At 59.6% G+C, this 96,867-nt stretch carries 98 protein-coding genes, 2 tRNA genes and 2 pseudogenes; 49 read left to right on the top strand and 53 right to left on the bottom strand.

The window, feature by feature from the left end:
* Positions 1-232, bottom strand: a 232-nt coding sequence (locus tag BLP23_RS34150) for a hypothetical protein (protein WP_208603219.1), incomplete at its 3' end; no start/stop codon positions are given.
* A 428-nt stretch (positions 233-660) separates the two neighbouring features.
* Between BLP23_RS34150 and BLP23_RS30340 the strand changes: the two genes are divergently transcribed.
* The gene (locus BLP23_RS30340; protein WP_092588423.1) at positions 661-2,592 is read left to right on the top strand and encodes a M23 family metallopeptidase; all 1,932 of its coding nucleotides are present in this window, start codon (positions 661-663) and stop codon (positions 2,590-2,592) included.
* Between the two features lie 53 nt (positions 2,593-2,645).
* On the opposite strand, the gene clpB is transcribed toward BLP23_RS30340, so the two are convergent.
* A complete protein-coding gene (gene clpB / locus BLP23_RS30345; protein ID WP_092588424.1) occupies positions 2,646-5,252 on the bottom strand; it encodes an ATP-dependent chaperone ClpB in 2,607 nt (868 codons plus the stop codon).
* 282 nt (positions 5,253-5,534) lie between these two features.
* Between clpB and BLP23_RS30350 the strand changes: the two genes are divergently transcribed.
* Positions 5,535-6,134, top strand: a complete 600-nt coding sequence (locus BLP23_RS30350) for a LysE family translocator (RefSeq protein WP_167364038.1) — start codon at positions 5,535-5,537, stop codon at positions 6,132-6,134.
* A gap of 16 nt (positions 6,135-6,150) precedes the next feature.
* On the opposite strand, the gene BLP23_RS30355 is transcribed toward BLP23_RS30350, so the two are convergent.
* The 5 genes from BLP23_RS30355 to BLP23_RS30375 all read right to left on the bottom strand — a co-directional run bounded on the left by BLP23_RS30355 (position 6,151) and on the right by BLP23_RS30375 (position 12,772).
* Entirely contained in the window at positions 6,151-6,825 is a 675-nt protein-coding gene (locus BLP23_RS30355) for a DUF4167 domain-containing protein (RefSeq protein ID WP_092588426.1), read from the bottom strand.
* A gap of 340 nt (positions 6,826-7,165) precedes the next feature.
* Positions 7,166-8,038: a peptide chain release factor N(5)-glutamine methyltransferase gene (gene prmC / locus BLP23_RS30360; RefSeq protein WP_092588427.1), complete on the bottom strand. Its 873-nt coding sequence runs from the start codon at positions 8,036-8,038 to the stop codon at positions 7,166-7,168.
* Positions 8,035-9,114, bottom strand: coding sequence for a peptide chain release factor 1 (gene prfA, locus BLP23_RS30365; protein WP_092588428.1), 1,080 nt, complete (start codon positions 9,112-9,114; stop codon positions 8,035-8,037). Before prfA ends, prmC begins: the two co-directional genes overlap by 4 nt.
* A 28-nt stretch (positions 9,115-9,142) precedes the next feature.
* Complete coding sequence (gene ptsP, locus BLP23_RS30370) at positions 9,143-11,410, bottom strand: phosphoenolpyruvate--protein phosphotransferase (protein ID WP_092588429.1); 2,268 nt, start codon at positions 11,408-11,410, stop codon at positions 9,143-9,145.
* An 87-nt stretch (positions 11,411-11,497) separates the two neighbouring features.
* Positions 11,498-12,772, bottom strand: a complete 1,275-nt coding sequence (locus BLP23_RS30375) for an aspartate kinase (protein WP_092588430.1) — start codon at positions 12,770-12,772, stop codon at positions 11,498-11,500.
* Between the two features lie 271 nt (positions 12,773-13,043).
* Between BLP23_RS30375 and BLP23_RS30380 the strand changes: the two genes are divergently transcribed.
* On the top strand, positions 13,044-14,453 hold the full coding sequence (locus tag BLP23_RS30380; protein WP_092588496.1) for an adenylate/guanylate cyclase domain-containing protein: 1,410 nt from the start codon (positions 13,044-13,046) through the stop codon (positions 14,451-14,453).
* 34 nt (positions 14,454-14,487) lie between these two features.
* Here the strand turns inward: BLP23_RS30380 and BLP23_RS30385 are convergent, their stop codons facing one another.
* Both BLP23_RS30385 and BLP23_RS30390 read right to left on the bottom strand, forming a co-directional pair.
* Complete coding sequence (locus BLP23_RS30385; RefSeq protein WP_092588431.1) at positions 14,488-14,931, bottom strand: DUF421 domain-containing protein; 444 nt, start codon at positions 14,929-14,931, stop codon at positions 14,488-14,490.
* A gap of 12 nt (positions 14,932-14,943) precedes the next feature.
* Complete coding sequence (locus BLP23_RS30390) at positions 14,944-15,447, bottom strand: hypothetical protein (RefSeq protein ID WP_092588432.1); 504 nt, start codon at positions 15,445-15,447, stop codon at positions 14,944-14,946.
* Between the two features lie 164 nt (positions 15,448-15,611).
* Here BLP23_RS30390 and BLP23_RS30395 point away from each other — a divergent pair.
* The 3 genes and pseudogenes from BLP23_RS30395 to ubiG all read left to right on the top strand — a co-directional run.
* A pseudogene (locus BLP23_RS30395) lies at positions 15,612-15,803 on the top strand (cysteine hydrolase); the annotation flags it as partial.
* Between the two features lie 79 nt (positions 15,804-15,882).
* A complete protein-coding gene (locus BLP23_RS30400; RefSeq protein WP_092588434.1) occupies positions 15,883-17,310 on the top strand; it encodes an amidase in 1,428 nt (475 codons plus the stop codon).
* A 53-nt stretch (positions 17,311-17,363) separates the two neighbouring features.
* On the top strand, positions 17,364-18,110 hold the full coding sequence (ubiG, locus tag BLP23_RS30405) for a bifunctional 2-polyprenyl-6-hydroxyphenol methylase/3-demethylubiquinol 3-O-methyltransferase UbiG (protein ID WP_092588435.1): 747 nt from the start codon (positions 17,364-17,366) through the stop codon (positions 18,108-18,110).
* A gap of 3 nt (positions 18,111-18,113) precedes the next feature.
* Here the strand turns inward: ubiG and BLP23_RS30410 are convergent, their stop codons facing one another.
* From BLP23_RS30410 to BLP23_RS34825, 4 genes and pseudogenes are all read right to left on the bottom strand, one after another.
* Entirely contained in the window at positions 18,114-18,542 is a 429-nt protein-coding gene (locus BLP23_RS30410) for a DUF1178 family protein (protein WP_092588436.1), read from the bottom strand.
* On the bottom strand, positions 18,539-19,396 hold the full coding sequence (locus BLP23_RS30415) for a carbon-nitrogen hydrolase family protein (RefSeq protein ID WP_092588437.1): 858 nt from the start codon (positions 19,394-19,396) through the stop codon (positions 18,539-18,541). Before BLP23_RS30415 ends, BLP23_RS30410 begins: the two co-directional genes overlap by 4 nt.
* Before the next feature lie 10 nt (positions 19,397-19,406).
* Positions 19,407-19,664 (bottom strand): glutaredoxin 3, encoded by a 258-nt coding sequence (gene grxC, locus BLP23_RS30420; protein ID WP_092588438.1) that lies wholly within the window; start codon positions 19,662-19,664, stop codon positions 19,407-19,409.
* Positions 19,665-19,785: 121 nt separating this feature from the next.
* A pseudogene (locus tag BLP23_RS34825) lies at positions 19,786-20,050 on the bottom strand (double zinc ribbon domain-containing protein); the annotation flags it as partial.
* A gap of 141 nt (positions 20,051-20,191) precedes the next feature.
* On the opposite strand from BLP23_RS34825, the gene BLP23_RS30430 reads away from it, so the two are divergent.
* Positions 20,192-21,076: a methyltransferase domain-containing protein gene (locus BLP23_RS30430; protein WP_092588497.1), complete on the top strand. Its 885-nt coding sequence runs from the start codon at positions 20,192-20,194 to the stop codon at positions 21,074-21,076.
* 23 nt (positions 21,077-21,099) lie between these two features.
* Here the strand turns inward: BLP23_RS30430 and BLP23_RS30435 are convergent, their stop codons facing one another.
* The 6 genes from BLP23_RS30435 to BLP23_RS30460 form a co-directional block, all read right to left on the bottom strand.
* Complete coding sequence (locus BLP23_RS30435; protein ID WP_092588439.1) at positions 21,100-21,267, bottom strand: Flp family type IVb pilin; 168 nt, start codon at positions 21,265-21,267, stop codon at positions 21,100-21,102.
* A 37-nt stretch (positions 21,268-21,304) separates the two neighbouring features.
* Positions 21,305-21,622, bottom strand: coding sequence for a hypothetical protein (locus tag BLP23_RS30440; RefSeq protein ID WP_092588440.1), 318 nt, complete (start codon positions 21,620-21,622; stop codon positions 21,305-21,307).
* Between the two features lie 124 nt (positions 21,623-21,746).
* Complete coding sequence (gene mutT / locus BLP23_RS30445; protein WP_022718767.1) at positions 21,747-22,160, bottom strand: 8-oxo-dGTP diphosphatase MutT; 414 nt, start codon at positions 22,158-22,160, stop codon at positions 21,747-21,749.
* On the bottom strand, positions 22,157-22,978 hold the full coding sequence (locus tag BLP23_RS30450; protein ID WP_407691820.1) for a GNAT family N-acetyltransferase: 822 nt from the start codon (positions 22,976-22,978) through the stop codon (positions 22,157-22,159). Before BLP23_RS30450 ends, mutT begins: the two co-directional genes overlap by 4 nt.
* Positions 22,947-24,188: a bifunctional glutamate N-acetyltransferase/amino-acid acetyltransferase ArgJ gene (gene argJ / locus BLP23_RS30455; RefSeq protein ID WP_092588442.1), complete on the bottom strand. Its 1,242-nt coding sequence runs from the start codon at positions 24,186-24,188 to the stop codon at positions 22,947-22,949. Before argJ ends, BLP23_RS30450 begins: the two co-directional genes overlap by 32 nt.
* A gap of 114 nt (positions 24,189-24,302) precedes the next feature.
* Complete coding sequence (locus BLP23_RS30460; protein WP_092588443.1) at positions 24,303-25,178, bottom strand: peptidylprolyl isomerase; 876 nt, start codon at positions 25,176-25,178, stop codon at positions 24,303-24,305.
* A gap of 247 nt (positions 25,179-25,425) precedes the next feature.
* Between BLP23_RS30460 and secA the strand changes: the two genes are divergently transcribed.
* The 3 genes from secA (at position 25,426) to BLP23_RS30475 (ending at position 30,992) form a co-directional block, all read left to right on the top strand.
* Complete coding sequence (gene secA, locus BLP23_RS30465) at positions 25,426-28,140, top strand: preprotein translocase subunit SecA (RefSeq protein ID WP_092588444.1); 2,715 nt, start codon at positions 25,426-25,428, stop codon at positions 28,138-28,140.
* Between the two features lie 162 nt (positions 28,141-28,302).
* Positions 28,303-29,712: a lipopolysaccharide biosynthesis protein gene (locus tag BLP23_RS30470; RefSeq protein ID WP_092588445.1), complete on the top strand. Its 1,410-nt coding sequence runs from the start codon at positions 28,303-28,305 to the stop codon at positions 29,710-29,712.
* Between the two features lie 2 nt (positions 29,713-29,714).
* Positions 29,715-30,992, top strand: coding sequence for a GNAT family N-acetyltransferase (locus BLP23_RS30475; RefSeq protein ID WP_092588446.1), 1,278 nt, complete (start codon positions 29,715-29,717; stop codon positions 30,990-30,992).
* Here BLP23_RS30475 and BLP23_RS30480 read toward each other — a convergent pair.
* Entirely contained in the window at positions 30,976-32,616 is a 1,641-nt protein-coding gene (locus tag BLP23_RS30480; protein WP_092588447.1) for an AMP-binding protein, read from the bottom strand. The genes BLP23_RS30475 and BLP23_RS30480 overlap by 17 nt on opposite strands.
* Before the next feature lie 209 nt (positions 32,617-32,825).
* Here BLP23_RS30480 and BLP23_RS30485 point away from each other — a divergent pair, with 209 nt between their 5' ends.
* A complete protein-coding gene (locus tag BLP23_RS30485) occupies positions 32,826-33,803 on the top strand; it encodes an aldo/keto reductase (RefSeq protein ID WP_092588448.1) in 978 nt (325 codons plus the stop codon).
* A 23-nt stretch (positions 33,804-33,826) separates the two neighbouring features.
* Here BLP23_RS30485 and BLP23_RS30490 read toward each other — a convergent pair whose 3' ends face one another.
* Positions 33,827-34,411: a TetR/AcrR family transcriptional regulator gene (locus tag BLP23_RS30490; RefSeq protein ID WP_092588449.1), complete on the bottom strand. Its 585-nt coding sequence runs from the start codon at positions 34,409-34,411 to the stop codon at positions 33,827-33,829.
* A 124-nt stretch (positions 34,412-34,535) separates the two neighbouring features.
* Between BLP23_RS30490 and BLP23_RS30495 the strand changes: the two genes are divergently transcribed.
* On the top strand, positions 34,536-35,831 hold the full coding sequence (locus tag BLP23_RS30495) for an MFS transporter (protein ID WP_092588450.1): 1,296 nt from the start codon (positions 34,536-34,538) through the stop codon (positions 35,829-35,831).
* A 123-nt stretch (positions 35,832-35,954) separates the two neighbouring features.
* Positions 35,955-36,039, top strand: a tRNA-Leu gene (locus BLP23_RS30500).
* Positions 36,040-36,357: 318 nt separating this feature from the next.
* Here BLP23_RS30500 and BLP23_RS30505 read toward each other — a convergent pair.
* Positions 36,358-36,936, bottom strand: a complete 579-nt coding sequence (locus tag BLP23_RS30505) for a DUF1643 domain-containing protein (RefSeq protein ID WP_092588451.1) — start codon at positions 36,934-36,936, stop codon at positions 36,358-36,360.
* A 549-nt stretch (positions 36,937-37,485) separates the two neighbouring features.
* On the opposite strand from BLP23_RS30505, the gene BLP23_RS30510 reads away from it, so the two are divergent.
* Positions 37,486-37,740 (top strand): hypothetical protein, encoded by a 255-nt coding sequence (locus tag BLP23_RS30510; protein ID WP_139187141.1) that lies wholly within the window; start codon positions 37,486-37,488, stop codon positions 37,738-37,740.
* Positions 37,741-37,803: 63 nt separating this feature from the next.
* On the opposite strand, the gene BLP23_RS30515 is transcribed toward BLP23_RS30510, so the two are convergent.
* Positions 37,804-38,010 (bottom strand): hypothetical protein, encoded by a 207-nt coding sequence (locus tag BLP23_RS30515; protein WP_092588453.1) that lies wholly within the window; start codon positions 38,008-38,010, stop codon positions 37,804-37,806.
* Between the two features lie 207 nt (positions 38,011-38,217).
* Here BLP23_RS30515 and BLP23_RS30520 point away from each other — a divergent pair, with 207 nt between their 5' ends.
* Complete coding sequence (locus tag BLP23_RS30520) at positions 38,218-39,984, top strand: cation:proton antiporter domain-containing protein (RefSeq protein WP_092588498.1); 1,767 nt, start codon at positions 38,218-38,220, stop codon at positions 39,982-39,984.
* Here BLP23_RS30520 and BLP23_RS30525 read toward each other — a convergent pair.
* The gene (locus BLP23_RS30525; RefSeq protein WP_092588454.1) at positions 39,954-40,253 is read right to left on the bottom strand and encodes a hypothetical protein; all 300 of its coding nucleotides are present in this window, start codon (positions 40,251-40,253) and stop codon (positions 39,954-39,956) included. The two genes, BLP23_RS30520 and BLP23_RS30525, sit on opposite strands and share 31 nt — an antisense overlap.
* Positions 40,254-40,455: 202 nt before the next feature.
* Here BLP23_RS30525 and BLP23_RS30530 point away from each other — a divergent pair, with 202 nt between their 5' ends.
* The gene (locus BLP23_RS30530; RefSeq protein ID WP_092588455.1) at positions 40,456-41,046 is read left to right on the top strand and encodes a YqaA family protein; all 591 of its coding nucleotides are present in this window, start codon (positions 40,456-40,458) and stop codon (positions 41,044-41,046) included.
* 22 nt (positions 41,047-41,068) lie between these two features.
* The gene (locus BLP23_RS30535; protein WP_092588456.1) at positions 41,069-41,584 is read left to right on the top strand and encodes a disulfide bond formation protein B; all 516 of its coding nucleotides are present in this window, start codon (positions 41,069-41,071) and stop codon (positions 41,582-41,584) included.
* A gap of 14 nt (positions 41,585-41,598) precedes the next feature.
* Here the strand turns inward: BLP23_RS30535 and BLP23_RS30540 are convergent, their stop codons facing one another.
* Together BLP23_RS30540 and BLP23_RS30545 are read right to left on the bottom strand one after the other, a co-directional pair.
* The gene (locus BLP23_RS30540; RefSeq protein WP_074062674.1) at positions 41,599-42,156 is read right to left on the bottom strand and encodes an HNH endonuclease; all 558 of its coding nucleotides are present in this window, start codon (positions 42,154-42,156) and stop codon (positions 41,599-41,601) included.
* A gap of 111 nt (positions 42,157-42,267) precedes the next feature.
* Positions 42,268-42,954 carry a DNA-3-methyladenine glycosylase family protein gene (locus tag BLP23_RS30545; RefSeq protein WP_092588457.1) on the bottom strand — a complete coding sequence of 229 codons (687 nt, stop codon included), beginning with the start codon at positions 42,952-42,954 and terminating at the stop codon, positions 42,268-42,270.
* On the opposite strand from BLP23_RS30545, the gene gluQRS reads away from it, so the two are divergent.
* Positions 42,953-43,834 (top strand): tRNA glutamyl-Q(34) synthetase GluQRS, encoded by an 882-nt coding sequence (gluQRS, locus tag BLP23_RS30550; RefSeq protein ID WP_092588458.1) that lies wholly within the window; start codon positions 42,953-42,955, stop codon positions 43,832-43,834. The two genes, BLP23_RS30545 and gluQRS, sit on opposite strands and share 2 nt — an antisense overlap.
* On the opposite strand, the gene BLP23_RS30555 is transcribed toward gluQRS, so the two are convergent.
* The gene (locus BLP23_RS30555; protein WP_092588459.1) at positions 43,796-44,713 is read right to left on the bottom strand and encodes a YihY/virulence factor BrkB family protein; all 918 of its coding nucleotides are present in this window, start codon (positions 44,711-44,713) and stop codon (positions 43,796-43,798) included. The genes gluQRS and BLP23_RS30555 overlap by 39 nt on opposite strands.
* A 76-nt stretch (positions 44,714-44,789) precedes the next feature.
* Here BLP23_RS30555 and BLP23_RS30560 point away from each other — a divergent pair, with 76 nt between their 5' ends.
* The 7 genes from BLP23_RS30560 (at position 44,790) to BLP23_RS30590 (ending at position 50,166) form a co-directional block, all read left to right on the top strand.
* Complete coding sequence (locus tag BLP23_RS30560) at positions 44,790-45,623, top strand: SDR family oxidoreductase (RefSeq protein ID WP_092588460.1); 834 nt, start codon at positions 44,790-44,792, stop codon at positions 45,621-45,623.
* 19 nt (positions 45,624-45,642) lie between these two features.
* On the top strand, positions 45,643-45,846 hold the full coding sequence (locus tag BLP23_RS30565) for a twin transmembrane helix small protein (protein WP_074069833.1): 204 nt from the start codon (positions 45,643-45,645) through the stop codon (positions 45,844-45,846).
* Positions 45,847-45,869: 23 nt separating this feature from the next.
* Positions 45,870-46,448: a cob(I)yrinic acid a,c-diamide adenosyltransferase gene (locus tag BLP23_RS30570; RefSeq protein WP_092588461.1), complete on the top strand. Its 579-nt coding sequence runs from the start codon at positions 45,870-45,872 to the stop codon at positions 46,446-46,448.
* Between the two features lie 35 nt (positions 46,449-46,483).
* A complete protein-coding gene (locus BLP23_RS30575) occupies positions 46,484-47,251 on the top strand; it encodes a rhomboid family intramembrane serine protease (RefSeq protein WP_092588462.1) in 768 nt (255 codons plus the stop codon).
* A 183-nt stretch (positions 47,252-47,434) separates the two neighbouring features.
* Positions 47,435-48,184 (top strand): electron transfer flavoprotein subunit beta/FixA family protein, encoded by a 750-nt coding sequence (locus BLP23_RS30580; RefSeq protein WP_092588463.1) that lies wholly within the window; start codon positions 47,435-47,437, stop codon positions 48,182-48,184.
* A gap of 21 nt (positions 48,185-48,205) precedes the next feature.
* Complete coding sequence (locus tag BLP23_RS30585) at positions 48,206-49,135, top strand: electron transfer flavoprotein subunit alpha/FixB family protein (RefSeq protein ID WP_092588464.1); 930 nt, start codon at positions 48,206-48,208, stop codon at positions 49,133-49,135.
* A 149-nt stretch (positions 49,136-49,284) separates the two neighbouring features.
* Complete coding sequence (locus BLP23_RS30590; RefSeq protein ID WP_022718092.1) at positions 49,285-50,166, top strand: 3-hydroxybutyryl-CoA dehydrogenase; 882 nt, start codon at positions 49,285-49,287, stop codon at positions 50,164-50,166.
* A 2-nt stretch (positions 50,167-50,168) separates the two neighbouring features.
* Here the strand turns inward: BLP23_RS30590 and tlpA are convergent, their stop codons facing one another.
* Entirely contained in the window at positions 50,169-50,831 is a 663-nt protein-coding gene (gene tlpA / locus BLP23_RS30595; protein ID WP_092588465.1) for a thiol:disulfide interchange protein TlpA, read from the bottom strand.
* A gap of 41 nt (positions 50,832-50,872) precedes the next feature.
* Between tlpA and argH the strand changes: the two genes are divergently transcribed.
* The 4 genes from argH (at position 50,873) to BLP23_RS30615 (ending at position 56,641) form a co-directional block, all read left to right on the top strand.
* On the top strand, positions 50,873-52,276 hold the full coding sequence (gene argH / locus BLP23_RS30600; protein ID WP_092588466.1) for an argininosuccinate lyase: 1,404 nt from the start codon (positions 50,873-50,875) through the stop codon (positions 52,274-52,276).
* Positions 52,277-52,352: 76 nt separating this feature from the next.
* On the top strand, positions 52,353-52,547 hold the full coding sequence (gene lptM / locus BLP23_RS30605) for an LPS translocon maturation chaperone LptM (RefSeq protein WP_039847016.1): 195 nt from the start codon (positions 52,353-52,355) through the stop codon (positions 52,545-52,547).
* A gap of 12 nt (positions 52,548-52,559) precedes the next feature.
* Positions 52,560-53,828 (top strand): diaminopimelate decarboxylase, encoded by a 1,269-nt coding sequence (gene lysA, locus BLP23_RS30610; protein WP_092588467.1) that lies wholly within the window; start codon positions 52,560-52,562, stop codon positions 53,826-53,828.
* A 149-nt stretch (positions 53,829-53,977) separates the two neighbouring features.
* Entirely contained in the window at positions 53,978-56,641 is a 2,664-nt protein-coding gene (locus BLP23_RS30615) for a TIGR02302 family protein (protein ID WP_092588468.1), read from the top strand.
* 148 nt (positions 56,642-56,789) lie between these two features.
* On the opposite strand, the gene BLP23_RS30620 is transcribed toward BLP23_RS30615, so the two are convergent.
* The 3 genes from BLP23_RS30620 to BLP23_RS30630 all read right to left on the bottom strand — a co-directional run bounded on the left by BLP23_RS30620 (position 56,790) and on the right by BLP23_RS30630 (position 58,531).
* On the bottom strand, positions 56,790-57,149 hold the full coding sequence (locus tag BLP23_RS30620) for a response regulator (RefSeq protein ID WP_028740102.1): 360 nt from the start codon (positions 57,147-57,149) through the stop codon (positions 56,790-56,792).
* A gap of 120 nt (positions 57,150-57,269) precedes the next feature.
* On the bottom strand, positions 57,270-57,812 hold the full coding sequence (hpt, locus tag BLP23_RS30625) for a hypoxanthine phosphoribosyltransferase (protein WP_022718085.1): 543 nt from the start codon (positions 57,810-57,812) through the stop codon (positions 57,270-57,272).
* A gap of 59 nt (positions 57,813-57,871) precedes the next feature.
* Complete coding sequence (locus BLP23_RS30630) at positions 57,872-58,531, bottom strand: hypothetical protein (protein WP_092588499.1); 660 nt, start codon at positions 58,529-58,531, stop codon at positions 57,872-57,874.
* Between the two features lie 206 nt (positions 58,532-58,737).
* Here BLP23_RS30630 and ftsE point away from each other — a divergent pair, with 206 nt between their 5' ends.
* The 4 genes from ftsE to BLP23_RS30650 all read left to right on the top strand — a co-directional run bounded on the left by ftsE (position 58,738) and on the right by BLP23_RS30650 (position 62,071).
* Complete coding sequence (gene ftsE / locus BLP23_RS30635; RefSeq protein ID WP_022718083.1) at positions 58,738-59,397, top strand: cell division ATP-binding protein FtsE; 660 nt, start codon at positions 58,738-58,740, stop codon at positions 59,395-59,397.
* A complete protein-coding gene (locus BLP23_RS30640) occupies positions 59,390-60,403 on the top strand; it encodes a cell division protein FtsX (RefSeq protein WP_092588469.1) in 1,014 nt (337 codons plus the stop codon). Before ftsE ends, BLP23_RS30640 begins: the two co-directional genes overlap by 8 nt.
* Positions 60,404-60,469: 66 nt before the next feature.
* The gene (locus tag BLP23_RS30645; RefSeq protein WP_208603220.1) at positions 60,470-61,186 is read left to right on the top strand and encodes a YdcF family protein; all 717 of its coding nucleotides are present in this window, start codon (positions 60,470-60,472) and stop codon (positions 61,184-61,186) included.
* 87 nt (positions 61,187-61,273) lie between these two features.
* A complete protein-coding gene (locus tag BLP23_RS30650) occupies positions 61,274-62,071 on the top strand; it encodes a lysophospholipid acyltransferase family protein (protein ID WP_092588471.1) in 798 nt (265 codons plus the stop codon).
* On the opposite strand, the gene BLP23_RS30655 is transcribed toward BLP23_RS30650, so the two are convergent.
* On the bottom strand, positions 62,068-62,598 hold the full coding sequence (locus BLP23_RS30655; protein ID WP_092588472.1) for a gamma-glutamylcyclotransferase: 531 nt from the start codon (positions 62,596-62,598) through the stop codon (positions 62,068-62,070). The genes BLP23_RS30650 and BLP23_RS30655 overlap by 4 nt on opposite strands.
* A 52-nt stretch (positions 62,599-62,650) precedes the next feature.
* On the opposite strand from BLP23_RS30655, the gene BLP23_RS30660 reads away from it, so the two are divergent.
* A complete protein-coding gene (locus BLP23_RS30660; protein WP_092588473.1) occupies positions 62,651-63,652 on the top strand; it encodes a DUF2125 domain-containing protein in 1,002 nt (333 codons plus the stop codon).
* A 3-nt stretch (positions 63,653-63,655) separates the two neighbouring features.
* Here BLP23_RS30660 and BLP23_RS30665 read toward each other — a convergent pair whose 3' ends face one another.
* The 3 genes from BLP23_RS30665 to BLP23_RS30675 all read right to left on the bottom strand — a co-directional run bounded on the left by BLP23_RS30665 (position 63,656) and on the right by BLP23_RS30675 (position 66,558).
* Positions 63,656-64,588 (bottom strand): prephenate/arogenate dehydrogenase family protein, encoded by a 933-nt coding sequence (locus BLP23_RS30665; protein WP_092588474.1) that lies wholly within the window; start codon positions 64,586-64,588, stop codon positions 63,656-63,658.
* On the bottom strand, positions 64,585-65,694 hold the full coding sequence (hisC, locus tag BLP23_RS30670; RefSeq protein ID WP_092588475.1) for a histidinol-phosphate transaminase: 1,110 nt from the start codon (positions 65,692-65,694) through the stop codon (positions 64,585-64,587). The genes BLP23_RS30665 and hisC overlap by 4 nt, the downstream gene beginning before the upstream one ends.
* An 87-nt stretch (positions 65,695-65,781) precedes the next feature.
* Entirely contained in the window at positions 65,782-66,558 is a 777-nt protein-coding gene (locus BLP23_RS30675; RefSeq protein WP_028740099.1) for a class I SAM-dependent methyltransferase, read from the bottom strand.
* Between the two features lie 53 nt (positions 66,559-66,611).
* Between BLP23_RS30675 and gloB the strand changes: the two genes are divergently transcribed.
* Together gloB and BLP23_RS30685 are read left to right on the top strand one after the other, a co-directional pair.
* Positions 66,612-67,382: a hydroxyacylglutathione hydrolase gene (gloB, locus tag BLP23_RS30680; RefSeq protein ID WP_092588476.1), complete on the top strand. Its 771-nt coding sequence runs from the start codon at positions 66,612-66,614 to the stop codon at positions 67,380-67,382.
* A complete protein-coding gene (locus BLP23_RS30685) occupies positions 67,382-67,804 on the top strand; it encodes a cupin domain-containing protein (RefSeq protein ID WP_092588477.1) in 423 nt (140 codons plus the stop codon). Before gloB ends, BLP23_RS30685 begins: the two co-directional genes overlap by 1 nt.
* Before the next feature lie 3 nt (positions 67,805-67,807).
* Here the strand turns inward: BLP23_RS30685 and yddG are convergent, their stop codons facing one another.
* Positions 67,808-68,701 (bottom strand): aromatic amino acid exporter YddG, encoded by an 894-nt coding sequence (gene yddG, locus BLP23_RS30690; RefSeq protein WP_092588478.1) that lies wholly within the window; start codon positions 68,699-68,701, stop codon positions 67,808-67,810.
* A gap of 28 nt (positions 68,702-68,729) precedes the next feature.
* Complete coding sequence (locus BLP23_RS30695) at positions 68,730-69,506, bottom strand: DUF3108 domain-containing protein (RefSeq protein ID WP_092588479.1); 777 nt, start codon at positions 69,504-69,506, stop codon at positions 68,730-68,732.
* A gap of 239 nt (positions 69,507-69,745) precedes the next feature.
* Between BLP23_RS30695 and rpmB the strand changes: the two genes are divergently transcribed.
* Positions 69,746-70,036 carry a 50S ribosomal protein L28 gene (rpmB, locus tag BLP23_RS30700; protein ID WP_022718069.1) on the top strand — a complete coding sequence of 97 codons (291 nt, stop codon included), beginning with the start codon at positions 69,746-69,748 and terminating at the stop codon, positions 70,034-70,036.
* 111 nt (positions 70,037-70,147) lie between these two features.
* Positions 70,148-70,783: a queuosine precursor transporter gene (locus BLP23_RS30705; RefSeq protein WP_092588480.1), complete on the top strand. Its 636-nt coding sequence runs from the start codon at positions 70,148-70,150 to the stop codon at positions 70,781-70,783.
* A 29-nt stretch (positions 70,784-70,812) separates the two neighbouring features.
* Here the strand turns inward: BLP23_RS30705 and BLP23_RS30710 are convergent, their stop codons facing one another.
* From BLP23_RS30710 to BLP23_RS30725, 4 genes are all read right to left on the bottom strand, one after another.
* Positions 70,813-71,805, bottom strand: a complete 993-nt coding sequence (locus BLP23_RS30710; RefSeq protein WP_092588481.1) for an esterase-like activity of phytase family protein — start codon at positions 71,803-71,805, stop codon at positions 70,813-70,815.
* A 22-nt stretch (positions 71,806-71,827) separates the two neighbouring features.
* Entirely contained in the window at positions 71,828-73,729 is a 1,902-nt protein-coding gene (gene cobT / locus BLP23_RS30715; RefSeq protein ID WP_092588482.1) for a cobaltochelatase subunit CobT, read from the bottom strand.
* A gap of 12 nt (positions 73,730-73,741) precedes the next feature.
* Positions 73,742-74,734 carry a cobaltochelatase subunit CobS gene (gene cobS / locus BLP23_RS30720; protein ID WP_022718065.1) on the bottom strand — a complete coding sequence of 331 codons (993 nt, stop codon included), beginning with the start codon at positions 74,732-74,734 and terminating at the stop codon, positions 73,742-73,744.
* Between the two features lie 309 nt (positions 74,735-75,043).
* Positions 75,044-75,658 (bottom strand): J domain-containing protein, encoded by a 615-nt coding sequence (locus BLP23_RS30725; protein ID WP_074069857.1) that lies wholly within the window; start codon positions 75,656-75,658, stop codon positions 75,044-75,046.
* 105 nt (positions 75,659-75,763) lie between these two features.
* On the opposite strand from BLP23_RS30725, the gene BLP23_RS30730 reads away from it, so the two are divergent.
* Positions 75,764-76,048 carry a BolA family protein gene (locus tag BLP23_RS30730; RefSeq protein WP_208603221.1) on the top strand — a complete coding sequence of 95 codons (285 nt, stop codon included), beginning with the start codon at positions 75,764-75,766 and terminating at the stop codon, positions 76,046-76,048.
* A 56-nt stretch (positions 76,049-76,104) separates the two neighbouring features.
* A complete protein-coding gene (locus BLP23_RS30735) occupies positions 76,105-76,428 on the top strand; it encodes an antibiotic biosynthesis monooxygenase family protein (RefSeq protein WP_092588483.1) in 324 nt (107 codons plus the stop codon).
* 3 nt (positions 76,429-76,431) lie between these two features.
* On the opposite strand, the gene BLP23_RS30740 is transcribed toward BLP23_RS30735, so the two are convergent.
* From BLP23_RS30740 to BLP23_RS30750, 3 genes are read right to left on the bottom strand one after another with little or no spacing between them, the layout of a single operon-like run.
* Positions 76,432-77,742, bottom strand: coding sequence for an HlyC/CorC family transporter (locus tag BLP23_RS30740; protein WP_092588484.1), 1,311 nt, complete (start codon positions 77,740-77,742; stop codon positions 76,432-76,434).
* On the bottom strand, positions 77,739-78,869 hold the full coding sequence (gene aroB / locus BLP23_RS30745) for a 3-dehydroquinate synthase (protein ID WP_092588485.1): 1,131 nt from the start codon (positions 78,867-78,869) through the stop codon (positions 77,739-77,741). Before aroB ends, BLP23_RS30740 begins: the two co-directional genes overlap by 4 nt.
* A complete protein-coding gene (locus tag BLP23_RS30750; RefSeq protein ID WP_092588486.1) occupies positions 78,866-79,456 on the bottom strand; it encodes a shikimate kinase in 591 nt (196 codons plus the stop codon). The genes aroB and BLP23_RS30750 overlap by 4 nt, the downstream gene beginning before the upstream one ends.
* A 146-nt stretch (positions 79,457-79,602) precedes the next feature.
* Between BLP23_RS30750 and BLP23_RS33990 the strand changes: the two genes are divergently transcribed.
* From BLP23_RS33990 to BLP23_RS30775, 5 genes are all read left to right on the top strand, one after another.
* Positions 79,603-79,779: a hypothetical protein gene (locus tag BLP23_RS33990; protein ID WP_022718059.1), complete on the top strand. Its 177-nt coding sequence runs from the start codon at positions 79,603-79,605 to the stop codon at positions 79,777-79,779.
* A 4-nt stretch (positions 79,780-79,783) separates the two neighbouring features.
* Complete coding sequence (xerD, locus tag BLP23_RS30760; protein WP_092588487.1) at positions 79,784-80,737, top strand: site-specific tyrosine recombinase XerD; 954 nt, start codon at positions 79,784-79,786, stop codon at positions 80,735-80,737.
* A 62-nt stretch (positions 80,738-80,799) separates the two neighbouring features.
* A complete protein-coding gene (locus BLP23_RS30765; protein WP_092588488.1) occupies positions 80,800-81,756 on the top strand; it encodes an acetyl-CoA carboxylase carboxyltransferase subunit alpha in 957 nt (318 codons plus the stop codon).
* Positions 81,757-81,954: 198 nt separating this feature from the next.
* On the top strand, positions 81,955-83,193 hold the full coding sequence (locus BLP23_RS30770) for a L,D-transpeptidase family protein (RefSeq protein WP_092588489.1): 1,239 nt from the start codon (positions 81,955-81,957) through the stop codon (positions 83,191-83,193).
* 5 nt (positions 83,194-83,198) lie between these two features.
* On the top strand, positions 83,199-83,423 hold the full coding sequence (locus BLP23_RS30775) for a sulfurtransferase TusA family protein (protein WP_092588501.1): 225 nt from the start codon (positions 83,199-83,201) through the stop codon (positions 83,421-83,423).
* A gap of 2 nt (positions 83,424-83,425) precedes the next feature.
* On the opposite strand, the gene BLP23_RS30780 is transcribed toward BLP23_RS30775, so the two are convergent.
* Together BLP23_RS30780 and BLP23_RS30785 are read right to left on the bottom strand one after the other, a co-directional pair.
* Positions 83,426-84,565 carry a CobW family GTP-binding protein gene (locus BLP23_RS30780; RefSeq protein ID WP_092588490.1) on the bottom strand — a complete coding sequence of 380 codons (1,140 nt, stop codon included), beginning with the start codon at positions 84,563-84,565 and terminating at the stop codon, positions 83,426-83,428.
* 11 nt (positions 84,566-84,576) lie between these two features.
* Positions 84,577-85,680: a D-alanyl-D-alanine carboxypeptidase family protein gene (locus BLP23_RS30785; protein ID WP_092588491.1), complete on the bottom strand. Its 1,104-nt coding sequence runs from the start codon at positions 85,678-85,680 to the stop codon at positions 84,577-84,579.
* A 150-nt stretch (positions 85,681-85,830) separates the two neighbouring features.
* Between BLP23_RS30785 and BLP23_RS30790 the strand changes: the two genes are divergently transcribed.
* Positions 85,831-86,994: a M20 aminoacylase family protein gene (locus BLP23_RS30790; protein WP_092588492.1), complete on the top strand. Its 1,164-nt coding sequence runs from the start codon at positions 85,831-85,833 to the stop codon at positions 86,992-86,994.
* Positions 86,995-87,066: 72 nt separating this feature from the next.
* Positions 87,067-87,143 (top strand) — tRNA-Arg (locus tag BLP23_RS30795).
* A gap of 36 nt (positions 87,144-87,179) precedes the next feature.
* Here the strand turns inward: BLP23_RS30795 and BLP23_RS30800 are convergent.
* From BLP23_RS30800 to BLP23_RS30815, 4 genes are all read right to left on the bottom strand, one after another.
* Positions 87,180-88,730: a SpoVR family protein gene (locus BLP23_RS30800; protein WP_092588493.1), complete on the bottom strand. Its 1,551-nt coding sequence runs from the start codon at positions 88,728-88,730 to the stop codon at positions 87,180-87,182.
* Complete coding sequence (locus BLP23_RS30805) at positions 88,727-89,998, bottom strand: YeaH/YhbH family protein (RefSeq protein WP_022718004.1); 1,272 nt, start codon at positions 89,996-89,998, stop codon at positions 88,727-88,729. The genes BLP23_RS30800 and BLP23_RS30805 overlap by 4 nt, the downstream gene beginning before the upstream one ends.
* Before the next feature lie 19 nt (positions 89,999-90,017).
* The gene (locus tag BLP23_RS30810; protein WP_092588494.1) at positions 90,018-91,961 is read right to left on the bottom strand and encodes a PrkA family serine protein kinase; all 1,944 of its coding nucleotides are present in this window, start codon (positions 91,959-91,961) and stop codon (positions 90,018-90,020) included.
* A 482-nt stretch (positions 91,962-92,443) separates the two neighbouring features.
* Entirely contained in the window at positions 92,444-92,959 is a 516-nt protein-coding gene (locus BLP23_RS30815; RefSeq protein WP_033419860.1) for a DUF992 domain-containing protein, read from the bottom strand.
* 336 nt (positions 92,960-93,295) lie between these two features.
* Between BLP23_RS30815 and BLP23_RS33995 the strand changes: the two genes are divergently transcribed.
* The gene (locus BLP23_RS33995; protein WP_167364039.1) at positions 93,296-93,460 is read left to right on the top strand and encodes a hypothetical protein; all 165 of its coding nucleotides are present in this window, start codon (positions 93,296-93,298) and stop codon (positions 93,458-93,460) included.
* A gap of 89 nt (positions 93,461-93,549) precedes the next feature.
* Here the strand turns inward: BLP23_RS33995 and BLP23_RS30820 are convergent, their stop codons facing one another.
* Together BLP23_RS30820 and BLP23_RS30825 are read right to left on the bottom strand one after the other, a co-directional pair.
* The gene (locus BLP23_RS30820; protein WP_022718001.1) at positions 93,550-93,816 is read right to left on the bottom strand and encodes a BON domain-containing protein; all 267 of its coding nucleotides are present in this window, start codon (positions 93,814-93,816) and stop codon (positions 93,550-93,552) included.
* Between the two features lie 75 nt (positions 93,817-93,891).
* On the bottom strand, positions 93,892-94,539 hold the full coding sequence (locus BLP23_RS30825; protein WP_092588502.1) for a hypothetical protein: 648 nt from the start codon (positions 94,537-94,539) through the stop codon (positions 93,892-93,894).
* A gap of 308 nt (positions 94,540-94,847) precedes the next feature.
* On the opposite strand from BLP23_RS30825, the gene dxr reads away from it, so the two are divergent.
* Positions 94,848-96,041 (top strand): 1-deoxy-D-xylulose-5-phosphate reductoisomerase, encoded by a 1,194-nt coding sequence (dxr, locus tag BLP23_RS30830; RefSeq protein ID WP_092588495.1) that lies wholly within the window; start codon positions 94,848-94,850, stop codon positions 96,039-96,041.
* Between the two features lie 238 nt (positions 96,042-96,279).
* Here the strand turns inward: dxr and BLP23_RS30835 are convergent.
* Positions 96,280-96,867, bottom strand: a 588-nt coding sequence (locus BLP23_RS30835) for an aminotransferase class I/II-fold pyridoxal phosphate-dependent enzyme (RefSeq protein WP_139187142.1), incomplete at its 5' end; no start/stop codon positions are given.

Genomic DNA, 96,867 nt, shown 5'->3' on the forward strand with positions numbered 1-96,867 from the left:
CTAAACGCCTAACCCGAAAGCCAAACGTCAAAAACCAGTGTAACTTCTCTTGATAAACGTGACCGCCAAAGTCTCTTTCCAGAAGTCTAAATTCCTTCAGACCCCGCAAGCTCCGCCGCCCACGTTTCTCTTTCTTCTCATCTTCAATTGTCAAATAACAGACCAGACAAATCCAGTCACAAGGCAAAAGCCGAAACCCAAAAGTCCCAGCCCCAATCAGCAATCCAGCCAATCCGGAAACCCAAGAGCGAAGGACATCGTCGCCAGCAGCGCCGCCGCCCTCGTTCAGTGACGCGGCTTATACGGCTAACCCTCAGACATAGTCAACAGGCCTTTTTGGAAAAAAATGAAATTTCTCTCATTCAGTTGATTTTAAAGCGAAATTCGCCTTGATGGTCCTTACGGCGCCCTCCAAGGCTCTGTTTTTATGCCCGCAGGTGGCCATTCCGGTTGAACGCCGGTAAAAATTACCTTCGGCCATGGTTCCGCCCTCACAAGATCACAATCGGGTGGTCTCAGAAGGACGCATGATTCACGCAGGTATGGGCGCCTAGATTGCGCCCTGCAGCGTGATTTGACTTCCATGCCCGAAATATGCACATCTTTCGGCCCAGCAGAGCAGCCCGAGTAAGCCCATGAAAGGACGCGGATAAACCTGCCATGATGACGGAGAAGATGATGATCCGCTCGTTGGGTAACGAGCCTCCGCTTCTCGCCGATGGCAGGCGCGCACCCGACAAGCGTGAGGTTTCTCTACGCTGGCTTTCGGGCACGTTCCTCACTGGCATCACATCGAGCGTGCTGATGGGTGTCGCGCTCTTTGCCGCCCTTGATGGCCGTCAGCAGCTTGCGATCCCCGCCGAGGCCTTTGCCAGCATCAATACCCATGAAGATAGCGCCGTTACCCGCGGTGGACGGCTGATCGCCCCCGCGATCGCCGCCAAACCTTCGGACCGGGCAATCATGGAAGTGTCGACGGTCGTCCATGACGGTGACAAGGAAATCGTCCGCCGCCAGCCCTTCTCGCATGTAAAGATGCGGCTCGCCGCCAATCACGTGGCGACCGAGGATTATCCGGATTTCGACGCGCTTGCGATCTTCGCGGCCGATGAGGCGCAGCCCGCACCGGCCGCGCGGACCGGCGCGATTTATGGCTCGGATGTTGAATCCGAGGTGAGCCTCAAGACCGTTCCCTTCCCAATCGGAAAGAGCGACTTTCAGGCGGCGCCAGGGATGACTCTGGATGAAGTCGAGGAGAATGTTCGCTCGAACGGTTCGGCGCTGACTGACGGGGCCACTCAAGTCGCGGCGCTCTACTACGTCGACCCTCAGCGCTTTTCGAACGAGGACAACGATGTAGATCTGACATCAGGCCTGTCGGCCCGTGTTCTCGAGCAGAACATGACGGTGTCCGCGCCGGAATCGATCACGCCGCAGACCGAGGAATTTGCCGACGACATCGTGCCGGCCCGGCAGGACGTCACCATCGTCAAGGCGCTGATGGATTCCGGCTATCCCGAGCCGCAGGCGAAGATGCTCTCTGCCAACCTCGCGCCGCCACTCGGCAGCGACGAGCTCGCCAAGGGCGACGTCCTGCGTGTCGGCATCATTCAGAAGGGCGAACAGGCCAAACTCATCCGCGCCAGCGTCTATCGTGGCACCCGTCATCTCGTCACGATCGCTCTCGATGACAAGAGCCGCTTCGTTGAGGCGAGTGAGCCGCCCAGGCTTGACGCGATCGCAACTGCCTTCGATGACAATTCGCTGTCGGTTCCCGCTGGCCAGAACCTGCCGCGCGTTTATGACGGCATTTATCGCGCCGCTCTTTCCTACGGCATGACCAAGGATATGACGGCGCTGATCATCAAGCTGCTCGCGGCAAATGTTGATTTCCAGGCGCAACTGAGGCCGACCGATTTCCTCGAGGCCTTTTTCTCCGTCGCCGATTCAAGCGGCCGCGCGACGCCGAATTCCGAACTGCTTTACGTCAATGCCCGTTTTGGCGATACGGTGACTCGCTTCTACCGCTTCCAGGATGTGGACGGAAACGTCGATTACTTCGATCAGGACGGCAAAAGCATCCGTCAGTTCTTGCTGCGCAACCCGGTGCCAAACGGCATTTTCAAGTCCGGTTTCGGCATGCGACGCCACCCGATCCTGGGTTTTGCCCGCATGCATACGGGCGTCGACTGGGCCGCTCCCCGCGGTACGCCGATCATCGCGACCGGCAATGGCACGGTCGAGAAGGCCGGCTGGGATTCCGGCGGCTATGGCAATCAGACGATCGTCCGTCATGCCAATGGATACGAGTCCTCCTACAACCACCAGAGCGCCATTGCCAAAGGCATCGTGCCTGGAGCCAAAGTTCGCCAGGGCCAGGTGATCGGCTGGGTCGGCACCACTGGCGAATCCACCGGACCGCATCTGCACTACGAGATGATCGTCAACGGCACCAAGGTCGATCCGCTCCGCATCCGCCTGCCGGGCGGCAAGTCGCTGGCCGGCGAAGCACTGGCTAAATTCCAGGACGAGCGCAAGCGCATCGATACCCTCCTGAATAACCAGCCGGTCGATCAGATCGCCAGCAAGTAGGCCAAATAAAAATGGCGGCCGGAGCCGCCATTTGCTTTCCCGGATGCCGGTCGTTACGCTGCTGCTTCACTGACGGCGGAATTGCGCGAGCGGAACAGCAAGCGGTCGGAGCCATTGGTGACCTTAACCGTCGATCCGTCCGGCACCTGGCCGGAGAGAATCTGCTCGGCGAGCGGATCCTGGACATACTTCTGGATCACCCGCTTCAATGGACGCGCGCCATAGACCGGATCGTAGCCTTTGTTGGCAAGCCAACTGCGGGCATCGTCATCGAGCTCGATCGTGATCTTGCGCTCGGCCAGCAACGCCACCAGCCGTTTCAGCTGGATATCGACAATCGCGCCCATCTCATCGCGCTTCAGGCGATGGAAGAGAATGATCTCGTCGACGCGGTTCAGGAATTCCGGCCGGAAATTGGCGCGCACGACCTCCATCACCTGCTCGCGAACCGTGTCGCTGTCCTGGCCCTCGCCCAGTTGGGTGAGGTATTCGGCACCGAGATTCGAGGTCATGATGATCATCGTATTGCGGAAGTCGACCGTGCGGCCCTGGCCGTCCGTCAGGCGCCCCTCATCCAGCACCTGCAGCAGGATGTTGAAGACGTCGTGATGCGCCTTCTCGATCTCGTCGAAGAGCACGACCTGATAGGGACGGCGGCGGACAGCTTCCGTCAATGCGCCGCCTTCCTCGTAGCCGACATAGCCGGGAGGGGCGCCGATCAGCCGGGCCACGGAGTGTTTTTCCATGTATTCCGACATGTCCATACGCACCATCGCCGTCTCGTCGTCGAACAGGAAGCGGGCGAGCGCCTTGGTAAGCTCCGTCTTGCCGACGCCGGTCGGGCCCAAGAAGATGAATGAGCCGATCGGCCGGTTGGGGTCCTGCAGCCCGGCGCGCGCGCGGCGAACGGCACGCGATACGGCTTGCACCGCATCGCCCTGGCCGATGACCGAAGTCGCCAGTTCGTCTTCCATCCTGAGCAGCTTCTCGCGTTCGCCTTCCAGCATCTTGTCGACGGGAATGCCGGTCCAGCGGGAAACAACATGGGCGACATTGTCCGGGGTCACGACCTCCTGCACCATGGCACTGCGGTCGCCATCCTGGCTTTCTGCATCGGCCAGTTGCTTCTCCAGCTCCGGAATGACGCCATAGGTCAATTCGCCGGCGCGCTGGAACTCACCCTTGCGCTGGGCGATTGCCAGTTCGTTGCGGGCGTCGTCGAGCTTCTTTTTGAGATCGGCGGCAAGACCGAGCTTCTGCTTTTCCGATTGCCAGCGGGCCGTCAGAGCGTTGGCCTTCTCCTCCAGGTCCGTCAATTCGGCATCAAGCCGCGTCAGACGGTCGGCGGAAGCCGCATCCGTTTCCTTCTTCAGCGCTTCGCGCTCGATTTTAAGCTGCATGATGCGGCGATCTAACTCGTCGAGCTCTTCGGGCTTCGAATCCACCTGCATGCGCAACCGCGCGGCCGCCTCGTCCATCAGGTCGATCGCCTTGTCGGGCAGGAAGCGATCGGTGATGTAGCGGTTCGACAGCGTCGCAGCCGCCACCAGCGACGAGTCCGAAATGCGAACCTTGTGGTGCTGCTCGTATTTTTCCTTGAGACCGCGAAGGATCGAGATCGTGTCCTCCACCGTCGGTTCATCGACCATGACGGGCTGGAAGCGGCGGGCGAGTGCTGCGTCCTTCTCGACATGCTTGCGGTACTCGTCGAGCGTCGTGGCACCGACGCAATGCAACTCGCCGCGCGCAAGCGCTGGCTTCAGCAGGTTGGAAGCGTCCATCGCTCCATCCGCCTTACCGGCGCCGACGAGCGTGTGCATTTCGTCGATGAAAAGGATGATCTCGCCGTTCTCCGACTGCACTTCGTTGAGCACAGCCTTCAGCCGTTCTTCGAATTCGCCGCGATACTTTGCACCTGCAATCAGCGCGCCCATGTCGAGCGCCATCAGCTTCTTGTCCTTGAGAGACTCTGGCACGTCGCCGTTGACGATGCGTAGTGCCAGTCCTTCGACGATTGCCGTCTTGCCGACGCCAGGCTCGCCGATCAGCACCGGGTTATTCTTGGTGCGGCGGGAGAGGACCTGGATTGTGCGGCGGATTTCGTCATCGCGGCCGATCACCGGATCGAGCTTGCCCTCGCGGGCCTCGCCGGTCAGATCGCGGGCGTATTTCTTCAGGGAATCGAAGCCTTGTTCCGCATTGGCGGAGTCGGCCGTGCGCCCTTTTCGAATATCGTTGATAACCTGATTGAGGCTCTGCGCCGTCACGCCAGCATTCTTCAGCGTTGCTGAGGTCGAAGCGGAAGTCTCGATCGCCAAGGCCTGGAGCAACCGCTCGACCGTGACGAAGCTGTCGCCGGCTTTCTTGGCGGCCTCTTCAGCCGTAGAAAAAACTCTAGCGAGCGGTTGAGCGAGATAAATGTTGCCGTTGCCGCCGGAAACCTTCGGCAGCTTTGCCAGCGCTGCATCGTTTGCAAGCCGCACGGCCTTGGCATCGCCGCCGGCGCGTTCGATCAGCGAAGCGGCCATGCCTTGATCGTCGTCAAGCAGGACCTTGAGGACGTGTTCCGGCGTGAATTGCTGGTGACCCTGCGCCAAGGCATAGGTCTGGGCGGACTGAACGAAACCGCGCACCCGCTCGGAATACTTTTCGATATTCATATTCTACCTCCATGGATCGCCCTGCCCTTATAAGGCACAGACCGATGATTGAGATTGAGCTCCCTCAAAAGGCGAGCCGTCGCTTCATCTTTTTGGACATTGAACGAAGCATTCGAGGACGAATATGGGATGGATTTTTGCGAGTTTAAAGAGCCCGGAACCACGAAACCCGGGCCGAAGAGTCCTCCGCGAAGTCGCGGCACGGCCTGATGGCACGAACGTTCAAGACCCGATTGTAGCGCTGCTGGTATGCCTAGCAGCTTCCTAAACAGCAGAGCGTTGATGACCTTGGAGCAAACGATTGCATTTCTGACCTTTTCAGTCGTCGGCGCCATCACGCCCGGCCCGAGCAACGTCATGATCATGGCGACCGGCCCACTCGTGGGTTTGACACGGGGCCTGCCATGCGTGTTCGGTGCTGCATTGGGAATGTCGTCGCTATTCTTCTGTGCGGGGCTCGGCCTTGCGCAGTTGTTTCTGCTTTATCCGCTTACGCTGGCGATCATGAATCTGATCGGCGCTGCCTTTTTGTTTTGGCTGGCCTGGAAAATCGCGACCGCGGCGGACGTGACGCAGGCGAAAGGCGACACGAAAGCCGTTTGCTTTCTGCAAGCGGCGGCGTTTCAATGGATGAATCCGAAGGGCTGGCTGGTTGCCGTGAGTGGGATTGCCGCCTACTCCGGCGCATCTCCAGGAAGCGCTTTCGGCTTGGCCGCAACCTTCGCAGTGCTATTTTTTTTGGCAGCCTTCCCGAGTGGTCTCGCCTGGTTAATAGCTGGCGCATTGATGCAGAAACTGCTTCAAGACGCGCGCATTGCGCGCGCCTTCAATATCGTGATGGCAATCGTACTCGCCGGCTCTGTCGCGACAATTTTCGTGTGAGCCGGAGACGGCAGCCTTATTCCGTAGCCGCTTCGACCAGAGCGGGTGCTTCGGCGGAAGCGGCCTCGCCCTCGCCTTCGGCACGGCGCGGACGGCGCGGGCGGTTGCTGGCGTTACGGCGGCGTGGCTGGCGTTCGCGCTGCTGGCTGCCTTCTTCCTCCATGGAGACTTCGGCCGGAATGCCTTCGATTTCCGGCTGAGGGCCGGTTCCGTCGTTGGTTTCCTGAGCCGGCGCCGGTAGAGAAGCGGGAGCTTCTGCGCGCTGTTCGCGACGATGCTGCTCGCGCGGCGGCTGAACGACGACGGCATCATCGCTGTCTACCGTATCCAGTTCGTCGCCATCGCGCTCGCCACCTTCGCGGTCGGTATATTCGTTCCGATCGTCGCGCTGGAAACGTTCCTGCATCTGCGTCTGGGCGGCCGCAATGATGCGGTAATAGTGCTCTGCGTGCTGCAGGTAGTTCTCCGCTATGACGCGGTCACCGGAGCTCTGGGCATCGCGGGCAAGCTGCGAATATTTTTCAGCAATATGCTGAGCCGTACCGCGGATCTTCACGTCGGGGCCGGAGCTGTCGTAGGTCCGCGTCAGCGGATTGCCACCCTTGCGGTTGAAATTATTGTTGTTATTTCCGCCGCCGTTATTGTTACTGCCACGCCCTCGACCGCGCTTGTTCTGCTGTCCTGGCCTCATAGATCGTTCACCTGAATTCTCTGTTTGTGTGGAGTTATGGCACCAACCGCCGTGGCCGGTAAACCGGCTCAGGGCCTTCGTGCCGCAAGCATAATGCGCCTTCGCGCCGACCTGCCGCTTGTTCTCAAGTCATATTGACTGATTCACGCATTGGGTCGTGTTCAACCTTTGAAACTCTCGTTTAAAAGAGTGGACCCCCGAGGCCGACCAAGTACCGAACGAATCGACGTTCCTTCTTGACTGCCCAACGCGTGAGCGCAACCTATATCGCTTCCCCGGGAAATCCAAGCCTTTTCTTCGCAATAGCAGTAATGTCCTGTTCAATGCTGCAATTTGTTGCTCAAGCGATGGGTGCGAACACGAGCACCCGGTCATTTTGGCCATAATCCTTTGCGGATCCGACGCATTTGAAACCTGCAGCCTCGAAGACCGCCGTTACGTGATTCCGCTGGTCGTAGCCGATTTCCAGTCCTATGACGCCGTTCGGCTGCATGAACCTCGCCGCATCCTTGGCTATCGCTTTGTATGCGTCAAGCCCATCGGGGCCACCATCCAGAGCCGCCGCCGGATCAAATTTCGTCACTTCAGGAGCGAGATTGTCAATGACATTGGAAGCAATATAGGGCGGATTTGAGACGATTGCGTGAAACGTACCGTGAATGTTTTGAAACCAACTTGATTGCACAGTCTCAAACCGTTCGTTCAATCCGTTTCTTGCAGCGTTTGTTTCAGCCGTCCTGAGGGCATCTGCGGATACATCGCTTCCGATACCCGACGCTTCCGGAAATTCGCTCAAAAGCGCAAGGCATATTGCCCCGGTTCCGGTTCCTAGATCAAGGATATGGAGATGTTCCTCCGTCTTTGCAAGGGTTCTTAAATAAGGAAGCATCGTATCGACGAGAACTTCCGTGTCTGGCCGCGGCTCCAACGTCTCGGCGGAAAGCGAAAGCGGTAGACCGTAAAACTCCCGCTCGCCGAGAATACGGTGGACCGGCTCATGCGCTAGCCGCCGTTCCACAGCCACCGGGATCAGCGCCGCTTTATCGGCAGCGACGGGCTCATTACCGCGTGAGAGCATTTCGGTCGAGGAGAACTTCAGCAATCCGGCAACGAGCAGCCTTGCATCCGTTGCGGGATCGGCGATACCGGCCTCGGTGAAGCGGCGGCGGACTTCGGCGAGAACTTCAGAAACCGTCGGCCGCGCTCCCGTCATTGCTGCTCGCCAAGTTGAGCCAGCTGGCTTGCCTGATAATCGGCAAGCAGGGCATCCACCACTTCATTGATCTCGCCTTCCATCATCCGGTCGAGCTTGTAGAGCGTCAGATTGATGCGATGATCGGTGATGCGGCCCTGCGGATAATTGTAGGTGCGTATCCGCTCCGAGCGGTCGCCGGAGCCGACCTGGCTCTTGCGATCGGCGGAACGTTCGCTATCGGCCCTTTGCCGTTCGGCATCATAGAGCCTCGAACGCAGTACCTGCATCGCCTTGGCGCGGTTCTGGTGCTGTGACTTTTCCGAACTGGTGACGACGATGCCCGTCGGCAGATGCGTGATACGCACCGCAGAATCCGTGGTGTTGACGTGCTGGCCGCCCGCGCCGGATGATCGCATCGTATCAATACGAATGTCTTCCGGCCGGATCTCAATGTCGATTTCTTCGGCTTCCGGCAGCACGGCGACCGTTGCTGCCGACGTATGAATGCGCCCACCCGCTTCCGTTTCGGGCACGCGCTGCACACGATGCACGCCAGACTCGAACTTCAGCTTGGCGAAGACGCCCTTGCCGGTGATCGTGGCGATAATTTCCTTGTAGCCACCAGCTTCCCCCTCGCTTGCAGAAAGGATTTCGACCTTCCAGCCGTTCGCCGCGGCGAAACGCTCATACATGCGAAAAAGATCGCCTGCGAAGAGTGCGGCCTCCGAGCCTCCCGTACCCGCGCGGATTTCAAGGATCGCGCTCTTTTCGTCTGCGGCATCCTTCGGCAGCAGCAGGATTTGGATTTCCTGCTCCAGCGCCTCGATGCGCGCCTTCACATCCGGCAATTCCTGCTCCGCGAGATCGCGCATCTCACGGTCGACGGACCTGTCTTCAAGCAACGCTTCGAGATCGGAAATCTCTGCTTCAGCCTTTTCATAGGCGCGGATCTTGGTGACGACGGGCTGCAGCTCGGAATATTCGGAGGCGAGCTTCACGTAGACGTCCGCCGACGGGCCGGCCGACATTCGCGCTTCGATTTCGCCGAAGCGGCGTTCCAGCTCGCGCATCTTTTCAACGGGAAGCTTCGCCACCCTTCACTCCGATTCTTCTAATAATCTGCTAAAGGGGAATATTGTGGCTCTCGGCGAAGTGGGCAAGCACCTCGCGCATCGGGGTCGTCGCGTGGATATCGTCCAACGCCTCGTTCATGACCTTCGCCAGCGCCGCGGCATCGAGACCAAGTAGCATTGCCTTCACTGGCCCGATCGAGGCCGGCGACATCGACACCGAGCGGAAGCCGAGACCAAGCAGCGCCATCGCCGAGATCGGCTTGCCGGCAAGCTCGCCGCACAATGTCACCGGCGTATTGTTGCGCTCACCGGCTCGCACGATGTCGCGCAAGAGCCTGAGGAACGGCTTGCCCAGCGTATCGAAGCGGTCGGAAACGCGCGCATTGCCGCGATCCACTGCCATAGCGAACTGGAAGAGGTCATTGGAGCCGACCGAGACGAAATCGACAGCCGCCATCAGTTCGTCGAGCTGCCAGAGGAGCGCCGGCACCTCCAGCATCGCACCGAACTGCAGCTTGCGCGGCAGGCCGTGGCCGAAGCGGGAGAGGTGCTGCACTTCCTTCTGCAGAAGCTCGCGAACCGCCGCGATCTCGGAAACCTCGGTCACCATCGGCACCATGAGCTTCAGCTCGGCCCCGGCCGCCGCCTTCAGCATGGCCCGAAGCTGCGTGCGCAAGAGCCCCGGACGGTCGAGCGATAAGCGAATGGCACGCCAGCCGAGTGCCGGATTCTCTTCCTCGTGGCCGCGGAAATAGGGGACAACCTTATCGCCGCCGATATCGAGCGTGCGGAAGGTAACGATGCGGCCTGCCGCCTGCTTCAGCACGTTGCGATAGAAGATTTCCTGCTCCTCGGCCTTCGGCATCGTGGAAGCGATCATGAACTGCAGCTCGGTGCGGAAGAGGCCAATACCTTCGGCACCCGATTCCGCAAGCTGCGGCAGATCGACCAGCAGCCCGGCATTCATCAGCAGCGAAATCCGCTGCCCGTCCCTCGTCAGCGGCTCAACGGAGCGCAGCGCCCGGAACTGCTCCTGCCGGCGCGCGCGGAACCGGACTTTCTCCTCGTAAGACCTCTGATGCTCCGGCAACGGCCTCAGATGCACATGGCCGCCGTCACCATCGATGATCACGGCATCGCCGTTTTCGGCAAGCGCGACAACGCCTGCCGCCTGGCCTATCACCGGAATGCCCATGGCACGAGCGACGATGACGACGTGACTGGTGACAGCACCTTCCTCGAGGACCAAGCCGCGCACATTGGCGCGCGGGTAGTCGAGCAGTTCGGCGGCACCCATGGCGCGCGCGAGGATGATTGCATCATTCGGGAAACCGTCACCTGACGTGTGGCCGGTGTAGCCTGTCAGTTGCCGCAAAAGGCGGTTCGCCAAGTCTTCGAAGTCATGCATGCGCTCGCGGAGATAGGGATCCGTCAAACGTATCATGCGCGCTTTGGTGTCGCTCTGGACTTTTTCGACCGCTGCTTCCGCGGTCAGGCCGTTACGGATCGCCTCTTCGAGCTTCCGCACCCAGCCTTGGTCATGTGCGAACATGCGGTAGGTTTCCAAAACCTCGCGATGCTCGCCCTCCATCGACACGTCGCGGCTCGAAAGCAAGTCGTCGATCGAAATCCGAAGCGAACCCATCGCCTCCGCCAGCCTGCGGATTTCCTTCTCCGAATCTTCGTTGAGAAGATTGGTGACGACGATGCGCGGCTCGTGCAGCACGACATAACCGAGCCCGATGCCTTCGTTATAGGTATCGCCGTTGATCGTGACGGAACGCGTCAGGTCAAGTTCGAGGCCCGGCTTCGTGATCTTCTTGAGCTCGCCGGTGGCGATCATCTCGGCGAGCACCATCGCCGTGGTCTCGAGCGCTTCTAGCTCTTCCTCGCGGTAGGTGCGGCTCGCCTTGTTCTGCACGACGAGAACGCCGAGCGAACGGCCGGTGCGTAGGATCGGCACACCGAGGAAGGAATGGTAGATTTCTTCGCCGGTTTCCGGGAGATAACGAAAAGCGGGATGCGACTGTGCGTCGGAGAGGTTGAGCGGCTGCGCCGAAGCGGCGATCGTCCCGACGAGGCCCTGCCCCATCTTCAATTGCGATAGGTGGACGGCTTCCTTCTTCAGGCCCTCAGTCGCATAAAGTTCGAGAACGCCGTCAGAGCGCAGCACGTAGACGGAGCAAACCTCCGCCACCATGTTGCTGGCGATCTGCCGAACGATCCGGTCGAGACGCTCCTGCGGCTCCAGCGGCTCCGCCATCAACTCGCGCAGCCGCTTGAGCAGCACGCGCGGACCGCCGGATAGGTCTCTCATGGCGTCTCAAGCTCCAAAAACAAAAGCAAAGTAACCCGGCAGACGCCGCGTAACTTCACAACTTAAATGCGGCAGGCCTGCTGGGAATCAATTCTTATCCAGACCGTAGCAGGAATGCAAAGTCCTGACAGCGAGTTCCGCATAAGGACCGTCGATCAGGATGGAAATCTTGATTTCCGAGGTCGTGATCGCCTTGATGTTGATGCCCTTCTCGGCAAGAGCCTTGAAAGCGGTGGCGGCAACACCGGCATGCGAACGCATGCCGATGCCGATGACCGAAACTTTGACCAAGCCCGATTCGTTCTGCACGACATCGTAGCCGATCTTCTCCTTGTTCTCGCCGAGCACCTTGATCGCCTTCTCGACGTCGCCCGAAGGCACAGTGAAGGTCATGTCGGTCTTTGAACCGTCCTCGGAAATGTTCTGGACGATCATGTCGACATTGATGTGGCTCTCGGCGAGGGGGCCGAAGATCGCGGCCGAAACGCCGGGCCGGTCGGCAAGACGGCGAAGCGAGATCTGAGCCTCATCCTTGGCATAGGCGATGCCGGTGACTACTTCTTGTTCCACGATTTCATCCTCGTCACAAATCAGCGTTCCGGGCGGATTCAACAAATCACCCATGCCCGGAGCATCGGGATCTTCGAAAGAGGAGCGCACGAAGGTACGGACCTTGTGCACCATGGCAAGCTCGACTGAGCGGACCTGCAGCACCTTGGCGCCCAGCGAGGCCATTTCGAGCATTTCCTCGAAGGCGATCTTCTTCAGTCGACGCGCCTGCGGCACGATGCGCGGATCGGTCGTATAGACACCGTCGACATCGGTATAGATATCGCAGCGATCGGCTTTGACAGCAGCTGCGATCGCCACCGCCGATGTATCCGAACCGCCGCGGCCAAGCGTCGCTATCCGATTGTCCGGCCCGAGACCCTGGAAGCCGGCGATGACGGCAACCTGACCCTCGCCCATGCGCTTGATGATGTCGGCACCGTCGATTTCAAGGATGCGGGCAGCGCCATGCGCATTGTCCGTGCGGATCGGGATCTGCCAGCCCTGCCAGGAGCGCGCATTGATGTCCATGGCATGCAGCGCGATCGCCAGCAACCCGGAGGTCACCTGCTCACCGGAAGCCACGACCGCGTCATACTCGCGCGCATCGTAGAAAGGTGAATTGGCACCGACCACCTTCGGCGTCCCCTGCACCCAGCCGACCAGCTCGTTAGTCTTGCCGGACATCGCCGACACTACCACCGCAACCTCGTGGCCGGCATCGACTTCACGTTTCACATGGCGGGCAACGTTCTTGATGCGGTCCAGATCAGCGACGGACGTTCCGCCGAATTTCATTACGATGCGTGCCATAAGCCTCTACCAGAGCAAACGCCGGGAGAGACGAAAGCCAGACCCGGCATGACGAAGCCCTGAAAAAAGCATGGCCGAAGGGTCGGATAAGGAGTCCGTGGAACCCTTCTAAGGCCTTGCACCCAAGGGCCCAAGTTGCGGCGTCTCTTAGCGAGTTTGAATGGGGGTGGCAAGGTGGCCGTCGACGGAAACGGAAAGACCCGAGGGGCAATCTCAGCCACCTTGAGGAAATCCGCTGATCGCGCACCGAATTCGGTGTAGGATGTTTTTCATGAGTGAGGCCCGGTCTTTATTCGCACAACTGCGCCAGTCGGCGCAGCCGAAAATCGTCGATGCCATGGAGCGGCTCGTCCACGACGCCCCCGACCGCAAGCTTTGCCGTGTCAATGCGCTTGCCTTCGCAGCCAGCGAGGGCCTCGACGAAGAGCAGGTGGTCAACGCCTTCCTGCATGCGTCCCGCCTCGGCATATTCGATCTGTCATGGAACGTGCTGTGTCCCGGCTGTGGCGGGGTACTCGACGCCAATACCTCGCTGAGGACCGTTCAGAGTGACGAGTATAACTGCGCACTTTGCGCGGCAGGCTACGAGCCGACGCTGGACGAGATGGTTGAAGTCACCTTCACTGTTAGTCCGCGGGTGCGCCGCATTGCCGCTCACAATCCGCACGAATTGCCGCCATTGGAATATTTCCGCCAGATCTATTGGAGTTCGGGTGTCGACCTGCCGGAGGAGGATTTTGAGGCGAGGGTCGACGAATTCGTGCTTGAATCCCTCGAACTGCCGTCAGGAGAGAAGGCCGTCATTTCCCTGCAGCTGCCTGCGGATTTCGTCATCATCTTCGAACCGGTCACCCATGCAGCGCAGTTCCTGGATATCAAAGGCGAGCCAACCAAGGAGCGGCAGAGCCTCTCGCTTGTATTCGATCGCGCACACCGGCATAGCGAGCCCCTTGAGCTGAGGCCGGGTCCGGTGCGCATTTCGGTGGAGAACCACACCGAAGTCCGCACCTTGCCTTCTGTTTGCATAGCGAATGAGGCCCTGCATGGTTTGCTCGGCCGCCGCCGTCCGTTCCTGACTGCCAAGCGCCTGCTCTCCAACCAAACCTTCCGCGACATCTACCGCACCGACACGATAGAAGTGGATCAGCGGTTGAAGATCACCAGTCTGACCTTCCTCTTCACCGATCTCCGCGGTTCGACCGAGCTTTACGAAAGGGTAGGCGACCTCGCGGCATTCGACCTCGTGAAAACGCATTTCAGCATTCTCAACGACATCGTTGGCGCGGAAGCGGGTGCTGTTGTGAAAACAATCGGCGATGCGGTGATGGCCACTTTCCCGACCCCCGACCGGGCGGTCATCGCGGCTATGCAAATGCGCGAGGCGATGCGCAAGCTCAACCATGAACGCGGCAGTGAAGATCTGCTTCTGAAGATCGGCATCCACGAAGGACCATGCATCGCCGTGAACCTGAACGAACGGCAGGATTACTTCGGGCAGACGGTGAACATCGCCTCGCGCGTCCAGCATCTGGCCACATCGCGCGAAATCTTCGCGACCGGCTCGGTGTTGGGCGACCCGCGCGCCTTCAGCCTTCTGACGGATCGCGGCCTCAATCCGATGTCGCAAAAAGTCACACTTCGCGGCATCACCCAAGAAATCAGCATCTTTGCGATTCCGTAAGCAACCTTCCTGGCCTTCGAAGACGGCTCAGCACTCATTGATTTTTGATGATGCTGATGGCGCCGCTCACCTCGAGGATAGCGAAGCGGATGTCCTTGACGCTTTCGACACCTTGTTGATTGCGCGCGGCCTCGAGCACGTCTTCCATCTGCAGCCTGCAGCCGCGCATGGCCTCCTGGTCTGCAACCCCATTCGCAATCAGAATGGTCGGAACACCGTCGATGACCTTGGCCGCAAGTGGTGACCAGCTCTTGAGATAGGAGAGCAGGATATCCGCAAGAAACAGGGTCAAGATCAGCACGATCGCATTGGTTATCGAAAAATCGTCGCCGAGCATCGCCTGCTGCGTCGTCTCGGAGACCACCAACAAGATCACGAGGTCGAACGGCGTCATCTGTGCGAGCGTCCGGCGGCCCGACAGGCGAATGATGACAAGGAGGGCAAAATAGATCGAAAGGCCGCGAATTACGCTTTCCATATCGAGTTCTCCTCACGGAAGGATCAAGACAAGCGGCGCCGAAACGTGATCGCCGATACCGAGACGAATGCGATGAAAGCCCGGCGACTGGGTGTGTAGGCGGAACCTGACATCGATCGGCATGCCTGGATCGCCGGTGAACTGATAGTGGATCAAGCCGGCTTTGGACGTTACCGCCTTTGGTGGCGGATCGATGCCCTCGACGAAGAAGCCCTTCAGAAACGCTGCATCGACTGTGAAGACGCAATCCACATCGCCGGGTCCGAATCGAACATGGATCTCGTCCGGCGCATTCCATCGCGAGATGGCTGGGTAGTCGACCGTTCCTTGCGGCGTTTCCACCGAGACGCGGGAAAGATATCCGCCCTTTCCCAACGCGCCGAAGAGGCAGCTCGCGAGGATAAGGCCGAAGACAAACCAGGCGGCGCGCTGAATGATCCAGACCCGCCGTTGAAAGTCCCGATGTTCAGTGACGCCGTCGGGCAAAAAGTCGCTGCCGGTCCTTTTGTTCGTCATCTGCGCCGCCTTTATCCGCCTGCGAGATAACGCCGCGGGCCGCAACGAGTTTCAAAAATTCAAGGAACCCAACCTATGCCGAGTTGAAAGGTCGGAGGTTCCAATGAAACAGAGGACCGCTCGGAAATTGGCGCCATATGTCGACATGCAGCGCCTATGCTGCAGGCGGCGAAACCGACGTGTGCGTGATGGCGACGACGATTGATCTCGGCTATCGCGTCATCCGTGTCGAAGATGCGTTCTGCAGCAACGACGACCAAACCTTTGATGCCTCGCTGGAACCTCTGAGAAATCGCCTCTCCGTTCAGCTCGAGGTGATTGCAACGGATGACTTTTTGCAGCAAGCACGTGGTTGATCGAGCATGCTTCACTATATCCGTTGAAACTAGAGCCGCATAAGAAAGCACGCACTCCTTCACGCCGGCAGAAGCCACGATGAGCAAGCCACTGGAAACCGCCACGCCACATCCGCTGGACCTTCCTGCAATGGAAATCGCAAGCGGCATCTGCCAGGGCCGGTTCGCCTCCGAAAACGTGGTGGCGGAATCGATCCGCCGCGCCAAGGCGGTGCGCGAAACGCTGAATCCGTTCACCGTCCTTCGTGAGGAGCAGGCGCTCGAAGCGGCCCGCGAGGCGGATCGCGCCGTCGCTCGCGGCGAAGCAACCGGCCCACTACACGGTGTACCGTTTGCCGCCAAGGACCTGACGCCGACCGCAGGCGATCTGACGACGCTGGGCTCATGGACAAAGGGCGACTGGGTGCCCGCCGAAACAGCGCTCTGCATCCGCCGTCTTCAAGCCGCGGGTGCCATTCTGATGGGAAAAACGACAACGCCGGAATTCGCCTTTGCGAGCTTCACCGAAAGCCCGCGCTGGGGCGTGACCCGCAACCCGTGGGATCCGGAGCGCACCTGCGGCGGCTCCTCTGGTGGGTCGGCAGTTGCGGTCGCGACCGGCGTCGTGCCCTTCGCGGAGGGCACGGATATGGGCGGCTCTGTGCGTATTCCCTCCGCATTCTGCGGCACGGTCGGTCTGAAACCGAGCCTCGGACGAATTCCGATGACGATCCTCCCAAGTGTTTTCGACAACATCTCGCATTTCGGTCCGCTCGCGCGCACGGTGGGAGACGCCGTCGCCTTCATGGAAGCGGCCTGCGGTCCGAGCGACGAGGACATTTCTTCGCTGCCGATCGGCTTCGTGTCACATGCGGCACGAGACAGCCAGCTGGAAGGCAAGCGTTTCGCACTCTCAATGGACCTCGGTTACTATCGTATCCAGCCCGAGGTCGAGCATGCGATACGTGCTGCTGTCGAGGAATTGCGCCGCGCCGGCGCCATCGTCGATGAAGTCCCGATGCATTGGACGCGGTCGGTTAACGATGAATGGTTCGATCTCTGGTGCGTCTTCATGTCTGGCTTCTTCGGCGAGACGATTACCGAATACCGGGAGAAAATGGATCCCGCCGTCGTAGCAATGATCGAGCGCGGCTTTTCAATGAATGCCACCGCTTACAAGCGCGTGGAACTGCTGCGCACCGCAATGTGGCGCGATATGGCAAAGCTCTTCGAGAGCTACGATGCCCTGCTCTGCCCCACCTGCGCCATTACCGCTCCGCTCGCCAGCGGAACTGACGACGACTATGTCGCGACCTGTCCGGACGGCCGTTTCGCCGGGCTCGACATGACCTGCCCTTTCAACATGCTGCCGCAACTGCCCGCGCTTTCACTGCCGGTCGGTCCCGCAGCAAATGGCATGCCGGTCGGGCTGCAGATCGTCGGACGCCGCTTTGCCGACGAAGACGTCCTGGCGATAGGTGCGGCACTCGAGGCGCGTCTAGCCGTTCCCCGTTTTCCCGCCTCTTGACTTATGCTGCTGATCGTCCGACTTCACTCACGACGAACGCAAGGAGCAGGGTCATGAGCGACGCGGCAAAAAGCACGATCGACCAGAGCGAGGTGGACCGCTTTTCCGCAATGGCAGCGGAATGGTGGAGCCCGACCGGCAAGTTCAGACCGCTGCACAAGTTCAACCCGGTGCGCCTCACCTATATCCGCGACAAGACAGCCGAAAACTTCGGCCGTGACCAGAAGAGTCCGCGTCCGCTGGAGGGCCTGCGCGTGCTTGACATCGGCTGCGGCGGCGGCCTGCTTTCGGAACCCGTCGCCCGCATGGGCGCAAGTGTTGTCGGTGCAGATCCCTCGGAGAAAAACATCGGCATTGCCTCGACACACGCGCAAGCGACTGGCGTCACAGTCGATTACCGCGCAGTCACCGCCGAACAGCTTGCGGAAGCCGGCGAGACCTTCGATATCGTGCTGAACATGGAAGTCGTCGAACATGTCGCCGACGTCGAATTCTTCATGACGACCTGCGCCAGAATGGTGCGCCCCGGCGGGCTGATGTTCGTCGCCACCATCAACCGCACGATGAAGGCCGCCGCACTTGCGATCTTCGCGGCCGAGAACATCCTGCGCTGGCTGCCGCGCGGCACCCATCAATATGAAAAGCTGGTGCGCCCTGAAGAGTTGGAAAAGCCGCTTGCGGCGAGCGGCATGACGATTATCGAGCGCACCGGCGTCTTCTTCAATCCGCTGTCGAACCAGTGGAACCTGTCCAAGGATATGGACGTGAACTACATGCTGCTGGCGAAGCGGCCCGAATAGCGATCAGTTCACGTCTTCGGGCAGCACCGGAAGCGCTGCAATTTCGATGCCTTCTTCGAGCAGCGCCTGGGCCTCGTCGGTCGTCGCCTGTCCGATGATGCCGCGGGCGTCCGCCTCGCCATAGTGAATCTTGCGAGCTTCTTCGGGAAACTGCGCGCCGACATCCTCGGCGTTCGCCTTGATGTGAGCGACAGCCGCCTTCAGCTTCTCAAAGGCGTCGCGGCGCGCGGTATCCATCGCCAGCGTCTTGATCTCGTCCTTCTTGCGGGCGGTCGAGACGGATGGCGCCATCAACGCCTTCGAGATGGATGTGGAATTACAGACCGGACAGGTGAGGTGACCGGACGCAACTTGCCGGTCGAAATCGGCACTTTGGGAAAACCATGCTTCGAATTCGTGGGCATTCTCGCAACTGAGGGAATAACGGATCAAGTGGCGACGCCTCCCACGACAGCCCCTGTTATTTTTTCGATCGAGAATTCACGGCCGTTCTTCAGATTCGGAATCTTGTCACGCGCGGCCTTGACCGCCGTTCGATCGATGTCCGCGACAATCACCGCCTCGCCGGTACCGCCGGCCGAGGCCAGCACCTTGCCCCAGGGATCGATGATCATCGAATGCCCGTAGGTCTCGCGGCCGTCCTCATGAAGCCCGGCCTGGGCCGCAGCAATGACGAAAACCCCGTTTTCGATGGCGCGGGCGCGAAGCAGGATTTCCCAATGCGCCTCACCCGTCTGCCTCGTGAATGCGGCAGGCACCGTCATGACTTCCGCCCCGGCAATCGCCTGGGCGCGGAAAAGCGCAGGAAACCGAACATCGTAGCAAATCGAAAAGCCCATTTCCGCAAATGGCAGCGACAAGACGCGCGCTTCCGAGCCCGGACGATAGGCGGCACTCTCCCGCCAGCTTTCGCCGTTATCGAGATCGACGTCGAACATATGGATCTTATCGTAGCGATTGAGGATTTTGCCTTGCGGGCCGAAGAGAAAGCCGCGATTGGCGATCTTGCCGTCGTCGAGTGCGATCGCCGTCGAGCCCACATGCAGGTAGATGCCGAGTTCGGCAGCGAGCGCGGATGCCGTTCTGACGATGATGTCGTCCGACTCGCCGCGCAACACCAGTTTCGCGCCAACCCTGTCGCGCTGCAGCATGCCGGTCATTTCCGGCGTCTGCACATAGATGGCGCCCTGGGCTGCTGCCTCACGCACCAAGTGCATCATCGAGGCTGCGTTCCTCGCGGGATCGACTCCGGAACACATCTGAACGGCAGCGGCCTTGAACGTCATCGGTCTTCCCTCAGGCTACCAGCATGGGATCGAGCCCGCCGGCCCGGTCCAACGCATAAAGATCATCGCATCCGCCAACATGCTGTCCGCCTATGAATATCTGCGGGAATGTCGTCCTGCCATTTGACTTGCCAATCATCTCCTGGCGAAGGTCCGGCGAAAAGGTCGCGTCGTGTTCGACATAATCGATCCCTTTCTCTTCGAGAAGAGATTTTGCGCGAGCGCAATAGCCGCAGAACTGCCGCGTATAGATGATGACTGGTGCCATATTTTACCTCCAGACGGATGCCGGTTTCTTTTTCTCATATAGGTTCCGAGAAAGCCCTTGCAAAGGTTAAACCGTGATGTCCTCGGCGCCGCCCGCCGAAGAACGCGGGTTGCGGGCAAGCTCTGCTTTGGAGACCGTGGACGAGGTCGCCGACGGCGTGATCGTGCGCGACGACTGAGCGAAGCCGGTCGAAGGGCATTGGTGATCGCCTCGGCGCTCAGTATTCCTGCACCGAGATCGTGCGAGAACGGCAGACCCAGCACTTGGCAACAAAGCCGCTCGATGAAGTGCATGCGGGACCAGCATTTCGGACATGATCCGCGGTGGCCAGCAGCAATAATGCCGCAGGCGGCGCGGACCGGTGGAAAGTGCCGATCGGCGAACATGGCAAAGGGCGCAAGAATCGCGTTAATCGCAGCGCCCCGGTCAATCGAAATTGATGAGCCCCATTTGCGAAGATTGGCGCTTGCCGCAGGAAAGGAAAATCCGCCTTGCCGCCCTTCGCGCGCAGGACTATGGACATGCGCATGGATATGATCTTCGACCGGGCCGCGATCGCTGCAAACCGCCGTCGCGCATTGAAAAACGCCGATCCGAAAGCTGCCTTTCTTCTGGATATCGCCGCCGCGGAACTTGCCGATCGGCTGGCCGTCGTCGAACGCCATTTCGAGACCGCCGTGGAACTGCACGGGATGACAGGAGCAGCGGCGCGGGCGGCAGTCGCAACAGGTAAGATCGGTGCAATGACCCGGGTCGAGGCGGAACAGGCATTTGCCGCGCCGAATGAAGTGCTGGCCATGGCGCCACTTGAAGACGTGCCGATCGAGCCGCAGTCGGCCAACCTCGTTCTTGCCCCGCTCTGTCTGCATCTCACCAACGACACGCCAGGCGTCTTCATCCAGATTCGCCGCGCTCTCAAGCCCGACGGCCTGTTTCTTGCGGCCATCCCCGGAGCAGGAACTCTCCAGGAACTCAGGGACGTTCTGCTTGCAACGGAAGCGGAGATGACCGGAGGCGCGAGCCCGCGCGTGATCCCGTTCGCCGACGTCCGCGATGTCGGCGGCCTCCTCCAGCGTGCCGGCTTCGCGCTGCCGGTAATCGACGTCGAGACCTATACCGTCCGCTACGATTCCCTCTTCGCGCTGATGAAAGACCTGCGCGCCATGGGCATGTCCAATCCGCTCGCCGCCCGCAGCCGCAAGCCGCCCACCCGCGCATTCTTTCTGCGCGCGGCAGAAATTTATGCCGCGCGCTACTCCGATCCGGACGGGCGTATCAGGGCGACATTCTCGATCATCTATGTTTCAGGATGGGCACCGCATGAAAGCCAGCAGAAGCCGTTGCAGCCGGGCTCGGCGAAAGCGCGGCTTGCCGATGCTCTGCGTGTGGAAGAGCACAAGTTGAAGCAGTGAATGGAGGCGAGCCAGTTGAACGCCTAGTGGTTGTCGAGGTTGTTGGACACCGTATTGAAGGTGTTTTGCAGGCCGTCGCCGAAGGTCGTCAGTCCGCCGACAAGGGCGGCTGAAATCAGGGCGGCCAGTAGACCGTACTCGACGGCGGTCGCGCCGCGAACATCTGCAAGGAAAGCTTTCAGAATACGCATGCGCCACCTTTCCCGCCAAGGCGGATATTCGATTTCCTCAGCAGCCGGCTCCTGAACCGTACCCCTGGACAACGCAGACCGAGCCGGGCGTCTCCTGCAGGACGCTACGTCGGATCGTGTAGCGCTTGCCGTTTTCCGTTCTCGGGATCGATCCAGTCGTAATCGTATCGAACTCGGCTGGAACACTAGCGAAAACGCTCGACTTGGACTTGTCGGCAAGCATCGGAGTAAGGATGAGCGTCAGCGCAACGACCGCGGTGCCGAAAAGCAAAGCGAGATTGAGCGCGCCCGTCCTGCGCGAAGCATTCGAGCTCTGTTCTTTTTCTCGGACAGCTTTCCAGAAATCGTCGTCCATGCGTCAAGCCTTTTACTCACACGCCACTTGCTTGAGTGAGGCCGATCTTTGGCAGAAGGTGATAAACGATCGATTAATAACTCTGGCCGAAACCGGCACTTTGCCGCAAGAAAGCGATAATTCGCTAAAGTAGATCCTGAAGCATAGGGATCAACGGCTCGTCGGCTGGCGGCATCGGATAATCCCTCAGAGCCATGGGTTTTACCCATTTCAAAGCCTGGCCCTCCCTGCCCTGGGGAATGCCCTCATAGCGGCGGCAAACATAAAGTGGCATTAGGAGGTGAAATGTGTCGTAGCTGTGGCTGGCAAATGTCAGCGGCGCGAGGCAGGCAACCTTAGTCTTGACGCCAAGTTCTTCCTCGAGTTCGCGCACCAAGGTCTCCTCTGGAGTCTCGCCAGGTTCGACCTTGCCGCCGGGAAACTCCCACAGGCCTGCGAGCGACTTTCCCTCAGGCCGCTGCGCCAGAAGGATACGGCCGTCGGAATCGATCAGCGCGCAGGCGGCAACCAACAGAATATTCTTGCCGGCTTCACTCATCGCGCCTGTTCCCGGCGCCAGTAGCTGTAGCGGTAAGCTTCGCGGAAACCGAGACGGTCATAGAGCGTCAGAGCCGGCACGTTTGCAGCCTTGACCTGCAGCCAGGCCGAGCGGGCGCTGCGCATGCGCGCCCAGCGAAGGGCAGAGGTCAGGATTTCGAGGCCGAGACCCTCCCGCCGCCGCTTCTTAGCCACCGAAAGCGACATGATGCCGGCAAGATCGTTGTCCTGAACGCAAAGCACGGTTGCAAGCGGGCCGGTTTCCGGGTCCTCGATCATGAAGAGACCGCACGGCGGTCCGATCGCGTTAATGATCTCCGCAAGCGCCGGCTTCAGCTTCGGGGAGACTTGATCCGTCGCGAGATTGGCATCGACGAAGCGGCCGATGTCATGGGTCGGCAGGTGATCGAGCGTGTCCGGCAGTTCGGCATGCGCCAGGTCGCAGGTCATGACGATTGTCTCGTCGAAATGCGTCCATCGATGCTCTTTGACGAGATCGATTAGAACCGGCGACGCAAGCGGTGTCTGGCGAAGGACGGCCGGCCGGCCGTAAGCCTCGAATTTGCGACTGGCCTTCTCCAGCCGGATTTCGACGTCGCGATGATCGGAAGGGTCGAGCGGCACGATGGAATTCAGCCGGTTCGACGGATGGCCCGCCGTCAGCCGCACCTGCCAGCTGCCGTCATATTGCACGGAAGAAGCCGGCCACGCCCGGAAACCGACAGCTTCCAGCCTGCGTACGAGCGGCAAATTTGCCTTTTGGGACAATGTTTCAGTCAATGAACGATCAGCTCCGGTAGTCACCGTTGATCGCCACATACTCTTTTGTGAGGTCGCAGGTCCAGACCGTAGCCGCACCCGCGCCGAGCCCAATATCGACTTTAATCGGAATATCCTGCTTCTTCATCACATTCGAGGCGGCTTCCTCCGAGTAATCAGGGTCGCGCTCACCGTTAACCGCGACACGTACATCGCCGAACCAGATGGCGAGTCGATCGCGATCGGCCATCTCGCCGGCCTTGCCGACGGCCATCACGATGCGGCCCCAATTAGCGTCTTCGCCGGCGGCAGCCGTCTTCACCAGGGGCGAATTCGCGATCGAAAGTGCAATGCGCTTGGCAGCCGCATCGCTCTCTGCGCCGGTCACGTTGATTTCGAGCATCTTGGTGGCGCCTTCGCCATCACGGCAAACTTGCAGCGACAAATCCTTCAACACTTCATTGAGCGCCGCGCGGAAGGCGGCAAGGCGCTGATCGTCGGCGCGATCGATGCGGACCTGACCGTCCTCGGCGGCGGCAGCCGTCGCAAACAGCATCAGCGTATCGGAGGTGGACGTATCGCTATCCACCGTCATCGAATTGAAGGTCGGGCCGACGCCGTCCGAAAGCAGTGCCTGCAGGGCGGCCGGCGCGATATCGGCATCCGTCACGACGAAGGAGAGCATGGTCGCCATGTCGGGTGCGATCATGCCGGCGCCCTTGGCAATGCCGTTGATCGTCACTTTCACGCCGCCGATTTCGGCACTGCGGGTCGAAACCTTCGGATAGGTGTCCGTGGTCATGATCGCCTTGGCGGCTTCGAACCAGAAATCGCCAGTCGCCTCGGCATGCATCCTGTCGAGAACACCTGCGAATTTCATCGCATCCAGCGGCTCGCCGATCACCCCGGTCGACGCCAGATAGACTTCATTCTCGGCGCAGCCGACGGCAGCTGCAGCCGACTTTGCCGTCAAGGCGGTCGCCTGGCGTCCCTTCAGGCCGGTGAAGGCATTGGCGTTGCCAGAGTTGACAACGACGGCGCGCGCCAGGCCGTGCGGCAGATTGCCACGGCAGAAGTCGACGGGCGCCGACGGGCACTTCGATCGCGTGAAAACCCCCGCAACAGCGGCCGGCCTGTCGAAGACCATCATCAGCACGTCGGTCCGGTTCTTATACTTGATGCCTGCGGAAGCGGTCGCCATGCGCACGCCGCGCAGCGCCGGCATCGTGGCAAAGGTTTTCGGAGCGAGCGGAGAAACGGAACCGGACATGAGGATCGACCTAGCTATAGGCATTTCCAGGCGACTTGGAAAACGGTTCGCCGTCAGGAAATGCGACAACAGAGGATAGTGAAGGGCCCGGAAGAACCGGGCCCTGGATGGAAATTACTGCTGCGGCTGCGTGGCTGGCGCCTGCTGCTTGTTTGCGTCGTCGTAACCCTTGCGGAGCGTTTCGTCCATGATATCGACCTTGGACGTTTCCTTCGCCTTGGCGAGGAGTGCAAGGTACTTATCGCGCATGACAAGCTGACGAACCTGGTCCTTGACCTGATCAAGCGGCGGCGGCGGAGCGTCGCGCTTGTCCTCGACCTTGATGACATGGAAGCCGAAATCGGTCTTCACGGGCGTCTTGGAATAGGTGCCCTTTTCGAGAGAGAAGGCTGCGTCCTCGAATTCCTTGACCATGCGACCCTTGGTAAAGTAGCCGAGATCGCCACCGTCAGCCTTGTTCGGATCGGTGGACTTTTCCTTGGCAAGTTCTGCAAAGTCCTTGCCGCCATCCAGCTGCTTGATGACATCCTTGGCCTCTTCCTCGGTTTTCACGAGGATGTGGCGAGCATGAACTTCTTCCTGCTTGGGAAGGGCTGCAACTTCCTTGTCGTAGCGCGCCTTCACTTCATCGTCGGTAACGGTATCGACGACATGCTTCTTGAAATAGGCATTGTGGAGTTCGCGATCCGAGAGGTACTGTATGCGCTTCTTGAATTCGCTGGTCTGATCGAGCTTCTCGGCAGCGGCATCGCCGGCGAGCAGCTTCACGTCGATCGCGGCCGAAAGCGCCGCAACCTTCTTCTGATCGTCCGGGAGCTGGGCGAGCTGGGGATCGAGGTTGGCGACGGCCAGATCGAGTTCCGACTGATGAATCTCAAGGTCGCCGACCTTGGCAACGACTGCATCCGGCTTGTCTTCCGCATAGACCGGCGCCTGAAGCGCAACAAAAGTTGCAAGCGCCATCACGGCGAGTTTGTTGTAGCTCAACATCAAATAACCTTTCAGAGTTACATCACCGGTTTCAGCATTCGTGAATCCAGCCCAAAACAGCCATCAACACTGGAATGTGGCCTTTCTATATCAGCCAAATCCGTTGACATCATTCGACCCCCCTCTTATCTGTCACGCAACCTCGCGTCCAGAAAAGTTTCCTGGCGTTTCGAGACGTGTGCCTGATTTTCGGCTGGGTGTGCGTATAAGAAAAGCCGGGGAAGAATATTGAGAAAGGACCAGTCATATGGTCAGCTTCGGCGGTATCGCCCGCAAAATATTTGGCTCTGCCAATGATCGCCGCGTGCGGTCCTTCCAGCCGAAAGTCGCCGCCATCAACTCGATCGAAGAGAAGACGAGGGCCTTGAGCGACGAACAGCTCGCCGCCCAGACGGTGGAATTCCGCAAGATGCTGGCGAACGGGAAGACGCTCGACGACATCCTCGTTCCGGCATTCGCCGTCGTGCGGGAAGCCTCGCGCCGCGTACTCGGCCTGCGGCCTTTTGACGTACAGCTTGTCGGCGGCATGATCCTGCATTCGAACGCCATAGCCGAAATGAAGACCGGTGAAGGTAAGACGCTGGTTGCGACGCTTCCGGTTTACCTGAATGCGCTTTCCGGCAAGGGTGTCCACGTCGTTACCGTCAACGACTATCTTGCCCGCCGCGACGCTGCCAACATGGGCCGTATCTACAACTTCCTCGGGCTCACCACAGGCGTCATCGTCCATGGATTGTCGGATGAGGAGCGCGCTGCCGCTTACAATTGCGACATCACCTACGCCACGAACAACGAACTCGGCTTCGATTATCTTCGCGACAATATGAAGTATGAGAAGGGCCAGATGGTCCAGCGCGGCCACAACTTCGCGATCGTCGACGAAGTGGACTCGATCCTGGTTGACGAGGCACGCACGCCGCTGATCATCTCAGGTCCGCTCGACGACCGCTCCGATCTCTATAACACGATCGACGCTTTCATTCCGCTCTTGTCGGGAGAAGATTACGAAATCGACGAGAAGCAACGTTCGGCGAACTTTTCTGAAGTTGGTACTGAAAAGCTCGAAGGTCTCCTAAAGCAGGCCGGCCTCCTGAAAGGCAGCGCGCTCTACGACATAGAAAACGTCGCGATCGTCCATCACATCAACAATGCGCTGAAGGCCCATAAACTCTTCCAGCGCGACAAGGACTACATCGTGCGCAATGGTGAAATCGTCATCATCGACGAATTCACTGGCCGCATGATGCCGGGCCGCCGCTATTCGGAGGGCCAGCACCAAGCGCTGGAAGCCAAGGAAAAGGTGCAGATCCAGCCGGAAAACCAGACGCTGGCACAGATCACCTTCCAGAACTATTTCCGCATGTACGGAAAGCTCGCCGGGATGACCGGTACGGCGCAGACTGAAGCGGAAGAATTCGGCAACATCTACGGCCTCGATGTAATCGAAGTGCCGACCAACCTGCCGATCCAGCGTATCGACGAAGACGACGAGGTCTACCGGACCTTCGAGGAGAAGTACAAAGCGATCATCGCCGAGATCGCAGACGCCCAGAAGCGCGGCCAGCCGGTGCTCGTCGGCACGACCTCCATCGAGAAATCCGAACTTCTGGCTGAGCTGATGCGCAAGCAGGGCTTCAAGGACTTCCAGGTCCTGAACGCCCGCTATCACGAGCAGGAAGCGTATATCGTTGCGCAAGCAGGCGTGCCGGGCGCGGTCACGATCGCCACCAACATGGCGGGCCGCGGTACCGACATCCAGCTCGGCGGCAACCTCGACATGCGCATCGAACGCGAGCTTGGCGAGGTCGAGCCTGGCCCGGAACGCGACGTGAAGATTGCAGCGATCGCCGAGGAGATCCAGAAACTCAAGGAGCAGGCGATCGCCGCCGGCGGTCTCTACGTCATCGCGACGGAACGCCATGAAAGTCGCCGCATCGACAATCAGCTCCGTGGCCGTTCCGGCCGTCAGGGCGACCCGGGCCGCTCCAAGTTCTATCTGTCGCTTCAGGACGACCTGATGCGCATCTTCGGCTCTGATCGCATGGACGGGATGCTCCAGAAGCTTGGTCTCAAGGAAGGCGAGGCAATTGTCCATCCCTGGATCAACAAAGCTCTGGAGCGCGCCCAGAAGAAGGTCGAGGCCCGCAACTTCGATATCCGCAAGAACCTCCTGAAATACGACGACGTGTTGAACGATCAGCGCAAGGTGATCTTCGAACAGCGCCTGGAACTGATGGAAGCTTCGAACATCTCCGAGACCGTTTCGGATATGCGCCGCGAAGTCATCGAGGACCTCGTCGAGAAGCATATTCCCGAGCGCGCCTATGCCGAGCAATGGGACGCTACCGGATTGAAGGAGCAGGTTGCCGCGCTTCTCAACCTCGATCTGCCAATCGAGGACTGGGTGAAAGAAGAAGGCATTGGTGAAGACGATATCCGCGAACGTCTGACGGAAGCTGCCAACGGGGCCTTCACCGAAAAAGCAGAGCGTTTTGGCCCGGATATCATGCATTATGTCGAGCGTTCGATCGTGATGCAGACGTTGGACCATCTTTGGCGCGAGCACATCGTCAACCTCGATCACCTGCGCTCCGTCATCGGCTTCCGCGGCTATGCCCAGCGCGATCCGCTGCAGGAATACAAATCCGAAGCCTTTGAGCTCTTCCAGACGCTGCTGAACAGCTTGCGCGAGGCTGTGACGGCGCAGTTGATGCGCGTCGAATTGGTGCAGCAGGCGCCCGCCGAGCCGGAACTGCCGGTCATGCAAGCCCAGCACTTGGACCCCGACACGGGCGAGAATGATTTCGCGCCGATCTACCAGGCATCCGAAGTGATCATCTCGCCGGAAAACCGGGATCCGAACAACCCGGCTACCTGGGGCAAGGTCGGCCGCAACGAGCCGTGCCCCTGCGGTTCTGGCAAGAAATTCAAGCACTGCCACGGTGCATTTGCCGAAGCCTAAGCGAGGGCAGGCAGTTCAAGAATGCCGCCTTCGGGCGGCATTTCTTTTGTGCGAAACGAACTGGCGGCTAAGGATAATGTGCTCGCCACAACCGTTTCTTAATCCTGATCTGACAAGACTTCTGACACGATTTGCCTGAGTTCAGAGTGTTGCGTGTTCGTAATGGCGGTCATTGAAACAGCGGAAAGACTGCTGCCTGCGGGCCTGCGTCCAGCGGGAAGCCGCCTGCTGCGCATGCTTGCCGCAGTTTTGACCGGGCACGGCGACAAGGCGACTGCACAGCGGATGGCACTTACCGCCTTTTCGATCCGCATAGTGAGCGCCGCCCTCGCCTTCATTTCCCAGATCATCCTCGCGCGTCTCATGGGCGAATATGAATACGGGATTTTCGTGTTTGTCTGGGTTCTGATTGTCCTGTTCGGCGATCTCTCCTGCCTCGGCTTTCATACCGCGATCGTTCGTTTCCTGCCGCAATACAAGGCTGCAGGTGCCGTCGAGGAAATTCGCGGCCTGACGGGAACGGCTCGCACCTTCGCCATGCTTTCCGGAACGCTGGTGATGGCTGCCGGTATGGCGGGACTCCATTTCCTGGGCGACAGGATTGAGTCCTACTATCTCATTCCTGTCTTCCTTGGCCTTCTTGCCATGCCGATGATCGCGCTCGGCGACATTCTGGAAGGCACCTCGCGTGCCAATCACTGGCCGGTCATGGCACTGAGCCCGGTCTACATCATCCGGCCTGTCCTCATCATCCTCTTCATGCTGGCAGCGATCGGAGCCGGTGCGGAACATTCTGCCATCACCGCCATGAAAGCCGCGCTGGCCGCAACCTATGTCACCGCCATCGGCCAATACATCGCGACACTCCTGCGCCTGCGCCGCCACTACAGCGAGGGACCGCGCAGGGTCGATTTCCTCAACTGGCTGAACATCGCCTTCCCGATTTTCCTGGTCGAAGGCGTGAGCTTCCTCTTGACCAATTCGGATGTGGTTGTCGTCGGCATCTTCCTCGAGCCGCATGACGTGGCGATCTATTTTGCCGCCGCAAAGACGATGGCGCTGGTGCATTTCATCATGTTCTCGGTAAAGGCAGCATCCGGTCCACGCTTCTCCAGCCTCATCGCGGAAGGCACCCGCGAGCAGCTTGCCGCAGCAGCAATCGACGCTGCGCGCTGGACCTTCTGGCCGGCGCTGACCCTCGGGCTCGCAGTCGTTGCAGCCGGTCATTTGCTGCTGTCGCTTTTCGGCGGAGCCTTTACGGCGGGTTATGTTCTGATGGCGATCCTGCTTGCGGGCATCCTCGCCAAGGCCCTCGTCGGTCCGGCCGAAACGCTGCTGATGATGGCCGGAAAGCAGAACCTCTGCGTCGCCCTTTATGCGGCGGCTCTCACGGCAAACGTCTCTTTGAATATCGCTCTGATCCCGCACCTTGGCACTGTCGGCACTGCGATCGCGACGGCATCGGCAATGGGTGTGGAAGCGATCCTGCTGCACATCGCCGTGCGCCGGGCGCTCGGCATTGTCCTTTTTGCATTCAGCCGCCCGCCGGCAACGATAGAAACGAGAACCTGACAATGGTGCGTGTCCCCCCCGTCACCGAAAGCACGGATACCAATGCCAATCGCATGGTTCACGAGCTTGCCTCGATAAACTTCGACTTGCCGCAGGCCGAAGCGCGCATCGAGATCGGGCGCCCGGGTCGGGAGCTCTGCCTCTATCCCGGCAGGCTCGGCTATGAATTGCAGGACGAACTGGACTTCCTTTCGAACCGTGCGATGGAGCCGAATGTTTTCTTCACCGGCCGCTTCCTCGCGCCCGCCATGCCGCGGCTTGAAGACCGGCAAGTGAATTTCGCGCTGATCCGCGACGAGGACGGCCGGCGCAGCCGCTTGCGTTTCCTGATGCCGTTCTCTGTCGAAAGACCCGGCTTTGCCGTCGGACCCTCGATCATCCGCGCATGGTCGAACAGCTTCGCGCCTCTTGGCACCCCCCTGGTGGATGCAGAAGATGCGGCTGAGACGCTGGACAATCTTTTTGAGGGCTTGACGGAGCGCGATCTGAACCTTCCCGCAACGCTGGTGCTGCCGGATATTCGCCTGAACGGCATCTTTGCTCGCATGGCAAAGGCAGTCGCGCTGGGCCGCAACCTGCCGGTCACGGTCACCAATCCATCCCAGCGGCCGATGCTGCAGAGCGAGGACGACGCTATGGCCTATCTTAGCCGTACCATCTCTTCTTCGCATAAAAGGGAAATGCGCCGTCAATGGCGGCAGCTCGAAGAGCTCGGAACAGCTGTCTATGTCGTCGTGCGCCAGCCCCGCGATATTCATGCGCGGTTTGAGGAATTCTTGGCAATGGAAGCCGGCGGCTGGAAAGGCAAGAGACGAAGCGCGCTGGCAACCGACCGCTACCACACGGCCTTCGCCCGCGAAGCCGTCTCGAACCTCGCAGCGATCGACGCCGTGCGTATTCACACGATCGACCTGAACGGCAAGGCAATTGCGGCAACAGTCGTGCTGATGATGGGCGGTGAAGCCTATACTTGGAAGACGGCCTACGACGAGGCCTATGCCCGCTATTCTCCGGGCAAGCTTCTGATGGCCGAACTGACGGAGTGGCATCTCGACGATGCGAATATCGTGCGTTCCGATTCCTGTGCGGTGCCGGACCATCCGATCATGAGCCGCTTCTGGCAGGAGCGCGAGGAAATGGGAACCCTGGTGATCGGCCTGAAACAGAACGGCGACCGCGATGTCCGGCAGGCCGCCGCTCAGTTGCATATGTATCGCAGCACTCGCAATATGGCGAAGATGCTCCGCGAGAAGATCATATCGCTCACACGGCGCGGTTAGGCCCCTCGCCTGCCGCCTTTTCGCGCAGAAGTCTGCGGATGACCTTGCCTGTCGTCGTCAACGGCAGCGCATCCACGAATTCTACCTCGCGCGGATATTCGTGCATCGAAAGCCGCATCTTCACCCAATCGCGGATTTCAGCGCCGAGCGCATCACTGGGCGTGCGGCCAGGTGAAAGCACGATATAGGCCTTGACGATCTCGGTGCGCACCGGATCCGGTTTGCCGACGACGGCAGCGAGCTGCACGGCCGGGTGACCGCACAGACAATCCTCGATTTCGGCAGGACCAATGCGATAGCCTGACGAGGTAATGACGTCATCATCCCGGCCCTCGAATGTGACGTAACCCTCTTCATCCTGATGACCGAGATCGCCGGTTAGCAGCCAGCCTTTGATGAACTTCTTCCTGGTTGCCTCGCCGTCGTTCCAATAGCCGAGGAACATAACCGGATCGGGCGCCTTGATAGCGATCTGGCCCGTCTCGCCGGGGGACACTTCATCGCCGCTCTCGCCGACAATAGCAACCCGATGACCGGGAACCGCGCGGCCGATCGCGCCTGCCTTCGTGACACCGTAGCCTGCGCTCGAGGAGAGTACGAAATTGCATTCCGTCTGGCCATAAAACTCATTGACGGTGATGCCGAACGCCTGGCGCGCCCACTCATAGGTTTCGCGACCGAGCGATTCACCGGCGGAGCCGATAGTACGCAGATTGAGATCGTATTTCGCGCGGGGATCACTGATCGATTTCAGCAGACGGAGCGCTGTCGGCGGAATGAAGGCATTGCGCACCTTCATCTCGGCCATGATGCGATAAGCCATATCGGCGTCGAACTTCTGCGCCGGAGAGGAAACGACAGGAACGCCAAGCAGGAGGCTTGGCAGCAGCGCATTCAGCAGCCCGCCCGCCCAAGCCCAGTCGGACGGCGTCCAGACCTTGTCGCCGGGCTGGGCAAAACCTTCATGCGCGAATTGCATACCGGGAATGTGGCCCGCCAGAACGCGATGGCCATGCAACGCGCCCTTCGGCGGCCCCGTCGTGCCTGATGTGAAGATCATCAACGCCGGATCCTCGGGGCTGGTCGTAGCAACGTCGAAAAGCGGCGGATGCGCCTCGACGAGCGCTCCGAAAGAAAACGCTTCGTCGCCGTCGATGGTGATGACCGTGTTGAGTTCCGGCAGGTTTTCGCGAATCTGGTTCACCCGCTCCAGTCCGAACGAGTTGGTGACGATCGCAGCCGCGCCTGACGTTCTCAGCCGGTATTCCAGTGCCTCGACGCCAAAGAGCAGCGCGAGCGGCAGCGCAATCGCTCCGATCTTGTAGATAGCCACATGGGCGATCGCCGTCTCGAAACATTGCGGCAGAAGCAACGCGACGCGATCACCACGGCGAATGCCGAGCGAGGTCAATGCATTGGCAAAAGACGACGAGCGAGCCGCCAGTGCGCCGTAGGTCATCGACAAATGACGGCCGTCCGGGCTGAAATGCTCGAGGCAGATGCGTTCCGGTGCCTGCGCCGCCCATTCATCGCTGACGGCACGCCCGATATTGAAGTCTTCGGGAATCTCCCACGAAAAATCGCGATAAAGACCATCATAGCGATCGCGGGCAGGAAGTTTCATACTCGAAATCCAGTGAATGCTGCACCAGCTAACACCTTGCGGCGATCGAGTGCAAGTTCGCTCGATTGCGTGTTTCAAAGCTCCACTCCATGATCGCACGGATGTCCCTGGAATATTCTTTCGCCGGGATTGCTGACATTCTCACCGATTGCGCCCTACATCACCCCGAGGTGTCTCGGGGGATTGAGATTCATTCACGGAGTCAGTTCATGGACTATGTCAAATTCGGAGGCACTGGCCTCGAAGTTTCGAAGATCTGCCTCGGCTGCATGACCTTTGGCGATCCGGGCCGCGGCAACCACGCCTGGACGCTCGGCGAGGAGGAAAGCCGCGCGATCATCAGGCAGGCACTCGATCTTGGCATCAATTTCCTGGACACGGCGAATACCTATTCCGACGGCTCGTCGGAGGAAATCGTCGGACGGGCAATCAAGGACTTGAAGCGCGAGGATATCGTACTCGCGACGAAGGTCTTCAACCGCATGCGCCCCGGTCCGAACGGCGCTGGTCTTTCCCGCAAGGCGATCTTCGACGAGATCGACAATAGCCTGCGCCGGCTCGGCACGGATTACGTCGACCTCTTCCAGATCCATCGCTTCGACTACACGACCCCGATCGAGGAAACGCTGGAGGCGCTGCACGACGTCGTGAAGGCCGGCAAGGCGCGCTATATCGGCGCCTCGTCCATGTACGCTTGGCAATTCGCAAAGATGCTCTACACCTCGAGGCTGAACGGCTGGACTCAATTCGTGAGCATGCAGGACCATGTCAACCTTCTCTATCGCGAGGAGGAGCGCGAGATGTTGCCTTTCTGCGAGGATCAGAAGATCGCTGTCATTCCGTGGAGCCCGCTTGCCCGCGGCCGCCTGGCGCGCGACTGGGACGAAAAGACCGCCCGTACGGAAACGGATGAATTCGGCAAGACGCTCTACAGGCAGGCCGAAGACGCCGACCGCAAAATCATCGACACGGTCGGCCGATTGGCGAAGACACATCACGTCTCCCGAGCCCAGATCGCCACTGCCTGGATCTTGCAGAAGAGCGCGGTGACCGCACCGATCATTGGGGCATCAAAGCCGCACCATCTTTCGGACGCCGTTGGGGCATTGGCTGTCAAGCTCAACGCCGAGGATGTCGCCGCACTCGAAGAGCCTTATGTTCCGCATCACGTGGAAGGCTTCAAATAAAGCAGACACATGCCGACGGGCACTCAGGCGCCGACAAATTTTGCCGGTGCCAGCTTCTCGCGCATCGTCGAAAGGAACTGACCGGCCAACTCGCGATTTTCGACCGCGCGCGCCAGACTGACGGCTCCCATCATTGATGAGAGCGTCGTAAAGCCATTCTTGCGGCGCTCTTCGGGCGTCTCACCCGGAACGATCTCGGCAAGGATATCGACAAGCGTGGAAAGCCCGTCGTTGAATGTTTCCCGCACCGCACCGCTGCTGCGGCTCACCTCTTCCATCAGCGCCACGAAGACACAGCTCGAGCCTGGATTGTCGACGGAACACCAGGAAACATAGTGGTCGAGGAGGGCTTCCAGCGGGCGATCCGGTGCGTCGGCGATGAGCGCCTTCCATCGCACCTCCACCCTGGCGATCAGCGCACGGCTGACCTCCAACTGCAGCTCTTCCTTTGATTGGAAGTGGCCATAGAAGCCTCCATGCGTCAGCCCGCAGGCTTTCATGATATCGGCAACCCCCACGCCATCAAACCCGTTTTCGCGGAACATCACGCCCGCGACTTCCAGGATCTTCTGGCGGTTTTCTGCAAATTTTTCGCGGCTGACGCGCATGAACCGGCTCCGAAAATAGTCCCTTGACAAATTATATGACACCCATCATCAATACGCAACAAACATGATGACCATCATCTAAATTGGTGATGCATCCATCATTCCCACGAATGGAACTTGCCCCATGGTTTCCACTGCGCTTGCCTCCACTCTTGCACGCCGCAACATCCATTACGGATGGATCGTCGTCGGAGCGACTTTTTTGACCATGCTGGTCACCGCCGGCGCCATGGGTGCGCCGGGCGTGCTTATCAAGCCGCTGCAGGACGAGTTCGGCTGGGAAACTTCGCAGATTTCCTCCGCACTTGCGATCCGCCTGGTCCTCTTCGGCCTGATGGGTCCCTTCGCGGCGGCTTTCATGAACTATTTCGGCGTGCGCAAGGTCATCGCCTTCGCGCTTGCGCTGATTGGCGCGGGCTTCGTTGGCTCGCTCTTCATGACATCGCTTTGGCAACTTCTGCTGCTCTGGGGCATCGTCGTCGGTTTCGGCACGGGGCTGACGGCCATGGTGCTTGCGGCGACCATATCTGCGCGCTGGTTCACGAAGCACCGCGGCCTTGTCGTCGGGATGCTTTCGGCAAGCTCGGCCACCGGTCAGCTCGTTTTCCTGCCGCTGATGGCGGAACTGACGGAACGCTACGGCTGGCGCTCCACGGTCTTCTTCGTCTGCGCCATGATCATGGTTGCCGCACTTGCCGTACTTGCCTTCATGCGCGACCGCCCCTCCGACTTAAACCTGCCCGCGCTCGGCGAAGCTCATGTCGCGCCGCCGCCGGCACGCGGCACGTTGGTCGGCGCGCTGAAGACGCCGATCACGATCCTAAAAGAGATCTCCGGAACTTCGACCTTCTGGATCTTGTTCGCCACCTTCTTTATCTGCGGCCTCAGCACAAACGGGCTGATCCAGACTCATTTCGTCACGCTTTGCGGCGACTTCGGCATCCTGCCTGTCGCGGCGGCCAGCGTTCTCGCCGTAATGGGTATCTTCGATTTCTTCGGCACGATCGGCTCCGGCTGGTTGTCGGACCGCTTCGACAACCGCTGGCTCCTCTTCTGGTATTACGGTCTGCGCGGGCTCTCCTTGCTTTTCCTGCCCTTCAGCGATTTCAGCTTCTACGGTCTTTCGATATTCGCGGTGTTCTACGGCCTCGACTGGATCGCCACCGTTCCGCCAACCGTCAAGATTGCCGCCGACCGCTTCGGCCGGGAGAAGGCCGGTCTGGTCTTCGGCTGGGTCTTTGCCGGCCATCAGCTTGGCGCGGCAACTGCTGCTTATGGTGCGGGCCTTTCGCGAACCGAGCTGTCGAGCTACCTGCCGGCTTTCTTCGTTGCCGGCGCCTTCTGCCTGCTCGCCTCGATCCTCGCCATCACGTTGAAGAAGTCCGGCCTGACCGAACCGGCACTCGCTACCGCACACTGACTGCAAAAGGCTTTCCCACGGAACATCAAGCCGGAAGCCGTATCAAATCAGCCTGATAAGCCCGCCCGCCGTCTTGCGCGGTCGGGGGTCACATGTTAGACACCCGGCTCGTCGGTATCCGTTGCCCCATTGGCGGAATTGGTAGACGCGCTCGACTCAAAATCGAGTTTCGAAAGAAGTGCTGGTTCGACCCCGGCATGGGGCACCACCGACGAAAAATGATCCGATAAGTCGTAGGTCGTCGTCTGGCTCTTCGTCGTCCAGCCGAAGATCGCCATTGGTTCCTCGTCGGTCGCACTGGTCTCAGCGGCGATCGTCGCTACCGCCTTGCGCAGGCCGGGCGCCGTGCAGTGGAACAAGTCGGCCTGGTCGGACCAGTCACGCATCTTGTTGCCGGGGCCGTTAACCCTGAACGGCCTGCAAACTCCGTCGCACGACCCCTCGGCTTAAACCAGTCAGGCGACCACTCGCCCGCCAGAGTGATACGCCGCCGCTCGGCGATCATATCATCGATTGCTTTTAACGTTTACGCAGCCTCCGTTGCGCGCCGGAACATGACCGGCTGCTGGGTCCGATCAATGCGATGGACGCCACGTGCCATCGGGTGTTTCGGAAATCCGTCCTTCGTCAGCCCGAGACAGACGAGATCGACGGTCTGGTGGCGGGCGCGGCTGCAGAACCAGTCCTGTCCACCTTCCCAGTCGTTCGGACCTGCGTGGTGCGCGCCGTTGGCGCCCCATGCGGCAAGAGCCGGCGTGTTCTGCGAGCGGGCGAGCGTCAAGGCGATATCGATGAACTGGACGTTCTTCGGGCCGCGCGGATAGTGCGACGACATCATCACGATCGGGCTCGGCGAGCGGAAGGCGAAGAGGTTGACGACCAGCAGGCCGCCATAGCCCCACGCCTTACCAAAATGGCTCAGCGCGCGGATCGTCGGATCATCGTTGTCGGCATCGGCCGTCGACGGGTTCAGCATGCAGGTGACGAGCAGCGGCCTGCCCTTCTCCCACACACGCGTCAGCTCGTAACGAAATCGGCCGCAATCAGAAATGACGGCGGCCTTTTTGCTTGGACCGATGCTGCCATCGCGTGCGAGCTGCGTCATGCCGTCTCTCCTTTCGAGGCGTCGGCGGAAGACGTTGCGGCCTTCGCCGACAATGACGAAGCATTCAGTATACCCCTGGCGGAGTTCGCCTGTGCAACTGATGGCGTCTCGTCGTCAACCGGTCAGCTGTGAGAAACTTCAACCAAAGCGATTATTCTTGTCGACCTTTTAATTCTGATGATCTAGCGTTCGGGAAACCCTAACCCTCTGCCGTCAAAAGATCACGATCAAAAGCCGCCTCCTCAACGTACTCCTTCTTGTTGTCCTTCCGGTTGTTTCTTATGCCGCGGATTGTCCTTCAGCCAAGAGTGCAAAGAACGGTTTCTTATTGAGGAATTCGGGGGCGACAAGCGAGTTCCGGCCAGCGCAAGGACCTGTGGTCGCAATAACCAATTCGTTCGGGAATTCGGAGAAGCAGACGGTTTATTCGTACCAGGGGCTTTTCGATCTGTCGCGCTCCAGCAGCGATGAGCGTTACGCCATCTATCCGCTCAATGGCTTGGACAAGCTTCTGCCCCATCAAGAAGGATGGGCATCACGTCATCCCCCTTGGATCCTCAACAATCCAGCGAGAAGTGGACGCTGGAACTGACTATAACTAAGCGCGAGACAGTTGCAGTTGGCCGGTGCAAATACGAGGTTTTCAGGATCAGGGCGGAAACCAAAAGGGGCGGCGAGCGGGTTGATCTCTGGAGCGCACTTTACTGTCCTGGCCTGCAAGCAACCCTTGCCAAGATCTACGACGAGGGCACAAGCGAGGAAGCCATCGTCGGTTACGACTACATCCAGTCCTTATCGCGCTGACGCAGTTAACGCGGCGGAGTTTGCGAAAAGAACCGCAAGTGGTGCGGGACCACGCGACGACTCCTACTGGATCAGCTGAATCCTGATCTCTTCCTTTGCAGCGAAGGAGCGGCATTCGTCTAGGTCGTCGCCGACGAAGATCACATCGCCGTCGGAATCGAACAGACCCCAGCAGGCTTCGTCCTCAAGAAATACCTCTCGGACATATCCGAATTCGACGGCTTCAAAAGATCGTTTGGACGCGACATCAACAGCTTCTAAATCTCGCATGGACATCCTCAATGACACAGCGTCTTCTGTTTTAGTGTGCGCTTATATTGATCTTCGAAACTGACGCCAAACTGGTGTCGCCGCGAGAACGCTTCAGTATCGTTGGAGCTCAGCATTTGCTGGTGATACGGAAACTCAAAACAAGTATTTAATTTCACTCACACTTCGGTCAAAGTGGCGGTCGCCAACGAATATCAAGGGACGGACGTGCATCAGGAAGTAACGCTTATTGCCACAGTCGCCGTCAGCTTCGTCTTTGCGGCGGTGCTGGGATATGTGGCCGACAGGCTACGGCTGCCGCCGCTGGTCGGCTACCTGGTGGCAGGCATACTCATGGGACCGTTCACGCCGGGCTTCGTCGCCGATACAGGGCTTGCCGGACAGTTGGCGGAGATGGGTGTCATCTTGCTGATGTTCGGGGTTGGGCTGCATTTTTCCGCCGCTGACCTGCTTGCCGTGCGCGGTATCGCAGTGCCGGGCGCGATCATCCGGATCATCATCGCTACGCTGCTCGGCATTGGCCTCGCGAAATGGTGGGGCTGGGGGCTCGGCGCCGGGATCGTCTTCGGCCTCAGCCTGTCGGTGGCAAGCACCGTCGTGCTGCTGAAGGTCCTGGAGGAACGAAACCTCCTGAATTCCGCCAGCGGCCGCGTCGCGGTCGGCTGGCTGATCGTCGAAGACTTGGCGATGGTGCTGGCGCTGGTCTTGCTGCCTGCCCTTGCTGAATTGCTCGGCGGCCATGCCGCCAGCGATGCTGCACAGGGCGCTGGGCTGCCGCTTTCGCTGGCGATCGCGCTGACGCTGCTGAAGGTCGGCGCCTTTGCGGTCATGGCAATCTTTGTCGGCCCGAAGATTGTTCCCTGGCTCCTGACGCTCGTCGCCCGAACCGGCTCGCGCGAACTCTTCACATTGACGGTCCTTGCCATCGCGCTCGGCATCGCCTTTGGCTCCGCCGAAATCTTCGGCGTTTCCTTCGCGCTCGGCGCGTTCTTCGCGGGCGTCGTGATGAGCGAGTCCAATCTCAGCCACCGGGCCGCTGCCGATTCTCTGCCACTTCAGAACGCCTTTTCAGTGCTGTTCTTCGTGTCGGTCGGCATGCTGTTCGATCCATCGATCCTGGCCCGCCAGCCGATGGCCGTCATCAGCGCGCTGACGTTGATCATCGTCGGCAAGGCGATCATCTCCTTTCTGATCGTCGTCCTGCTTCGCTATCCGATCGGAATGGCGCTGACAGTCTCAGGCGGATTGGCACAGATCGGCGAATTTTCCTTCATTCTTGCCGGTCTCGGCGTTTCCCTCGGATTGCTGCCGACTGACGGGCAGGATGTCATCCTTGCGTCCGCGATCATTTCGATCACGCTCAATCCGCTCGTCTGCGCCGGTGCCGAGGCGCTGCATACCTATGTGCACGCCAGATGGCCGGTGCTCAGCAATCATTACGGCCGCCGCCGGCATGAGGCGCTCGGACGAGAGCTTGAAAAGATCAGGGCACTTACCGAAGCGCGGGAGCGCCAGCATCAGCTGGAGATGCAGCAACTGATCGAGACTTTCCCGCTTTTCGCCAAGGTCGATGAGCACTCGCAGGAGGAACTGCTCCTTCTCTTCCGCCCCAAATCCGCGCTGCCGGGCGAACGCGTCATGCGCAAGGGTGACCGCGGCGACGGCATGTATTTTCTCTCCTCCGGAGCCGTGGAAGTCCGTCTTCCCGGCGGCGCCGTCCGTCTCGAACCGGGCGCATTTTTCGGTGAAATGGCTTTGCTGAGCGGCGGACGGCGAACGGCCGATGTCATTGCCATCGATTTCTGCCAATTCCTCGTGCTGGAACGCCGTGACTTCAATATGTTCACCGCCCGGCACCCGGCACTAAGGGCCGCCGTCAGCGAAATGGCGCGAGAGCGCTCGCAAATGAACGCACTAAACGCGAAGCGCCAAGAGCAGCCGGATCAACGCGAAGTGTCGGCGGAAGGCCAATAGGCATCGGCGGAGAAGTCGTGGGGGATCGGATCGAGCCGCGACAGCGTCTCGGCCGCAAAATCGAGCTGTATCTTCAGATATCTGAGCGCTTCCGGCGCAGGAACACCCGTTGCAAACTCTCTCACATAAGACGAATGATAGCCGCTTTCCCGAAGCCGCCTGATGGCTTCCCGCCGTACATCCTCCCTGCTCGGCCTTCGAGCTGAAGCTACGGTTTCGCGCTGATCGGCCGTTTCGCCGAGCCCGCCCTCAATCACCCTCAATTTCATTCATAGCCACCTGCAAGCAAAACCAATCAGAAACCAGCTTGCAGAAGATTCACCGATTTGCAATCTCCCGAAAACCTGGGAGCACAGCCGCCATACGGATCACGAAAATTTTCGTGGCACGCTGGCATCATTGCCACACTAGGCATTTACAGCGCCAGACTGCCCCCCTAAAGCTTTTGCACCGCAGCACGAAAGGAATGGAATGCTCCGCAGACTTTACGACTGGACCATGTCTCTCGCCGCCCGCAGATCGGCTGAAGTCTGGCTCGCCGTTATCGCCTTCGTCGAAAGCTCCGTCTTTCTCGTCCCGGCCGATGTCCTTTTTCTTCCCATGGCACTCGCCAAGCCCGAGCGTTCATATCGATATGCGATCGTTGCCACGCTCGCCTCGGTTCTCGGCGGCATCGCCGGCTGGGCGCTCGGCTTTTATGCCTACGAGACCGTGGCGCGGCCGGTGCTGGAATTCTACGGAAAGCTCGATGCCTTCGAGCAGATGAAATCTTACGTCACTTACGAGACGATCCTGCTTTTGCTGGTGACGTCGGGATTGGCGCACCTGCCGCCGATCAAAATCGTCACGATCCTGTCCGGGGTGATTCACGTCAACATATGGCTTTTCGTCATCTCGGCGATCGTTGCCCGCGGCGCGCGCTTCCTATTCCTGGCCTGGCTGCTTCGCCGCTACGGCGAGCCGATACGCCATTTCATTGAAAAGCGCTTGGGGCATATTGTCAGCATCGGTGCAGTGGTCGCCATCGTGCTTTATATTGTCTATCGCTATCTTGCCCACTGAGCCAACCTCGCGGAGTTCCGCCATGACTGCCATTGCCTCGCCTCTTTCCCGCCCGGTCGTTCTCTATTCGCTGTTCTTGGCGCTCGGCATGGCGATGGTCGTTGGAACTGCACTCGGCTTCCAGTACATCGGCGGCTATATTCCCTGTGCGCTCTGCCTGCTGCAGCGCCAGCCCTATTATTACGGCATTCCGATCGCGATCCTCGGTGCGCTCGCATCGTTCTTCGGTCTGCCGAACTGGGTCGCCCGTGCCCTGCTTCTGGCGGCGGGTATGCTGATGGTGGTCGGCGCCGGCATGGGTGTCTATCACGCAGGCGTCGAATGGCATTTCTGGGCAGGGCCAGCGACCTGCTCGACCAGTGCAGGCGCCATGACGCAGAATGCCGGCGACCTGCTGACGGAACTCAATACAATTACCGGCCCGTCCTGCACGGATGCGGCGCTGCGCGTGCTCGGCCTTTCCTTTGCGGGCTGGAATGTGATTACGAGCCTGGTCCTTGCGGCCTTCGCTTTCGTGGGCGTCCGCAAATCGGCATAGGGAAATAGCGGCGATCAGGGCTGCAGTTCGGTATCCCAGTAGAGATAGTCGAGCCAGCTGTCGTGCAGATAGTTCGGCGGAAAGAGCCGGCCGTTGTTGTGCAGGTCCTGCACGGTCGGCTGGTAGGGCTTCTGCGACGGGAACATGCCTGCCTGCTTCGGCAGCTTGCTGCCCTTTTTGAGATTGCAGGGAGAGCAGGCCGCCACGACATTTTGCCAGGTCGTCTCGCCGCCATGGGCGCGCGGGATGACGTGGTCGAAGGTCAGATCGTCGTGCTCGCCGCAATACTGGCATTCGAATTTGTCGCGGAGAAAAACATTGAACCGGGTGAAGGCCGGGTTCCGCGAAGGCTGAACGTAGGTCTTGAGGCAGACGACGCTTGGAAGCCGCATCGAGAAGCTAGGCGAGGAAACCGAATGTTCGTATTCCGCAATGATATTTACACGGTCAAGGAAAACCGCCTTGATCGCGTCCTGCCAGGACCAGAGCGACAAGGGATAATAACTCAAAGGCCGGTAGTCAGCGTTCAGGACGAGCGCCGGCAGGGCCTGGGGGGAGACTGCAATCGTCAAGGTACTCTCCTGAGCGATTCGGCATCTGCATCCTTATATTAGGCCGGTTGTGACAGCCTTGTGAAGCCCAATAAATTCAGTCAATAACGGCAATTCGATGAGCGTTGCCCATCAGCCGACCGGCAGGAGCCCGCGACCGAGTTTTTGAGCATAGTAAGCCCAGAAAAGCCTTGCTGCGACAGATCTCCAGGGAGACCAGACCATGGCAAGCGAGGCGAGCACTTTCGCCTGCGGACGCTGTGCAAGACCAAAAGCTGCAGCGACGGCGTTCTGCAGTGCGACGTCTCCTGATGGGAAGACATCGGCGTGCCCGCCGCAAAACATCAAATAGACTTCCGCTGTCCACGGACCAACGCCCTTCAACGCCGTCAACTCGGCAAGCGCCTCTGCCGGCGGCCGCGAGGAAAGAAGAGCGAGATCAAGGCGGCCAGATACGACTGCTTCGGCGATGCCCGACAATGTCGTCGCCTTGGCACGCGACAGACCGAATTCCCGCCAGGCATCCGGTCGCAGTGCGACATAGTTTTCGGCCGTCAGCACTCCTTCGGCAAGCACCATGCGCCGCCAAATGGCATCGGCGCTTGCGCGCGAAACCATCTGCGAAACGATGATATGGGCAAGGCCAGCAAAACCCGGCTCGTGAAGGCGCAGCGGGATCGGACCCGCCTCCTTCGCGATATCGGCGAGCCGCGGGTCGAGGAGAAACAAATGCTTCAGTCCCTCGCGGATATCCTCTTCGGTTCGAATGATCTGCACGTTGCCTCGCGATGATTTCGAATTCGTGGCAGAAGAAAGCATGACCACGACTCAGCGTCAAAAGCCCGTTTTCCGTTTTGCGCCCAGTCCCAACGGCCCGCTGCATCTCGGCCACGCCCTTTCGGCCTTCCTCAACCAGGATATGGCAGCAGCAATGGACGGACGCCTACTGCTGCGCATCGAAGACATCGACCAGACACGTTGTACACCCGAATTCGAAGCAGGCATCTATGCCGATCTCGAATGGCTGGGCATCGACTGGGAGAAGCCCGTCCGGCGACAATCCGACCATATCGCGGAATATCAGACAGCATTGCATGGTCTGATCGAGCGCGGATTAGTCTATCCTTCGTTTCTGACGCGCGGCGAGGTGAAAGCCAGAGTGTCCGCTTGCGAAGCCGGCGGCAATCCCTGGCCGCGCGATCCGGACGGTTCGCCGCACTATCCCTCCGACGATCGCGATCGAAGTCAAGGCGAGCGGCGCAAGATGCTTGACTCAGGCCTGAAACACGCTTGGCGTCTGGACATGGGGCGGGCACTGCAGGCCACCGATCGTGTTTTATCCTGGAGCGAGACCGGCGACGGCGAGACCGGGGGGATTGCCGCCGATCCATCGGTGTGGGGAGACGTCGTTCTTTCGCGCTCAGATGCCCCCTCAAGCTATCACCTTTCGGTGGTTATCGATGACGCGCTGCAGGCCGTCACCCATATCGTGCGCGGGCTCGACCTCTTTCACGCAACGTCGGTCCACCGGCTGCTGCAGGTGCTCCTTGACCTGCCTCAGCCGGTCTACCACCATCATCGGCTGGTGACAGATGCAAAGAAACGCAAGCTCTCGAAAAGCGATGGCGATACCGGGCTCGCGGATTTGCGTGGCAAGGGCCTATCGGCGGCCGATATCCGGAACCTTGTCGGTCTTTGAAAGCTTGCTGCCCTGCCCGCTCAGAAAATTGCGGGCGAAGATGGCGCGCACACGAAATTTCATCAGCGCCGCATTGATTTCCGCGCCAATGATGAAGATCACGCCGACCATGTAGAGGAAGATCAGCACGACCATCACCGATGCCAGACCCGCGTAGGTCGCTGTGTAATTCGCGAAAGTGGCGAGGTAAAAGGCGAAGATCAGCGCGCCGGCGAGCCAGAAAAGCAGTGTCAGCAAAACCCCAGGGATAACATCGTAAACCCGCCTGCGGCCGGCAGGCAGCCAGAGGTGAACGACGAGCAGACCGACCGTCAGCACGAAAAGCGTTCCGTAGATTCGCCAGCTGAAAACGATCTCGAGCGTATCGGCAAAGAGCGGAAACCACTGCCGCGCGTAATCGAGAGCGAGCGGCACGGCGACGAGCAGGATGCTGATGGCGGCAAAAATGATGACCGCGATCAGCACGTAACCGAGGCTGGCCAGGCGCGTGAAATACCAAGGCCTCGTCTCCTGTACGCGATAGGCACGGTTGAGCGATATGCGCAGCGCCTCGACACCGTTCGAGGCGAAATAGGCGGCTGCCAGCACCGAGACCGTCAGCAGTCCGCCGCGCGGAATCGTCAGCACCTGCAGCACCTGGTCGGCCACGGGTTTGGCGATCGCTTCCGGCCAGGTGTCGAAAATGAGATGAACGGCCGTGGAGGAGAACTGATCGGCACCGAGGAAGTTTGCGAGCGTCGTGCCGAAGATCAAAAAAGGAAAAACCGCCAGCAGGATCGACAATGCGACATGGCTCGCCATCGCAAAACCGTCATCCTCGATTAGGTGGCAGATCGCGTCGTAACCCACATCATAGAGCGTACGCACTATCTTCGGCATTCCACCCCCGGGCCTCGTCATTGTATCGTTGGTTCGAATATGGGAAATGAGTCCCAATTTGTACAGGAATCATTCCATGGCGGAGCAGCGCACCATCATCGTTACCGGATGCTCATCCGGCATCGGTGCCTATTGCGCGCGAGCCCTGAAGACCGACGGCTGGCGCGTCTTTGCAGCGGTCAGAAAACACGCCGACCTCGAACCGCTTCAGGAGGAGGGCATCGAAGCCTTCCTGATGGACTATACGCGGTCGGATACGATCGCTGATTTCGTTCGCGATGTAGCCGAGGCAAGCGGCGGGCGCATCGACGCAGTTTTCAACAACGGCGCCTACGGTCAGCCCGGCGCGGTCGAGGATTTAACGACCGACGTGCTGCGTGCGCAATTCGAAACGAATTTCTTCGGCTGGCACGAATTGACCCGGCAAATACTGCCGCTGATGCGAAGACGCGGCTCGGGCCGCATCGTACAATGCTCGTCCATTCTCGGCGTCGTGCCCTATCGTTTTCGCGGCGCCTACACCGCTTCGAAGTTTGCGCTCGAGGGGCTGAGCATCACGCTGCGCATGGAACTTCAGGGCAGCGGCATCCACGTGTGCCTGATCGAACCGGGTCCGATTGCCTCGCGCTTTACCGCCAACGCGCTCGCGAAGTTCAAAGAACATGTCGACATCCGCAATTCGGTGCATGCGGCAGATTACCGCCGACAGCTCGCGCGTCTTGAAGGGACTGGCCCGAAGAATCGGCATAAGCTTCAACCTGACGCCGTCTATACTGTCTTGAAACACGCATTGAACTCGAACAATCCGAAGCCACATTATCCTGTAACGACACCGGCAAAACAGGGCATGTTCCTGAAGAGGCTGATTCCGGCGGACCTTTTTTATCGCCTGATGCGCTGGACCGATTAATCAAGAAAGCCGACCTTCCATGTCCACGGCCACCTATATTCTCGCAATCATCATCATGGGCCTCGTCGCAATCGTGTTGGTCCGCGGCCTCTTCAACATGATGAAGGGCGGCGACGCGAACACTTCCAACAAGCTGATGCAGCTCCGCGTATTGCTGCAGGCGATCGCTGTGATCCTGATCATGCTTACGCTCTGGCTGACAGGCGGCGGCCGCCCTAGTTAACGCCGGGAAGAGAGGGGATAGGCATGGTAACACTCAACAAGATCTACACGAAGACCGGCGACGACGGCACGACTGCGCTCGTTTGCGGACCGCGCCGTCTCAAATACGACCTGCGCGTGGAAGCCTATGGCACGATCGACGAGGTCAACTCCGCAATTGGCGTCGCAAGACTGCACATGCAGGGCATGCCGGTTCTCGAACGAATGCTGACGCTGATCCAGAACGACCTCTTCGACCTCGGCGCTGACCTTGCGACACCCGACGACGGCAAGCCGCCGGCGCACGAGCCGTTGCGCATCATCGATACGCAGGTGGCGCGGATCGAGAGCGAGATCGATGAACTGAATGCCGATCTGCAACCCTTGAAATCCTTTGTTCTGCCCGGCGGTCATTCGGCAGCTGCCTATCTTCATTTAGCGCGCACAATCGCGCGCCGCGCGGAAAGGCTGATGGTGGAACTCGCCCGCACGGAGGGCGAGATCGTCAGCGATGCCGCCCTGAAATATGTCAACCGGCTTTCGGACTTCCTCTTCGTTGCCGCGCGCCACGCGAATGACCGAGGCAACGCGGATGTGCTTTGGGTTCCTGGAAAAAACAGATAGGCTTCTCGCGGTCACGATAGCCAGGGGCAGGCTTTATGTTCATACCGCTGCACGATGCCAATACGCTGAAGCACATCAAGGTCCAGTGGGTGACGCTGGGCTTGATCGGCATGAATGTCGCCGTCTGGCTTTTCACCGGCTTCTTCGCTCCGCAACAGACGGCTCAGGCGACATCGGTCGGCCTGGGCTACATACCGGCGGTCGCCTTTGACTATGCAACACTTGCACCCGGCCTCGCGATTGTTCCCGAGCCGCTGACCTACATCACCCATGCCTTTGTGCATGCCGGCTTCTGGCACCTCGCTTCGAACATGATCTTCCTCTGGGTCTTCGGCGATAATGTCGAGGATGCCATGGGGCATCTCGGCTTCCTGATCTTTTATCTCGCTTGCGCCGCCTTCGGCGCGCTTTGCCATGGCCTGCTCGTGTCGGAATCGCAGGCGCCGCTGGTCGGCGCCTCAGGTGCGATCTCAGGGGTGGTTGCGGCCTATGTCATCCTTCACCCGCGCGTGAAAATCTGGGTGCTGGTCTTCTTCCGCGTTCCGTTGCCGCTTCCTGCCTTCGTGCCGCTGCTGCTTTGGATCGGCCAGCAGTTCTTCATGCTCTTTGTCGATCCGGACGGCAATGTTTCCTGGGGCGCCCATGCCGGCGGTATCGTCGCCGGCGCCGTTCTCGTCTTCTTCATGCGCCGCAAGGGTGTGCCGCTATTCGACCGCAAGATCGTCACTCCACGCGCCGTTTCCAGCACGCCGGCTGTAAGGCGGGCGGTCGTCGCCGCTGACGACGGGGCGCCTGGACACTGAAAAACGCACCGCCTCAAATATTGACGTGAACGTAAACGTCATATATTTGCAGGCGCAATTTGTCTGTCTGCGACTGGCAAGCGTTGTGTTTGGAGGAAAAACGCGTATCCATGTCGCCATTCGACAATCGGAGCGGCGCCGAAGCGCGCATTTTCTTGGCGAAAGAGTTGAAGGAAGGACCCCATGAAAATTCTGGTCCCCGTGAAGCGGGTGGTTGATTACAATGTGAAGATCCGCGTCAAGCCGGATGGCACGGGCGTCGAGCTTGCCAACGTCAAGATGTCGATGAACCCGTTCGACGAGATCTCGGTTGAAGAGGCGCTCAGGCTGAAGGAAGCCGGCAAGGCTGAGGAAGTGGTCGTCGTGTCGATCGGTCCGGCCAAGGCCGAAGAGACGCTGAGGACGGCGCTCGCCATGGGTGCCGACCGGGCGATCCTCATCGAGACCGACGAGCCGGTCGAGCCGCTTGCCGTTGCCAAGATCCTCAAGGGCGTGGCAGATGCCGAGAAGCCTGGCCTGATCATCGTCGGCAAGCAGGCGATCGACGACGATTCGAACCAGACCGGCCAGATGCTCGCGGCGCTCTTGGGCTCTGCCCAGGCAACCTTCGCCTCGAAGATCGAGATTGCCGACGGCAAGGCGACCGTCACCCGCGAAGTCGATGGCGGCCTGCAGACGATCGCCATCAAGCTGCCGGCCGTCGTCACCACCGACCTGCGCCTCAACGAGCCGCGCTATGCCTCGCTGCCGAACATCATGAAGGCGAAGAAGAAGCCGCTCGACAAGAAGGTTCCTGCCGACTTCGGCGTTTCCACCGCCCCGCGGCTGAAGGTGCTGAAGACCGAAGAGCCAAGCGGCCGCAAGGCAGGCGTCAAGGTCAAGTCGGTCGCCGAGCTCGTCGAGAAACTCAAGACCGAAGCCGGCGTCCTCTAAGGCGAGAAAGGAAATACGACCATGGCCATTCTGCTTCTGGCTGACCACGACAATGCAAGCCTTTCCGACCAGACCGCCAAGGCGCTGACCGCAGCTCGCCAGATCGGCGGCGATGTCACCGTGCTGGTTGCCGGCAAGGGTGCCAAGGCTGCCGCCGATGCCGCTGCCAAGCTTTCCGGCGTTTCCAAGGTGCTGCTGGCCGAAAGCGACACGCTTGCCAACAATCTGGCCGAGCCGCTGGCCGACCTGATCGTTTCGCTGGCCGGCAGCTACGACACGATCATTGCGGCTGCGACCTCGACCGGCAAGAACGTCGCTCCGCGCGTTGCCGCCCTGCTCGACGTGGCGCAGGTCTCGGAAATCATCGAAGTCGTCGCGCCCGACACCTTCAAGCGGCCGATCTATGCCGGCAACGCCATCCAGACGGTGCAGGCAACCGACGCCAGACAAGTCATCACCGTGCGCACCGCCTCCTTCGCGGCTGCCGAGACCAGCGGTTCGGCTCCGGTCGAGGCAATCCCGGCCGTTTCCGATCCCGGGCTCTCAACCTTCGTCAAGGACGCCCTGTCGGCTTCCGACCGTCCGGAGCTGACCTCCGCCAAGATCATCATCTCCGGCGGCCGCGCACTTGGTTCGGCCGAGAAGTTCAAAGAAGTCATCCTGCCGCTCGCCGACAAGCTGGGAGCCGCCGTCGGTGCAAGCCGTGCGGCCGTCGATGCCGGCTACGCGCCGAACGACTGGCAGGTCGGCCAGACCGGCAAGGTGGTTGCCCCTGAACTCTACATCGCCTGCGGCATTTCCGGTGCCATCCAGCACCTTGCCGGCATGAAGGACTCGAAGGTGATTGTCGCCATCAACAAGGACGAGGAAGCCCCGATCTTCCAGGTCGCAGACTACGGTCTCGTCGCCGATCTCTTCGAGGCCTTGCCGGAACTGCAGAAAGCTCTTTAATCGGGCAGAATGCCAGCTTTTCGCACTTGCGAATGACTGGAAAATTATCTCTTATGGGGCTACTACTGCTGCCGGGCGATCATTTTGCCCGGCAGTTTCATTAGAAGAAAAATACGGGCGGAGCGGGCGGCTGCCACGGGGGTTTGGAGATGAGTGCGGTGTTGAAAACGATCGGTATTGTCGGCGCGGGCCAGATGGGCTGCGGCATCGCCCATGTTTCGGCAGCTGCGGGCTATAAGGTCCAGCTTTACGACCTGACGCAGGAGCGCATCGAATCCGGTCTCGCGACCATCAATGGCAACCTTGCCCGGCAGGTAACGAGCGGCAAGATGACGGATGAGGAGCGCAAAGCAACCCTTTCCCGCATCTCCGGCTCCGCCAACCTCAATGACCTTGCTCCCTCCGACCTCGTTATCGAGGCGGCAACAGAGGAGGAAGCTGTAAAACGCAAGATCTATGCGCAGGTCTGTCCAGTGCTGAAGCCGGGCGCGCTGCTTGCGACGAACACATCCTCGCTCTCCATTACCCGCCTGGCATCGGCAACGGACCGGCCTGAGCACTTCATGGGGATTCATTTTATGAACCCCGTCCCGGTTATGAAACTGGTGGAATTGGTGCGCGGCATCGCGACGGACGAGATCACGTTTTCGACCGCAAAGGAATTCGTCGCCTCGCTGGAAAAGACCGTCACGGTAGCTGAGGATTTTCCGGCCTTCATCGTCAATCGCATCCTGCTGCCGATGATCAATGAGGCGATCTACACGCTCTACGAAGGCGTCGGCACTGTCGATGCCATCGACACGGCGATGAAGCTCGGCGCCAATCACCCGATGGGCCCGCTTCAGCTTGCCGATTTCATCGGCCTCGACACCTGCCTTTCGATCATGCAGGTGCTGCACGACGGCCTAGCCGATTCCAAATACCGCCCCTGCCCGCTGCTGGTGAAATATGTCGAGGCCGGCTGGCTCGGCCGCAAGTCCGGCCGCGGCTTCTACGATTATCGCGGCGACACACCCGTCCCGACGCGGTAGCGTTAAGACCCTGTAGCACCCTTGATCAGCGCCTTCGCATCGCCGCTATCCCATGCGGCAGGGCCGTTCATCGCCGAAATCAGGCACCCTTTGTCGTCGATGAGCAACGTCACCGGCAGGCCGAAAGCAAGCCCCTCTTTCTTCAGGCTGTTGAAGACGCCAATCGTATTGTCGCGATAGAATTGCAGGGAATCGACGCCGGTTTCGCTTAGGAAAGCCTTCGGTTTCTCGTCATCTCCGGTGTCGATATTGACCGCGACGACCTGGAATTTGTCATTGCCCATCTCCTTCTCCAGCGCGTTCAACGCCGGCATTTCCTCGCGACAGGGCACGCACCATGTTGCCCACAGATTGAGAAGCACGGTCTTGCCCGCGAAATTCTCGAGCGTCACCGGTTTGCCGTCCGGACCGTTGAAGGCGACGGATGTGAGCTTTCGCGGCGCGTTGACAGCAACCATTGCCGCCACCGCGCCTTTGGCAAGCGGCGTAATCGTCTGGACGAGATCCTTGGCCGCGGTGCATTCGGCAGAGGCCGTTTCGCCGCCGGCATTGCCATACCCGGCCTCCTTAATGTAAACCGCTGCCGCACCGGCAATTACGCCTGCGACGGCGGCTACCGCGATCAATTTCAAGGATGGCAGCCCGAACAGCTTTCTTGTCGTCATTTCATTCTCCAGGGCATGCACCCTTAAGACAGGCATCTTTCATGGCCGACGGCACAAAGGACACCAAATCCTCCAACCAGATGTGGGGCGGACGTTTCGCATCCGGCCCCGACGCGATCATGGAGGAGATAAATGCCTCGATCGGTTTCGACAAGAAGCTCTTTGCCCAGGATATCCGTGGATCGATCGCCCACGCAACGATGCTTGCCCATCAGGGCATCATTTCCGCGGAAGATAAGGACAAGATCGTTCACGGACTAAGCACGATCCTGTCAGAAATCGAAAGCGGCAATTTCGCATTCTCCCGCCAGCTCGAAGATATTCACATGAATATCGAAGCCCGCCTTGCGGCGCTGATCGGCCAGGCCGCCGGCCGCCTGCACACCGCCCGTTCACGCAATGATCAGGTAGCGCTCGACTTCCGCCTCTGGGTGAAAGAAGAGTTGCACAAGACCGAAGCGATGCTGACGAACCTCATCGCAGCCTTCCTCGACCGCGCTGAAGAACATGCCGAAAGCGTCATGCCGGGCTTTACGCATTTGCAGACAGCTCAACCCGTCACCTTCGGTCACCATTGCATGGCCTATGTCGAAATGTTCGGCCGCGACCGTTCGCGCGTGCGCCACGCCATTGAGCATCTGGACGAAAGCCCCATTGGCGCCGCAGCGCTGGCCGGGACCGGCTACCCGATCGACCGCCACATGACGGCAAAGGCTCTCGGCTTCCGGGAACCTACTCGCAACTCGATCGATACGGTCTCCGACCGCGACTTCGCGATCGAGTTCCTGTCGATCGCCGCGATCTGCGGCATGCATCTGTCACGCTTGGCCGAAGAGATCGTCATCTGGTCGACGCCGCAATTTGGTTTCGTGCGGCTTTCTGATGCATTCTCGACCGGCTCTTCGATCATGCCACAGAAGAAGAACCCAGACGCCGCCGAGCTGGTGCGTGCCAAGACCGGCCGCATCAACGGCTCGCTGATTGCGCTGCTGACAATCATGAAGGGCCTGCCGCTCGCCTATTCCAAGGACATGCAGGAAGACAAAGAACAGGTGTTCGACGCCGCCGAGAGCCTGGAACTTGCGATCGCCGCCATGACCGGCATGGTCCGCGACATGACGGTCAACACGGAGCGCATGAAGGCCGCAGCCGGTTCCGGCTATTCGACGGCCACCGATCTCGCCGACTGGCTGGTGCGCGAGGCGGGACTTCCGTTCCGCGACGCACATCATGTGACCGGGCGTGCCGTGGCGCTTGCCGAAAGCAAGGGCTGCGACCTCGCCGAACTGCCGCTTGCCGATCTCCAGGCCATCAATCCGGCAATCACCGGCAAGGTCTACGACGTCTTGACTGTCGAGGCTTCGGTTGCAAGCCGCAAGAGTTTCGGCGGCACTGCACCTTCCGAAGTGAGGAAGCAGATCGCCTTTTGGCGGGCTCGCAACTGAGAAAACAATCAGGGTGCACAAGGCGGATAAACTTCGCTATGAAGATGTCCACCAGCGCCGCTCCAAGAGGAATCCCATGCAGACCAGCTTGCCGCACCTCATCCGCCTGACGGTTGTCTTTGCCGTCATCGGCCTTGCCGTTGCCGGATGTGGACGCAAAGGGGATCTCGACCCGCCGAGCGCGATGGCAACGAAGGAAGGCGACGTATCGAAGCCGACGAAACAGCCGGGCGCCGTCGACAAGCCATTCCTTCTCGATCCTTTGCTTTGATAGGCACGTCCCGTGAACCACTTCGAATATCGCGACGGCATCCTTTACGCCGAGAACGTCCCCGTTCCGGAGATCGCCAAGGCCGTCGGCACGCCTTTCTATTGCTATTCGACCGCAACGCTTGAACGCCACTACCGGGTCTTTGCCGAAGCCTTCAGCGATGTCGACTCCATGGTCTGCTATGCGATGAAGGCGAATTCGAACCAGGCTGTGTTGAAGACTCTCGGCAAGCTCGGCGCCGGCATCGACGTCGTGTCCGAGGGCGAGTTGCGCCGCGCGCTTGCTGCCGGCATCCCGGCAAGCCGCATCATGTTCTCCGGCGTGGGCAAGACGCCCCGTGAGATGGACCTTGCACTTGAGGTCGGCATCTACTGCTTCAATGTCGAATCCGAACCGGAACTCGAAATCCTCAATCAGCGCGCAGTCAAGGCCGGCAAGAAGGCATCTGTCTCCTTCCGCATCAATCCGGACGTCGATGCGAAGACCCATTCGAAGATCTCGACTGGCAAGAAGGAAAACAAGTTCGGCATTTCCTGGGAACGCGCTCGCGCCGTCTATGCGCAAGCCGCCAAGCTGCCCGGTATCGAAGTCACCGGCATCGACATGCATATCGGCAGCCAGATCACCGAGCTGCAGCCCTTCGACGATGCCTTCAAGCTGTTGCGCGAACTGGTCGACACCCTGCGTGCCGACGGCCACGACATCCACCATGTCGATATTGGCGGCGGCCTTGGCATTCCTTACAAGGAAGATAACGAGCCACCGCCGCTGCCGGATGCCTACGCGGCGATTGTCAAGAACCAGCTCCGCGGGCTGAACTGCAAGATCGTGACTGAACCGGGCCGCCTGATCGTCGGCAACGCCGGCATTCTCGTTACCGAAGTTATCTATGTAAAGGACGGGGGCGAAAAGACCTTCGTCATTGTCGATGCGGCAATGAACGATCTGATCCGCCCGACGCTTTACGACGCCTGGCACGAAATCCGGCCCGTCGTGATCTCGGCGGCAAATGCGCCGCGTATCAAGGCCGATATCGTGGGGCCGGTTTGCGAAACCGGGGACTATCTGGCGCTCGATCGCGAGATGGCGATGCCGAAGCCGGGCGATCTCTTTGCGGTCAGTTCCGGCGGCGCCTATGGCGCAGTGCAGGCGGGCACCTACAACAGCCGCCTGCTCGTGCCAGAAGTTCTGGTAAAGGGCGCCGATTTCCATGTAATTCGGCCTCGCCGAACCTATGAAGAACTGATCGGCCTCGACTCCGTACCCGCCTGGATCGAGTGACAGCCTCATCACTTTTTGGCGAAGAGAGGTGAAAAAACGGCTTTGCCGACCGCCTGCCCTCGCCTTCGCCACAAAGAGTGTTATCTTTTCTGCATGCGAGCATATTGCCTAGCAAGCGCCCGAAGCGCCCTCTGTTACTCCAGCATCAAATGGCGGAGACCGGATTGACGAACAGCCCCCGCAGGCAAAGACATGGTGCGTTTGCCCTTCGGCCCTCTCTGGCGAGGCTCGTAGCGGTCAAGCGGTTCTTAGCGCGCCTGGTACTCGTATCCGAGCAGGTCCTGCCACCGCTCGTCCCGGTTCTTTCCGTCGTTGCCTTCTATCTGGCAGCATCCTGGTTCGGCCTCTTCCGCTCCGTTCCTGACTTCATGCGTGTCGGGCTGCTGATTGCCTTCGCCATCGCCTTCCTCGCCGCCCTCATCCCGTTTCGCAATCTTCGCTGGCCCAATACCGCCGAAGCCGACCGCCTGCTTGAAGAGCGCAACGGCCTGCCGCATCAGCCGGTGACGGTGCAGGAAGATGCGCCGGCCTTCGACACGCCCTTCGCAAAGGCGCTTTGGCGCGAACATCAGACGCGGATGGCAAAGAAGATAGCAGCCCTCGACACTGGCTTCCCCCGCCCGGACATCGCAGCCCACGACCGTTTCGCGCTACGTGCCATCCCGGCCCTCCTTCTCGTCACGGCCTTCGGTTACTCGCTATCGACCAACGGCGGCTCAATCACCGACGCGCTGCAGCCACCCGTCGCGCCGGCCGCGACCAATCCGGCTGTGCGTATCGACGCATGGGTCACCCCGCCCTCCTATACCAGCCGCGCTCCGGTCTATCTGGCGGCGACCGGCACTGAGCAGGCGATCAACATTCCGCAGTTCTCGAACCTGACCGTTCGCGTCAGCGGCGGGCAGACGGACGGAAAGGTCGTATTCAGGAAAGAGAGCGGCGAGGTGCGGGAAATCGCAGCCGAGACAAAGGCAAATCAGCAGCCTGTTGCTGCACCGCAGGCCAAGCCACAGACACCGACCACGCCAGCACTTGCCGCACAGACACATGTGATGAAGCTTGAGGAAAACGGTGCGCTGCTCGTCAATGGCCGCAGGTGGAACTTCAATGTCATACCGGACAAGGCACCCGAGATTGCTTTCGACGGACTGCCCAAACCCAGCGTAAACGGCGCGCTGGAAATCGGCTTCACGGTAAAGGACGATTACGGCGTGCACGAAGCGCGTGCGGAAATCCTTCCGGCCCAATCCGATCCGGAGGCAAAGCCGCTTTATCCACTCCCCGATTTCCGGCTCGACATTCCGCGCCGCAACGCGCGTGATGCCAAGGCCGTAACCAGTAAGAACCTGACCGAACATCCGCTGGCCGGAAAGCGCGTACGCGTTACGCTGGTCGCCAAGGATGCAGCCGGCCAGACCGGCCGCAGCCCGCCGCATGAGATGACGCTGCCGTCACGGCCGTTCAACGAACCGCTGGCCGCAGCCGTTGCGGAAGAACGCCAGGTTTTCGCACTCGATACCCGCAAGATGTCGGAAGCGATCGCTCTCAACGAGGCGCTGACGATCCGTCCTGAAGAAACGATTCCTAAGCTCACCAACTATCTGCTGCTGCAATCGGCGCAGACGCGCATGAAGCTCGCCAAGGGCGATGAGCAGTTGAAGGATACGGCCGACTATCTGTGGGATATCGCGATCGGCATGGAGGACGGCGACCTTTCGCTTGCGGAACGCAACCTGCGCAACGCCCAGCAGAATCTCGCCGACGCGCTTCAGCGCAATGCGCCGGACCCGGAGATCAAGAAGCTCATGGACGAGCTTCGCAAAGCGATGAACGAATATATGAAGGAACTGGCTGAGCGCATGCAGAATGCGCCGATGCAGCCGAACCAGAACGCGCAGAACGTGATCCGCCAGCAGGATCTGGAGCGCATGATGGACCAGATCGAGAATCTGGCCCGTTCAGGCAACCGCGATGCCGCTCAGCAGTTGCTTTCCGAATTGCAGCGCATGATGAACAACCTGCAGGCAGGCAGGCCGCAACAGGGCCAGCAACAGCAGGGCGACAACAGCCAGATGCGCCAGCAGATGGACAAACTTGGCCAGATCCTTCGCGACCAGCAGAAGTTGATGGAGCAGACCTTCAAGCTGGACCAACAGTTGAAGGACCGTATGCAGCGCGGCGACCCGAACATGGGTATGAACGATCCGCTGCTTGACCAGATGATGCCAGGACAGGATGGCCAGCCGCAGGATCAGCAGCAGGGGCAGAACGGCGAACAGGGGCAGTCACCTTCGGAGCAGTTGACCGAGGAGCAATTGCGCGACGCGTTGAAACAGCTCCGAGCCCAACAGGATGCGCTTGGAAAGCAGCTCGGCGAACTGCAGAAAGGCCTTGGTGAGATGGGTATGAAGCCCGGCCCAGGCTTTGGTCAGGCACAGCGCGAGATGGAAGGTGCCGGGCGCGAACTCGGCCAAGGCCGCGGCGAACCGGCCCTCCAGGGCCAGGGCCGCGCACTGGAAGCGTTGCGACAGGGCGCCCGGGACATGATGAACCAGATGATGCAGGCGCAACAGGGCCAGCAAGGCCAAGGGCCACAAGGTCAGGTTGGCCAGGGCAACCAGAACGGCCGCGATCCACTCGGTCGTCCGCGTCGCGCAGAGGGCCCGGATTTCGGCGATCAAGTGAAGGTACCCGACGAAATCGACGTGCAGCGCGCACGCGAAATTCTCGATGCGATCCGCGAAAAGCTCGGCAACAACCCGCCGCAGGAGATGGAGCGGCGCTATCTGGAACGGCTGCTGGATATTCAGTAGCTGAAATTGGATCGCAATGCGCCATCCAAGTCCTTGGGTGCACACGATTCTCTTTCAAACGATGGTCGCTCACGGCGCTGACGCAGCGCGGCGGGTTCCTGTCACGAGGACAGGAATGGGGAGCAGGGGAAGGTGCCGCCAACCCGCCTCATGCAGCCAGCGCCCGGGCAACCGCTTTTCGGATGTCTGGAAGTGCAAACGGCTTCGACACGACATCGACGATCTTTTCGGCAAGGTCATCGGCCCGTTCGCGCTGCTCGGCATAGCCCGTCATCAGCAGGATTTTGAGCGCGGGAAAGGCGGATTTCGCCTGATGCGCAAGCTCGATGCCGTCCATGACCGGCATGCGGATATCCGAAAGGAGCAGATCGTAGATCCCGTCCTTCAGCTTCTCTAGCCCCTCGGCGCCATCGGCGGCTTCATCGGTCTCATGACCGTCAAGGCGCAAGGCCCGGGCGACGAAAGAGCGAAGCGAATCTTCGTCTTCCGTGATCAGAATTTTTGCCATGATGTGCATCGCTCCGTCTTCATGCCCCGGAACGGAAATTGCACGGCGTTCCTTTTCGATCGGTAAACGAAAGAAGGCGATGGAAGGGATGGTTAACAACCCGTCTTATCATCGTTGAAGTCAGGCGTCGCCGGTAACCACGCCGACGTAGGGCAGCTCACGGAAGGCATAGGCGACATCCATGCCGTAGCCGACGACAAAGTAATCCGGGCATTCGAAGCCGACATAGTCTGCCTCGAGCTTTTCTTTGCGCTTGACGCTCTTGTCGAGCAGGACGGCGATGCTGACGTTGCGCGCGCCGCGTTCATAGAGCAGTTCCTTAGCGAAAAGCAGCGTGCGGCCGGATTCGAGAATGTCGTCGATCAGCAACACGTCGCGATCTTTCACGTCGCTGTCGATATCCTTGACGATGCGCACGCCCTGAGAAACTGTTCCCGTGCCGTAGCTGGAAAGCGTGATGAATTCGACTTCCGGCGCAAGACCGCTGTCGTGTAGCGCGCGGATGAGGTCTGCGGCGAAAATGAACGACCCCTTCAACACGGCAATGACGAGCAGGTCCTTTGTCGGACCCGCGGCAATGTGCTTTGCCATGGCGTGATTGCGTTCGGCAATCTGCTCGGCAGTGAAAAGCGGTTCGATAATTTTTCCGCGCACGACAGGCATACGGCTAGCTCCATGAAACGAAGGGTAAGCCGTTAGCACATTAGAAGGGCAGAAACACCCTAAGGCATGAACGAAAGCCGGACTTCCGGCATTTTTCCGCCGGAGTGCTGCACGCGTGCCGAAAAGCCACGGCTCTCGCCACCATAGATGACGTCTGCCGGAGGATTGATGACCGTGCTGGCCACCAGCCGCTCACCGCTCATCAGATCGGCGCGGATCGGCCGCACGGTCTGTGTCGTACCACCACCGTTTTCGATGATGCCGTTGATGACCAGGATGCGCATGCCGTTTGCCTCGCGCGGCGCCACCGTGACATGCGTGAAGTGGAGCGGGGAGGTCAAGGCAGCAGTATCGCTCCCCGCTAGGCCGGAAAAACCGCCCGTCAGGCCGAAAACAAGAACGAAAAGCATGAAGACCAGGGCTATAAAGCTCTTGAGCGACGCCTGCTGCAGCCATTCTTCTGCGATCCCGAGGAATATAGCCGCTTTCGAGAAAGCCGTAGGCCTCGCAGCCAACTTGGCAGCGGCAGCGGCGCGCTTACGATTATCATTGAAACTTTTGGCGTTGAAGCCTTGGCTCCGGTTGCCGATAACGACGAATTCGGCATCGGCGACATCAGCCGGACGGCCAGGATAGCGAGACTGACGCGCGGCAGGCTCCGGCGGCAGGAAATCGTAGGCGTTGCCCGGCGCGCGGCGCCTGAAGGTGGATGCTTCCATGTTGACGGTCTCTCCCATCTCCACATGGTTTCAGTGCACGGTTAAAATCCGGCATTGAAACGAATCCTGCCCAGTCGTAAATTTTAATGGTTAATGCTTCGCTAAGCTTGCCTTCGAACAGGCATCTTTCCGACAAAATTCATTGATTGTTAACGGTGTTGGTTAACAAGTCGATGGCGTGAAACCATGAAAGACCGGGCTACCCGTTGATCCATTTCGAGAATGTCGGTTTGCGCTATGGCATGGGGCCGGAGATTCTCCGGGACCTCACCTTCGATATTCCGAAGAAGTCCTTTCAGTTCCTGACCGGTCCCTCTGGCGCGGGCAAGACGACGCTTCTGCGCCTGCTTTTTATGTCGCTGCAGCCGACGCGTGGCTTGATCCGCATGTTCGGACGCGACATTTCCGACATCCCGCGGCCGGAGCTGCCGCTGCTTCGCCGCCGCGTGGGTATCGTCTTCCAGGATTTCCGCCTGCTCGATCATCTCACGACCTATGAGAATGTCGCGCTGCCGCTTCGTGTACGCGGCAAGGACGAGAGCTCTTACAAGACAGACGTGCTCGAACTGCTGAAATGGGTGGGGCTCGGCGAGCGCATCAATGTGCTTCCGCCGGTGCTTTCCGGCGGCGAGAAACAGCGCGCGGCGATCGCCCGCGCGCTGATCGACCGGCCCGAGGTTCTGCTTGCCGACGAGCCGACTGGCAACGTCGATCCGCCGATGGCACGCCGCCTGTTGAACCTCTTTCTCGAACTCAACCGCCTTGGTACAGCTGTCGTGATCGCAACTCACGATCTGACATTGATGGACCAGGTGGAAGCCCGCCGCATGATCCTTTCGGAAGGGCACCTTGACGTCTATGATTGAGCCCGCATCAAAAAACCGCGCGCAAAGCGCCGCCCAAGCACAGCAGAAGCGGGCGGAGATGCGCGTGCGGCCAACGGCGCCGATCCTTCCGCCCTCGAATATCCAGGGCAACGCATTGACGGTGGTCATCGCCATCATGGCCTTCCTCGCCTGCCTGACGCTTGGCGGCGTCAGCATGGTGCGTTCGACAGCGGCCAGCTGGGAGAGCCAGATTTCCCGCGAGATCACCATCCAGATCAAGCCGGACGACGGCCTCGATATGGAAAAGGCGCTGACGCAGGCACGCGATATCGCCATGACCTTTGTCGGCACCAAAAGCGGCCAGATCGTCGATGAGGCAGCAACGGCCCGTCTGCTGGAACCATGGCTCGGCAGCGGGCTTGACATCAAGGAGCTTCCCGTCCCCCGCCTGGTGATTATTACCATCGACGAGACGAACCCGCCCGATTTTGAGGCGATGCGCTCGCTGCTGAAGGAGAGCATCCCTCAGGCGTCGCTGGACGATCACCGAACATGGGTCGATCGCCTCGTTTCAATGGCGCATACGACGGTCATGCTCGGCACCGGAGTGCTACTGCTCGTCTTCATCGCCATGGTGCTGACGGTCGTCTTTGCGACACGCGGCGCGCTTTCCGGCAACCGCCATATCGTCGAGGTCTTGCATTTCGTGGGCGCCGAGAGCTCCTTCGTCGCGACTGAATTCCAGAAGCATTTCCTGAAGATCAGTCTCAAGGGATCGGCAATTGGCAGCGCTTTGGCAGCTCTCTTTTTCTTAGCGGCAGGCTTCCTGCAGAGCCGTACGATTGCGACGCCGCAGACCGATCAAGCGACCGCTCTCTTCGGCACCTTCTCGGTCGGAGCCCTCGGCTATCTCGGCATTTTTGCGACGATGATCGTCATTGCATTGCTGACGACGCTCACAGCGCGGCTCACGGTGATGCGCACGATCTATGAAATCGATACGCTGCGCTCGGACCCGACGCGAAGCGATGGCATCGCGAATTGAACGGCTCAGTCTTTTTTGCCACGAAAGTGTCTGTTCCCTGCCGCAATCTGCATATATTCACGATTTATGACCATGGGCCACACTAGACGCACTCCGATTCGTCCCGACCCGGCGCTTGCCAGCTACGGTGTCGAAACCTTGCGTCGTGGTCCCCTACGCCGGATGTTGCGATGGGGCGGATTCGCCTTCGTCCTGGCGACCGCGCTGCTTTTCGTCGGCTTCCTGCGGTTCGCCGATTCCGTAACCACCTTGAAACCTCCGGCAGAACCGAAGGCCGATGCCATCGTCGTTTTGACAGGCGGCTATCAGCGCATCGACCAAGCCGTCGAACTGCTGGAGAAAGGCGCGGGCAAGCGGCTGCTCATATCGGGCGTTCATCCGTCGACAACGCCGGGACAGATTCGCAAAACCACATCGGCGTCCGCTGATCTTTTCGATTGCTGCGTCGACATCGGCTATGACGCGATCGACACGATCGGCAATGCGCAGGAAGCCGCAAACTGGATCCATGCCAAAGGCTACAAGAGCGTTCTGGTCGTCACCAACAACTACCACATGCCACGCAGTCTCGCCGAACTCGCCTACGTCGATGCCGATACGCAGTTCATCCCCTACCCGGTCGTCAACTCCGACCTGAAGACCAGGGCCTGGTTCACCGACCCAAATGCGCTTCGCGTCATGCTCGCCGAATATGCCAAGGTGCTTCTGGCAGGCGCGCGCAACATCACCGGCTTCGGGCGCCATCCCGGCCTTCGCTCGGCAAGCATCACGGGTCCGGGCTGATTTCCATCAAGCGCTTTTTATGAGAGCCATTATCGTGTAGGCAGGGCCAGCCCGCCGTTTGTGCGGATACTGGCTTTGGAAAATTTCATGATCGCCCTGCGTTCCGTTCTCTTCAACACGATCTTCTACGCCAACCTCATCATCCGGATGATCGTGCTTTCGCCCTATTATTTCGTCGTGCCCCGCAAGACCGCCTATGCGATCCCCAAGAATTGGGCGCTTTCGAACCATTGGCTGATGGAAAAGATCGTCGGGACGACCTTCGAGATCGATGGCATAGAGAACCTACCGGACGGCAGCTACATCCTCGCCCCTAAGCACCAATCCTTCTGGGACACCTATGCACTGCTGCCCTGGTTGAAAGACCCGGTTTACATCCTCAAGCGCGAATTGATGTGGATCCCGCTTTTCGGCTGGTATGCGAAAAAACAGCGGATGATCCCGGTCGATCGCGGCGCACGCGGCAAGGTGATGGTCGAGGTGCTGAAGCGCACCAAGGAAGAGCTTGCGACGGGCCGTCAGCTGATCATCTATCCGGAAGGTACGCGCCGGCCTCCGGGCGCAGAACCGCTCTACAAATACGGCATTGCCCGCATGTATCGGGATCTCGGCATTCCGGTCGTGCCGGTGGCCATGCATCCCGGCCTTTTCTGGCCGCGCCGCAGTGCCGTGCGCCTTCCCGGCCATTTCAAGGTTCGCATCCTGCCTGCCATCCCGCCGGGCATGGATCCGGATTCGTTCTTCGAGCATCTAGTCGATGTGACGGAGAAGGCGAGCGACGAACTGCTGGTCGATACGGTCACGCGCAATCCGCACCTGCCACTGCCGCCGACCGCCATCGAGAGACTGGCGCAATTGCGCAAGGCAACGGCCGCTTCTGCCTAAGCGGCCCGCAGCCGCTTTACCTCGCCGGCGACCCGTTCCAGCCAATGGTCGCGAATGCCCATCTCCTTAAGATGCGAGAGCGTATTGAAAACATAGGCGTCGTTCGACCCAGACTGACCCTTTGCCTCATGTACAGTGCGCGCAGCTACAGCGGCATCGAGTGCGCCGGCATATTGGGCGTGGTCCCGATCAACGATGTAGGCAATTGCCTTGATGTTGCGTCGACCGGGAAGCGATAGCGGCACATGCCGCTCCAGATAGACGTTGGTGACGAGCTCGCGGGCGCGCAGATAGTCCATCACCTCGTCCCTCTTCTCCAAGGCCACGCGAAACGCTATGCCGCGGCAGGAGCCCCCGCGATCGAGGCCTAGCACGAGACCCGGATTTTCCTGCGTGCCGCGGTGAACCCAGGAATGGACACATAGCGATCGCCGGTAGCCGTAAACGAGAGCCTGTGAACGTTCAAGAAACGCGAAGCCCGGATTCCACATCAGCGATCCGTAGCCAAATACCCAAAATTCGTCCATATCGCACGCCAGACCGAAATTCCCATTCGCGATTCACCATTGGAGAACCATCATGGCAGCGTCAAGCCAATCCGGTAGCGGCAGAAAATTCTGGTTGCTCGGCTTGGGCATCGTTCTGGTTATCGCGATTTATACCGGCGGCTGGTTTTACGCAGCCGCCCACCTCAAGGAAACCGTGCTGAAGGTTATTGCGCCGCGCAGCACGGCGGGCGTCAGCGGCGAATGCGCCGACATCGACTTTCGCGGCTATCCGTTTCGCATTGGCCTCTATTGCTCGAAAGTGGGCGTGGATGACAACACCAACGGCGTCTCCGCTTCCTTTGGCGAACTTCGTTCCGCAGCGCAGGTTTACGCGCCGGGCCATATCGTCTGGGAACTCGATTCGCCGGCCGAAATCCGCACGGCAAACGGCCTTTCGATCTCGGCGCAGTGGGCAAACCTGCAATCCAGCCTGGTGACGAGGCTGAGGGGCATCGACCGCACCTCCATGGTCATCGACGGCCTGAAGGCGACCGCTGTCTCCTCCTATACCGGGCAAACAGTCAATGTCGATGCAGGACGCACGGAAGTCCACCTCCGCCAGAATGCAGGCGATCTCGACGGTGCCTTCTCACTCCAGGATGCAAATGCCGTCATCAAGGACTGGCCGCAGGTCTTCCCGAAATTCTCCGCGAGCGCCGATATCACCCTTGCAGGCAGAGGCGGAATGATCGACGGCAGCGATCCGCAGGGACTTTATGGGGCAAGCGGAGAGCTGCGCAAGGCCGTGGCCGATATCGGCGACGGCAAGGTGATGACGTTGACAGGCCCCTTCTCCTTCGATGAGCAAGGCTTTTTGTCCGGAAAGTTCAAGCTGGAGATCGAGCAACTCGGCCCCTGGCGCGACAGCCTGAAACAGGCCCTCCCGGAAATCGCCAAGACCGTCGATACCGCCGCCAAGCTTCTGAAGGCGCTCGCTGTCGGCGGCGACAAGGTTTCGGTCGACCTCGTCGTTCAGCACGGCAATGCCACCGTAAGCGGCTTCATCCCACTCGGCACGATCCCGCCGATCTGAGGCTCAGTTCGTCTTCGTATCCTGCGCATGTGGGCGGCCAAAGTCTGGCGTGTCCACATCCTGTCCCGCCTGGACGATCGAGCGGCGGATTGCGCGCGTGCGGCTGAAGAGCTCGAAAAGCTTGTCGCCCTCGCCCCAGCGGATCGCGCGCTGCAGATAGGCAAGATCTTCCGAAAAGCGCGCCAGCATTTCAAGGATCGCATCCTTGTTGTGCAGGCAGACGTCGCGCCACATCGTCGGATCGGAGGCCGCAAGGCGCGTAAAGTCGCGAAAGCCGGAGGCGGAGTACTTGATGACTTCCGATTCCGTCACGGTTTCCAGATCGTCGGCCGTGCCAACGATATTGTAGGCAATGATGTGCGGCAGGTGCGAGACAATCGCGAGTACCTTGTCGTGGTGGTCGGCGTCCATCTCATCGACCTTGGAACCAAGGCTTTCCCAGAATTTGCGAAGCTTCTTGAGCGCACCCTCGTCCGTGCCCGCAATCGGCGTGAAGATGCACCAGCGGCCTTCGAAAAGGCCTGGGAAGCCGGCGTCGGGACCAGATTTTTCCGTACCTGCCAGCGGATGGCCGGGGATGAAGTGCACGTGCGGTGGCATATGCGGCTGCATCTGCGCGATGACCGACGCCTTGGTGGATCCGACGTCGGTGACGATCGCGCCCGGCTTCAGGCTTCGTGCGATTTCCCTGGCAACACTTTCCGAGGCGCCGACCGGCACGGACACGATGACGAGATCGGCATTCTCGGCGGCCTCGGCCGACGAGGTCGTATAACGGCTGCCGAGCTGCAATTCCTCGGCACGCTTCAGCGTTTCGGCACTGCGCGTTGCAACTACGACTTCATGGGCGAGCCCCAGCCGCTTGATATCGTGGGCGATCGAGGAGCCGATCAGTCCGATGCCGATCAGCGCGATGCGATCAAACTGCGCTGTCATGCCGGGCGTCCCATGAATTCGCCGAGCGCTTCGATGACGCCGTGATTGGCTTCTTCGGGGCCAATGCTCATGCGCAGTGAATTGGGCAAGCCGTAGCTGCGAACCGCCCGCAGGATATAGCCACGGCTCGTCAGATAATCGTCAGCATCGGCAGCGCGCTTGCCCTCGACATCGGGAAAATGGATGAGGACGAAGTTGGTCACCGACGGCGTGACCTTGAGACCGATCGTTTCGAGCGCCCCGGTAACCTTCTCAATCCACATCTGATTGAAGGAGGTCGCCTTTTGAACGAAGGCCTGATCGCGGATCGCCGCGGCACCTGCCGCGATCGCCGGCGTATTCATGTTGAACGGGCCGCGCACGCGGTTCAGTGCATCAATGATCTCGGCAGGCGCATACATCCAGCCGACGCGGAGCGCGGCAAGCCCATAGACTTTCGAGAAGGTCCGGGTCATGACGACGTTCGCGTTCGAGGAGACGACCTCGATACCGGATTCATAGTCGTTGCGCCGGACATATTCGGCATAGGCCGCATCGAGCACCAGGACGACATGCTTCGGTAGACCGGCCTGTAGGCGGCGGACTTCGCTGACCGGGATATAGGTGCCGGTCGGATTGCCCGGATTGGCGATGAAGACGATCTTCGTCTTGTCTGTCACGGCGGCAAGGATCGCGTCGACATCGACGGTATGATCCGTCTCCTTCACCACGACAGGCGTCGCGCCCGCGCCCATGATCTGAATCTTGTAAACGAGGAAGCCGTGCTCGGTGATAATGCCTTCGTCACCGGAGCTGAGATAAACGTGGCAGAGCAAGCCGAGCAGTTCGTCCGAGCCGTTGCCACACATAATGTTAGCCGGATTCAGGCCGTGAACCGCGGCGATCGCTTCGCGCAATTCCATCGCCTGCCCGTCCGGATAGCGCTCGAGATGGCCGGCGGCCTCACGAAAGGCTTCTATGGCCTTCGGGCTCGCACCAAGCGGCGTTTCGTTGGAGGAGAGCTTGTAGACGCGGGCGACGCCCGGCGCATGTTCCTTGCCCGGCACATAGGCTGCAATATCCAGGATACCGGGACGCGGAACAGGCTTGCTCATCTCAACGCTCATGGGATCGACCTTGAAAAAACGCCGGAAATTCCGGCCGGAAATTGCCCTGTGGCAATAAAGCGGAAAGCGGCCTTTGTCGAGTGAGACTTAACGGCTGCGTGTCGTCGGAACACCATGCGGCGCAAGAACCGGCACGAAGACGCGGCGCGAAGCCCGTGCGGCTACCGGCAGGCCCTGATAGAGCCGCTTCTGTGCCTCGACGATGATGACGCCCGAAAAGGCCGGCCAGAGTGCGCGACCAATGCGTTCGAAGCCGCGGCGAAGGCTGAGAACCGCGCGAAGCTTCGATGGCGGGAAGAACAGCGCCTCGGCGGTCGCGCCGGGCGTGAAATTCGTCTCGCGCAGAAGATGCGTGAGTTGACCCCGCGAATAAGGACGCCCGGAGCCGAAAGGCGTATGTTCCATGCGCGCCCAGACGCCGCGCCGGTTCGGCACCACGATGACGAGGCGTCCGCCGGGCGCAAGCACGCGCCAGAGCTCCTTCAAGGTTTCCCGCGGGCTTTCGGCGAATTCCAGCGAATGGACCATCAGCACACGATCAATAGACGAATCGGGAAGCGGCAGTTCTTCATCGAAGATCAGTGCGGTCGACGACAACGACCCTACCGGCCAGTTCACGGCGCCCTGCCCGGCGGGCATAAAGGCGAAGGTGCGCTCGGTATCGGCGCTGAACCGGTCGAGGAAGGGAACGGCATAGCCGATGCCGACGAGCCGCTCCTGCGGCAGGCGCACCCAAAGCGACGACAGCGCCATAGCAATCGAGTGCTCGGCAAGGCGGCCGAGCTCGGAATGATAGAACTGGCGCAGATCAACGATATCCGTGTGCATCGCAATAAATGTTATCAGCGGGCGATTGGACTTCAAGGCCGGAGCCTCTACATTCCGGACATGTTCGTGGGAAAGAGGCCGCTTGGACAATGAAACCTTTGGAATTAGAAGTTTTTCCCTGCCGATCCGATAATTTCGGCGTTCTCGCGCATGATCCGGGATCCGGGCTGACGGCATCGATCGACGCGCCGGAAGAGGCGGCCGTGGCAGCGGCTGCAAAGCGGCGCGGCTGGAAGATTTCGCACATCTTCACCACCCATCACCACACCGACCACGTCGAAGGCAATCTGGCGCTGAAGGAGCAATTCGGCTGCGAGATCATCGGTCCGGTCAACGAAGCCGTGGCAATTCCGGGCCTCGACAAATCGATGGCCGATGGCGACAGCTTTCTCTTTGGCGACCACATGGTCAACGTCATCGAAACGCCGGGCCATACCGTCGGCCATATCTGTTACCATTTCGCTGACGACAAGCTGCTTTTTGCCGCCGATACGCTCTTTGCACTGGGCTGCGGCCGCCTTTTGGAGCGTCCGGCCGCGGATATGTGGCATTCGCTGCAGAAGCTGGCCGCACTGCCAGACGAGACGGCGATCTATTTCGGCCATGAATATACACTTTCGAACGCTCGTTTCGCTTTGACGATCGATCCGGACAACGAGCGGCTGAAGACGCGTGCTGCTGAGATCGAGGCTCTGCGCGCCGAAGGCAGGTTCACGATCCCGACGACGCTGGGCCTGGAAAAGGAAACCAACCCCTTTCTTCGCGCTGCCGATCCCGCCATCCGCCGCAATCTCCTGATGGAAAGCAAGACGAATGAGGAAGTCTTTGCGGAGATCCGCAGGCGCAAGGACAATTTCTGATGTCTCCCGACGAAATTGTAGAGGCGCTTTCGATGCAGCCGCATCCGGAAGGCGGCTGGTACGTGCAGACGTTTCGCGATGGCAATGGCGAGGATCGCGGGCACTCGACGGCAATCTACTACCTGCTGAAAGCCGGGCAACGCTCTCACTGGCATCGCGTCCACGATGCGGCGGAGGTCTGGCATTATTACGCCGGTGCGCCCTTGGCACTCCACAGGTCCGCAGACGGCACGGGAAGCGAAACCGTGATGCTCGGAATCGACCTGGCAAATGGTGAGCGTCCCCAAGCAATCATTCCGGCAAACTGGTGGCAATCGGCAGAAACGCTTGGCGAATACACGCTCGTAGGCTGTACGGTGGCGCCCGGCTTCGAGTTTTCGAAATTCGAAATGGCGCCGATGGGTTGGAAACCGGGCGGCTGAGACCTATTCAGCCGCCGCAATCTGTTTTGCGACGCTTTTACGGCGGAACATTTCCTGAGCCGCAAGCACTGCGCCGCCGGTGACCAGCAGGCAGGCAAGCGCAATGCGCCAGCTAGGCTCGGCAAAGCCGAATATCGTCAGGATGAGCGTCGAAAGCAACGGCGCCGCATAACTTGCCGCACCAAGGATCTGGATGTCGCCGTTCTTGACGCCGTAATCCCAGGCATAGAACGCAGCGCCGACCGGGAAGAGACTGAGACCGGCAACGGCGATCCATTCGAAAACCGTTTCCGGCCAAAGGGTCGTTTCCAACCCGAGATGGCAGAAGAACGACAGCATGGATGTCGCAAGGCAGAAGCCGGTAACGACATCGGTCGAGACCGCATCGAAGCGCCGCGTCAGCAGCGAATAGCCGGACCAGGTGAAGGCGCAAAGGAAGGCAGCGCCGTAGCCGATCGCATATGCACCGTCGAAATCGATGCCGTTGCGGCCGACGATCAGGAAGGTGCCGCAGAGCCCGGCGAGTGCGCCGGCCACGTGATACCAGCGCAACCGCTCGCCCGGCAGCAGCGCCGAGCCGACGACAATCAGCAGCGGCCAGAGATAGGCAATCAAGCCGGCCTCCACCGCCGGCGCGTTCCGGAGCGCGGTGAAATAGAGGAAGTGATAGCCAAAGAGGCCGGCAATTCCGATGATCCAGACCTTTGCCGGCTGCCTCAGCAGCGCCACGCGAGACGGGTTGAAGATCAAAACGGCAATACCCGGGATGCTGCCGATCGCAAAGCAGATCGCCGAAAGCTGGAACGGCGGCATCTTGCCGGATGCAGCGGTGAAGAGCGCCAGAAACGACCACATCAGAATGGCCGTGAACCCGATCAATGTCGCCCGAAGCTTCACCTGTCCCCCTTCACGGAGACCTGCTCCGTCAGTTTGCACTGTATTTCACCGCGGTAATCGTCACCGTTCCGTACTGCGTCGGAATGCGAACATAGACCGGAGCATATACGTTGGCCCCATCCGCCTTTGCAAACCAGATTTCCATGTTGCCGCTTCTGCTCAGATAATCGATATCCTTGCGGCCTTTCCTGTAGCCAGACCTGGGTACGAAACGTACGCCGCAGACCGTTGCCTTGCCGGAAAACCCATCCGTCTTGAAATCCTCGGATCCCTTTGGCGAAAGCACAAGGTCCATGCGCATCTCGCCGTCATAGATCGGCAGGCGCTGCGAGCAGAGCTTCGTGTCCGCCGGGAAGATCAACCCGGAGATGGGATCAAGCACGGAGCGCATATCGCCCGGCTTGACATTGACCCAGTTGCGTGGCTGGCGCCGTTCCGGCTTCACGGTCGTGGAGACGATATCGCCGTTTCTGTAGCGGACTTCGTAGGTACGCGCGCGTTTGCCGCTCTTGTAATAGAGGTAGTATCGCTGCGCTTGCAATCGGTCGTTGTGCAGGACACCGGTGACGTTGGTTTTCGCAGCGATGTTCGTCACAAGATCGGCAAGGCCCGCCGAACTGATGTTGCCTGAAACCTGATAGCGCTGATCATCGTCGATCTGGGTAACGAAGGCGGCGCGCGCAATCGGCAGGATTCCGAGCGCAACTCTATATTCCGTACGATGACGGATCTCGCTTGCGCCGGCCGGGATGGACATCAGCACTGCAATTGACGATAGGAAAATCCGCCTGCCCAGATGAGCCATGAAGAGAGCCTTTTTCAAGGGCAGACAATGCCCTACACCAGCGGTCTATACTCCTGCCGCATATAGAAGCAAACACGAGCTTTTTGACAGAATTGCGGGAAAGGCCAAGGTTTGGCTTGACGCGGGCGGCCGGCCTGACTATAGAACCGCAACTTTCCAATTATGGCCTGTTGGATTGCAGACCCGCGTTTGCCGGGGCATCGTAATCGATGGCCTAGAAAAACAAGAATAGGTGTTCAATGTCCCGCGTGTGCGAATTGACCGGCAAGGCCGTCCTGACTGGTAACAATGTCAGCCATGCCAACAACAAGACCAAGCGCCGGTTCCTGCCGAACCTGTGCCAGGTAACGCTGATCTCCGACGCTCTCGGCCAGCGCTACCGTCTGCGTGTTTCAGCTGCTGCCCTGCGCTCTGTCGAGCATCGCGGGGGCCTCGATGCCTTCCTGATCAAGGCAAGCGAAAACGAACTGTCAATGCGCGCGCGCCTGCTGCGCCGTCAGATTGTCAAGAAGACCGCCGAAGCCGCATAAGCTTCGACACCTTCTTCCATACGGCTTCAAAGGCTTGCACGGCTAATACCGGACAAGCCTTTTGCTTTGCCGGCCCGATACCCAACTGGTGGCATCACCCAGGATAAAAAAATGCTGAAGACTCGCTATACCCTCCTATACATCGCTCTGATGACGCTCGTCGTTGTGGCTTCCAACTTCCTCGTCCAGTTTCCTGTGAACGCCGAGGTTGCCGGCATCAACCTCGCCGATATCCTGACCTGGGGTGCGTTCAGCTATCCGGTCGCTTTCCTGATCACCGATCTCACGAATCGCCAGTTCGGTCCTCAGATAGCACGCAAGGTCGTGTTCGCCGGCTTTATCGTCGGCATCGGGCTTTCCTTCTTCACATCAGTGCCGCGCATCGCGATCGCCTCCGGTTCGGCTTACCTCGCCGGCCAGCTCCTCGATATCGCCGTCTTCAATCGCCTTCGCCGCCAGACCTGGTGGCGTGCGCCGCTCCTCGGCTCGCTGATCGGCTCGGCGCTCGACACGGCAATCTTCTTCTCCTTCGCCTTTGCTGCCTTCTTCGTCTTCCTCGGCCCGAACGATCCGTTTGCGCTGGAGCAGGCCCCGATCCTCGGTGCATTGGCCGCTCAGGCGCCGCGCTGGATTTCCTGGGCGATCAGCGATTTCTCGGTGAAGATGATTATGGGCCTCGTCATGCTGCTGCCCTACGGCGCACTCATGAACGTGCTGCGGCCGATACAGCCCGCCCGCGCAAGCTGATCGCCAGTGGCCGGCCCCGAGATCAGCCTTTACTCAGTGAGACGAAATTCCAGCATGAGGTTCCGCTCCAAAATGGAATGGTTGTCATCGGAAACGATGATCACATGCGTGCTGCCATCCGGCGCCTGAAAACTGTCCAGGCCTTCCATATTATCGATCTGGTACCCGAAATCGGCCGTCAACAAAATGTCGCCATCGGCGACGGCAGCTGGCCTGATCTCTGCTGCCGGGATGCGCCGGATCCGCATAGCGATGCCGTTGGCGATGTTGAAACGACGCTCCAGAAGCAAAAGATCGCCGTCCGGCAGAAAGGCGCCATCGGTCGGATCGAAATCACCGTTGCGCGTCACCGCGAATCGGCCCTTGAGCGGCCCGGATAGGATCGCGCCGTAGATATTCCCCGTCCGATCCCGGCTCTCTTCCGAAATGATGACGGCAGCGCCCTTCAAAGCGCTCTCGGGCGGAGCCACAGCCAGCGTCTCGAAGCCGCGGCCGCTTCGCAGCGACCGTGTCGGCACGAGAATGGGGATCGAGCCAACCGATGACGAGGTCTCGAACCCAGGATCGGGGTAGGCTTCGACCCGATGGTCCTGTTCGAAGGAAACCAGAACCTGGTCGCTTTTGAGGGCAAGGCCCTCGGCATCCATGCGTCCCTTGCCCTCGAAAGTATCCCCGCTCCCGTTTTTCATAGGCGTGATTTCAACACCGGACAGACCGGAAAGCCTTCCCTGCTGATCGCGCTCGATGCTGCCGGTCAGCCAGTGGCCGGTATCAAGCACACCAACAAAATGCTTCCGGTCGGGCAAGAAACGGACCGCCGACCAAGACCCAAAAAGCCGGTTGCCGGACACCATCTCCAGCCCGCCAAGGAATTCCAGCGGCCCGAATTTCGTCTCGCTGGAGCCAATCTTGAAGGTCGAGATGACGCGGCTGCTGATACTTGCGCTTTCGCGCGCAACGGCGATCGAAGCACCCCCAGCGAGACAAAGAGCAAGCAAAGCCGCGCGGGACAGACGGATCATTAAGCGCCGGTTCCCTTCGGCATCAGCTTGCACGTCGCAAACGGCCGCCACGCGGCTGCGCTGCCTGATCTTCGAAAAGCGAGGCAAGCTGCTCGGTCATCGCACCGGCAAGCTCATCCGCGTCAACGATGGTCACGGCGCGGCGATAATAGCGCGTCACGTCGTGGCCGATGCCGATCGCAAGCAGTTCAACCGGCGAACGGGTCTCGATCTGCTCGATCACGGCGCGCAGATGACGCTCGAGGTAATTGCCGGGATTGACCGAAAGCGTGGAATCGTCGACCGGCGCACCGTCGGAGATCATCATCAGGATGCGGCGCTGTTCGCGGCGAGCAAGAAGACGATTATGCGCCCAGATCAGCGCCTCGCCGTCGATATTTTCCTTCAGCAGCCCTTCGCGCATCATCAGGCCGAGATTGGTGCGCGAACGGCGCCATGGCGCGTCTGCGGACTTGTAGATGATGTGACGCAGGTCGTTGAGGCGGCCGGGCGTCTGCGGCTTGCCGCCGGCAAGCCAGCTCTCGCGCGCCTGCCCGCCCTTCCAGGCCTTGGTCGTGAAACCAAGGATCTCGACCTTGACGCCGCAACGCTCCAGCGTGCGGGCCAGAATATCGGCGCAGGTAGCTGCAACGGTGATCGGGCGCCCGCGCATGGAGCCAGAATTGTCGATCAGCAGCGTCACGACCGTGTCGCGGAACTGCGTGTCACGCTCCATTTTGAAGGAAAGCGGCTGCATCGGATCGATGATGATGCGCTGCAGGCGGGCGGTATCGAGATAGCCCTCTTCCAGATCGAAGTCCCAGGAGCGGTTCTGTTGCGCCATCAGGCGACGCTGCAATCGATTTGCGAGCCGGCCGACAGCGCCCTGCAGGTGCGCGAGCTGCTTGTCGAGGAAGGCACGCAGGCGCTCCAGCTCGGCAGCGTCGCAAAGCTCCTCGGCGGTGATGATCTCGTCGAACTCTTCGGTAAAGATGTGATAGTCGACCTTCTCGTTGAAATCGGCAAAAGGCGTGTTTGGACGACGGGTTTCGCCCGGTGTTTCCGAATCGTCCTCGCCCTCTTCCATCATGTCGTCGTCGGAGATCTCGGCGCCTTCGGTCTCGCCGTCCTCCATCTGCTCGTCGGCAACTTCGCTATCTTCGACCGGCGCGGCGTCGGTACCCGCGTCGTCATCGACCTCGTCCTGATCCGACTCGTCGCCGTTCGGCTGGTCTTCCTGATCCTGCTCGTTGTCCTGGTCGGGTTCGCTGTCGTCGTCGCCGTAGTCTTCCGCCATTTCCATGGCGGAGAGCATGTGGCGGATCACCTTCGAGAAAGCCTGCTGGTCGTTGATGACGCTTGTAAGGTCATCGAGTTCGGAACCCGCCTTCTCCTCTATGAAGGACCGCCAGAGATCAAGAACCTTTCCCGCAGAGGCCGGCGGCTTCTGGCCGGTCAGCTTCTCCCGCACCATCATGGCGACGGCCTCGCCGATCGGCGCATCCTCCTGCCGCTCGATGCCGGTGAAATTCGCCTTGGAGTATTTCTCCTCGGTCATCGAACGCAGGTTGGCAGCCACGCCCTCCATGCGCAGCGTGCCGATCGATTCGACGCGCGCCTGTTCGACGGCGTCGAAGATCACACGCGCGTCAGAGCCCTGCGGCGCCATCGTCGCGTGCACTTTTTCATCGTGGCAGGCAAGCCGAAGCGCCATGGAGTCGCCTAGACCGCGCGTCACCGCCAGCTCATGCGCCGTTGGTCGCTTGGAAAGCTCGGGTAGCCGAATACGCTCAGCCGTCATGCCGGGGCGCTCGTTGGCAAAAGTCACCTCGACCTCGCCATCGCCTGCAATCGCGCGCACGCAGCCGGTTATCGCGCGCCGCAAGGGCTCGACGTCGACGGGGCCGTTCGGCCTTGCTTTCGAATTGTCACCACGTGATGCCATGATCGACGGGCCTTAAGCCTCCAGCACGATGTTGGCTGCGCTCTCCTTGAGCTCGACACCAAAGGCGCGCTGATAGTGCTCGGCGACCAGCGGACGCTCCAGCTCGTCGCACTTGTTGAGGAAGGTGACGCGGAAGGCGAAGGCGAGGTCGCCGAAGATATCGGCGTTTTCGGCCCAGGTGATGACCGTACGCGGGCTCATGACAGTCGACAGATCGCCGTTCATGAAGGAAGCGCGTGTCAGATCGGCGACGCGGACCATCTTGGAAACGGTATCGCGGCCGTTCTTATCCTTCTGGAAGCTCTTCACCTTGGCGGTGACGATGTTCACTTCATGGTCGTGCGGCAGGTAATTCAACGTGGTGACGATCGACCAGCGGTCCATCTGCGCCTGGTTGATCTGCTGCGTGCCATGATAGAGGCCGGTGGTGTCGCCGAGGCCGATGGTGTTTGCCGTCGCAAAGAGGCGGAAGGCCGGATGCGGACGAATGACGCGGCTCTGATCGAGCAGCGTCAGGCGGCCTGAAGATTCCAGCACGCGCTGGATGACGAACATGACGTCGGGGCGGCCGGCGTCATATTCATCGAAGACGAGCGCGACATTGTGCTGATAGGCCCAGGGCAGGATGCCGTCCTTGAATTCCGTGACCTGAAGGCCGTCCTTGACGACGATCGCGTCCTTGCCGACGAGATCGATACGGCTGACGTGGCTGTCGAGGTTGATGCGCACGCAGGGCCAATTGAGGCGGGCAGCGACCTGCTCGATGTGAGAGGATTTACCGGTGCCGTGGTAGCCGGAGATCATGACGCGGCGGTTGTGGGCAAAACCTGCAAGAATGGCGAGCGTCGTCTCGCGGTCGAAGAGATAGTCGTTATCCAGGTCCGGAACGTAGGCATCGCCCTTGCTGTAGGCCGGAACGCGGATATCGGAATCGATCCCGAAGACCTCCCTGACCGAAACGGTGGTGTCTGGAAGCTCGGAAATATCAAGGTCAATCTTGCTCATCATGTCTCCAAGGCGGGTGCTTCCACCCGGCCATACTATCAGGCCATTTCGCAACCATGACGCCGCAGCTTTGTTCTGCGCCCGTTCAAGGCGGGAACGTCGGCGATACCTCTCCGGGACTGAAGCGAAACCTCGGCGGGATAATGACCGCTTGCGAGCATTCTGGAACAAAGTCCCGGACAAGAAACGCCGCGTCCGGAAGGTTGGCAAAGGCGGCGTTGGCAAAACGCACAGATGCATGCCGCGGTTGCCTGCGGCCTCAGCCGATTTGGACCATACCCGATTGAAGGCGGAGAGCAAGGACAGGAATTAACAAAAACCGTTCTGCTTCAACAATTGATAGGCTTGGATGACGGCGCGGAAGCGCTCCTCGGAACCGCGGTCCCCGCCATTGGCATCGGGATGATGCTTCTTGACCAGTTCCTTGTAGCGGGTCTTGATCTCGGCAGAGGTGGCACTTGCCTGCAGCCCCATCGTGTCGAAGGCCTTGGCCTCCAGGCTCTTCAACTTGCGCTGCTCGGGAAAGCGCGGACCGCTGCCCTTGGCACCGCTGACGAAACCGAAAGGATCGCGCACACGGCTATAGGCGCCGGAGCGGATGTCCGAATGCAGCGGGCTGTCCTTCGCCGCCTTGTTGACGCCGACGGTCCAGGTCGGACGATGCCCGGTGACCGCCTCCTTCTGGTAGCGGGCGATTTCACCGTCCGAGAGGCCGGAAAAATAATTGTAGCCCTTGTTGTATTCCTTGACGTGCTCGAAGCAGAAAAGAAAGAACTGCCCTTCGGCATTGCGTCCGACAGGAGCGCGATGCACGCCTTTTTTATCACAGCCGTCCCACTGGCAGGTCGGAGGAGCCTGCTCTGTTTCCTGCTCGCGTTTGCGGCGGGTGCGGATGCGATCGAAATATTTGGAATCGAGTCTCATGACGGCGCTAATTATGGGCCTGCCGCGAAGCGACGACAAGAATTGACAAACACGAATGTTGCTGGCTTGGTGGGAACCCCCTTTTTTGCGAAGCAACTGGACGGAATCGTGACCCTTGAGACCCGCATCGAAGAAAAACTGACCGAAGCTTTTGCGCCCGAGCGCCTGAGCGTCATCAACGAAAGCCGCCTGCATGCCGGCCATCAGCCGGGCTTCACCGGCACCGGTGAAACGCACATGCGCGTGCGCATCGTCTCAGCCAAGTTTGCAGGAATGACGAGGCTCGCCCGCCACCGCGCCGTCACCGAACTGCTGAAGCCGGAACTCGACGCAGGGCTGCATGCGCTCGCCGTAGAGCTTGCCGCACCCGGCGAAACAACAAGCTGGTAGCGGAACACGTCCCTCATATAGGCGTTTGCCCTCCTTTCACCAAGGAGGAAACAGGGATGACAAAGCCGACGATTGCCCGCATCTGGCGCGGGCGTACGCCAAGAGCCAAGGCTGACGAATACGAAGCCTATAACTACGACGCGGGCATCGAGCCACTGATCGCGAAAGCACTTGGTGTTCAGACTTTTCGCGAAGACCGCGAAACGGAAAGCGAATTCGTGACGATCTCTTATTGGGAGAATATCGAGGCGATGAGCACCTTTGCCGGCACCGATCCCACGAAGATCCATCACCTGGAACGCGACAGCGAGTTTTTGATCGAACTGCCGAAAGAAGTGCAGATCCTGCGTTTGCTCACCAGCCACGGAGCGACCGGATAAGATTCAGAGCGGTTTGGTCTCGTTCTCCGCAGCAGGACGGATGCGTAGCCTGGTGATGCGGTTCTTCTCGCGCTTCATGACGATGAAGCGCTTGCCGTAAAAAGTGAAGGCCTGCCGCTCTTCCGGGATCGTCATCGATTCATGGATGACGAGGCCGGCGATCGTCGTCGCCTCTTCATCGGGCAACTGCCAATCGAGCGCGCGGTTCAGGTCCCGGATCGGCACACTGCCATCGACAACGATCGAGCCGTCGGATTCCTGGCGCACGCCCTGCATATCGATATCGTGCTCATCGGAAATATCGCCGACGATCTCTTCTAGGATGTCCTCGAGCGTCACGATGCCCTGCACCTCACCATACTCGTCGACGACGACGGCGAAGTGCTGCTTGCGGCGCAGGAACGCATTGAGCTGATCTTCGAGATTGGTGCTGTCCGGCACGAACCAGGGTTTCTGGGCAATCTTGACGATATCGAGATTCTCCGGCTCCACGTTCGGCTCGGCCAGCGCGCGCAGCAAGTCTTTTGCGTGGACGACGCCGATGATGTTGTCGATCGTGCCGCGCCACAGCGGCATGCGGGTATAGGGGCTCTCGAGGATCGTGCGAACCACTACCTCCGGCGCGTCGTCTGCATTGATCGCCCGCATCGCCGTGCGATGAACCATGATGTCGGAGAGTTCAAGCTGGCTAAGGTCGAGTATTCCGCCAAGGCGATCCCGGTCAGCCTTCACCACCGCCCCCTCGCGATGCAACAGATCGACGGTACCGCGCAGTTCCTCGTGCGCCGTCAGCATCGGGATTTCACGCGATAGGGTGATGCCGAAGCGCCCCAGGATCCGGCGGACGACGGCATTGACGAGAGATGAAATCGGACCGACGACAGCGACAAAGAGCTTGATTGGCAATGCCGCGCTCAATGCAAAACGGTCAGGCGACGAGATCGCCCAGCTCTTCGGCAGAACTTCCGCGAAAATGACGAGGATGACAGTCATAGCAAGCGTTGCAAGCGCCACGCCCGAGCTGCCGAAAAGACTGAGAAACAAGCTGGTCGCAAGAGACGAAGACAGGATGTTAGCAAGGTTGTTGCCGATCAGCAGCGCCCCGATCAGCCGGTCGCGCCGCTCGATCAGCTGGCGCACAAGACCGGCGCGCCTTTCGCCGTTGGTTTCCAGCGTATGCATGCGGCTGCGAGAAACCGCCGTCAGCGCAGTCTCCGAACCAACGAAGAAGGCTGATATGAGGACGAGGGCCACGATGGCAACGATTTCCGGCCAGTAAACCGCAAGAAATGCCAGCGTGACTTCGAGTGTCATTGCGGCTGCTTTTGCTTGAGGAAGGCCAACACTTCGGAAGCCGGCACATCATCGGCGATGAACGACCGGCCAATGCCGTGAGTCAGGATGAAGGTGAACTTGCCGTTTTTCACTTTCTTGTCCTGCGCCATCGCGTCGAGCAGCTTTTCAGCCGGCGGAAGAGCGCCTGGAATATCGGACATGCGCGTCGGCAGGCCGACCTCTTTCAGATGTTTCTCAACCCGCTTCGCGTCATCAGGGCTTGCGAGATTCATGCGCGCGGAAAATTCATGCGCGAGGACCATGCCGATCGAAACGCCTTCGCCGTGCACCAGGCGTGCACTCTCGTAGGCGGTGGCCGCCTCCAGAGCGTGCCCGAAAGTATGGCCGAGATTGAGAAGCGCCCGCGGACCGTTCTCGCGCTCGTCAGCGACCACGACATCGGATTTCGCCTGACAGCTTGTGGCAATCGCCTCGATACGCGCAGAGCCGCCGGCAAAGACGGCGCTCCAGTTTGTTTCAAGCCAAGCGAAAAAATCCGGCTTGTCGATAAGACCGTATTTTGCGACTTCTGCATAGCCGGCGCGGAATTCGCGCTCGCTGAGAGAGTTAAGAACATCAGTATCGGCAAGGACCAGATCCGGCTGATGGAAGACGCCGATAAGGTTCTTGCCGTGTCGGCTGTTGATGCCCGTCTTGCCGCCGACGGAAGAATCCACCTGCGAAAGCAGCGACGTCGGCACCTGCACGAAGCGCACGCCGCGACGCACGATGCCAGCGGCAAAGCCGGCAAGATCGCCAATAACGCCGCCACCAAGCGCAATGACGTAATCATTCCGCTCGACGCGCGCCTCCAGGATCTTGTCGCAGACGGTCATCAGATGCTCGAAGCTCTTCGTCTTCTCGCCGGCGGGCAGCACAAGCTGTGCGGACATGATACCCGAGCCTTCGAGGCTTCTAACGAGAGCTTCGAGATAGAGTGGCGCTACGTGCTCATCCGTGATGATCGCAGCTTTGCGACCCTTCAGCCGTGACGCTATTTCCGCTCCAGCGCGCGCGATCAGACCCGGCCCGATCAATATATCGTAGGCGCGCTCACCGAGCGGTACGTGAACCTTTCGTTGGGCGGAGGAGGAGATCGCATTCATGGTATTGTACTTTCGGTTTGGGCTTCGATCACGGCCTTCAACACTTCGTCAGCCATGACTTCCTTACGCACGTCACGCGACAACACGGTGATGTCGGCTTCGGCATAGATCGGGTATCGCGCGTTCATCAGGTTTTCGAGCGTCTGCCTTGGATTCTCGGTCTTCAGGAGCGGGCGTGTGTCGCGCTTGCTGACCCGCTCCCACAGCACGTCGAGATCGGCCTTCAACCAGACGGAAAGGCCGCTCTTCTTGATGTGCTTGCGCGTCCGATCATTGATGAAAGCGCCACCGCCGGTAGATACCACGCGCGGCCCATTCTTCAGCAACCGCTTCATCACGCGTGTTTCCAGCGCGCGGAACTCATCTTCGCCGTAAGCTGCGAAAAGCTCCGAGATGGTCATGCGGGAGACGCGCTCGATCTCCACGTCGCTGTCGATGAAAGGAACACCCAGCTGATGGGCGACGATACGGCCGACGGAGGATTTGCCGGCCCCCATGAGGCCAACGAGGATCAGATTGCGGGATCCGAGCGTGGCGCGAGCTCTGTCTTTCAGGCTGTCTCCCACTTTCAGAACTGGGTCACTCATCGGTCCATTCACACTTTGTTTGCAAACGGTATCGACAAATGCGGGTGTAGCGTCAAGTCGCGGACCAGGGAAACATGGTTCAAAAGCCGCTTCTTGCACGCAAACCCGCTTCTTCATAAAAGAGGCAGAGCTCACGGAGTTGCGAAATGCCGACCCTCTTGCGTCTCTTGGCTGTCCTGGCGATGATCGCTGGGGCGATTTATGGCGGTATGGTGGCGCTCGTGACCTTCGTGGAGCCACAGCCGCGCGACGTGACGATCCGTATTCCGTCGGAACGCATCAACCCGCCGGCGACTGGCACGATCAAACCGGCGAAGAAGTGATCCGATGAAGGATCTGAGCCGCGTCCATGTGGAAGCCTTTCTCGAGATGATGAGTGCAGAGCGAGGTGCTGCCGTGAACACGCTGCAGTCCTACGAGCGCGATCTGGACGACCTCCATGCATTCCTGAACGGCAAATGCGTGCGGCTGACCGAAGCGGCCTCCGGCGATCTCGCTGCCTACCTCTCCTCGCTCTCGAAACGGGGCTTCAAGTCCTCGTCCCAGGCCCGCCGGCTGGCAGCCATGCGGCAATTCTACAAATTCCTTTATGCCGAAGGCCTGCGGGTTGATGACCCGACGGGCGTTCTCGACGCGCCGAAGAAAGCGCGAGCTCTGCCAAAGACAATGGGCGTCGAGGAGGTGACGCGACTACTGACACAGGCCGAAACCGAAGCCAACAATCCCGCGGACGGCCAATTGCAGCGCCAGCGAATGTTGGCGCTTCTGGAGCTGCTTTACGCGACAGGAATGCGCGTCAGCGAACTCGTTTCGCTGCCGGCACGCGTTCTCGACCAAGAAGGGCGTTTCCTGATCATTCGCGGTAAGGGCAACAAGGAGCGGCTCGTACCTCTATCTCAATCGTCAATCGCTGCACTCAAGGTCTATGGCCGGTCGCTCGCAGAAGAGAACGCCAAGGCGAAGGATCCGGTTGATAGTCCATGGCTTTTTCCGGCAGCCTCCAAGGAAGGCTATCTGCCCCGCCAGGTTTTTGCCCGGGAACTGAAAAACCTCGCGATCCGTGCCGGACTGACGCCATCAATGATCTCACCGCACGTCATGCGTCACGCCTTTGCAAGCCATCTTCTTGCCAACGGCGCCGACCTTCGCGTAGTTCAAGAACTCCTCGGACATTCCGACATTTCGACGACACAGATCTATACGCATGTCCTTGAAGAAAGGCTGCAGCAACTGGTTCAGACGCATCACCCCCTTGCCAAACAGGCGAAAAAGCACGAATAGGACCGGCGACATGGGGCAAGGCCAGCAAGACGCCCCGGGCACAAGGAACGGAAACGCACCTCATGCACAACTATCTCGACTTCGAAAAGCCGATCTCCGACCTCGAAGGCAAGATCATCGAACTGAAGAAGCTCGCTTCCGAAGACGAGAGCATCGATACGTCCGATGAGGTCGGCAGGCTAGAGGTTCGCGTTCGCGAAGCGATGGTCGATATCTATTCCAAGCTCAACGCCTGGCAAAAGACGCAGGTTGCTCGCCATCCGCAGCGCCCGCACTTCGTCGATTATGCAAAAACGCTCTTCCAGGAGTTCACGCCGCTCGCTGGCGACCGCAAGTTCTCCGAGGACGCGGCGATCCAGGCAGGCCTTGCGCGCTTTCGCGGCCAACCGATTGCCGTCATAGGCCAGGAAAAGGGCAGCGATACCAAGAGCCGACTGAAGCACAATTTCGGCAGCGCCCGCCCTGAAGGCTATCGCAAGGCGATCCGCATTCTTGAAATGGCTGACCGTTTCGGCCTTCCGGTCGTCACCCTCGTCGATACCGCTGGCGCTTATCCAGGCGTTGGCGCCGAAGAGCGCGGCCAGGCTGAAGCAATCGCCCGCTCGACGGAAATGTGCCTTGGCGTCAAAGTACCGATCATCTCCGTCATCATCGGCGAAGGCGGCTCCGGTGGCGCGATCGCGATCGCGACCGGAAACAAGGTCTATATGCTCGAGCATTCGATCTACAGCGTGATCTCACCGGAAGGCGCGGCCTCCATTCTATGGCGCGATTCGACCCGCGCCAGGGAAGCAGCAACCAACATGAAGATCACCGCCGAGGACCTGAAGTCGCTTAGCATCATCGACGGCATCATTCCCGAACCGCTCGGCGGCGCGCATCGCGATCCGGACAGCGTCATCGCCGCCACCGGCGATGTCATCGCAAGCGCCCTTGCCGAACTATCGTCGCGTTCCGGCGAACAGCTGCGCAGCGACCGCCGCCAGAAATTCCTCGCCATGGGCCGGAATCTCGCATAACTCCCAGCATACGTGACCGGATTACGGCCAAACCTTGGCCACAATAATGTTATCAGTAACAGTCGCGCTTGCGGGACATCCTTGGGCAAGTCATAGGCTGGTAAGAAATTGTGAAGTATAAGCCGTCTATGATTCTGGGATCGCCCGGACTCCATGGACGCGGATCGGGTCGTATCGATTTAATGGGCTTGTTGGGAAATGCGCATTCGTCATTTTGCCTATGTTTCGCTGATGGCGCTGGCTCTTGCTGGCTGCAACGACGCTTTGGACGTCACCCATACTGATCTCTCGAAGGTCAAGAACAAGGTCGAGCAACCTCTGCCGGCACGTATCCTCGCCGATATGAGGACGAAAGGCATGGACCGCAACTCCCCGATCATGATCCGAATCTTCAAGGAAGAAGGCGCTCTCGAAGTTTGGAAGGCCAAGACGGACAATCGCTTCGAGAAGATCGCGGATTACAAGATCTGCGCGTGGTCGGGCCGGCTGGGCCCGAAAGTCAAGACTGGCGACCGGCAGGCGCCGGAGGGCTTCTACAACTTGACACGGGCGAACCTTAACCCGAACTCCAAGTATTATCTGGCGATCAACACCGGCTTTCCGAACCGATACGACGCTGCCAACGGCCGCACAGGCTCCGACTTGATGATCCACGGCGCATGTTCGTCTTCCGGCTGCTATTCGATGACCGACGAGCAGGTTCTGGAAATCTACGCTTTCGCGCGTGATGCCTTCAAGGGCGGCCAGGCAACCGTTCAGCTGCAGGCGTTTCCCTTCCGCATGACGGCGGAAAACATGTTCAAGCACCGCCTGAACCAGAACTATGACTTCTGGAAGATGCTCAAGGTCGGCTACGACAATTTCGAGGTCACCAAGCGTCCGCCGGAAGTGAATGTCTGCGAGAAGAAATATGTCTTCAACCAGCAGTTAGCGCAGGGCAGCTCCGCCTTCAATCCGGCAGGCCAGTGCCCAGCAATGTCAACGCCTCCAGCGCTGGCCTTAGCACTTGCAGCCTATAACAAAACATACGCGGCCGACTTCGCCAGGGCCGAAAGGAAATTCGACGGCATGGCTTGGTACGACCCAACCGAAGCCGAGCGTAAAGCCGTCGTTGCCAAGCAGCGCAAGGGCCGTGAACTCGCTTATGCACCAACCGGCACGTCGCTGGAGGCAGGCCGCATGGTCAAGGTAGCCGAACTTGAGGAAATGATGTCGAAGCCCGCTGCACCCGCGGCAAATGCGACGGCGATCGCCGCTGCGACACCGGCATCGGCAACAGCACCTGCTCCGAACAATGCGACAGCGGTTGCAGCGGTTGTACCTGCCAATATCCCCGTTCCGGCGCAGAACCCTCTAGCCTTCGCGCCGGAACCGCCTCCGCAGGAAACGGCAGAAGCCACCAAGAAGCCGTTTTGGAAATTCTGGGCCAGGAACTGAGCGGCTTGGACGCCTTTTCCTATGACCTGCGCGGCCTGAAATGCCCCCTACCCGTGCTGAAGACCCGCCGCAAGCTTTCTTCGATGACAAGCGGCGCGCTCCTTCGGGTAGAAACGACCGATCCGCTGGCTGGGATCGACATCCCTCATTTCTGCAAGGAAGACGGCCACGCGTTACTGGAAACGGTGAAAACCGAAACCGGTCACCGTTTCCTGATCCGCAAGAGATAATCTCAGATCTTCATGCCAGGAATGGCCAGCGGATTGTCGTTGAGAGCCGCGCGATCGGGCGTGTCGACTCGCGGCTTTCCAAGGAATGCATCGAAGAGGTTCTTCACGAAATCCTCCGGCAGATTCTTGGTGATCAGTACCATGCGCGTGCGCCGGTCGACCGGATCCGGCCAGGCCGGAAGGCGCACCGGCGGGTGAAAGATGTTCTGCACGCCATGCAGAACCAGAGGCCTCTCCGGCCAGTCCGAAACGGCAACGATGGCCTTCATGCGCAACAGTTTTTCGCCATGCGCGGAGCGCAACAGGTCGATGAACATCTCGAGCGCCATCGGCTCGATCGGCTTGTCTTCGACAATCGAGAAAGACCGGATCGACGCATCGTGACGCTTCACATCATGGGGATCTTGATGGTCATGACCATGATGGTGGTGGTGATCGTGTCCATGATGGTGATGGACATCATGCTCGTCTTGGTCGCGAAGCCAGCGGCTGACGTCGGTGATCTTCGTTGCCGGGTTGTATAGACCGTTTACGAAAATCTCCGCGCTACCGGCGGGCGCGCTGTCAGCATCGATCGCCACCGCGCGCGGATTGAGGTAACGCAGCCGCGCCTCCAGCACCGGCAACAGCTCGGCGGATGCCATCGACTGCTTCGACACGATGAGGCGATCGGCGACTGCGACTTGCCGGCGTGCCTCCTCGTGATTGGTGAGCGTCTGAAGACCGTTGACTGCGTCAACGACCGTGACAACGCCGTCCAGTTCGAAATTGCTGGCGATAATCGGGTTGCCCATGATCGCCTGCATGACCGGCGCCGGATCGGCAAGGCCGGTCGTCTCGATCACGACACGTTTGACGGGCTTGACCCGGCCGGTCTGCACCGCATCCATGAGGTTTGCCAGCGTATCGACGAGCTCGCCGCGCACTGTGCAGCAAAGGCAGCCGTCAGAAAGTTCGATGATCGCATCGCCCGAGCTTTCGACGAGTAGATGGTCGATGCCGACATCGCCGAACTCGTTGATGATAACGGCGGCATCCTTCATCGCCGGATCCTTGAGGATGCGGTTCAGCAAGGTTGACTTGCCGGCGCCAAGAAAGCCGGTCAGGATCGTGACCGGTATCGTGTCGTGATAAATGCTCATTTGCTTTTGCCTTAGAAGGACGTCGGGCGCGGCAGCGGTACCGGTACGTTGGCAAGGTCGCCGATGGCCTCGGCCTTTGCCATCTTGTCCGGCTGGACATCCTGGCCGGGAATGAGACCGGCAAAGACGTAACGTGGCTCGTGATCCATTTCCTGGATATAGGGCGACTGCACTTTCATGCGCCCGACCTCGTCGCGCGTTTCGCTACGCACCTTGGCACCCTTTGCGCTGCAGATATCGGCGCTCATGTCGGTGACCTGATCCTGCCCCAGTCCGTAGGGCTTCAACGAACCCAAGGTATCGGTTGCGGGAAACTGTGCCGTAAAGCCCTTCTGCAACAGGTTCGCCGTCGCATCCGCACGCGCCGCGAGGCTGTCTGTGCCCAGAACGACTGAAATGATGGTGCGGCCGTTACGGGTCGCCGAACCGATCTGATTGAAGCCCGATGCGCAGATGAAACCGGTCTTCATGCCGTCGGCACCGGCGAAACGGCCGATCAGCAGATTGATGTTCGCCGTATTGGTCTTGCCGTTGGTAAAGCCTTCAAGAGCGAAATAGCCCGCATACTGCGGGAAGTCACGCCGTAACGCGACCGTCAAGACTGCGAGATCGCGCGCCGTCGTATATTGGCCCTTGCCCGGCAGGCCGTTCGGATTGACGAAATGCGAATCCGACATGCCGAGTTTTGCTGCATCGGAATTCATGCGCAGGACAAAGGCATCCTGGGTACCAGCGACGGCCTCTGCCACGGCAACGGCGACGTCATTCGCCGACTTGATCATGAGGATCTTCAACGCGCTGTCCAGCGTCAGCTTCTGCCCCGGCTTGTAATACATTTTTGCAGCCGGCTGAGCAGCTGCCTGCTTGCTGATGACGATCGGCGTTTCGAGGCTGATCTCGCCGGCGCGGATTGCATTGAACACCGTATAGGCCGTCATCAGCTTCGTCAGCGATGCCGGGTACCATTTGCGAAAGGCTTCCTCATGCTCCAGCACGCGGCCGCTTTGGACATCGACGAGAATATGCGGATTGGCTTGCGCCAGCGGAACCGAGAAGAAAAAAGCGGCCGTAGCGGTGGCTGCGAGTGAAATCAAACGTTTCTGGCGCGTTGACACGGTTCGTCCCTAAGATGTCCGGAAATCTCGAAAGCTTCACCTATTTAGCTTATATGGCCATGACATGGCAAAGGTCATTGAATAAGTTATTCCGCGGCACAGCATCGCGCAAGCCGCCGGACAACCCGATTTCGCGACAGGAAGTTACGTATGCCGATTTTGAACAGAGCCGCTGAAATGCAAACCGAAGTGACCGAATGGCGCCGCCACATCCACGCCCGGCCGGAGCTTCTTTTCGCGGTCGAAAACACGGCGGCCTTCGTTGCCGGCAAGCTCAGGGAGTTCGGCGTTGACGAAATTGTGACCGGCATCGGCCGCACCGGCGTGGTCGGCCTGATCAAGGGCAAGGGAGAAGGAAGCCGTACGATCGGCCTCCGCGCCGACATGGACGCGCTGCCGCTGACGGAGATCACCGGCAAACCCTGGGCCTCGACGACGCCGGGCAAGATGCATGCATGCGGACATGACGGTCACACGGCAATGCTGCTCGGCGCCGCGAAATATCTTGCGGAGACCCGCAACTTCAACGGCAACATCGCCGTAATCTTCCAGCCGGCCGAAGAGGGCGGCGGCGGCGGCAACCTGATGGTCCAGGAGGGCATGATGGATCGCTTCGGGATCGAGGAGGTCTACGGGATGCATAATCTGCCGGGCCTTCCCGTCGGGCAGTTCGCCATCCGCCAAGGCGCGATCATGGCGGCAACGGACGAATTCACGGTGACGATCAAGGGCCTCGGCGGTCATGCCGCCCAGCCGCACCGGACGATCGACCCGATTGCGATCGGTGCGCAGATCGTCACCAACCTGCAGATGATCGCTTCGCGCAGCGCCGATCCCCTACGTTCTATCGTCGTCTCGGTTACGAAATTCAATGCGGGTTTCGCCCACAACGTCATTCCGAATGACGCGCAGATTGCCGGCACGATCCGCACGCTCGACGCGGAAGTCCGTGATCTGGCGGAAACACGCCTGAAGCAGATCATCAACGGCCTAGTCGCCGCCCATGGCGCGCAGGCCGATATCAGTTTCCACCGCAACTATCCCGTCACCGTCAACCATGCCACGGAGACCACCCATGCGATTGCCATCGCCAGCGACATAGCGGGCGCGGCGAACGTCAATTCTGAAATAGATCCGATGATGGGAGGGGAGGATTTCTCCTACATGCTCAACGCCCGTCCCGGCGCTTTCATCTTCATCGGCAACGGCGACAGCGCAGGCCTTCATAATCCGGCCTATGATTTCAACGACGAAGCCATCGCCCACGGCGTCTCTTATTGGGTCCGCCTTGCCGAACAGCGTTTGGGCGCGTGAAAATCTATACTCGATAAGAACCTCAAAAAGGCTTGGCTTCCTGCCAAGCCTTTTGTATGCATGGCACGGAGTGGTCCCGTAGCTCAGCAGGATAGAGCATCAGATTCCTAATCTGGGGGTCGCGCGTTCGAATCGCGCCGGGATCACCAAAACATTCCGAGGAAACCCTCAACGCGGACAGTCCCTCACTGAATGGGCTTGCGAGGGCTGGCTGCGTGTTCCTTCACCACTTCATTTGAACTATCGATTTCCTGAAGCAAGACGTCATAGCCCCAAAGATTGGCGAGATGCTGCAGGACGAGCTTCGTATCGGCTTCCTGAAGAAACCAATCGTTCGTGACGTTGTGGCGCAAGAGAAGGCGGCGGTCACCGGCAAGATCGACATCGACGATGTCTATTCCCGGGTCGATCCAGCCGATGTCGTATTCGCGTGAAAGCTGACGGCGGATGCGCCGATAGCCGCGTTCGTCGTGGATTGCCGAAACCAGAATTCCTTCTTCCTGCTCCGGGTCGTCGTAAAGATGGAAAAGGCGCAATTGGCGGATCAGGTTGGGGCTCAGGAACTGATTGATGAAACTCTCGTCCCGATAATCGGCCCAGATGTCACGCAGCACGGACATTGCATCGCCTTGTCCGGCAATGTCCGGGAACCAAACCCTGTCCTCCTCCGTCGGTGCCGTCACGATCCGCTCGATATCCTGCATCATTGCAAACCCCAGCGCATAGGGATTGAAGCCCGAGAAACGACGATCGTCGTAGTTGGGCTGGAACACGACATTGGCGTGTGATTTCAGGAATTCGAGGAAGTTTCCGTCACTGATCTGCCCGCGCTCGTGAAGCCTGTTCATGATCCTGTAGTGGACGTAGGTGGCAGTCCCCTCGTTCATCACCTTGGTCTGGCGCTGCGGGTGAAAATACTGCGCGACATGGCGCACGATGCGCAAAATCTCACGCTGCCACGGCTGCAGCAATGGCGCCGATTTCTCGAGGAAGTAGAGAATGTTGTCCTGAGGAAGGCCAAGGGCGAGGCGCCGCTTCTCCAGGCCGACGTCGGCTGCCGTGCGCTTCTTGCCGGTGGGAACAGTTCGCCAAAGGTCGTTGAACACCTGCTCTTCGTGGACGCGGCGCTCCTGCTCACGCCGCTCCTCGTCACGAAGGTCGACCTTGGTCTTGCCGGCGTGCCGATGCACGCCATGCGACATCAGCGCGTGCGCGGCATCGAGCGTACGCTCGACCTCGACTTCGCCGTAGCGCTCCTCGCAGCGGGCGATGTAGCTCTTGGCGAAATTGAGGTAGTCGAGGATGCCATCGGCATCCGTCCAGAGCTGGAAGAGATAGTTGTTCTTGAAGAAGTGATTATGTCCGAAAGCGGCGTGCGCGATGACCAAGGTCTGCATCGTCGCCGAGTTTTCCTCCATCAGATAGGAGATGCAAGGCGAACTGTTGATGACGATTTCATAGGCAAGGTCGCGCATGCCGCGGCGGTAGAAAGCCTCGTGATGCGCGAAATGCTTGCCGAAGGACCAATGGCGATAGAAGAGCGGCATGCCGGTCGATGAGTAGGCATCCAGCATCTGTTCAGATGTGATGACCTCGATCTGATTTGGGTAGACATCCAGGCCGAGTTCGCCGAGCGCGATCTCCTCGCAGGCGTCATGAACGCGCTGGAGCGTTGGGAAATCCCAGTCGGCGCCATTAAACAGCAACCGCTCCTTTGACACCGCCGTGGAAGTCATGGCGCCACCTGTGCATCACGTTTCTGGAAGAGATCGTGGAAGACCGGGAATATTTCGTTACGCCGGCACACCTTGCGCATGGACAGGGGCACCTGTTCGGCACGGATCCCTTCGTAAAGCGTCCAGAGCGGTGAGCGGGACACGGAGGAGTCGCTGTCTTCCTCACCGACCTCGATATAGGCGAAATACTGGCACAGCGGCAAAATCTCATGACGCAGCAGTTGCCCTGTCATGGTGCCGTCCGAATAGGAGTTGTCACCATCGGAAGCCTGGGCGGCATAGATGTTCCACTCTGCCGGATCGAATCGCGCCGCGACAATCGTGCGCATCGCCGCAAGTGCGCTTGATACCAGCGTACCGCCCGTCGCCGGACCATAGAAGAAGGTTTCCTCGTCGACTTCTTCGGCCTTGTCCGTATGGCGGATGAAGACGATCTCGACCTTCTTGTAGCGCTGTGACAGGAAAAGGTAGAGCAGCAGGTAGAACCGCTTGGCAAGATCCTTCATATGCTCCGACATAGAGCCGGAGACGTCCATCAGGCAGAACATGACGGCCTTCGCCACTGGTTTCGGCTCGCTTTCGAAGCGGCGATAGCGCACATCGAGCGGATCGATATAAGGAATGCGCCGGCTTTTTTCCGTCAACGCTTTGAGCTTAGCCTCAAGAGCCTGGCGCTTCTCGTCGTCTTCGCATTCCCCAATCTCGCGCCGAAGTGCCTCTACCTCCTGGATGCGCGGGCGGCGAAGCGCGATCCGTCGCATCATCGCCATCCGCGTCGTGCGACCGACAGCAATGTTGGACGGTGAACCAGACACCGAATAACCGGCCCGCACAGGGCTTTCTTCTTCTGTTTCCGTCAGCCGCCGCTTGGCGAGATCGGGAAGTTCCAGATCATCAAGAAAGACGTCGAGGAATTCCTCGCGCGTCAGCACGAAGCGGAAACCATCCTCGCCGTCGCCTTCGCCTGCCTCCTTCGGCCTGCCACCGCTCCTGCCAGGCGGCCGTGGGATGATATCCCCTTCAACAAAGGCTCTGTTTCCCGGCAGAATTTGATCGCTGATGCCGCCTTCGCCGCGGCGGAAACCCGGCTCTGTCAGGCCGTCAATCGGCAGGGTGATTTCGCCACCGTCGAGCACGTCCCGAATATTACGGCTTTGCAGAGAACGTTTCACCGCCTGCTGCACGGCGCTTTTCGCGCGCCGAAGAAACCGTTGACGATTTTCCAAGCTTTTACCGCGCGGATTCAGCCGGCGGTCGACAATGTGCATGATAGCTCCCGCGTGAGCGTTAACTTGCCTGCTTAACGCGCATGTACCATTCCACTAGGCGCCGAACCTGTCTTTCGGTGTAGCCGCGCGTGGTCATGCGCGAAACGAATTCACTGTGTTTCTTCTCGGCTTCGCCGTCCTTCTTCGTGCCGAACGAAATAACTGGCAGCAGGTCCTCGACTTGCGAGAACATGCGTTTCTCGATCACCTCCCTGATCTTTTCATAGCTCGTCCATGACGGGTTTTTCCCGCTGTTGTTTGCCCGCGACCGCAAGCAGAACTTGACGATTTCGTTGCGGAAGTCCTTCGGGTTGGCGATACCCGCCGGCTTTTCAATCTTCGTCAGCTCCTGATTGAGCAGTTCCCGGTCGAGAAGCTGGCCCGTATCCGGATCCTTGAAGTCCACATCCTCGATCCAGGCATCGGCATAGTCCACGTAGCGATCGAAAAGATTCTGTCCGTAATCGGCATAAGATTCCAGATAGGCTTTCTGAATCTCGTTGCCGATGAATTCCGCATAGCGCGGGGCAAGCTCGGCCTTGATGAACTCCATGTAGCGTTTCTCGGTCTCGTCAGGAAACTGCTCGCGGCGGATCGCCTGTTCCAGAACGTACATCAGATGAACCGGATCGGCCCCCACTTCGCTCGTGTGATGATTAAAGGTCGAAGCGAGCACTTTGAAGGCGAAACGTGTCGATATTCCGTCCATTCCCTCGTCAACGCCGCCGGCATCCCGATATTCCTGGACACTACGGGCACGCGGATCGGTCTCCTTGAGGCTTTCGCCGTCATAGGTGCGCATCTTGGAAAAATATGTCGAGTTTTCGTGCTTTCGCAAGCGCGAAAGTACTGAAAAGCGCGCCAGCATTTTAAGCGTTCCGGGTGCACAAGGCGCATCGGCGAGTTCCGATCCTTCGATCAGTTTCTCGTAGATCTTCTGCTCCTCGGTAACCCGGAGGCAATACGGCACCTTGATGACGCAGATGCGGTCGATGAAAGCTTCATTGTTCTTGTTCGCCTTGAAACTCTGCCATTCGGCCTCGTTGGAATGCGCAAGAACAATGCCCGAAAAAGGAATGGCGCCAATATTTTCGGTACCAATGTAATTTCCCTCCTGCGTCGCTGTCAGCAGGGGATGCAGCATCTTGATCGGCGCCTTGAACATCTCGACGAATTCCAGCAGGCCCTGGTTGGCGCGGTTGAGCGCGCCGGAATAGCTGTAGGCGTCCGGATCATTCTGGGAATAGGTCTCAAGCTTGCGGATATCGACCTTACCCGCCAGCGAAGAAATATCCTGATTGTTCTCGTCGCCCGGCTCGGTCTTGGCGATCGCGATCTGGCGCAACCGCGAAGGCTGCATTCTGACGACGCGGAACTGGGAAATATCGCCACCGAATTCGTCAAGCCGCTTCAGGCACCAAGGGCTCATCAACCCGGTCAACCGGCGCGTCGGAATACCGTATTCCTCAAGGAGCAGCGACCCCATCGTGGCCGGATCAAAGAGGCTGAGCGGACTTTCAAAGACCGGACTGACCTCCTCGCCCGCCTTCAGCACAAAGATCGGATGAACTTCCATCAGCTGCTTCAACCGTTCAGCTAGCGACGACTTGCCGCCACCGACCGGACCGAGCAGATAAAGAATCTGCTTGCGCTCCTCGAGCCCCTGCGCGGCATGTGTGAAGAACGAAACGATACGCTCGATCGTCTCCTCCATGCCGTAAAAGCCAGCGAAGGCCGGGTAGGTCCGGATCGTCCTGTTCATGAAGACCCGTCCGAGGCGCAGATCCTTGGCGGTGTCCAATACCTCCGGTTCGCCTATCGCCGCAAGGAGACGCTCCGTCGCGTTGGCATAGGCGAGCGGCTCCTGCTTGCAGAGCGACAAGTATTCTGCGATGGACATCTCAGTTTCGCGTCGCGTTTCATAGTTACGCGTAAACGCATCGAACACGGATTCATTCAGCATGGGCCCTCCATTCAAGGTTTATGCCACAGGCTCCCGAAATAGCCGTACCACCGCAATGGAAACAACATTTCGTTGAGAATCAATATGTTTCGTGAATTGATTGGACACCTGTCGGCCGTCTATAGCAATGCACAAAAATGTGCATCCACCGGTCGTTTTGGCTCCAACCAAACTAACTATACTATATCCTAATTCGTAAGGCGCCAGTGCGATATCAGCACATTTCAGGACGTGACATGAGGCCGCAAAGGGCTTCTAATGCCGCTGCTGCTGATTCCCGCGCGCGGAAAATCGAAAGATTCCCCGCTTGGTCAGTTGCGCTTACGATTTTTATTTTGCCACGAGCCGGCGAAAACAGCGCGGGACCGCGAGCTTTACATGCTCCAGCGGACGCTTTTGCTATATTTGCCGAACCAAACATCAAACTCCTCATCCGAGCTTGCGCCCCTCCCGACATGACGAAAGGGGCGTAACGCAACTTGTCAGGCCGGGGTGAGCGTCATCGACGCCCCGGCCGCTGCAATATTGAGACCGAGCTGGCCTGTTACGCTGAGAGGCTGGAGATGGATCGATCCCGCGGTACCGCCGACCAAGACATTCGCACCGACACCTGCGCCAAGCGTGGCTTCAGCCACGGCGCCGACATAAAGGCCACCGAGCGAGCCGCGATGATAGCCGGCAGTCGGCGCGAAGACGGCCCAAATGAGGCGGCTGCGCGTCGTGAAGCCGAGATCCACACCGAGTTTCCTGATATCGCCGGTATAGTGATCGGAAATCTCTTGACCAACACTCGAAGAAAACACGCAGTCGGCCTCCTTCGCTGAACCCAGCACGTAGCCGAGGCCTCCACCGACATCGCATGTCAGGAGGCCAATCTTAACCCCACCGCGTACGTCCGGCTCTTGGTAGCGCCGGATCGTGTCTGCTGCGTTTGCAGCCGTCACGCAGGCTTGAGCCAGTGATGCTGCGGCAACTATCATCGCAATGGACTTTTTCATCATGGTCTCCTTACTAAAAATTTGGCGACGGCATTGGGTTCAACCGGCGAAGAACAAACTCTGAAACACATAACGTGCGTCATCGAAGAATGATCCAAACCGTCTCCATCTATCTGCATGTCATGGCGCCGTGCCTTGGTTGCATGTTGCGGACAGCTACCACTGCTCACATCGCAAACGGACATTTCGAAGGCGCAGCCTAAATCTGCCCGGGTCGGCGTCCTTTTCTCCCAACACGTGGCGGAAAAGCGACAGCGTGCAACATGGCTCCCGATATCGTCACGGGGAACTTTGGAATAGGGCTAGCGTTGAAGGCGAAACAGGGAGTGTTTCGTCATGCGTACAAAGATCACCATCCTTGCGATTGCTTACATTGCGATCAGCGGCCTGTTGCTTGCAATCGCTCATCAATCGTCCGGCCCAGTCACCACAGAAAAGACCGACCGCGCCGGCGGCGCCGACAGTGGCTCGGTATTCCTTAGCGAGCGCTTTGCCGGCTGAATCAGCTAAAAGCAATGTCGGCCTCACTTTCCAGCGTCCAACTGCGGAGTGCCAAGCTTTCGTCTTGGTTTATGGTGCTGCGTGTGCATTCAACCAAGCAGGATCCGGTTTCGAACAGAACCTACGCCCTGAACGCCTCGCGCGACGGCCGTTGCGCGTTCGATTTCATCGGCAGTACCAACCGTGCCGGTGAGTACGATGTCGTCGCCTTCGGCCGTGACTTCGACGTCCGAAGCGTCGATGCCGCCAGCTGTCGCAAGCGCGCCAGCCACTGCTCTTTCAAGCGATGCATGATCGACCGACACCGCTTCGATTCCAGGCTGCTTCCCGTGGAATGTAGCCTTCTTGAAAACCATGATCGTTCCTCCTTTTGGATTGCGGAGAAACGCAAAGGCAACCGGCTTTGTTGCAGCCGTCGATCTCGTGATCGCCTACCAGCTTACCCGGTAGTTGACATTGACGCTGGCTGAGCGTCCCGACGAAAGCGGATCGGTGACCGAAGCATTGAGATTGAGGTTCGGAAGAACAGTCTGGCTGACGCCGACTGAACTCGAAAAATCCTTGCCGAAATCCGTCACGCTGCTTCCTGCCGAAATTGACGTTCCAGTCCACGGATAGATCAGTTTCAGTGCCTGGGTTGCCGTCACCGACGTCTGACGTGTTTCGACGGCAGCGTAGCCGACGCTGACAGCCCGGCTTGTCTGCAGGTCGAGCGAGTCTGAGAGAATAAAACTGCGCGAGCGGCTCAGCATCAGCGAACCGCTGCCGCGCAATGTATCGATCCGCAGGCTTGCATCCTGTTGCGCTTTGCCCGCCGGCGTGACGCGCGCCTTTGTGATCTTTCCCCAAAACGTCGCCTGTTCGGAGCCGGGCTGGATGGCCTCGCCATCGGTCGACGCGAGCGCCAGGTCGGCGCCGGCGCTTGTTTCCCATTCGAAAGGAAGGCGAAAACCCATCGTGGCCTTGTAGGAATGCTCGGAAACCCGCACTGGCGCCCAGATCAAAAGATTGTCCCCCTTGGCCGGAAGAGCTCCCAGAAGGCATACGCTCAACAATAGTATTTTCTTCAACGTCGTCATCAAATCCCACTCAGCGCGCACCGCGCAAAAACTCGCTGATGCGCTTCCACGCATCCAATTTTCAACTCCTCCCGATTTGTGAACTGGCCCGGCATCTGATGCCATTTGCCATGCAGCGCGGCATCAGTCGTGGGCAACTGCAGAACAACTGCGGAGTTAAATCCCGCAGGAATTGTTATAAGGATCACATCCGAAGTTCATTGTGTAAACCACTCAACGGTAGAAAAGTGCTGCACTGCACACTTGCCGCCCATTTCAAAGCCTTGTAGAGCCAGAGGCTAATGGGAAATTTTCGGCAAAAAACCCGCATGACGACCGGCACAAACGCGCCGCGGCGCCTCAGCATCTTCGGTTCAACGGGCTCGATTGGACAAAATACGCTCGATGTCATCCAGCAGTTGGGCGGCCGTGAGAGCTACGAAATTTCCGTGGTGACCGGAAATGAAAATGTTGAGCTACTTGCGCAGCAGGCAAGATCGACCGGCGCCCGGCTAGCAGTCACAGCGAGCGACAGCAAATACAGATCGCTGAAGGCCGAGCTCTCGGGCAGCGGCATCGCGGTCGCAGCCGGTACTCAAGGACTGGCGGAAGCCGCCGACATCGAAGCGGACTGGGTCATGGCCGCCATCGTCGGCACGGCGGGGCTGGTGCCGACACTGGCGGCGGCGCGCAAGGGTGCGGCGATCGCGCTGGCAAACAAGGAGTGCCTTGTTTCAGCAGGCGATCTTTTCGTCGAAGCGGTACTGAATGGCGGCGGGCTATTGATCCCGGTCGATAGCGAGCACAGCGCCATTTTCCAGTCGCTTGACGAAAATCAGCGGCACGCCGTCGAACGGATCATCCTGACGGCATCGGGCGGCCCTTTCCGCACATGGTCGCGCGCCGAGATGGCGAATGTGACTGCGGCAACCGCACGCGCCCATCCGAATTGGTCGATGGGCTTGAAGATCTCCATCGGCAGCGCCTCGATGTTCAACAAGGCACTGGAGATGATCGAGGCTAAGCACCTCTTCAGTGTGCGACCGGACCAGATCGAGGTGGTCGTGCATCCGCAATCCATCGTCCATTCCATGGTCGGTTATACCGATGGATCCATCATCGCCCAACTCGGCAGCCCGGATATGCGAACGGCGATCGGCTATGCGTTGGAGTATCCGCACCGGCCGAAGCTGAATGTCGAGCGCCTGGATTTCGCCAAGCTCTCTCGTCTCGACTTCGAAGCGCCGGACGAAAAGCGTTTCCCCGCTCTCAGGCTTGCGCGCACGGCATTGGAGCGAGGCGGCTTGCAAGGGGCAATCATGAATGCTGCTGAGGAAGTCGCCTTTCATGCCTTCGTCGACGAACGGATCGGCTTCCTGCAAATGGCCGATATTGTCGAAGCCGTTATGGACAGGATGGCCGGCACGGGCGGCGCGCACACGATGGACGACGTCTTTGCGGCCGACACCGAAGCCCGCAGGCTTGCTGCCGAACTGGTTGCGCTCAACGAAAAGGCCGCCTGACGGCGGACCGCCGATCGGGCGGTCCTTTGTTCCCGATTAGCGCGACTGCAGGTCCACAATCGCAACGACGAGCGCAGCGATCGCAACGGCACCATGTCGGAAGCGCTCTGGCCGAATTCGAAACCGCGGTCGATACGTACGCCGATAGCGATGAGTAAAGCCGGTGAGGCTACGATGAGATCCAGACCACCACGGTCCGTCGAGATCCCCGCAATTTCGACTACGAAGCCAATCGACCTTACGCGACCTGCCTTGCGAGCGCGCAGCGCGACCAGAGGGAATGGAGTGCTGCAACCAGCTGTTCGATGTCGGCATCGGAATGCAGCGGCGTCGGGGTGATGCGCAGCCGTTCGGTCTTCTTCGGCACCGTCGGATAGTTGATCGGCTGGACATAAACGCCGAAATTGTCGAGCAGCAGATCCGAGATCCATTTGCACTTCGCCGCATCGCCGACCAAGACCGGCACGATATGGCTCGGGTTCGGCATATGCGGGATGCCGCGCTGGTCCAGCAGTGATCTCAGCTTGCGCACCCGGTCCTGATGGCGGGCGCGCTCGAACTGGCTGACCTTCAGGTGCTGGATCGAGGCCACCGCACCGGCCGCAAGCGCTGGCGGCAGCGCCGTCGTGAAGATGAAGCCGGAGGCAAACGAGCGGATGAAATCGCACAGTGCCGTTGAGGCGGCGATATAGCCACCCATGACGCCGAAGGCCTTGCCGAGCGTGCCTTCGATGATGGTCAGCCGGTCCATCAGCCCCTCGCGCTCGGCAATGCCGCCGCCGCGCGGGCCATACATGCCGACGGCATGCACTTCGTCGAGATAGGT

The organism is Rhizobium mongolense subsp. loessense (assembly GCF_900099775.1).
In the GTDB taxonomy this organism is placed as follows: Bacteria; Pseudomonadota; Alphaproteobacteria; order Rhizobiales; family Rhizobiaceae; genus Rhizobium; species Rhizobium loessense.

Coding starts and splice junctions, on each gene's coding strand:
- BLP23_RS30555 (WP_092588459.1), bottom strand. CDS start 44,713: ATGCCGAAGATAGTGCGTACGCTCTATGATGTGGGTTACGACGCGATC.
- BLP23_RS30390 (WP_092588432.1), bottom strand. CDS start 15,447: ATGACGAACAAAAGGACCGGCAGCGACTTTTTGCCCGACGGCGTCACT.
- BLP23_RS30640 (WP_092588469.1), top strand. CDS start 59,390: ATGATTGAGCCCGCATCAAAAAACCGCGCGCAAAGCGCCGCCCAAGCA.
- BLP23_RS30685 (WP_092588477.1), top strand. CDS start 67,382: ATGTCTCCCGACGAAATTGTAGAGGCGCTTTCGATGCAGCCGCATCCG.
- BLP23_RS30515 (WP_092588453.1), bottom strand. CDS start 38,010: ATGCGAGATTTAGAAGCTGTTGATGTCGCGTCCAAACGATCTTTTGAA.
- mutT (WP_022718767.1), bottom strand. CDS start 22,160: ATGAGTGAAGCCGGCAAGAATATTCTGTTGGTTGCCGCCTGCGCGCTG.
- BLP23_RS30450 (WP_407691820.1), bottom strand. CDS start 22,978: ATGTGGCGATCAACGGTGACTACCGGAGCTGATCGTTCATTGACTGAA.
- tlpA (WP_092588465.1), bottom strand. CDS start 50,831: ATGACGACAAGAAAGCTGTTCGGGCTGCCATCCTTGAAATTGATCGCG.
- BLP23_RS30615 (WP_092588468.1), top strand. CDS start 53,978: ATGGCGGAGACCGGATTGACGAACAGCCCCCGCAGGCAAAGACATGGT.
- BLP23_RS30440 (WP_092588440.1), bottom strand. CDS start 21,622: ATGGACGACGATTTCTGGAAAGCTGTCCGAGAAAAAGAACAGAGCTCG.
- BLP23_RS30375 (WP_092588430.1), bottom strand. CDS start 12,772: ATGGCACGCATCGTAATGAAATTCGGCGGAACGTCCGTCGCTGATCTG.
- BLP23_RS30825 (WP_092588502.1), bottom strand. CDS start 94,539: ATGACGACGTTGAAGAAAATACTATTGTTGAGCGTATGCCTTCTGGGA.
- BLP23_RS30780 (WP_092588490.1), bottom strand. CDS start 84,565: ATGAGCATTTATCACGACACGATACCGGTCACGATCCTGACCGGCTTT.
- clpB (WP_092588424.1), bottom strand. CDS start 5,252: ATGAATATCGAAAAGTATTCCGAGCGGGTGCGCGGTTTCGTTCAGTCC.
- BLP23_RS30505 (WP_092588451.1), bottom strand. CDS start 36,936: ATGACGCAGCTCGCACGCGATGGCAGCATCGGTCCAAGCAAAAAGGCC.
- argJ (WP_092588442.1), bottom strand. CDS start 24,188: ATGTCCGGTTCCGTTTCTCCGCTCGCTCCGAAAACCTTTGCCACGATG.
- BLP23_RS30815 (WP_033419860.1), bottom strand. CDS start 92,959: ATGAAAAAGTCCATTGCGATGATAGTTGCCGCAGCATCACTGGCTCAA.
- BLP23_RS30530 (WP_092588455.1), top strand. CDS start 40,456: ATGCTCCGCAGACTTTACGACTGGACCATGTCTCTCGCCGCCCGCAGA.
- BLP23_RS30805 (WP_022718004.1), bottom strand. CDS start 89,998: ATGCACATTGTCGACCGCCGGCTGAATCCGCGCGGTAAAAGCTTGGAA.
- BLP23_RS30645 (WP_208603220.1), top strand. CDS start 60,470: ATGACCATGGGCCACACTAGACGCACTCCGATTCGTCCCGACCCGGCG.
- BLP23_RS30380 (WP_092588496.1), top strand. CDS start 13,044: ATGAGTGAGGCCCGGTCTTTATTCGCACAACTGCGCCAGTCGGCGCAG.
- cobS (WP_022718065.1), bottom strand. CDS start 74,734: ATGAGCAAGATTGACCTTGATATTTCCGAGCTTCCAGACACCACCGTT.
- secA (WP_092588444.1), top strand. CDS start 25,426: ATGGTCAGCTTCGGCGGTATCGCCCGCAAAATATTTGGCTCTGCCAAT.
- BLP23_RS30705 (WP_092588480.1), top strand. CDS start 70,148: ATGCTGAAGACTCGCTATACCCTCCTATACATCGCTCTGATGACGCTC.
- BLP23_RS30765 (WP_092588488.1), top strand. CDS start 80,800: ATGCACAACTATCTCGACTTCGAAAAGCCGATCTCCGACCTCGAAGGC.
- BLP23_RS30340 (WP_092588423.1), top strand. CDS start 661: ATGATGACGGAGAAGATGATGATCCGCTCGTTGGGTAACGAGCCTCCG.
- BLP23_RS30630 (WP_092588499.1), bottom strand. CDS start 58,531: ATGGAAGCATCCACCTTCAGGCGCCGCGCGCCGGGCAACGCCTACGAT.
- BLP23_RS30590 (WP_022718092.1), top strand. CDS start 49,285: ATGAGTGCGGTGTTGAAAACGATCGGTATTGTCGGCGCGGGCCAGATG.
- BLP23_RS30660 (WP_092588473.1), top strand. CDS start 62,651: ATGGCAGCGTCAAGCCAATCCGGTAGCGGCAGAAAATTCTGGTTGCTC.
- BLP23_RS30480 (WP_092588447.1), bottom strand. CDS start 32,616: ATGAAACTTCCTGCCCGCGATCGCTATGATGGTCTTTATCGCGATTTT.
- BLP23_RS30740 (WP_092588484.1), bottom strand. CDS start 77,742: ATGACACTCGAAGTCACGCTGGCATTTCTTGCGGTTTACTGGCCGGAA.
- BLP23_RS30355 (WP_092588426.1), bottom strand. CDS start 6,825: ATGAGGCCAGGACAGCAGAACAAGCGCGGTCGAGGGCGTGGCAGTAAC.
- ubiG (WP_092588435.1), top strand. CDS start 17,364: ATGAGCGACGCGGCAAAAAGCACGATCGACCAGAGCGAGGTGGACCGC.
- BLP23_RS30430 (WP_092588497.1), top strand. CDS start 20,192: ATGGATATGATCTTCGACCGGGCCGCGATCGCTGCAAACCGCCGTCGC.
- BLP23_RS30750 (WP_092588486.1), bottom strand. CDS start 79,456: ATGAGTGACCCAGTTCTGAAAGTGGGAGACAGCCTGAAAGACAGAGCT.
- BLP23_RS30470 (WP_092588445.1), top strand. CDS start 28,303: ATGGCGGTCATTGAAACAGCGGAAAGACTGCTGCCTGCGGGCCTGCGT.
- BLP23_RS30570 (WP_092588461.1), top strand. CDS start 45,870: ATGGTAACACTCAACAAGATCTACACGAAGACCGGCGACGACGGCACG.
- ptsP (WP_092588429.1), bottom strand. CDS start 11,410: ATGAGAGACCTATCCGGCGGTCCGCGCGTGCTGCTCAAGCGGCTGCGC.
- argH (WP_092588466.1), top strand. CDS start 50,873: ATGGCCGACGGCACAAAGGACACCAAATCCTCCAACCAGATGTGGGGC.
- BLP23_RS30475 (WP_092588446.1), top strand. CDS start 29,715: ATGGTGCGTGTCCCCCCCGTCACCGAAAGCACGGATACCAATGCCAAT.
- grxC (WP_092588438.1), bottom strand. CDS start 19,664: ATGGCACCAGTCATCATCTATACGCGGCAGTTCTGCGGCTATTGCGCT.
- BLP23_RS30385 (WP_092588431.1), bottom strand. CDS start 14,931: ATGGAAAGCGTAATTCGCGGCCTTTCGATCTATTTTGCCCTCCTTGTC.
- BLP23_RS30695 (WP_092588479.1), bottom strand. CDS start 69,506: ATGGCTCATCTGGGCAGGCGGATTTTCCTATCGTCAATTGCAGTGCTG.
- hpt (WP_022718085.1), bottom strand. CDS start 57,812: ATGCCTGTCGTGCGCGGAAAAATTATCGAACCGCTTTTCACTGCCGAG.
- BLP23_RS30460 (WP_092588443.1), bottom strand. CDS start 25,178: ATGTTGAGCTACAACAAACTCGCCGTGATGGCGCTTGCAACTTTTGTT.
- BLP23_RS30415 (WP_092588437.1), bottom strand. CDS start 19,396: ATGACGTTCAAGGCCGCTGCCGTTCAGATGTGTTCCGGAGTCGATCCC.
- BLP23_RS30810 (WP_092588494.1), bottom strand. CDS start 91,961: ATGCTGAATGAATCCGTGTTCGATGCGTTTACGCGTAACTATGAAACG.
- BLP23_RS30580 (WP_092588463.1), top strand. CDS start 47,435: ATGAAAATTCTGGTCCCCGTGAAGCGGGTGGTTGATTACAATGTGAAG.
- BLP23_RS30535 (WP_092588456.1), top strand. CDS start 41,069: ATGACTGCCATTGCCTCGCCTCTTTCCCGCCCGGTCGTTCTCTATTCG.
- BLP23_RS30655 (WP_092588472.1), bottom strand. CDS start 62,598: ATGGACGAATTTTGGGTATTTGGCTACGGATCGCTGATGTGGAATCCG.
- BLP23_RS30350 (WP_167364038.1), top strand. CDS start 5,535: ATGACCTTGGAGCAAACGATTGCATTTCTGACCTTTTCAGTCGTCGGC.
- BLP23_RS30650 (WP_092588471.1), top strand. CDS start 61,274: ATGATCGCCCTGCGTTCCGTTCTCTTCAACACGATCTTCTACGCCAAC.
- BLP23_RS30620 (WP_028740102.1), bottom strand. CDS start 57,149: ATGGCAAAAATTCTGATCACGGAAGACGAAGATTCGCTTCGCTCTTTC.
- BLP23_RS30735 (WP_092588483.1), top strand. CDS start 76,105: ATGACAAAGCCGACGATTGCCCGCATCTGGCGCGGGCGTACGCCAAGA.
- BLP23_RS30495 (WP_092588450.1), top strand. CDS start 34,536: ATGGTTTCCACTGCGCTTGCCTCCACTCTTGCACGCCGCAACATCCAT.
- lptM (WP_039847016.1), top strand. CDS start 52,353: ATGCAGACCAGCTTGCCGCACCTCATCCGCCTGACGGTTGTCTTTGCC.
- cobT (WP_092588482.1), bottom strand. CDS start 73,729: ATGGCATCACGTGGTGACAATTCGAAAGCAAGGCCGAACGGCCCCGTC.
- BLP23_RS30560 (WP_092588460.1), top strand. CDS start 44,790: ATGGCGGAGCAGCGCACCATCATCGTTACCGGATGCTCATCCGGCATC.
- BLP23_RS30790 (WP_092588492.1), top strand. CDS start 85,831: ATGCCGATTTTGAACAGAGCCGCTGAAATGCAAACCGAAGTGACCGAA.
- BLP23_RS30710 (WP_092588481.1), bottom strand. CDS start 71,805: ATGATCCGTCTGTCCCGCGCGGCTTTGCTTGCTCTTTGTCTCGCTGGG.
- BLP23_RS30565 (WP_074069833.1), top strand. CDS start 45,643: ATGTCCACGGCCACCTATATTCTCGCAATCATCATCATGGGCCTCGTC.
- BLP23_RS30575 (WP_092588462.1), top strand. CDS start 46,484: ATGTTCATACCGCTGCACGATGCCAATACGCTGAAGCACATCAAGGTC.
- BLP23_RS30490 (WP_092588449.1), bottom strand. CDS start 34,411: ATGCGCGTCAGCCGCGAAAAATTTGCAGAAAACCGCCAGAAGATCCTG.
- xerD (WP_092588487.1), top strand. CDS start 79,784: ATGAAGGATCTGAGCCGCGTCCATGTGGAAGCCTTTCTCGAGATGATG.
- gluQRS (WP_092588458.1), top strand. CDS start 42,953: ATGACCACGACTCAGCGTCAAAAGCCCGTTTTCCGTTTTGCGCCCAGT.
- BLP23_RS30435 (WP_092588439.1), bottom strand. CDS start 21,267: ATGCGTATTCTGAAAGCTTTCCTTGCAGATGTTCGCGGCGCGACCGCC.
- prmC (WP_092588427.1), bottom strand. CDS start 8,038: ATGACGGGAGCGCGGCCGACGGTTTCTGAAGTTCTCGCCGAAGTCCGC.
- BLP23_RS30400 (WP_092588434.1), top strand. CDS start 15,883: ATGAGCAAGCCACTGGAAACCGCCACGCCACATCCGCTGGACCTTCCT.
- dxr (WP_092588495.1), top strand. CDS start 94,848: ATGACGACCGGCACAAACGCGCCGCGGCGCCTCAGCATCTTCGGTTCA.
- BLP23_RS30800 (WP_092588493.1), bottom strand. CDS start 88,730: ATGACTTCCACGGCGGTGTCAAAGGAGCGGTTGCTGTTTAATGGCGCC.
- hisC (WP_092588475.1), bottom strand. CDS start 65,694: ATGAGCGTTGAGATGAGCAAGCCTGTTCCGCGTCCCGGTATCCTGGAT.
- BLP23_RS30525 (WP_092588454.1), bottom strand. CDS start 40,253: ATGAAATTGAGGGTGATTGAGGGCGGGCTCGGCGAAACGGCCGATCAG.
- gloB (WP_092588476.1), top strand. CDS start 66,612: ATGAAACCTTTGGAATTAGAAGTTTTTCCCTGCCGATCCGATAATTTC.
- BLP23_RS30585 (WP_092588464.1), top strand. CDS start 48,206: ATGGCCATTCTGCTTCTGGCTGACCACGACAATGCAAGCCTTTCCGAC.
- BLP23_RS30725 (WP_074069857.1), bottom strand. CDS start 75,658: ATGAGACTCGATTCCAAATATTTCGATCGCATCCGCACCCGCCGCAAA.
- BLP23_RS33995 (WP_167364039.1), top strand. CDS start 93,296: ATGCGTACAAAGATCACCATCCTTGCGATTGCTTACATTGCGATCAGC.
- BLP23_RS30545 (WP_092588457.1), bottom strand. CDS start 42,954: ATGCTTTCTTCTGCCACGAATTCGAAATCATCGCGAGGCAACGTGCAG.
- BLP23_RS30820 (WP_022718001.1), bottom strand. CDS start 93,816: ATGGTTTTCAAGAAGGCTACATTCCACGGGAAGCAGCCTGGAATCGAA.
- BLP23_RS30485 (WP_092588448.1), top strand. CDS start 32,826: ATGGACTATGTCAAATTCGGAGGCACTGGCCTCGAAGTTTCGAAGATC.
- BLP23_RS30665 (WP_092588474.1), bottom strand. CDS start 64,588: ATGACAGCGCAGTTTGATCGCATCGCGCTGATCGGCATCGGACTGATC.
- BLP23_RS33990 (WP_022718059.1), top strand. CDS start 79,603: ATGCCGACCCTCTTGCGTCTCTTGGCTGTCCTGGCGATGATCGCTGGG.
- BLP23_RS30770 (WP_092588489.1), top strand. CDS start 81,955: ATGCGCATTCGTCATTTTGCCTATGTTTCGCTGATGGCGCTGGCTCTT.
- aroB (WP_092588485.1), bottom strand. CDS start 78,869: ATGAATGCGATCTCCTCCTCCGCCCAACGAAAGGTTCACGTACCGCTC.
- rpmB (WP_022718069.1), top strand. CDS start 69,746: ATGTCCCGCGTGTGCGAATTGACCGGCAAGGCCGTCCTGACTGGTAAC.